This window comes from Vibrio phycocola (assembly GCF_054404255.1).
This window is the reverse complement of record NZ_JBTAMQ010000002.1, coordinates 1-115,343: the sequence shown is the minus strand read 5'-3', so window position 1 is coordinate 115,343 and position 115,343 is coordinate 1. Positions and strand designations below refer to the sequence as shown.

Below are 115,343 nucleotides of genomic sequence, written 5' to 3'. Positions count from 1 at the left end.
TGACTAAATTGACAATTAAAGATCTTGAATTTGATTTATCATCTAGAGAAGTAAAAAGAGAAGGACAGTTAGTTAAACTGTCGCCTATTGCCAGTAAAATTCTCGAAATGTTAATGCGAGAATCCCCAAATAGTGTATCAAGAGAGAAGATCATTCGTAATGTATGGGGAGAAGAACAGCCCGATAGCAACACGTTAAAGGTTCATATTTTTAATCTAAGAAAGCAAATCGATACTCCAGGTCGTGAGCACTTGATTCACACGATACCAAGTTTTGGTTTTGCGATTAAATAAAAACTGAGAGAGCATGCTAACCAACCGCAGCCTAAAAATTTACATTTTATTTGCCGTTATTTCCATGGGGGTCATAACGGTTCTAAGCTTCTCAACGTTGGCTGCCAACAATTTTGTACAAGGCTTAGACGCTTCTGTTCGAACGACCATGGAAAAAATCGGCAAAAATATTGATGAGTCAGGGGAACACCCAAGACAGATACTGGACTTTAGTATTGCAAATAGTTGGGAAGAATTGCCGGCGTTAGTACAACGCAAACTGTTACCTTTGGATAAACACCAAATGTTTGTGAAACAAGCTGAACGAGATCACTGGTGGGATAGGCCTACAAATGTAACCTTTGTGCTGCGCTATGATCTTAAGAATAAGCAAACTATATACATTTCCAAGGTATTTTACGCTCCTGAAACATCAAAGACGTTAGAGAGGGCCGGTGATTCTCATATAACTAAGAATGTTTTATATGCCGTGATGGGCATCATCCTGTTTACGTCAATTATTCTTCTTTTATTACATAAGATCTCGAAACCGATGAAACGCTTGAGTTCATGGGCGGCAAGTCTAACACCAGAAGTGTTGCAGCAGCCGGTGCCTGATTTTTATTACTGCGAATTGAACAATTTGGCGAATATTGTTAAGTCTAGTTTACAGTCAGTTCAGACTACGTTAGATCGTGAAAAGCAATTTCTTAGCCATGCGAGTCATGAATTACGAACACCTATCGCCGTGGTGAGAAGCAATACTGAATTGATGCAGAAGCTCATCGAGAAACAAAACAGTGTCGATAAACAGCAGGCAGTGTTGGATCGTATTTTACGCGCTGGTCATTCTATGACTGAGTTGTGCGAAACGTTACTTTGGCTCAATCGCGGGGAGTACCGCAATCTGCCGACCACAAATGTAGAACTTTCCTTACAGTTAGAGCAATTGACGAACAATTTACATTACCTGATTAGAGATAAAGACGTCGAGGTACATACGCACTTTGAATCAGGTGAGTTTCCTATGAAATCGACACTAGTCACTATCGTGTTAGGTAATTTGATTCGCAATGCCTATCAACATACTCAATGCGGTACGGTTGACATAGAGCAGCATGGGCAGAAAGTAACCATCACCAATCGCGAGGCGGAGACTCAAGATGACTACAATACCCTTGGATTTGGACTAGGCCTAGAATTAACTGAACGCATTATTCGCCATTATCGATGGACATATGACGTAGTATCACTACCAAATGGTCGTAGTGTTACAATTGAATTCTCCGAAAAAACAAAGCTTTAATATGGTTTTTTGAAAATTGCATGCTTGTATTTGAATATTGCGGGTTTATGAATTTCGCATCATCGATTTAAAACAATGTGCTCACTTATTGTTCACTTCTCTAGTTGCAATTTATTCATTTCTAATTAGTTGCTAGAACTATTAATTACGACTATGTTTATAAAACTAGCTTAGTCTTTTGTGTAATAGTGGCACGTATATACCCTGCATTTTCAAGTTAAAATAGGATGCCTATGGATTAAATCTGTCGTAGGTGCATTTTTATGCGGAGTTTATGCTGCTTGTAAGGGAAAAAATACCATGGTAATTTCATCGTTTGTGAAAATAGCTTGTGCATTTAACCATCATAAGCAACGTGGCGTGACTGCGATTGAGTATGCGGTAATCGGCGTAGGTATTTCACTAATCGTGGTTACAGTATTTAGTACTGATGGGCAATTACAAAGTGCCTTTAGTGGTGCTATCACTGAAATTTCTTCAAATATTACGTCGGCGGGAGATAATGGCTGATTATTCTTTCACCATTACATATATCATCAATAGTGTCGGTTAACTTGATGATGTTAATTAATTGTTATTTGTTTTCTAAGGTTAATCTAATATAACTAATTAAGTAATTTCGCAGGAGGGTTTATTACAGAAAAAGTAAATTACAAATTAGGCTCTAAGTCTTCGTTATATGCTACACTTGTATTTTACCTTACTCTGACATTTGTTGTTTATATGCATTAACCGCTTATTAACGATGGATAGAAAGAGAGTATGGTATAAAGTTGAGAAGATTGAATTAGCTTTCGAGTATGTGTTGTATCTTTTTCATATCAAATTTAATAAGTAATATCATGTGGTTATTAAAAAGTATGGATTAGAAACAAATAACATTTACATGTAAGAAACTAATAAAAATCATATCATAATTGAAGCTGAATTAGTCTCGAATTTGAGATGCCGTATTAATTTAGTTACATATGATATTGATTTGTTTCTTATTAGTTGAGTTGGTTTATATTGAATGATATTTTGTATTTGACAGTCGCCTAACAGGCCGATTGAATCCATCATGCAAGAATTTTATTGTAATACTTAAAGGAAAAATGACATGTTAACTAAATTATTTGTAAAAGCGTCTTTAGCTCTAGAAGCAAAAAAACAACGTGGTGTCACAGCAATTGAATACGCAATCATTGGTGTTGCTGTTTCTGCGATCGTATTAGCAGTATTTAATAGTAATAATGGTTTGAAAGGTGCTTTAAGCGGTGCAATTTCTACTGTTTCTGGCAACATCGATTCAGCTAATACTACTGGTTCTTAATCTGCAGGTTTAGTGACAAGTAAATAGGACAAGTAAATAGGAGAGTATGGTGAATGATTCTCTCCTATTACTTTTTTATCTCCATTATATAGCTGAGTAGACGCATACTCATAATTATTGGTGAATGTAGTTTCGTTAGTATGATTGTCTAGCCGTCGATTCTTGGAGGTTTGATGATTTTTTTAGAAAAATTTTATTTTTTTCTTCTTTTCGATACATTCAGAGTTTGAACGTTATTCTAGGAAGCGACATGAGTTCAAAAATAATCATTTTAATCGCGGTAGTTGCCATTGGCTTAGGTCTTTGGGGCTTGAAGTTAGGTTTTGAACCCAAACAAGCACCTCAAGTCGTTCAACTTGTAAAAGAAGAAAAAGTTAAAATTTATATTGCGGGTAAAGACCTTGAAAAGGGTGAACAAATCCAACGAGATAGCGTTAGTATTGAATATTTAGCCAAGAGTCAGGCAAATAAAAAAGGGATAGATAAAGATTCTGTCTTACCGTTTGACTCAATTTTACTTGCAAGAAAACCCATTCAAGAAGGGGATATTATCTACCCTGAATTCACCATCGACCCAACTGATAAAGAATATGTAGACTTTGTCACAAAACCCGGTTCGGTGCCATTTCCTCTCGAAGTCGAGCCAACTTCAGTTATTGGAGGTGTTATCCATGCAAATTCCGTTATTGATATTTTGGCTATGAGTTCGAAAAACCAGAATTTATCGGGAGATGCTGAGATATCAAATCGAGGCTTTACAGGGGTGACATTAACTCCAATTCTTATGGGGATTAAAGTCATTAAGGTTAACACGGTGGTTGAGCAGCCGAAAACGACCAAAAATAACAAATCTAAAGTAGCAGGCACCACACGAACTACCTTAATTTTGGAGCTTTTACCTAAGCAAGTTGCCACAATGACCGTAGCTAAAAAAATTGCTAAACTGGAAGTTCATAAATCTGTTGGTAATTTAGAGAGAAACGAGTTATCTGCGGACGCAGGGGATGTACTGGAAGATTATAAATCGATAAAAGAATTCCGTGCTAATGAAGCAAAACTAAATTAAGGAATAATAAAGATGAAGTTTAGATCATCATCAGTTGCGAAATGTTTGTTGGCTCTAGTTACTTTAGTTGTATCGATATCTGTCCGCGCTCAAGTTGTGCTAAATTTGGCAGAAGGTCAAGCGCAGGCGATATCAGTTAATAGCAATATTGGTTCGGTATTTATTGCAGATCCTAATGTGGCGGATTACCAAGTTATTGACAGAGAGAAAATTGTCGTTTTTGGTAAAACGGTTGGTTCCACCACAGTGATGGTGTTTGATGAAGAGGGGCAAACCCTTGTACAGAAGACGCTTGTGGTGAATACAAGCCTTGTTCATATCCAGCAGCAGATTCAATTACGTTATCCAAATGCCGATGTTGTTATTTATAACTTAGGTGCGCAAGCGGTACTAAGTGGTGTCGTTCCTACTGAAAAAGAAAAACAAGAAATAGAAGAGATTGTTGGTGAGTTACTCCACAAAGAGTCAACCGATACTGCTATTCAATGGGATCTAGGTGATGATAAATATACAATGGATTTTATGACCAAGCGTGACTTTAAGGGCTTGGTTAATAATATTGAAGTGGTAACGACCAAACAGGTTAATGTCAAATTAACTGTGGCTGAAGTCTCTCATTCATTTCTTGAAGAGTTTGGCTTGGAAATAGGGTCTACCTCCGCTGGTATTTTTACTGACTATCTAACCAGTTTTAGTGCTAGTGATATTGTTTCCGTCATTTCTGCCGTTTCTGATGATTCTGTTGGTGAAGTCTTAGCTCAACCAAACCTTTCTGTTATCTCTGGTGAAACTGCTAGTTTTCTAGTAGGTGGCGAATTGCCTGTTATTACCGTGGTTGATGGATCAACATCTATTAGCTATAAGGAATACGGTATTCGTTTAGAATTGATGGCCAAGGTTGTTAACGATCAACAAATTAAGTTGTCGCTAATGCCTGAGGTTAGCTCATTGGATGAAACTTACTCAAGCGACACTTATGATATTCCAGCATTAAAAAGCCGTAAGGCGCGAACGACCGTTGAATTAGGTGATGGACAAAGCTTTGTTCTTGGTGGACTACTTTCATCTGAAGAAACTGAATCTCTTAGTAAAATCCCATTTGCTGGGGATATTCCTGTGTTAGGCGCACTGTTTCGTCATACCGAGAGTGAACGTTACAAAACAGAGCTCATTATCATCGCGACAGTTAACTTAGTTGGTGCGGTAGAAACCAATAAAATCCAGTTGCCTACAATGGAACGGTCATCGACTCTTGAACGCTTTTTCGGATGGACAACTAAAAACTCTGAGCAATACCCGGCTCGTAATGTATTAAGACAGGGAGGATTCATAGAATGATTAAATTACCTCTAATTATGGGCTTAGCTATCGCTCTTACGGGATGTTCGTATCATAACTCCGTTGATAGACAGGGTACCTATGTTGACTTATACCCTGTTGAATATGCGATGGGGTTTGACTTGAAAAATGTTTCTCAGAAGAGCGCAGCGGCGCAACTAGATGCGTTTATTGATGAATACTGGGCTTTTGTTATAACTCAACCTGTTGAGCTATTGGCGAGTACGCCGAGAGGGCTGGTTTTAGCTAAGAAAACAAAGACAGCTTTGTTAAAGAAAGGGATTGAACCTGCAAGTATTTCACTGTTACATGAACCAAGTGTCTCCCAATACGATTTTAAAATGTCAATTATTAAACACAGTGTTGATACTCCGCAGTGTGAATACAGTACTTTGAGAGCTTATGATCATGGTTCAACAGGCTGTTTCGTGGAAAGCGCCCGTTGGTCCTCAATGGTTCGTCCTGAGCGTATGCTGCCTAAAAATTTTGGTAATACTGTAAGTGAGTAATTATTTATGTTTGATTTAGTTGATTTACTGAAAAACAGTCAGCCGGAAAATGATCCTAAAGAAAAAATTACATCAGTACTTTTTTATCAGACAGAAAAGTGTCGTGAATTGGTTTTAGAGGCATATCGGTTTGAAGGTATCACTGATCCTGAAGTGTTAACGAATGATGATCTGAGTATTTCAGATCATGTTAGACAACAAAGTATCGAAGTGGTTATCGTTGAGTTAAACAAAAGTCAAAACGTAACTCGTGATGCAGAGCGGATCAGTCATTTATTGCCAAGTCATGCATCCGTTATCGTCATTGGGTGTGAAGATGCGATTTCGACGATTCGAAATCTAAAGGAAATGGGCTTCTACTATTTATTCTGGCCTATTTCTAAACAGGAACTTATTGATTTTGTCAAAAGTGTCAACGTAAACCGAGCATCTAATCGTGGGCCAGGTCAAAAGCGTCGAGCGAAAAAAATCTCCATTATCGGCGCTAAAGGTGGTGTTGGTACGACATTGTTGGTATCAGAAGTAGCACATCAACTTGTTAGTGATAAGAAATCTAATTGTGTTGTTATCGATCATAATTATCATTCTGGTGATATCGATATTATGATGGGTATTCCCAAATTCGATAAGCGTATGGTGCAAAGAGGAGCGTTGCTGACATCTTTGGACTTAACTACGATCAATTCTTTAATTGCAAAGCAAAGTGACATGCTTAGCGTACTTTCTTTGACTTCAGATGATCTTACCGTTAATGAATTAAACGAATACACAGATTCGATTGTCGATCTACTTTCTCCTGAAGTTAATTTTTTCGTCGAGGATTTATCGGCATCTGCCATAAGCCCGTTAGCTGATAATCGCAATTGGATGGAAAGTGATTGTGTGATTTTGGTCGTTACCCCAACAATATCAGCAGTTCGAGATGCGGCGAGAATTAAGAAAGCGCTTGATACGAAAACCGATGATACGAAACCACGTTTGATCGTTGTTGTTAATCACGTTGTGCCCGAAAAGTCGTCGACGGTTAAGTTGACTGAAATTGAAAAATTTTTAAATTACAAACCCCAAGTTGTTCTACCTTATGTGCCCAATGCAGCTAAAGATTTGGTTGAAGGAAAACGGTTAGCAAAATCAAGTTCCGGTATGAAGTCGCCTCTCAAGCGGTTAGTCTCATTAATTCTTGGTGAATCCTTAGCCTATAAAAGTAAATCAGGCATTGCATCGTTGTTTTCGAGGAATGATAGTTAATGGTTAGTACCAAAGAGATATACATTCAGCTACGAAAACAAATTTTCGAAGCTCTCGATCCTGCTGCTGTTAACGATTTAACTCGAGAGCAGTTGTTACGACAGTTATCTAGTGCTGTCGATTTGTTGATAGACCAGGAGCAGTTGGTAGTATCAAGTATCGCTCGTAGAGACTTTGTTACTCACTTAGTTGACGAGTTAGTAGGTTTAGGTCCACTCCAGAGCTTAATGGATGATGAGTCAATTACCGACGTGATGATTAATGGCGCTCAAAATGTGTTCATCGAACGGAATGGTTTGGTAGAAAAATCGTCGGTTACATTTATTGATGAAAAACAACTTTTGGAAATAGCGAAACGAATTGCAAGCCGGGTTGGGCGTCGTGTTGATGAGTCATCACCTACTTGTGATGCACGTCTTCAAGATGGAAGTCGTGTCAATATTGTAATCCCACCAATTGCCATCGATGGCACCGCAATTTCTATTCGTAAGTTTAAAAAGCAAAGTATTGATTTAAAAGCTTTATGTGGCTACGGAGCTATGAGTGAAGAGATGGCTCAAGTTCTTATGGTTGCTGCACGTTGTCGCCTGAATATTCTGATTTCCGGTGGTACTGGTTCTGGTAAAACGACGATGCTTAATGCTTTGTCTCAATATATTTCAGAAGGTGAGCGGGTTTTAACCATAGAAGATGCGGCGGAATTGAGGTTGCAGCAACCACACGTTGTTCGATTGGAAACGCGTACCGCCGGCATTGAAAACACGGGTATGATAAATCAACGGGATTTGGTTATAAACTCACTGCGTATGCGTCCAGATCGGATAATAGTCGGTGAGTGTCGTGGCCCAGAAGCTTTTGAAATGCTCCAAGCCATGAATACTGGTCATGATGGGTCGATGTCAACATTGCACGCCAATACGCCTAGAGATGCATTGGCTCGTGTCGAAGCTATGGTCATGATGGCAACTAATAACCTTCCTCTAGAAGCAATACGAAGAACAATTGTCAGTGCAGTCGACATCATTATTCAGATTAGTCGCCTCCATGATGGTAGTCGTAAAGTTATGAATATTACTGAAGTTGTGGGTTTGGAAGGACAAAGTGTTGTAATGGAAGAACTCTTCCGCTTTCAGGCAAACCATCAGCAATCTTCTGACGGAAAAGTCAACGGGGACTTTATAACACCAGGTCTAATGCAAAGATCTGTATTGATGGAAAAGGCCAGATTTTTCGGGTTAGAACAACAGTTGGCTCAAGCCTTTAGACTAGGAGAAGGTTAATGGTTGTTCCGATATTGCTTATTTGTTTTGGTGTGTTGGTATTGGTTGTTACGTTACATAAAAATAGCCAAAAGCATGACTATTTAGCAGATTTCAACAAGTCTACTGTCCGAACAACAGTAGTGAGTGATCAACAAGCTATCGATCTGAAATCATTATTAGAGCAAAATTGGAAAGATTCTTTAAGAACTCGTTGGGAAAATATAAAAAAGCAGTTAGGTAAGCACCCTTATATAAAAGCGATCTTAGCTAATATCGTTATTCAAGTTCTCGTATATCTTATAAATATGCAATTCCTTCGTGCTAATGTTATTGGCATGGCAGTAGCAGGGGTAATCGTCGGCAATATTATGTTGGTGATCTGGTTGCAACGACGTGAAGAAACGATGTTTGAAAGGGCATTCCCTGATGCTCTAAATATGATGACGAGTGCCATTTCAGCAGGTGAGAGTATTATGCATGCCATTGTTTATGTAGGTAATACATTGGATGGTGATGTTGGTGCAGAATTTAAAGTTATGGGCCAACGAATGCAGATTGGTGAGTCAGTCGATGATGTATTCCGTAAGTCTTGTTCGCGTTTTCCGTACCCTTCATTTTACTTTTTTGTTATATGTTTGCGCGCCAATATCCAGCGTGGTGGTCAATTGAAAGATATCATGATGCGCTTGAATCGTATGATGTTTAATGCCCGCTCTGTAGAAAAGAAAAAATTCTCAATGACTGCAGAAGCCAGGATGTCAGTAAAAATTGTCGCTGCAATCCCTTTTATCTTTCTTTTTATGCTGCAATATCTAAGCCCCGAAAATTATGAGTTCGTTATGTTTCATGAAGCGGGTCGGCCTATTCTCTATTATGTCGTGATCAGTGAGGCAATAGGTATATTTATTGTCTGGATGTTGATGAGAGGAGTACGCTAGATATGTCTGAATTTGTCGTTTTCATTCAGCAAAAGCCCGTTTTGGTAGTAAGCCTTGTTGTACTAATCCTTGGGTTGGCCTTATTAGCGATATCTTTACGCAAACATAAAAATGAAGTGCGTCTTCATAAATTTAACTTGCATGAAGAGTTGGGTACCTCTCGAGAAACTAAAGGTTCTGTTTTATCTAGGTTATCCGAATTATCCTCTCAGGCTTTTACTAATGATCCAAAGGAAATCAGTCAGAAATTTTTAGCCGCTGGTATTTATGACCCACGATGGGCAAAGATGTTTGTCCCCATAAAATTGACAGTGCTATTCTCAGGCCTGCTTATTATTTTGGCTATAGATATTTCAGCCGAAAAAGAAATGATGACAATAGTCATACACTGTTCCGTATGGCTAATCATGGCATTAATTCTCCCTGATGCATTTCTTAATTTTAAAGCTCGCGAATTAACGTACTCAATTACCAGTCGCTTACCTTATCTTTTAGATTTAATTGCGGTATGTGTACAGACTGGTATGACAATAGAAGCGTCAGTTCGGTATCTTTCACACGAAATGGAAGGCTTCGATAAGGATCTTGCCTATTTGCTTAAAAGGGTGAATGAACGTAGTAATTTAGTCGGGATTGGTGTTGCTCTTGAGGAAATGTATATAAGAGTACCGTCGAATGAGATGCGTAGTTTTGTAATGACCTTAAACCAAAGCTTGCATTATGGTTCTTCAATTTATGCTGTGCTGAGCACGTTGTCAGCCGACATTCGAGAAGTTCAATTGTTAACGGTAGAAGAGAAAATCGGTAAATTAGCTGCCAAAATGTCAGTTCCTCTAATTCTATTTATTATGATACCAATTGTTATATTGGTTGCGGCTCCTGGTGTTATGAGGATGATGATGGATGCTTGATACAAGAGCAATACTATCTATTTTAACGATCATCTTATTGGTTGGCTGTACGTCGACGAGTGATGTTGAGCGACCTAGATATACTAATGAGCAGTTATTAGAAAGTAGTGGGAACGACCAAGAGTTGATAAAGCTCTACAAACAGGAATTGTTGGTTGAAGACAGCGTTACCACTCGGCTTAAGCTTGTTCATTCATATATTCAAACTCGAGATTTTGAATCTGCAATTTTTTATGTGCAACCTCTAATTGAAGGTGAGGAAACAAGTGCCGATGCTTATTTCCTTTATGGGAAAGCAAAGTTTGGTTTAAATGCCATGACAGAATCCCAGCGCTCTTTACAAAAAGCCATTAGGTTAGACCCGAATCATGGGGAAACGTTAAATTTACTCGGTGTTATAGCTGCATATGGTGGAGATTACTTTCATGCTCGTAGCTATTTTGTTAAAGCTCGTCAGCGGATGATCGATGATGTGACGATAAAAAATAATCTCGCAATGATCGACCTTATCGAAGGACAATATGAGTCTGCAGTGGAGAAGTTAACACCTTTGCTTGGGCAAGATAACGTATCGCAAAAAGTGAAGTCCAATTTGGCGTTTGCTTATGCAAAACTTAGTCTATACCCGCAATTTTCTCAGTTGCTCGAAGACGCCAAGTTAACCGAAGTTGAAAAAAGGCAAGTATTTCATGAGCTAGCAGAAATAGAATTGATAGCATTTGAAGGACCACCGGATTTCTTAGCTGGTGAGATAAATCGTTTATAGGAATTTTTACACTTATGATGTTTAGACGCATAAAGAATAAACAACAAGGCGTAAGTTCAATAGAATTTGCTATGGGCTTTATCTTATTTTGGTATATGTGTGCTGCTTGGATTGAGATGAGCTTTCTTTCTTATATCTCAGCAATTGGTGATTTGGCTATCTCTAGAGCATCACAAGTTGCTAAAAAAAATGAAGGCGATACTGAAGACTTTATACAAGATTTTAATGCGATTTTACAACAAAGTAGCAGTTTATGGAGTTATGCAGCAAATAGTAATGATTTTAGGATTACGGTACAGTACCTTCAAAGTTTTGAAAAGTTAACCCAATATGATGGGTCGTGTGGTGACTCTGACGAAAGCATTACCGAGTGTGGTGAAGCTGAGGGAGCAGCAATAGCGTTGTATCGCTTTGACTATTCATACAGTCCAATCTTTACTACTTTTTTATCTGATGAAAGCCTTTTTAGTCGTGAAATGATCGTAATACAGGAGTATCAGCGTAGTGAATTTATCGTCTACTAAGCAGCGATGCTCGGGAAATTTTACCGTAGAGTTCGCTATTGTCGGGATCGCTTTTTCTTTATTGCTCGTATTTAGTGCTGATATCATCATTAAACTAGCGATAAAAGGTAAACTTGACCGTATGTCTTATTCCGCTGCAAGTATTATTAAAGAACGTACTCAATTGTTTGATGAAGAGTATAATATTGATGAGGGAGCTACGGCTCAAGGTCAAGACACCTATAATTATGTGTCGGCATCATTAGCTCGAACAATGAATAATTTTGACCAAACTAATTTTGGTTATGTGTTAGATGTGTTTACTTTTGATGGATCAACTGTTTCTAAGACGCCTGCTTATAAAACTGGTATTACCTGTACTGACGTCGAACCGGCATCAGGCTTATTTATTACTACAAGTTGGGGAAATACGGTTACCTTATATCAGGTGACTCTTTGTTATCAAACCGATAACTGGTTCGGAGCCCTAGTTGGGAAGACATTTAATCGAGTACAAAGCTACTCCGCCGTAATGGGTAGGTAAAATTATGAACTTTGTAAAAAAACAGCGAGGACATGCGGCAATATTATTCGCAATGATAATACCAGTATTATTTGGTGTTTTTATGTTGGGAAGTGATGGTGCTCGAGCTGTTCAGGATAAGGCTCGGTTAAATGAAGCTTTAGAAGTGGCAAGTTTGGCAGTATCGGCACAGGCATCGAGTAACTCTGTAACTAGGCAGAATACCGCTGCTGATTATATCTCATATTACTTTCCTTTAGCTGAAGTGGAAACTGGTGATATTAATGTCACAGTGACTACCTGTAATCCAGGTAGCGGCACGGCGGGTTGTAATAGCGACTCTGAAGAACGTTATTTCAATTATGAGGTTACCGGCACAATTACACAAGATTCTTGGTTTCCAGGTAATGATGTCATCGCTGGTTTTGGAGAGACCTACGATGTTGCTTCTTACTCAGCATCTAGAAAGTATCAATCAGAAGCAATAGATGTCATGTTAGTGGCTGATTTTTCTGCTTCAATGTACCAGTATTGGGATGGCGGCGATAACCGCAAGTTTGAAGATGTAATCGAAATTTTGAAAGAAGTCGCAGGTGTGCTTAAGGATTATAACGACAATATTACTGAGGGGTACGCGCTAAGTACTATCGGTGTTTCCGGATACGATTTTTATGCAAAAAATTCTGATGATGATTTTGTTGCAGGGATTCTGTGTTCTAAATCAGCATATAAACAGGGTAACAAGTTTTATTGGGCGACTTTTTCTGACGGGCGTTGTACATCCGAATACCCAACCCATCCTGGTGTGAATATATTGGATGTTGCTAGTACGATTAGTAACGTTTTTAACACCAGTCATGCTATCCATAGTTCAGGTTGGAGTAATGGGGAAGTAACGAATATTTCGAAGTTTACTAATATTGAACTCACGTCTGATACAGAAAGTTTTATTACAGATATCAATAGTCCAAGCAATTTTCATATTGCTAAGGACGAAGGTAGTGGAACAGCATCGTTTGCAGGTATTATTCGTGGAGCTCAATTACTCGACGAAGGAAACAATGATAAAAGACTCCTCATCGTATTATCTGATGGGGGGGACTCATATACCGACATATCTGATAGTGATTCATATCAGTCGAACAATTTTAGTGATCAACTTTACGATGCGGGTTTATGCGATACAATTTCAAGCCATTTTGAAAATGATGATATTGACATTACAATGGCGGTAATTGGCTTCGATTACGAGATTGATGATTTCCCTCAGTTAGCCAATTGTGTGGGTACTGATAACGTATATGAAGCTCAAAACACAGAAGAGATTGCAGATACCATACTTTCATTGATAACCGAAGAAATTGGCCACTTGGCCACACAAGTAGATTAAAAGAAGGCTAATATGAAAAACAAAATAATTACTCTTATCGCGGTATGTTCTGCAATTAGCCTTAGTGCACAAGCAGATACAACGGTACTCCAACACTATTGTGGTAAAAGTGGGGTTAAATTTGTTGAATCAGTAGAAGTTGATTCTGCCAATCGAGTTTACGTCGGTTTTGGTGGAATGACTCAAGACGTTGGTAGAAATCCAGTCGTTGAATCTGACGCAGTAATCAAAAGCGTAAACAAAGATATTACTGTAGCGCAAGGGTGTAAAGATTTTCTCGTGCGTCGATACAAAGAAGAACCGTCTGGGCGTGTGACCTTTGAGTTTGATAAAGATGAACTCACTCCTGCAGCTAAATTCGTACTCGAAGGTGTTGGAGATGAATTGTTAACCTATAATATTGTCGGTAATACTGATTCTATTGGTACTGACAATTATAATTTAGAGCTTGGCGGTGCACGTGCACATGAAGTTGCTCAATATTTGGAAAAAAATGGCTTACCTTATGGGTCGGTACGAGTGATCTCCTTGGGAGAAATGGACCCAATAGCATTAAACACAACAGCTGAAGGTCGTGCATTAAACCGTCGCGTTGATATCACTTTATCCAAATAATACGCTCAGCGACATTTTGTAATTAATTGGATCTTATAAATGAAAGAGGCCTAAACACTCATGTTTAGGCCTCTTTTTTGCGCTTTTTACAAGCTAGATATGATTAAGGTGTTAGCTATTGTCGTCAGCTTGACCTGCTTGGATAGCAGTAAGAGCGATAGTGTACACGATATCATCAACTAGAGCGCCACGAGATAAGTCATTAACCGGCTTACGCATACCTTGAAGCATTGGGCCAATCGAAACCAAATCAGCGGAACGTTGAACCGCTTTGTACGTAGTGTTACCAGTATTTAAGTCTGGGAATACAAATACAGTTGCCTTACCCGCTACTGGTGAGTCTGGTGCTTTAGATTTAGCAACGTTCTCCATGATTGCTGCATCATACTGTAGTGGACCATCGATAACGAGATCTGGGCGTTTTTCCTGAGCAATACGTGTTGCTTCACGTACTTTGTCTACATCAACCCCTTTACCAGATTCACCTGTTGAATAGGAAATCATGGCAACACGCGGATCGATACCAAATGCTGCTGCTGAATCTGCTGATTGAATTGCAATTTCTGCAAGCTGTTCAGCATTAGGATCAGGGTTAATTGCACAGTCTCCGTATACCAATACTTGATCAGGCAATAGCATGAAGAAGATTGAAGAAACGATTGATGCGTTTGGTGCAGTTTTTATGATTTGGAATGGAGGAACGATGGTGTTTGCAGTGGTATGAACCGCTCCAGATACTAAGCCATCAACTTCATTCGCTTCCAACATCATTGTGCCTAGGAAAACGGAGTCTTCCAGTTTTGCTTTGGCTACAACTTCAGTCATGCCTTTTGCGCCACGTAGCTCTACGAGTCTTGCAATGTAATTTTCGCGAACTTTGTCTGAATCGATAATTTCTACACCGGCGCCTAACTCAACACCTTGTTGAACAGCAACACGTCTAATCTCATCGGGATTACCAAGGAGTACACACGTTGCAATACCACGTTCAGCACAAATTGCGGCTGCTTTAACAGTACGAGGCTCATCTCCTTCAGGAAGGACAATGCGTTTTGCTGCACGGCGAGCAAACTCAGTGAGCTGATAGCGGAATGCAGGAGGACTTAAACGGCGAATGCCTTGAGTTCCCTCAGAAAGAGAGTTGATCCAAGGACCATCAATATGGCTCGCAACGTGGTCATTAATAAATTCAATGCGCTCTTTATCATCTGAAGGAACTTCTAAGCTAAAGCTCTGCAAGTTTAAAGAAGTCTGCCATGTGTTTCCAGACGCTTTGAATATAGGTAGGCCAGATTTTAATGCTGGAAGACATAAATCGTAGATTGATTTAGGAATGTCATAGCCACCAGTTAGTAAGATGGCACCAATATCAACACCGTTCATTGCAGCAAGAGAAGCTGCAACGATAACGTCGGGGCGGTCTGCTGAAGTAACGAGTAAGGAACCTGGACGGAAATGTTCCATCATATTAGGTAACGAGCGAGCACAGAACGTGATGCTTTTAATGCGTCGAGTTTTCAGTTCGCCTTCATTGATGATTTCCGCGTTGAGATGTTTCGCCATATCAATAGCACGAGTGGCAATTAGATCGATGCTCCAAGGCACACAGCCTAATACACGAATTGGACTCGAATTAAAGATCTGTAACACTTCGATGTTACTCTGCTTAGCTACTTCTGCCTCATCAAAAATCTCTGATAGATCTGGGCGAGTACGTCCGGCTTCGTCTACTGGAGCATTTAGCTTGTTGATGATCACGCCAGAGATACTTTTATTTTTAGTACCGCCAAAGTTAGAACATGCAACTTCGATGCGCTCTTTAAGCTGCGATGGATTATCCAAACCTGGGGTTGCAACAAACACGATTTCAGCACCAAGTGTGCTCGCTATTTCAGCATTTACTTGGTTTGCAAATGGGTGTTTACGCGTTGGAACTAAACCTTCAATTAGGGTAACTTCAGATTCAGAATTAATCGAACTATAACGTTCAACAATAGTTTCCAACAACTCATCCATTTTTTCTGAGCCGATTAATGTCTCTGCTTTAGACATATGAACAGGTTCAGCAATCTTGATATTAATATTGGTACTAAGAATTGTAGATGTTAAATCTGGTTGGTCGCCGCCACTACGTGGTTGAGCGATTGGTTTGTAAAAGGAGACAGAAACTCCTTTACGTTCCATAGCGTGGATGACGCCTAAGCTTACACTCGTTAAGCCTACGCCAGCGCTAGTAGGAACAAGCATTATTGTACGAGACATGGCAAGATTACCTATAGCAAAAAAGACCTAATATAATTAGGGGGTAAATAAATTGGCTCTGTAAATTATGAGCCCCAAAGCAAACTGGCTAACTTATGAAGTTAGCCAGTTAATCGAATTAAAGACCAGCGAGTCGCGCGGTATCTTCTGCAATTACCAATTCTTCATTGGTTGAAATTACAATTGAAGGAATACGGCTATCAGCTGTGGTGATAACACCTTCGCCACCAAAGCGTGCTTTCAAGTTCGCATTGGCATCGACTTCAATACCAAAAATGGCTAAACGGTTAAGAACCATTTCACGAATTGGTGCTGAGTTTTCACCGATTCCGCCAGTAAACACAATAGCATCTAGGCGACCATCCATGCTTGCAGTGTAACCTGCGATGTATTTAGCCAAACGATGACAGAAGACATCTAAGGCACGCTTCGCTTCTGGTTTCTCTTCATGGTTATCTTCCACAAAGCGGCAGTCAGAGGTCACTTCAGTCAAACCTAGTAAACCAGACTCTTTGGTCAACATAGTATTGATATCTTCAATTGAGTAACCAAGAGCATCATGAAGGTGGAATATAATCGCAGGATCGATATCACCACAACGTGTACCCATGACCAATCCTTCTAAAGGAGTTAAACCCATAGATGTGTCTACAGATTTACCATCTTTAATTGCACAGATAGAAGCACCGTTACCCAGATGACAGTTAATAATATTCAGTTTATCTGCAGGAACATTTAAACGTTCAGCTGCTTCACGAGCGATGAACAAATGAGATGTACCATGCATGCCGTAGCGACGAATTCCATGTTCTTTATATAGCTTATAAGGAAGCGCGTATAAGTATGACTCTTCAGGCATTGTTTGGTGGAACGCCGTATCAAACACAGCGATATTTTTTAAAGCTGGAAATGCTTTTTGAGCCGCTTTAATACCGATGATGTGCGCAGGGTTATGAAGAGGCGCAAAGGTCGAAGAGTCTTCGATACCTTGTAATACAGAATCATCAATTAATGCTGATTGAGTGAATTGTTCACCACCGTGAACAACTCGGTGACCGATGGCCGCGAGGTTTTCAGCAAGCTCTGGCTTCGACGCAAGAATAGTATCGACCATAAACGATAATGCTTCAATGTGCGCAGCGCCATTGCCTAACTGAGCCTCATGCTTGCCACCATCTAATTTCCACTTGATACGAGCTTCGGGAAGAGAAAGGCATTCTGCAAGGCCGGTTAAGTGTTCATTTCCATTATTTGCATCGACAACAGCGAATTTAAGAGACGAGCTGCCGCAGTTTAAAACTAGAACTAGTTTTGACATGTGTAACTACCTGTACTTTCGGTTTAATTTGTTAAAAGTTGTGCGGGTAATATATAGGATAAAACGAATGATAAATCCCACTCCCGATCAATAAAAATATCATTTAATGTAAACAGTTCACAATGAGTCACAAACTTTTACACGTTTTGCTAAATCTCGGTTGCTTTAACTGAATTTAGGGGTAACAATGAAATTCTGGTCGCGCACGAATGTGCTGTGTGCGAGGTGGGCTTAATATAACAAAATTTTTTGAAAAAATATTATCCAACATTAAGTTTTTGCAAAATAAGTTGATTAATTCAACTTATTTTTAATAAAAAGTTTAATTGAAGAAGTGAGAGCCTATGCGTGATGATATTGGATTGGTCCATAACCTTCGAGATGGACAAAAATATATGGACAGTTGGCCTATGAGAAAAGAGCTTTCTTTGCTTTTCCCAGACCAACGCGTGATTAAGGCAACGAGATTTGCGATAAAAGTTATGCCGGCTGTTGCGGCTATAAGTGTATTAACTCAAATCACCTTCAATAATGTCGATTACCTTCCCCAAGCTATCGTTATAGCCGTTTTCGCATTGAGCTTGCCCGTTCAAGGGATATGGTGGTTGGGAAATCGTTCAAACACTTTACTTCCTCCAAATCTAGTTCATTGGTATCGTGAATTAAACGAGAAAATCTTAGAATCGGGAGGTGCTATTGAACCGGTTAAATCTCGCCCTCGATATAAAGAGCTAGCATATGTATTAAATCGAGCATTTCGCCAGTTGGATAAGTCAGCATTAGAGCGTTGGTTTTAGAAAAGTCGCTCAATAAACAGCCTGCACGATAAAAGCCTCTTTTTCCTTAAAAGAGGCTTTTTTGTGCATGTTAGGCCCCAAAATAGAACATATTGCCCTTGGGTTGTGCGGGGTTGTAATTTTAAGACCTCGGTCGTAAAACTTGCTTCCCTTTACGCTGTGTAACTGGTAAATATGTTGTGGACTGCAATAAATGAACGCAGATTAGATAACAAAATTGACGAAAAGTAGCATAAAGCTTCGCAATAAGGAGTTCTGATGAACGCAGGAAAAATATTAGTTACCGTAGCTCTTGCAGGTGCGGCATTACTCTCTTCTACGAGTATTATGGCAAAAACAGCGAAAGTGGCAGTTTCTCAAATTGTCGAACACCCAGCATTGGATGCAACACGTCAAGGATTGCTTGATGGATTGAAAGCCAAGGGTTATGAAGAAGGAAAAAATTTAGAATTCGATTTTAAAACGGCTCAAGGAAATCCTGCAATTGCAGTTCAGATTGCTCGTCAATTTGTAGGCGAGGAACCTGACGTACTAGTTGGTATCGCAACTCCGACGGCTCAAGCGCTAGTCACATCTACTAAAAATATCCCAATCGTATTTACTGCTGTTACCGATCCGATAGGTGCTAAATTGGTCGATTCACTAGAGAAACCAGGCAAAAATGTAACTGGCTTATCTGATTTATCACCCGTACTTCAACATGTGCAAATGATAAAAGAGATGCTTCCTTCAGTTAAAACCATTGGTGTGGTTTATAACCCTGGAGAGGCTAATTCCGTCAGTTTAATGGACTTACTTAAAACCAGTGCTGAAGCGGAAGGCGTTACATTAGTAGAAGCAACGGCACTTAAGAGTGCAGACATCCAATCAGCAACTCAAGCAATTGCATCGAAGTCTGATGTTATTTATGCACTTATTGATAACACGGTTGCAAGTGCAATTGAAGGGATGATTGTTGCGGCTAATCAAGCAAAAACACCAGTTTTCGCTGCCACAACTACTTACGTTGAAAGTGGTGCAGTGGCGAGTTTAGGCTTTGATTATTATCAGATCGGTGTACAAACTGCCGATTATGTTGCGGCCGTTTTAGAAGGTACAGATCCGGGATCTATCGATGTGAAAGTAGCGACAGGTTCAGATGTTGTTATCAACAAAGCTGCAGCTGAAAAACTCGGTCTTGTTATTCCAGCATCAATTGTCGATCGCGCAACTAAAATTATTGAATAATAAAGATTGTTTGGTGGGGTTTGTTCCCCACCTTTTTTAAGCAGAAAGGGAGTATTTATGTCTGCTTTTGCTTTTTTTGGAGCATTAGAAATTGGACTCGTTTATGGCTTAGTCGCATTAGGCGTCTATTTAACATTTCGAGTCCTTGATTTTCCAGATCTTAGTGTTGATGGCAGCTTTCCAATGGGGGCCGCCGTCGCAGCAACGGCTATCGTTTCGGGCATTGACCCGTGGGTAGCTACTTTTTTAGCAATCATCGCTGGAGCCATCACCGGATGGGTAACGGCATTCCTCACGGTTAAATGTGGTATTTTGAATTTATTGGCTTCGATCCTTACGATGATTGCCGCATTCTCAATCAACATTCGTATTATGGGGCGTCCAAATGTTGCATTGATTGGATCCGATACTATATTAACTCCGTTCGAAGCAATGGGTGATCCATTGTATATCCGACCGCTCGTCGTAGGTATCTTGGTTATCTTGTCGGGTATTTTTGTTGTACGTATGTTGAACAGTGATTTTGGACTTGGTTTGCGCGCAACAGGTGTTAACGCTCGTATGGTTTCTGCTCAGGGAGCCAGTACGGCATTCTATACCTATGTTGGTTTAGCGATATCGAATGGTTTTGTTGGTTTTTCAGGGGCACTATTTGCTCAAACCAATAGTTTTGCTGATGTGACTTCTGGTGTTGGTACGATTGTTGTTGGTTTAGCATCTGTGATTCTTGGCCAGACACTATTGCCAGGAAGAAAAATTTGGGTCGCGGTTGTTGCTGTAATTTTAGGTTCAGTGCTGTATCGTTTGGCGGTTGCTTTCGCGTTAAGTACTGGAATGTTCGGCTTGCAAGCTTCGGACTTAAACCTTGTTACCGCGGTATTGGTTGCACTCGCATTAGTCATGCCTAAAATGCAAAAAAGAATGAAGACTAAAAAAGCCATTGGAGGTAAAGCATGATCCGCTTGGAAAACATTCAGGTCACGTTTAATCCGGGAACTATTCTTGAAAATAGAGCATTACGCGGTGTCGATTTGACCGTACCAGAGCATCAGTTTTTGACTGTAATTGGTTCAAATGGTGCAGGTAAATCGACATTGTTGGGTGCGGTAACCGGTGAGACTCCTATGGTAGGCGGTTCGGTGAATATCGATGAATTTGATGTTACGCGTCAAAGTGTTGATAAACGAGCCAGTCTTTGTTCTCGAGTATTCCAAGATCCTCTTGCGGGTACTTGTGGCGCGTTAACAATTGAAGAGAACATGGCACTTGCGTATATGCGTGGTAAACGACGTGGATGGACACATTCACTATCCAACAAACGCCGTAAGTTGTTCCAAGACCGTATTAGTATCTTGGGCTTGGGTTTGGAAGATCGTTTGAGTGACAGCATCGGCTTATTGTCTGGTGGTCAACGTCAGGCCGTCAGTTTGGTGATGGCAACACTATCAGACAGCAAATTGCTGCTGTTAGATGAACATACCGCCGCGCTTGATCCTAGAATGGCCGCGTTTGTTATCGATTTAACCAAGCGTATTGTGAAGGAATATAACTTAACAGTAATGATGGTGACGCACTCGATGAAGGATGCGTTGGCGTGTGGTGATCGTACAGTGATGCTTCACCAAGGTAAAATTGTCCTCGATGTTGAAGGTGAACAAAGGGCCAATATGGGTGTTCCTGATCTTTTGGAAATGTTTTCAAAAGTACGTGGTGAAGAGCTTGCTGATGACAGTTTATTACTTAGCTAATAGCGAGCTTAGTTAATAGCGGGTTTAGCTAATCAAGAGCTTAGCTTATTACTTATAAACAGCACTCAACATATATTCTGATAAAAGCACTGGATTCCAGTGCTTTTTTATTTGGTGAAGCTTGGTAAGGAATATTGAGAAAATGAAAGACGGACTATATCTCTATTACCAGCAAACATAAGCGCTGCGGCTACCAGTTACAGGGGTTAGTAGGTACGAGCGTACTCTTCTTGTGCCTGATGAATGTGGCTCAAAATAGGGTCAACTTGATTAAAGGTTCGAATGTTGTAGAACAGTTCTGCTGCTTCTGGATAAGCATGGCGTAAGTAGGTAAACCACTGTTTAACGCGTTGTGGATAGTATTTACTTTTATCGCCTATTACTTCACATTCAGAGTAGTTGATAAGCAGTTGCAACACTTCATCCCAAGCCATTGCGGCATCGTTTCGTTTTACGACGTTCCCGAGATTCGGTATTGTCAGCGCGCCTCGACACACCATTAATGAATCTACGTTGGTTGTGTTACGACAATCAATACCATCTTGATAATTCCAAATCTCGCCATTGGCAATAATAGGAATCGACGTTCGTTGACGGATTTGCTCGATATAACCCCATTTTATTTCTTCCGCCTTATAGCCACCGACTTTTGTACGAGCATGAATGGTTAACTCATCAGCACCCGCTTGTTGGATCGCATCTGAAATAGCAAAACAGTCTTCTGGGTTCTCAATACCAAGGCGAATTTTAGCCGTGACTGGAACATTAGAATCTACGGCAGCTCGGCACTGTTTGACTATTTGATAAATTGTTTCAGGAAATTCAAGTAGCGCTGCGCCGCCTTTGTGTTTATTTACGGTTTTGGCAGGGCAACCGAAATTAATGTCAATTCCAGCGGCACCGTATTCAACAGCTTGATGTGCATTTTCAGCCATCCACTGAGGATCTTGACCTAATAATTGAACATGAACACGTGTACCTGAACGGGTATGAGATTGCCTACGAAGCTCTGGACACAGTCTATGAAATACTTTGCTTGGTAATAATTGACTAGTAACGCGGACAAACTCAGTAACACAGAGATCGTAATCGTTTATCTCTGTGAGGATTTCACGCATTACATGGTCTAATACACCTTGCATTGGGCCAAGAACTACTCGCATTGCCGCTTCACTCTCATATTTAGGAGGCGAGATTGTAGTCATCGCTAAGTCACTTGTCACTATGTTCTGATAAATTTTGTGTTGAGGAAAGGCCTGTAACTTGGTGACGAGTTCGCTATAATCGCGTGATATTTATGTCTAATGGTAGTCCCTTTCTTTATGAATTATTCTTTGCTCGTCACTGATTCTACAGTCTTCAAACATTCATCCCAGTTTTTAGAAGGGGCCATTTTGGCGTCCAATATGGCGATAAAGCCGATGCTAATTGAGCAATGGCTTATTGAATTACTTGATGAAAACTCGGAATTGGTCCCAATTGTTGAGGCTCAGTTTCACCAACAATATGCACTGTTAATGTCAAATAGCTATCAGACATCATCATTGGTTAGCGGTGACAGTGGTGAGCAACTTAGCCAGTTTGCTCAAGGTTTTCTCAGTGTTTGGCAACATATTGAAGCACAATGGTTGGATGTTGCGCTCACCGATGGCTCAGAAAGAATGTTGCAAGCATTGCTCACTACCATGATGTTGGCCATGGATGAAGAGAGTACCAAACAAAGTATGATAGAAGCGGGTATTGCAAATCCTCCACAATTAAGTGCAATGGTCGAAAATCTTGACCTAATGATTAGTGACGTAGCTAATGCCGCCAACGACTTTCAAGTTGGTGACAAATCAATGAAGGTAAATCCTTATAAAACAGTAGGCCGCAACGACCCATGTCCTTGTAATAGTGGTAAGAAATATAAGCAATGCTGTTTAAAGTAGAACTTTACACAGAATCTGTTTTCCAACATAACGATGACAACTAAACGATCAAGAGCTCATATAACAAGGCCTTAGTATTTGGCTTAGGAGAAAACAATGAAAAAGTGGTTAGCTTTATTAATAGTGAGCTGCTCAGCACTTGCAAGCCCTAAACAGGAATTGTCGCAACGCTTGACCTTAAACGAAGGATTCAGTGCTCAGTTTGAACAAGTGGTAAAAGATGCGGATGGAGCAGTCATTAGTGAAGGGTCTGGAAAGGTTGATATTAGCCGCCCAAGTTTGTTCCGTTGGGAAACATTTCTACCAGATGATAATGTGATTGTTTCGGATGGTGAAACCGTATGGTATTACAGCCCTTTTGTTGAGCAGGTTTCTGTTTATACGCAGGAACAAGCGGCGGGTCAGACACCATTTGTGTTGCTAACCCGGAATGAAGAGCAAGATTGGAACCAATATGATGTTACCCAAAGCGGTGATGTGTTTACGTTAAAACCGGTAGCCGCAGACAGCACGCAAGGGAGTTTTATTATTGCGATCGATGACAGTGGTAAGGTTATGGGTTTCGATATTCTTGAACAGGATGGTCAAAACACCACCTTTTCGTTTAATAACGTAAAAATAATGGTGCCAGATAGATCTTTGTTTACATTTAAAGTGCCGCAAGGCGTTGAAATCGATGACCAACGTAACTAATTTTATGCGATTAACGGTGACTCGTGAGTAATTTAAGCCTCGACTTTTCAGACGATCAAGATTTTAGACCTCTAGCGGCGAGAATGAGGCCTGCAACAATAGTTCAGTATATCGGTCAAGCTCATATTCTTGCCGAAGGAAAGCCTTTACGTCGTGCCTTAGAGCAAGGTCAACTCCACTCTATGATTCTTTGGGGACCTCCGGGTACCGGAAAAACGACATTAGCAGAGTTAGCTGCCTCGTATGCGAATGCCAAAGTTGAGCGTATTTCAGCGGTAACGTCTGGAGTGAAAGATATTCGAGCTTCAATCGAAAAGGCGAGGAGTAATAAGCTTGCTGGATTTCGAACAATTTTATTTGTCGATGAGGTGCATCGTTTTAACAAATCTCAACAAGACGCTTTTCTTCCACATATCGAAGATGGCACCGTTACGTTTGTTGGAGCCACTACAGAAAATCCATCGTTTGAATTAAATAATGCTTTGTTATCTAGAGCACGAGTCTACAAGTTAACATCCTTATGCAATGAGGATATTCAAGCAACCTTGGTGCAGGCGATTACCGATCCAGATCGTGGTTTGGGAAACGTTAAAGCAGAGTTTCATTCTGATGTGATTGCGAGATTATCTGAACTGGTGAATGGCGATGCACGGATGGCGTTGAATTATCTCGAACTGCTCTATGATATGGCCTCAGAAAATGAGTCTGGTGAAAAGCAGATAGATCTTCCCTTATTGGCAGAAGTCTCCGGTGAACGTTTGGCTCGCTTCGATAATAAAGGTGATGTTTGGTACGATTTAATTTCTGCTGTTCATAAATCGATCCGAGGTTCAAGCCCCGATGGCGCGCTGTATTGGATAGCGAGAATGATTACCGCTGGGTGTGATCCTTTGTATATTGCTCGGCGTCTGTTGGCGATTGCTTCGGAAGACATTGGTAATGCAGATCCCAAAGCGATGCAAGTTGCGTTATCTGCATGGGATTGTTTTCAACGTTTGGGCCCAGCAGAAGGAAATCGAGCTATTGCTCAAGCTGCAGTGTATTTGGCTTGTGCTCCCAAAAGTAACGCCGTTTACGATGCTTGGAAGCAGGCGTTGCGCGATGCGAAAAATGAGCCTGACTATGAAGTTCCTCATCATTTACGTAATGCACCAACCAGTTTAATGAAAGATATGGGATACGGTGAAGAGTATCGCTATGCCCACAATGAACCTGGAGCGTATGCCGCCGGCGAGAAATATCTTCCACCTGAAATGGACGGAACTCATTACTATCAACCAACGAATCGTGGCTTAGAGATTAAAATAGGCGAAAAGTTAGACTATTTAGCTAATTTAGATGCAAAAAGCCCGCAAAAGCGCTATGAAAAATAGTGGCTTTTCGCTATCGTTTACCTTTCCATATTTATCCCGCTCTCGGACCTAATTTTAATCGTTCGAAAAGCGTATTTTTTAATCAAGAGACACAGGATTAGCAATGCTGGATTCTAAATTACTTCGTACTGAACTGGACGAAACTGCTGCAAAACTCGCACGTCGTGGCTTCGCTCTCGACGTAGAGACCATTCGTCAATTAGAAGACAAACGTAAATCGATTCAAATCGAAGTTGAAAATTTACAATCCACACGCAACTCCATCTCGAAGCAGATCGGCCAATTGATGTCGAAAGGCGATAAAGCGGGCGCGGAAGAAGTTAAAAGTCAGATTGGTTCACTTGGAAGTGATTTGGAAAGTAAGAAAGCGGCGTTAGTCGAACTGCAAGGTCAGATTGACGAACTTACGTTGTCTGTTCCAAATATCCCATCTGACGATGTGCCCGATGGTAAAAGCGAAGATGACAACGTAGAAATCTCTCGTTGGGGCGAGCCTAAATCATATGACTTTGAAGTAAAAGATCATGTCGATCTTGGTGAGCTCGCAGGTGGTTTAGATTTCGCCAGTGCCACGAAAATTACTGGCGCACGTTTTATCGTAATGAAAGGTAAATTTGCTCGTTTACATCGTGCAATTGCACAATTTATGTTGGATCTACACACCGACCAACATGGTTATCTAGAGCTGTATGTCCCTTACTTAGTGAATTCCGATAGTCTATTTGGCACGGGGCAGTTACCTAAATTTGGTAAAGACTTATTCCATACCGAACCGCTAGTTGAAAAAGTTAACGATGAAGAGCCTCGTCGCTTGTCATTGATTCCTACGGCAGAAGTTCCGGTGACAAATCTCGTTCGTAATGAAATTGTCGATGAAGCTGATTTACCATTAAAAATGACCGCACATACGCCGTGTTTCCGCTCTGAAGCTGGATCTTACGGCCGTGATACTCGTGGTCTGATTCGGATGCATCAATTCGATAAAGTGGAATTGGTCCAGATTACCAAACCTGAAGATTCTATGGCGGCGCTTGAAGAGTTAACAGGGCACGCTGAGAAAGTGCTGCAATTGCTTGAACTTCCATATCGAAAAGTGGTGTTATGTACTGGTGATATGGGCTTCGGTGCGTGTAAAACTTACGACTTGGAAGTTTGGGTTCCTGCACAAGAGACCTACCGTGAGATTTCATCATGTTCAAATATGTGGGATTTCCAGGCGCGTCGAATGCAAGCGAGATTCCGCCGTAAAGGTGAGAAGAAACCTGAGCTGTTACATACATTGAACGGTTCTGGTCTTGCGGTCGGTCGTACGATGGTGGCGATACTAGAAAACTATCAACAAGCGGATGGCCGTATAGAAATTCCTCAAGTACTTCAAAAGTATATGGGTGGCGCGACTCATATTGGCTAACATTTAACCTTGGTTATTTAAAAAAGCCTGGAGAAATCTAGGCTTTTTTTGTGCATAATGTCACAAATAGGCTGGCAGCAACCTTTTTTATGTTGGCGGTAATGAGTATGGAATATAGGTTAGGTGATGAGTAAATCAAACAACACGACTGATGCTTTAGCTAACGGCAGCGATAGTTTTACGCCACACGATAAGTTTTACGACAACGCTCCAGTTGTCGATCAATCTCGATTAGGTAAAGCAGATAAAAATGGGTATGTTTATTTAGTTGGCGCTGGCCCAAGTGATCCTGACTTACTAACGGTGAAAGCTCTGCGTGTCATTCAGAACGCAGATGTTGTGGTTTATGACCGTCTTGTTGGGCGCGAGATTCTAGAGTTAGCGAACCCTAATGCAGATATGATCTATGTCGGTAAACGCTGTGGTCAGGCGAGCATGAAACAGGAAGCAATCAGTCAATTGATTGTCGACTTCGCTCTACAAGGAAAAACCGTTGCTCGTTTAAAAGGAGGCGACCCTTTTATTTTTGGTCGTGGTGGCGAAGAAGCACTATTACTTGTCGACAACCAAATTCAGTACGAAGTCGTTCCAGGAATCACGGCGGCAGTCGGGTGCGCGTCGAGTGCATTAATCCCATTGACACATAGAGAGGTCTCTCGGAGCGTAACATTGATTACGGGCACGGTTGTAACCGGAGCATTACCAGCATGGGCTGGTCTAGTTGAGAACGGTCAAACTCTGGTTTTTTATATGGGACTGGAGAACTCATCGGTAATTCAAGGTGGCTTAATAGGTGCTGGGTTATCCAGTGATACGCCTGTCGCCATTGTCGGTAAAGGCTGCAGTCGAGATCAAGAAGTCTATACCTTTACAATCGCAGAGCTAACGTCCAAAGCGACAGAGTTAAAAGGACTGAGTCCTGCTTTGATTATTATGGGTGATGTTGTAAAACTAAGAGAACAATTAATGATAACAGCCAGTAGCGTGAATATATCGACACTGAGCTAGTTGAATCGAGGAAAGTGATGAGTTCAATTTTAGAGTGTATTCGTACGGTAGGTCGTGGGGAGCGGGGGAAAAAGCCACTCAACTTTGACCAAGCTTATAAAGTCATGGATGAATATCTTGACGGCAAGATTGGTGATGACCAAATGGCGATGTTGATGATGCTCATTCGAGTTCAAAATGAAACTAAAGAAGAGATTGCAGGTTTCGTTAAAGCCTTCCAAAGCCGTGTCCCTAACCTTGGTGCCGAAATAGACTGGCCATGTTACGCAGGTAAGCGCGAGGCAGCAGGCCAGCCTTGGCATTTACTCGCTGCAAAAATACTCGCAGACAATGGGCACAAAGTCTTATTACATGGCTTCTCTGAACCTGATTCTGGTCGTTTACATGCCGAACACTATTTAGACGTAGTGGGTGTTAAACGAGCGAAATCAATCGAAGAAGCTAGTACTTTACTCAATGAACATAACGTTGCGTATTTAGCCTTAGAAACCTTCGCGCCTCAAGCGAGATCTATGATAGCTTGGAAGGCAAGGTATGGTTTACGTACACCTATCAATACCGTGGTAAGAGCGCTTAATCCGGGCGGTGCGGAAATTGGTGTTCGTGGTAGCTTTCACCCTGGATTCCAACAATTGCATGCCGATGTTGAACAAGAGATAGGGCTGACTTCACATGCTGTTATTTCTTATAAGGGCGTAAGTGGCGAATCGGAATATAACCCTAAAGTGAGCCAAACAGTTTGGTTAAGTCACAAAGAAGGGGTTGATTCTCATTATTGGCCAGAGCTATATGACTCAGAGTTAGTTTTGCCGACTTTTTGTCCTTTTGCAACTGCATCAGAAGATCAGGTATTAATGGCGAATACTGTCGTAGCTAGTATTGCAGCAGTATTATTCGCCCGTAATCAAGATCGCCAAAAGTCAATTGAACTGGCAACGTCGTGGTGGCGCACCTATTGCAGCTAACTTATTGAAAATTATTTAATAATAATTTTCAACGTGATTGGCACGTTCCTTGAATTATTTCTTGTTGTCGAATAGGTCAAACAAGGAATGATTATGACTCATTTTAGTTCAAACGATGTGGTTGTCTTGTGCTCTGATGATCAAGCTGAGCTGCCATTGCTCTCTTCAAAATTAACGGCAGAGTTCGCAAAAGTTAAATGTGTATCTCTGCCTTTATTAGAGCTAACTCTAGATCAAAATCCAACTTCATTATTAGTCATCTCATGTCATAAGCCTACGGCTGAACTCAGCTACTTTCTCGATTACTGCTCTCTAAATCAAGTTCCCGTTGTTGTACTTCTTAAAGACGTTAATTCAAATTATATCAAAATGTTAAATGGATTTGAGCGAGTGGTACTACTACCATTTTCAGCCGTTGACTCACTCATTCCGATGCTCATTCATGCTAAGCAAGTCAGTGATAATGCGGCAGAAACGGCCAGAGAAATTGCTCAACTTAAACGTAAGCTTGAAGATAGAAAATGGGTTGAGAAAGCAAAGGGTCTATTAATGAAAGTTCATTCAATTGATGAACCTGAAGCCTACCAAGCACTTCGCTCCTCTGCGATGAAGAGTAGTCAACCTATGGGGCTTATCGCTAAAAATGTGGTAAATACCTTTGAACTCACCAATTAGAGTTACTACCACTTAAGGGTTAGCTTGGTTTTTTTTCTATGGTGCAGCATGCACACTCAAAATAAGCAATAGAATATCAACGAAGTTAGTTCCTCCTTAACTATTTGAATTATATAGATATATAAACTTGGCATGGTACTTGGATTAAATAAAACACAGTTAAAAAATTAATTGCATTGAAAGCGGTCCTATGGGATAGCACGAGAAATTATCAACGGCGGTAATTTTCAGATGAAATAATGATGTGATTAAGACAATTAGAATTTTTAGAAAGCAATGGCGCTTCTGTAGGTTTCTACAGTGGCGCTTTTTTATTTAAAGTAAAGGGAGTTTACAAATGCAGTCGAAAAAACAGTGGTTAAAAAGTGTTGCACTTGCAGTAGCCGTTATCTCTTCTCCGGCATGGGCAGAGCTCGGGGAAGCAGAGAAAGAAGATCTGAAATTTGGGTTTATCAAACTGACTGATATGGCACCTTTAGCGGTTGCTTATGAAAAAGGATTCTTCGAGGACGAAGGGCTGTATGTTGAGATTGAAGCACAGGCTAACTGGAAAGTACTGCTAGACCGAGTGATTGACGGGCAATTGGATGGTGCACATATGCTAGCCGGCCAACCGTTAGGCGCAACAATTGGTATAGGTACCCAAGCAGACATTATTACGGCCTTTAGTATGGATTTGAATGGTAATGGTATTACAGTTTCCAATGATGTGTGGGAAGAAATGAAGCCGCATATTCCAAAACAAGCTGATGGGAAACCCGTTCACCCAATTAAGGCAGATGCGCTTAAGCCAGTTGTAGAGCGTTATCAATCTGAAGGAAAACCGTTCAACATGGGCATGGTATTCCCAGTATCGACTCACAACTATGAGTTACGTTATTGGTTAGCGGCTGGTGGTATTAAACCAGGTTTTTATGACCCAGCAAATGGCGATAACAGTGGCCAAAATGATGCGGATGTTCTTCTTAGTGTAACACCACCACCTCAAATGCCAGCCACAATGGAAGCCGGAACCATCAAAGGCTACTGTGTGGGTGAACCGTGGAACCAACAAGCGGTATTTAAAGGCATCGGCGTTCCAGTGGTTACAGACTACGAAATTTGGAAAAACAACCCTGAAAAAGTATTCGGTGTATCACAAGGGTGGGCTGACAAGTACCCGAACACTCATATTCGTGTCGTGAAAGCAATGATTCGAGCGGCGCATTGGTTGGATGACAATAATAATGCGAACCGTCCAGAAGCGGTAGAAATTCTTGCTAAGAGTGCTTATGTCGGAGCGGATGCAGAAGTTATCGCTAACTCAATGACAGGTACTTTTGAATACGAAAAAGGCGACAAACGTGATGTGCCAGATTTCAACGTATTCTTCCGTCACAACGCCACTTATCCATATTTCAGTGACGCGATTTGGTACTTAACGCAAATGCGCCGTTGGGGACAAATTGCGGAAGCGAAGGATGATAGCTGGTACATGGATATAGCGAAAAAAGTATATCGCCCAGATATCTACATGCAGGCAGTAGATTCGTTGATTGAAGATGGTGCGTTAAGTGCCGATGATTTCCCTGGAATTAAAGATGTGGATGGATTCCGCGGACCTCAACAACACTTTATCGACAATATCGTTTATGACGGTCGTGAACCAAACGCGTATTTAGCGAAGTTTGATATCGGTCTAAAGGGTAAATAATCGTTCAGTATGGCGTAAGCTCGGTGTGATGTTCACACCGAGCCTAAATACCAGGTTATCGCTTGTTTGATAACCGAGGAGAAAAATTATGACGAGTAATGTAATTTCGCTAATTCCAAGCCGCGCTCAAGTGGCAAATCGTTCAAAAATTATTTTGATGCCGTTGATTGGTATCCTTGTATTTTTAATGTTCTGGCATATAGGTGCGCAAAGTGTTCAAACATCTCTGGGGGCTTTGCCAGGACCGGTTCAAACCTATGAACAATTTACAAATTTGGTAGATGAACATCTGGAAGAGCGTGAGAAAGCGGTGGCGTTTGTTGAGCGGCAAGAAAAACGCAATGCGGCGAAACTCGCGAAAAACCCAGACGCAAAAGTAAAAATTCGTGCTTATACCGGTAAACCTACCTTTTTTGATCAGATAGGAACGAGCTTGTTTACTGTCGCCGCTGGATTTGTTTTAGCATCAATCATTGCGATTCCATTAGGGATACTCTTAGGCCTTAATTCAGTTTTATATCAGGCGTTTAACCCAATAATTCAAATATTAAAACCAGTATCGCCATTAGCCTGGCTGCCGATTGTAACCATGGTTGTTAGTGCGACGTATATTAGTGATGACCCATTATTTGCTAAATCATTTGTAACATCACTGTTTACCGTTGCGCTTTGTAGCCTCTGGCCAACTTTGATCAATACAGCCGTTGGCGTAACAAGTGTTGATGAAGATTTGGTTAATGTAAGTAAAGTGTTACGCCTTTCATGGTGGAAACATATTACAACGATAGTACTACCGTCGGCCGTTCCAATGATCTTTACCGGACTACGTCTTTCATTAGGTATTGCATGGATGGTTCTGATTGCCGCAGAAATGCTGGCACAAAACCCAGGCTTAGGAAAATTTGTCTGGGATGAATTCCAAAACGGAAGCTCTGCATCACTAGGTCGAATTATGGTAGCGGTCATTACTATCGGTTTCATAGGTCTATTACTTGACCGAGGCATGCTCTACTTACAAAAGTGGTTGTCTTGGAACAAAAAACAAGAATTACGCTAATTAGGAGCAATTATCATGTCTAAATGTATGGTTGAACTAACTCAATTGGGTATGCGCTTTCCAACGCCGCAAGGAGACTTTGTGGCACTAAAGAACGTTAATTTTCAAATTCAGCAAGGCGAGTTTGTCTCTTTGATTGGTCACTCCGGTTGTGGTAAATCTACAGTGCTTAATCTAGTGGCCGGCCTACTGAATCCAACAGACGGTGGCGTGATCGTTGATGGGAAGGAAGTCGATGGTCCAGGCCCTGAACGTGCGGTTGTATTTCAGAACCACTCTTTATTGCCATGGTTAACGGTGTATCAAAATGTCGAGCTTGCGGTTAAGCAAATTGCCAAGGGAAAATCTAAACAATGGGTTCGTGAGCAAACGGATCACTATTTAGATTTAATCAATATGGTTCATGCAAAAGATAAACGTCCTGATGAAATTTCTGGTGGTATGAAACAGCGGGTTGGAATTGCTAGAGCGTTAGCACTCCAGCCAAAAGTATTATTAATGGATGAACCTTTTGGCGCGCTGGATGCGTTAACCCGAGCGCATTTGCAAGATTCACTGATGAAAATTCAAGCCGATTTAAATAATACAGTCATCATGATTACACACGATGTTGATGAAGCCGTATTACTTTCAGATAAGATTGTCATGATGACCAATGGCCCAGCGGCGACGATTGGTGAAGTGTTGGACATTAATCTTCCACGTCCGCGTAACCGTGTTGAATTAGCCGATGATGTTGAGTACCAGAGGTGTCGTCAATCAGTATTACGTTTCCTATATGAAAAGCATTCTAATCCAGCAAGTACGAGTGAAAAGAAAGCGGAGAACGAATCTAAAGTTACACAGATTGCATAAATTTTAACAACAATGTCATGCCTAATATTAGGCTCCTGTTTGACCACGCTTATGCGTGGTCTTTTTTGTCGTTATGGTTTGTCGTAGTCTGAATGCTAAAGGAAAAACACAACTCAGATAGAGGGTTAATCGAGAAACAGCTCATCATACTGCAATGCGTGTTCAACAACATTAATCAGGTGATGAAGATCTTCCCGAGAAGTAATATAAGGCGGCATCATATAAATAAGTTTACCGAACGGTCGAATCCATACCCCATTTTCGACAAAAAATGCCTGAATTGCTACCATATCAACAGGATTGTGCGTCTCAATCACGCCAATTGCTCCAAGCCAACGCACCGCTTTCACTCGTGTCTGAGAGCTTAATTGAGGCAAACGTTCTGCAAAGATAGATTCAATAGCACTGACTTGGTTTTTCCAATTCCCTTGCGCAATCAGTTTTAAACTGGCACTCGCAACAGCGCAGGCTAATGGGTTTCCCATAAATGTTGGACCATGCATAAAGCATTGTGCTTCGCCGCTGCAGACTGTATCGGCCACCGATTTGGTAGTTAATGTTGCTGCCAGCGTCATATAGCCACTGGTTAAGGCTTTACCGACACACAAAATATCGGGTTTAATGTCGGCATGTTCACACGCGAACAATTTTCCAGTTCGACCAAACCCAGTCGCAATTTCATCAACAATTAATAGTAAACCATATTGGTCACACAGTTGGCGTACAGCTCTTAGGTAATTGGGATGATAGATTCTCATTCCGCCAGCCCCTTGTACGATAGGCTCTAAAATGATGGCTGCGATCTCTTGGTGATGGCTTTCGAGCGCCGCTTCCAATGGCTTGATTTCGTTGTCGTTCCATTGCTCATGGAAGCCAACTGTCGGTGATTCGACAAAAATATGCTTAGGTAAAAAACCTTTATAAATCTTGTGCATAGAGTTTTCAGGATCAGTTACAGACATAGCTGCAAAGGTGTCACCATGATAGCCGTGGCGTAACGTCAAAAATGTCGATCGGTTTTCCGTACGAGCATGCCAATATTGCAGAGCCATTTTCAAGGCAACTTCAACCGAAACTGATCCTGAGTCGGCCAAAAAGACGTGATGTAGATTGCTTGGTGCGAGTTCAAGTAGCTGTTTACACATCTCAATAGCTGGTTGGTGTGTTAATCCTCCAAACATCACATGAGACATTTTATCGATTTGGTCATGAGCGGCTTGGTTTAAAACTGGGTGAGAATATCCATGAATCGCTGCCCACCATGATGACATTCCATCAATCAACTCTTCGCCTGTTTCAAGGTGCAAACGATTAGATTTAGCATGACTTACTGGGTAGCAGGGTAGTGGTTCAATAGTTGATGTATAAGGATGCCACATATGGTCTCGGTCAAATTGCAAATCTATATTGGTCATTAATTCACCAGTTGTAAACTTATCGTGTCAGGTTTGGTTGACAGTTTACTGCCTTCGAGTAGACTAACCAAGTATAAATGTGAGCAATTATAAAAAAGGAATCATTGTGGAAACTCGCCATAACTGGACCATAAGTGACGTTAACGCACTACTTGAAAAGCCATTTATGGATTTGTTGTTTGAAGCACAGCAGGTCCATCGTCAATACCAGCAACACAATTACGTTCAAGTTAGTACTTTGCTCTCAATTAAAACTGGCGCGTGTCCAGAAGACTGTAAATACTGCCCGCAAAGTGCGCACTATCGTACGGATGTTGATAAAGAACGCTTAATGGAAGTAGAGCGAGTGTTAGATGCTGCTCAAAAGGCAAAAACTTCAGGTTCAACTCGCTTTTGCATGGGAGCTGCATGGAAGAACCCTAAAGAGCGCGATATGCCACTGTTAAAAGAAATGATTTCTGGTGTTAAAGATCTCGGACTTGAAACCTGTATGACTCTAGGCATGCTAACACCGAATCAAGCTAAAGATCTCTCTGACGCAGGTTTGGATTATTACAACCATAACTTAGATACTTCTCCAGAGTTTTACGGAAATATCATTACTACTCGCACCTATCAAGATCGTTTAGACACACTTTCGCATGTGCGAGATGCTGGGATGAAAATTTGCTCTGGTGGCATTATTGGAATGGGCGAAAGCACCAATGACCGAGCTGGATTATTGTGTGAATTGGCTAACTTACCGGTTCCACCTGAGAGTGTTCCTATCAATATGCTAGTAAAAGTTAAAGGTACACCGCTTGAAGAAGTAGATGATGTTGAGTCTTTTGATTTTATCCGCCTAATCGCGGCAGCACGCATAATGATGCCTCAATCAGCTGTACGTTTGTCGGCTGGTCGTGAGCAAATGAATGAGCAGATGCAAACACTTTGCTTCATGGCTGGTGCCAATTCCATCTTCTACGGCTGTAAACTACTCACGACCCCAAACCCTGCTGAAGATAGCGATATGATGTTATTTAAAAAATTGGGTATTAATAGTCAGCAAGTCGTGCAGAAACCTGATGAAATCCAAGAAAATGAACTACTAGATAAAGTTGTTGAACGTGTCGCCGCTCGTCCTACTAAAGACGACAAATTTTACGATGCCAGCATTTAGCTCTAGGATTGACCAAGCCTTGAGTTCACGACAAAATCAAGGCTTAACCCGTAATCTTGTCCCTATTTTAGCTGGTAACCAAGTTGAGATTGAACACAACGGTAAACGTTTTCTCAATTTCTCGAATAACGATTACTTAGGGCTGGCGAATGATCCAGAACTGATTGGGCATTGGCAAAAGGGGTTATCTTTATATGGCGCGGGCAGTGCCGCTTCACCTCTAGTCACCGGTTTTTGTTCCGCCCACAAAAATCTTGAAACCCAACTGTGCGAATGGTTGGGGTTTGAGCGCGCGATTTTGTTTAACTCCGGTTACAGTGCCAATCAGGCCGTTTTATTTACCTTACTTGAACAAGGCGATCATTTACTGCAAGACAAACTGAATCATGCTTCGTTAATGGAGGCTGGTATGTTATCTCCTGCATCGATGAGACGTTTTAAGCATAACAGCGTTGAGCACTTAACAAGTTTAGTTAATCCAGATATTGAAACGCTAATCGTCACTGAAGGTGTCTTCAGTATGGACGGTGACCGATCCCCTTTAGGTGATATCGCTCAGTTGGTGAATGCGAAATCGAATTGTGCATTGATGGTTGATGATGCTCACGGTGTTGGAATTATAGGTAATGAAGGACAGGGAAGTTGTTATCAAGCAGGTGTTACACCCGATATTTTAGTGGTTACCTTTGGCAAAGCGTTTGGTATGTCTGGGGCTGCGATCTTGTGTAGTGAATCGATGGGGGATTTTCTAACTCAGTTTGCCCGTCATCACATCTATTCAACCGCAATGCCTCCTTCTCAGGCTTATGCCCTTTCTCATGCTATTTATATGATACAGACGCAACATTGGCGCAGGGAAAAGCTTGCCGAATTGGAAACCGAGTATCAACACAGAGTTGGGCATTTTTCTCAATTTGTTGAAACATCAACTCCAATTAAACCGCTGATTATTGGTGATACTCAAAAGGTAATGAACGCAGCCTTAGCGATGAAACAAAATGGTATTTGGGTAACAGCGATTCGCCCGCCGACGGTGCCGATAAATAGCGGCAGGTTGAGAATTACTTTAACCGCGAATCATTCTAAGGAGCAGGTAACAACCTTATGTCGAACATTGAGCCATGTGTTGGAGACACGACTATGATGGACCTTAATCATACCTACATCGATAGCGCAGTGTGTAAGAAGTCGATTGCCGCAGCCTTTGGCCGTGCTGCGTCAAGTTATGATAATCATGCAAAATTTCAGCGTAATGTTGGTTATCAACTGCTTGATCTAATGCCTCAATCATTATGTGGTAAACGAGTCCTCGATCTTGGATGTGGAACCGGCTATTTTTCACAACGCTTATTAGAACGTGGTGCAGAAGTTGTCTGTGGCGATATTTCTGTTGAAATGCTTGAACAAGCACGCCTTCGCTGCGGGACGAATAACGTAACTTACTCATTGTGTGATGCTGAAGCGATGAACTTTGCTGATGACAGTTTTGATTATGTGTTTAGCAGCCTCGCTCTTCAATGGTGTGATGATCTGTCGGCACCACTTGCAGAAATCAAGCGCATTATTAAACCTGAAGGAGTTGGATATTTTACGACATTACTTGACGGTTCATTAATTGAACTCTCACAAGCGTGGAGCAAAGTTGATTCATATCAACACGTCAATCGGTTTATCTCACGCAATAGGGTAAAACTTGCGTTAGCGCAATCTGAGGTTTCGTCTCATCATCTATCCTTGCAAACTATTACGCAGCGGTATTCTAGTGCGTTGGCGTTGATGAAGGACCTTAAAGGTATTGGGGCAACTCATATTCAAGCGCGTCCAAAAGGGCTTTTTACTCGAGAAACTCTCGACAAAGTCGAATTAGAATATCGTGCAATTAGTGGTAATGAAGACTTTCTTCCTGCCACCTATCAAGTCTGTTTTGGGATGTTACAACCATGATTAATACGTTTTTTATTGCTGGTACGGATACTGATGTTGGTAAGACAGTTGCATCTAAAGCGATTTTACAAGCTTTAGCAGATAATGATCTTTCAACTATAGGTTATAAGCCTGTCGCAGCCGGCAGCGAGAAAACGGAATTTGGATTCCGAAACTCAGATGCTATTCATTTGATTCGAACTGCGACATGTGAGCGCCCATATAATGAAATCAACCCCTATGCTTTAGAATTGGCCGCGTCTCCTCATATCGCGGCCAAGCATGAAAATGTAGAAATTGACTTTGAATTGCTAAGTACAAAATTGCATAAGCATCAAGAAAAAGCCGATGTAGTATTAGTCGAAGGCGCTGGAGGCTGGCGTGTCCCAGTTTCTGACGATGACTTCTTATCCAGTTGGGTTAAAAAAGAGAAACTTCCTGTTGTTTTGGTCGTTGGGATCCAATTAGGATGCTTGAGTCATGCTCGCTTGACAGCAGAAGCCATTCGTAATGACGGCCTTGAAATAGTTGGTTGGGTCGCCAATAGAATTAATCCAGGTACTGAGCATTATGCTGAATTGATAACCATGTTAGGGACGACAATTAATGCCCCAAAGATTGGAGAAATTCCTTATATACCGAGTGCCAAACGTTCAGATTTAGGTCGCTATATCGATCTGACGCCTGTATTAAATGGCTAAAGCAAATATCCAGTCAAATTAAATGCATGAAGAACAAAAAACGCAGCCAATTGAGGCTGCGTTTTTTATTAAATTTTTTTAATCTAAAGTATTATTCATCAAAACAAAGAATAGAAGGAGTTGGCTGTTCTAATCCTAACTGCTCTTTGGCTTGCTCCTCGGTAAGTCCGAGGTGGAAACACAGAAGATCGATAGCCATTTGATAGTCCTTTGCTTCTACCATTTTGAATTCCTTTTATTAGACGTAGTTATACATGTCATGCTGTTAGATATTTTAACAATGATAACAAGATTATAACGTCGTTCAATACTACCATAGTCTAACAAGAAAGCGCTTTGCTGGTGCTAGACATCAAATGTTGCAATTTAGCGCTTAACCTTAATTTTGAAATAGACGATTATATTCGTTAGTAGTAAGTAACGTTTCAGATTTGAGTAAGTCAATTTTCTTTATGGAGTCGTGTTAATGAAGCGAATAGTATTATTTTTGATTACCAATTTAGCGGTAATTTTGGTGCTTAGCGTTGTATTGAACATTGTATATGCATTTACTGGAATTCAACCAGGTAGTTTGTCTGGCTTATTAATTTTGGCGGCAGTATTTGGGTTTGGCGGTTCGTTTATATCTCTGTTGATGTCGAAATCAATTGCACTTCGCTCTGTCGGTGGGGTGGTTATTGAGAGTCCACGTAACGAAACAGAACATTGGTTATTGGAAACGGTTCGTAATCAAAGCAAGCAAGTGGGTGTAGGAATGCCTACGGTAGCAATCTACGATTCCGGTGATATAAATGCATTTGCTACAGGTGCAAAACGCGATGCGTCATTGGTCGCGGTGTCTACTGGACTGCTTCATAATATGACACGCGATGAAGCGGAAGCGGTACTGGCTCATGAGATGAGTCATATTGCGAATGGTGATATGGTAACGATGACCTTGCTGCAAGGGGTAGTGAATACCTTTGTTATCTTCCTTGCTCGTGTTGTTGCTGGAATTGTTTCATCGAGAGATTCAGATGAAGGCCAGCAATCAGGAGGAATGGCGTATTTCATGGTTTCTATGGCTCTGGAGTTGGTGTTTGGATTTTTGGCGAGTTTCATCACTATGTGGTACAGCCGCCGTCGAGAATTTTATGCGGATGCAGGCGCGGCACAAATGGTGGGTAAACATAAAATGATTGCTGCACTTGAGCGTCTCAAGGTTGGACATGAATCTCAATTGGAAGGTTCTATGATGGCATTCGGTATCAATGGAAAGCGTTCGATGACCGAGTTACTGATGAGTCATCCACCGCTTGATAAGCGTATACAAGCACTTATAAATAGTTAAGCGAATAATTTTCATTCTAAAGCCACCGACCTTCGGTGGCTTTTTTGATCATCATCATTCTGCCTTCCATATGAAATTAGTAACAAATAATAATGGTACGCAAGTTAAGTGTTGTTACTTTGTTAAAACTCTACTATCTTATGTTGTACAGATAAATTTATTGTACAATTAATTTTATTGGAGTCGCTGGATGAAAGTGGATAGCTATAGTCAAGAACTGGCTCTTTTTGTTAGCACCTATTCTAATTTGAATACTCAGTCCTTAGAGCGATTAGGAGAGGTCTATCATGAGAATATACGATTTGAAGATCCAGCACATCAAATTGAGGGCCTAGACAACCTTATCGCATATTTTCAATCGATGCTTTTAAACACCCACTATTGCCACTTTGACATACATTCAGCGGACCAAATTGAGAATCGCTGTTACCTAATTTGGAACATGAACTTTTCTCACCCCAAATTGAATAATGGCAAAGAGATTTCAGTTCCAGGTATGAGTTACATCGAATTTGACCAAGAAAAAGTAAGTTATCACCGTGACCACTTTGATCTTGGTTGCATGGTGTACCAACACATTCCAGTGCTTCGACAAGCTGTAAATATGGTGAAGAGGAGGTTAGCGCAATGACCTTGGCCACAAAAACAGTTGTGATAACCGGAGCTTCATCAGGTATTGGAGCCCAATTAGCACGAGATTATGAAGCAGAAGGATGGAATGTCATCGCGTGCGGCAGAAGCTTAGAAAAATTGAAAGTGGCATTAGGTGCATCTTCATCTTTTACCTTTTTAGAATTCGATGTCAGTGATAAGCAGGAAGTTCAGCGACAACTTCAAGGGATTGACCAGACACCTTGCCTATGGATATTTAATGCGGGCAGTTGTGAATATATTGATAATGGCGTGCTTGATGTTGATTTAGTAAAGCGCGTATTTGATGTGAATTTTCAAGGTGTTGTTAACAGTCTTGCTGCATGTCAATCACGATTAAGGCCTAACGATCATGTTGCCATCGTTAGTTCTATTGCCGGTGTTGTCGCCTTACCGAGAGCGGAAGCTTACGGTGCCTCAAAAGCAGCGATCAACTATTTTTTAGAGTCGTTAGCATTAGATTGGCAAAACAAAGGCATAACATTATCGACAATTTATCCAGGCTTTGTAGAAACGCCATTAACAGATAAAAATGACTTTCCCATGCCGATGAAAGTCACAGTGCAACGCGCATCGTCTTCTATTAGGAAAGGATTACAACAGAGAAAATCGAAAATTTATTTTCCTATGTGTTTTACTTGGATTATTCGAATTATTTCGATATTACCGTACTCGTTGCGCAATCGAGTACTCGGTTCAATAGTGACAACGGAAAAGGTGTGATATGAAAATTGCAATTATTGGAAGTGGAATATCAGGCTTAACAAGTGCGTACTATTTGCATGAGAAACATGACATTACAGTTTACGAAGCAAATGATTATATTGGTGGGCATACTGCAACGGTCGATGTAGAGGTGGATAGTATTCAATACGCGATTGATACCGGATTTATTGTCTATAACGATCGCACATACCCAAATTTCATCAAGTTGATGAGCCAAATTGGTGTCAAAGGAAATGAAACAGAAATGAGTTTCAGTGTTCGTAATGACCAAACTGGGCTCGAATACAATGGGCATACTGTAACCACATTATTCGCCCAGAAGAAGAATTTATTCAAACCGTCATTTTATTCACTGATATTCGAAATACTTCGTTTTAATCGTTTGGCAAAAGCGCATGCGACTCAATCGGTTTCTGAAAGTTATACTCTAGGACATTTTTTGGACGACAATGCGTTTTCTTCTGCGTTTAATCAAAACTATATTCTCCCAATGGGGGCGGCGATATGGTCGTCAACCATGGCGGATATGCGAGCGTTTCCATTAGGCTTTTTTCTACGGTTTTTTCTAAATCATGGTTTGCTTGATGTCGTTAATCGGCCACAGTGGTATGTGATTGAAGGTGGGTCGCGAAGCTATATTGAACCATTAATCGCCGGATTCAAAGATAGGATACGATTGAACTCTCCTGTCACGCGAGTTACTCGAGATCAGAGTGGAGTAATGATTGAAAGTAACCATAATTTAGAGCAATACGACCAAGTAATATTTGCGTGCCACAGTGATCAAGCTCTATCAATGCTAGATGCTCCTAGCGAGCATGAGTCCTCAATATTGTCAGCAATTGAATATCAATCAAATGATGTAATTTTGCATACTGATGAACGTTTACTACCGAAGAGCAAAGCAGCATGGGCAGCATGGAACTACTGCATTGAACGTGGGAATGATGTTGATTTAGCCTCACCTTGTCTCACTTACGATATGAATATACTCCAGCATATCAAAAGTGATAAAACATTTTGTGTGAGCTTAAATAGCGTGGAGAAAATTAATCCAGAAAAAGTGTTACGCCGATTTAACTATCACCACCCTCTGTTTTCGATACCCGCAATCGAAGCGCAATCTAAACGATCTTTGATCAGTGGGATTAATAACACTTGGTACTGTGGAGCATATTGGCGCAATGGTTTCCATGAAGATGGTGTATGGAGCGCACTCGAAGTAGTGAAAAATATAAATTTGAGTTCTTCGAATGTTGATGACGGAGTGAGCTGAATGCGCAAAGAGATGGAATTAAACAGCCAACTCATGATTGGCACCATACGTCATCGTAGATTTAGGCCTCTAACACATACGTTAAGTTCGAGCTTATTCATGCCGTATATAGACTTAGATGAAATTGAACATTTGAGCAAAACGATTTGGGGGTTTGGAGAAAGGTGGTGGCATTGGGCGCGCTTTAAGCGGTCTGATTACGTCGGTGGTGGAGACATAAAACAGTCAATTATGGATAAGGTAACATCACTTGGGGGAGAACACTTGTCGAACCCGAAAGTGATGGCTCTTATCCATCTACGTTATTTGGGGGTGTACTTTAGTCCAGTCAATTTCTATTACATTTTTGATGGCAATGGCGAATGGCGATATTTACTTGCCGAAGTGAGTAACACACCTTGGAACCAGACGCACTATTACCTAGTGCCTGTTTATGATGGAGCGATTGATGACTACGAGCATAATAAAGCGTTTCATGTTTCTCCATTCAATCCTATTAATCAACGTTATTTATGGCGTGTGAAACCTGTGGAACGCAAACTGTTTGTTCACCTCGAATGCCATAAAGATGAAAAAGTGTTTGATGCGACATTGGTGATGAAAATGTCGTCTCTTTCCAGTAAAAGCCTCGTTTTATCATTACTTAAAACACCGATTATGGCAATTAAAGTCATTAGCAGTATTTATTGGCATGCCCTTGTTTTGTGGTGGAAGGGAGCGCCAATTTACGATCATACAACCAAAACTGACAGTCAAAGTAATTAGCCAAGGAGAATGACGATGAATGATACCCAATTGATCACTTCAGAATACCGTATTAGCCGTACTCAAAGTAGTGCACGTTCACTTGTGTTAAAACTGCTACATAATTTAACTATGGGTCAGTTAACGTTAGTCGAGCGTTTTCCAACGGGCGAGAGCTTTCACTTTGGCAATGAGAATAAAGCAGGGATTAGGGCTGGAATTGAAATTCTAGACCCAGAGTTTTATCTACGAGTACTTAGATCTGGAAGTATCGGTGCCGGCGAATCATATATTCAAGGAGAGTGGACAAGTTCGAACTTAACCTTGTTATTACAGTTGATGGCTGTAAATGTTGATACTGTTGATCGTTTAGAAAAGAAGAGCAATCTGCTTTCAAAACTCGGTTATAAGTTTGCACACTGGATGAATAAAAACTCGCTCGCAGGTTCGAAAAAAAATATCGAAGCACATTATGATTTAGGCAATGATCTTTACACATTGTTTCTCGATGAGAAGATGCTGTACTCAAGCGCGTTGTATCTTGGTGTTGATGATAGTCTTGAGATAGCACAACTTAATAAAATGGAGCGATTGTGCACCCAATTAAATCTTGTTAAGTCCGATCAAGTACTCGAAATTGGTACGGGTTGGGGAGCAATGGCCATTTATATGGCAACCCAATATGGGTGTCATGTAACCACGACAACCATCTCTGAAGAACAACATTCGTATGTTGAAAACAAGATTGTAGAACTGGGATTAGAAGACAGGATCACTTTGTTAAAACAAGACTACCGAATACTCGAAGGTCAATTCGACAAAATTGTTTCCATAGAAATGATTGAAGCTGTCGGTAAAGACTATTTAGATTCGTATATCGAGAAATGCCATCAGTTACTTAAGACTGGAGGTCGATTCGCGATCCAAGCTATCACAATTGCTGACCAGCGATATGACTACTACAGCAATAACGTCGACTTTATTCAAAAGTATATTTTCCCTGGAGGGTTTTTACCTTCAATTACACGTTTACTCAATTCGACTACGTCAAAGAGTCAGTTTGTGTTACGTGACTTGTCTGATATTGGGATGGATTATGCGCGAACACTTGAAGAGTGGCGCGAGAGATTTATGGACAATGCCTCTCAACTTAATACTAAAAAATACGATGAAAAGTTTTATCGCTTGTGGATTTTTTATCTTTGCTACTGCGAAGCTGGATTCCGAGCAAAAACAACCAGTACGGTTCAAGTTACGTTTGAAAAGCAGTAAGTGACATTATGCGTGTATTCATAATATCTGTGGTTTTTCAAATCCTATGGTTTGTGGCGGTTATAGGGCGCGAGCGTTATGAATGGGCGCTGTTGCTGGTCGTTACAGCATTATGGTTGGTGTTACTTTGGCAAGGTAGGAAGGAGATCAAGTTACTCTTCTTTTTCGCAGCATTAGGTATTGGGATAGACATGGTCACTCACTCAATAGACATATTGGTTTTTGATAATAGTGCATTCCCCATTTGGCTTGTTAGTTTATGGCTTTTGTTCGCTTGGTATATGGTTTTCCTTCTGCCGATGTTAAAGAAGGTGCCACGCGCCACGGTCCCGATATTGTTTATGGTAGGAGGGGTTTTTAGTTATGCGGCTGCAATGAAATTTTCCGCTTTCACCACCTCATATTCTTTGCCGATAACTTTTTCTGTATTTGCTATTCAATGGGCAACGCTTGGTTTGATCGCAATGAGGATCATTTATTATGTTGAAACTATCGATTCTAGTTCTAGTGGGGATGCTGCATAGTCCTATTGTAAATTCCACCACTCAGGAGATTACTAACATATGGCAAAAGTGGCCTAGTATTGGACAAGCAGACTTTAATGTATTTTTTTTCGATGTATATCAGTCTGTTCTCAAGTCAAAGAGTGGTGAATTTAATCCATTTGAAACGTTGACAAAACAACGATTAGCATTAGTGATTCGCTATGAACGAGCCATTTCTAATCTCGAGTTTACTAATGCCACAACTAAACAATGGAAAAAATTGAAATACGAGAAAGAGTTTATTACACAATGGGAGCGCAAACTTCCTCAACTATTTCCCTCAGTCGTTGAAGGCGATGAATTAGTCTTTGTCACCTTGAGTAACGATAAATCGGTTATGTTATTTAAGCCTCATAACCAAGATGGTTGGCAAACCCTACATTGGTTTGAAGATCGAGAATTCACTGAACGTTTTCTTTCAATATGGCTGGCTGAAAATAGTCAATATCCCAAGTTACGCAAACAACTGATAGGAAAGCAACCATGAAGCGACGCTTACATTTATTTCTTTTTATCGCGAGCTTTATGCTTGTTAGCTGCAGTACGGAAATTGAAAAGTATAATAACACCACGCCCAAGTTTGATTTATTTAGTTATTTTACGGGTGATACCAGAGCTTGGGGAATGGTTCAGGATTTTACAGGGATGCAAACTCGCCGCTTTGTTGTTGAAATTACAGGCACAGTAGATGGTGACACCTTAGTGTTGGATGAACTGTTTGATTATGATGATGGGGAACGAGATACTCGCCGTTGGGAGATTACAAAGCAAAGTGATGGTTCTTATATTGGAACAGCGGGTGATATTATTGGTGAAGCAATTGGTGTTGAAAAAGGGAACGCTTTGCATTGGAAATACGATTTAGAATTATTGGTTGATGGTGATCCTATTGTCGTGCATTTTGATGATTGGCTATATCGGCAAGATGAATCTCACGTATTCAATGTTACTCAGATTAAAAAATATGGCGTGAATGTCGGCAAGGTAACTCTGTTCTTTCAAAAATAATCGCCAACAAAAAAGCTTCCAAAAGGAAGCTTTTTAGATTTAATAATGACAGTAAATCCTACAACTTATCAGTTAAGTCGATAGCTTGACCAATATAACTTGCCGGTGTCATTTCTTTTAAGCGAACTTTCTCTTCCGCTGGGATTTCAAGCCCATCGATGAAGGCCCTCATAGCATCTCCATCGATGCGTTTACCGCGAGTCAGCTCTTTAAGCTTTTCATAAGGCTTTTCGATTGCGTAACGACGCATAACGGTCTGAACTGGTTCAGCGAGTACTTCCCAGTTCTTATCCAATTCAGCCAGTAAAGCTTCGCGGTTAACTTCGAGTTTGCTTATTCCTTTCAACGTTGAGGTGTAAGCAATGATGGAGTATCCAACACCAACACCTAGGTTTCGTAAAACCGTTGAATCGGTTAGGTCACGCTGCCAGCGTGAAATTGGCAGTTTTTGAGCAAGGTGGTTAAACATTGCGTTTGCAAGCCCAAGGTTGCCTTCTGAGTTTTCGAAATCGATTGGGTTTACTTTATGTGGCATCGTTGAAGATCCAATCTCGCCAGCAATCGTTTTTTGCTTGAAGTGACCTAGTGCGATGTAACCCCATACGTCACGATCGAAATCGATAAGGATCGTGTTAAAACGAGCGATTGCATCAAATAACTCCGCGATGTAATCGTGCGGTTCAATTTGAGTGGTATATGGGTTCCATGTCACACCTAGTGATTCGGTGATGAACTCTTCACTAAACTGATGCCAATCTAACTCAGGATAAGCAGAAAGGTGAGCGTTATAGTTGCCAACTGCACCATTAATCTTGGCTAAAATCTCAACGTTTGCAATTTGTTTATATTGACGCTCCATACGGTACGCCACATTCGCCATTTCTTTACCCATGGTCGAAGGAGACGCTGGTTGACCGTGAGTACGAGACAGCAATGGAATATCACGATACTCTTTCGAAAGCTCAACAATCGCATCAATGATATTACGGATTTCAGGTAAAATGACCGTGTCACGTGCTTCTTTAAGCATTAATGCATGAGAGGTGTTGTTGATATCTTCAGAAGTACATGCGAAATGGATGAATTCATTCACCGCATCAAGTTCAGGAAGTGCTGAAACTTTCTCTTTTAGATAGTACTCAACGGCTTTAACGTCATGATTGGTTGTGCGCTCGATTTCTTTAATACGAGCGGCATCTTCTTCAGCAAAATTTTCTGCAAGTTGGTTAAGAAAGTCATTTGCTTCCGCGCTAAATGCAGGTACTTCTGGAATCCCTGCAGTAGAAGATAACTTTTGTAACCAACGTATTTCAACGATTGTGCGATATTTTAGGAGACCAAACTCACTAAAAATACTACGTAATGAAATGGTTTTACTTCCGTAGCGGCCATCTACCGGTGAAACAGCAGTTAGTGCTGAAAGTTCCATGTGCTTCTCCTAAATCTATATCAAGTTAGAAATAATAATGTATCTCACATAAAAAGAGGGCTTACTTTTAAATGCGAGCGAGTAAAATTTTTGCTTGTTCAACCATTTTATTGCGACCAAAAATCAAGTGGCGTCTTTTACCACCGACCTGTCGCCATAATACTGCGCAACGTACACCGGATAGCAACAGTGCTCGAACTTTCTGCTGGTTCCCGGGCATTTGTAAAATTGAGGGTGTACCTGTGACTTGAATTCGCGGACCAATCGGACTGATTACATCGAGGTATACACTGGCAATATTCGAAAGCATTTGGTCATCAAATAGATCAAAATGTTCACTTTGTCTCACTAAGGTATCAATGCGATCACCTAATTGAGACATGGAATCACGACGAGCGTTTAGCTTTCGCTCTAGCGCCATCAGACTGATCATATAACGAGTGATTTCACTGCCTGGTGAAGAACTATTAACACCGCTTATGAGTGTCTCCAGCCCAACTTTTAGGTTGTCCTCATTGCCAAAGACATCAATGGTGCTACTAGGATTAAGATTTAAAATGGCATTAATCGAAGTCCTAAAACCATTGTCGTCACAATGACCATCCTTTGCTACGTTTTGAACTAATGAGGCTGCTTGACACATACCAGCAAAAGCTATCGTACGGTCGTAGTTTGAATGCGCCACGTCATCTCCTATTATTGGGATAATTTAATTCGTTGTTCGATAATACCGCCGCCAAGGCAAACATCATCGGCATAGAATACTGCGGATTGACCCGGAGTAACAGCGACTTGTGGGTCGTCGAATAGGACTTTGATGTTTTTGTCATCTATTGGAATAATCGTACAAGAAATATCATTTTGTCGGTAACGAGTTTTTACGCTGCATTTTATAGGTTGCGTGATAGCTTCTTGGTTAACCCAATGTAATTGCGATGCAAATAAACCAACAGATTTAAGTAATGGGTGATTGGCACCTTGCACGGCGATAAGTACATTTCGCTCTAAATCCTTCTCAGCAACAAACCAAGGTTCTTCGTTCCCGCCGCCACCTTTTTGGCCACCAATATGTAAACCTTTGCGTTGACCTAACGTGTGGTACATTAAACCTTGATGCTTGCCAACAACTTTTCCTTCTGGAGTTTCAATATTACCAGGCTGAGCGGGAAGGTAACGTTTTAGAAAATCTGTAAACTTACGCTCTCCAATAAAACAAATACCTGTAGAGTCTTTTTTCTTCGCCGTAACTAAACCTTGTTCTTCTGCAATTCTTCTTACTTCAGGTTTTTCTAATTCGCCGACCGGAAATAAGCTACGTGAAATTTGTTTGTGATTCAGTGTATAGAGGAAATAACTTTGGTCTTTGTTTGCATCGAGACCACGTAACATTTCAGGCTTGCTATCATCAAGAGGAAAAGAGCGACGTACATAATGACCCATTGCAATATAATCCGCTTCTAATACTTCATCCGCAAAATCTAAAAACGCTTTAAATTTAATTTCTTTATTACAAAGGATGTCAGGGTTTGGTGTACGCCCAGCTTTATATTCGGCTAGAAAATATTCAAATACATTGTCCCAATATTCGGCAGCAAAATTAATAGTATGCAGTTCGATACCTAATTTATCGCAAACGGCTTGTGCGTCTGCGAGATCTTCAGCAGCAGTACAGTATTCTTCATTATCATCTTCTTCCCAGTTTTTCATGAACAGGCCTTCGACTTGATAGCCTTGTTGTAAAAGGAGATAGGCTGATACTGAAGAGTCGACTCCGCCAGACATGCCGATGATTACTTTTTTTGAGCTGTTTGGATTATTAGACATTAATTACTACCACTCTTTTAACTGGGAGCAGATTTTAGCAGAAAGTGACACGGGGAAACAGATCTACAACTGCTTAGAGCCATCAAATATTTTCTAAATGAAGTTGATTTAGCTTCTAGGGTGATAAGTTTGGTGTTTTATGTTTTTTTGCATGCTTTTATTACAATAACACATACTAACTTGTGGACGGGACCTTAAGCATTGTTTGGAGTATCGTTGAATTAAGTTGGAATAGATTTCATATTGATGGAATTAGTTACAATAAGGTTCTTTAAGGTCTGCTGAATAGTGTTCTGACATTCTGTAATATAAGTGTTGCTTCAAAAATGTCACCCACCTATAAGTGCAATTTATCTAACGACCATCGCAACAAATCAGGTCAGAAAGTAGAACACTTAATCAATAAGTTTAATAATGTTATGAACGATTGGTAATCGAATAGTACTTTAGCTTTACCTTTTTTATACAAATAAAAAAAGGCTCATCATAATGAGCCTATAAATAGATAAAGTAATGCATTGAGTCAAAGTGACTAAAAGTCAGTTACTATTAAATGAAATTAAATAGCAAAGTCAGTTAGAGATTGACCCGCATCAAGTGCTTTTTGAATTGTAGAAGGTGTACGACCTTGGCCTGTCCATGTTTTCTCTTCACCGTTTGCGTCGGTGTATTTGTATTTTGCAGGACGAGGAGCGCGTTTACTGCTTGTCTTTGGTTTTGATTCTCCAGAAAGAGCAGTAATCAAAGCTTGAACATCGATACCGTTCTGGGCAATCTGATCAGCTATTTCAGCCAGTTTAGCTTCTTGAGCTTGGCGCTCTGCTGCTTCGGCTTCATCTTGTTCACGACGTTCATTAACAACAAGAGTTAATTTTTCCAATGCTTCTTCTAGTTGTGACATTGTTAGCTCTCGTGAAAATGCACGAAGGCTACGAATGTTTAATAATGTTTTGGTGAGTTCACTCATTGCAAAATCCTATCAATTAAATTTTATCTACGAGTTAATAATAAACGGAGATATAAATAGATACAATATTAAAAAAAGAATTACTTATATTTTTTACAAATAGTAAAAAAGTAGAGGTAATAAAAAAATACGAAACGTACACAATTGTCAATTAAAAACAGTCAATTGGTTCTTTAGTCTCATCATATCTTATTTAGTTTCATATTATGTGAAAAAATCGTCATGTTTGTATTTTATTCGATAGAGATGTTTATGAGGGAACTAAATGGCTTTAACTTATATTAATATCTATTTAATGCTGTTTCATATTTCAAAGCAGCAGTTATTATCTTTGAGACTGTTCCATTACAGTCTTAAATTTCAAGACGTACGTGAAAAAATTGAAAACTTACGCCAAGAAGCACATTTTTTCTCTTATCTAGTGTTGAAAAAATAAGTGCTAAAAATATTGAGTAAAAGTGCGTTTTAGGCTTGAAAATCGTCTAAAGCCAAGGTACTGTGTACGCAAATGTTAAAGATAAGAAAATAATCATGCGCGTAGAAGTAATGTACATTATTCATCACCATCATCATCCCTTATAGTCTTTCGGGAGATGTGCGCGTATCCGGGAGACAATAGCTTCCGGAGGTGAAATCAGAGAATTCAAGATTATAACCCTCGGGATGACTAACGTTCCGGGGGTTTTTTGTATTAGTTTGGTCTAAAGAGACACGAGAATATTATCAAATTTATTTAAGGAATTATGAAATGCCAATGACACAACGTTTGAGAATTGCGATACAGAAAAAAGGTCGCTTGAGTAAAGAGTGTATGGCTCTACTTAAAAAATGTGGCGTGAAATTTAACGTGATGGGTGAACGTCTAGTTGTACACTCTCAAAATATGCCTATCGATTTACTTTTGGTTCGTGACGATGATATTCCAGGATTAATTATGGATGGCGTTGTTGATCTTGGGTTTGTTGGTGAGAACGTATTGGAAGAAGAGCGTTTAGACCGTTTTGCATTAAACGAACCTAGCGAATTTGTTACGCTGCGCCGAATGGACTTCGGTGGATGTCGTTTGTCTATTGCAATTGATAAAGACGACGAGTACAACGGCCCACAAGACTTGGCTAACAAGCGTATTGCCACTACTTATCCTCAACTATTAAAGGCGTATATGGATAAGCAAGGTATTCCGTTTAGCACATGTATGTTAACTGGGTCAGTAGAAGTGGCTCCTCGAGCTGGATTAGCAGACGCGATTGCTGATTTAGTGTCAACAGGTGCAACTCTTGAAGCGAATGGTTTAAAAGAAGCGGAAGTTATTTTTGAATCAAAAGCTGTGCTAATTCAACGTAAAGGTGAATTTCTAGAAGAAAAAGAAGCACTTATCGCTAAGCTATTGACTCGTATGAATGGTGTTCAGCAAGCGAAAGAATCTAAGTACATTATGTTGCATGCTCCAGTCGATAAGTTAGATGCGATTAAGCAAATTCTACCTGGCGCGGAAGATCCAACAGTATTGCCTCTTTCTCAAGATAAGTCTCGCGTTGCCGTGCACCTAGTGAGTTCGGAGAACTTATTCTGGGAAACGATGGAGCAATTGAAAGCGTTGGGTGCAAGTTCGATTCTTGTACTTCCTATTGAGAAAATGATGGAGTAAGCATTATGAGAACGGTAGTGTGGGAATCATTAAGTATTGAGCAGCAAGAGTCGATTCTAGAACGTCCAGCGGTAACTGACGGTGCCAATATCTCTGCTACGGTAGCTGAGGTCATTGCAAAGGTTCGTGCTGAAGGTGATGATGCATTGCGTGAACTAACCGAACGTTTTGATAAAGTTGCTTTGGACTCTATTCGTGTTTCTGGACAGGAAATAGAAACGGCATCTTTACGTATCGATGTTGAGATGAAAAATGCCCTAGATCAAGCTTACGAAAACATCGTTAAGTTTCATAAAGCTCAAATACATCAACCGGTTCAAGTTGAAACCATGCCAGGTGTAGTTTGTGAGCAGATTACTCGTCCTATTAATCACGTGGGTTTATATATTCCCGGTGGCAGTGCACCTCTACCTTCAACAGTTTTGATGTTAGGTGTTCCGTCGCAAATTGCGGGTTGTAAAAAAGTAGTGTTGTGTTCTCCACCGCCGATTGCTGATGAGATTTTGTATGTTGCAAAGCTATGCGAAATCGATGAAGTATACAGTGTTGGTGGCGCTCAAGCTATCGCCGCTATGGCGTACGGTACTGATAGCGTAACCAAAGTAGATAAAGTGTTTGGTCCGGGAAATGCGTTTGTAACAGAAGCAAAACGTCAAGTGAATAATGATTTTCGAGGTGCAGCGATGGATATGCCAGCTGGGCCTTCTGAAGTACTGGTTATTGCGGATGAAACTGCAGATGCTGATTTCATTGCATCGGATTTGCTTAGCCAAGCAGAGCATGGACCAGATTCTCAAGTCGTGTTAGTGACGCCTTCTCCTGTTATCGCAGACCAAGTTGCGGATGCTGTTCAGGTTCAATTAAAGGCCCTTTCACGTGGTGATATTACATTAAAGGCGCTTTCTTCGAGCTTAATTATTATTGCGGATTCGATTGAACAGTCAGTTGAAATCTCAAATACCTATGGTCCTGAGCATTTAGTTGTTCAAACCAAAGAACCACGTGGATTGCTGCCAGATTTAGATAATGCAGGTTCAATCTTCCTTGGTGATTGGTCGCCTGAGTCTGCTGGTGATTATGCTTCTGGGACAAACCATGTATTACCGACCTACGGCTATACACGAACTTATTCAAGCCTTGGCTTAGCAGATTTTAGTAAGCGAATGACTGTACAAGAGCTTTCTGCTGAAGGTTTGGTTGCGATTGCTCCTACAGTTGTAAAAATTGCAGAGGCTGAAGGTTTAGATGCCCATAAGCGTGCCGTTACGCTTCGGGTTGAAAAGTTACAGAAGGCTAAGTAACCATGGAAAAACTCGCTCGTAAAAATGTTCAAGCATTAACACCGTATCTTTCAGCTCGCCGTATCGGTGGAACCGGAGATGTCTGGCTTAATGCGAATGAATCGCCGTTTAGCAATGAGTTCAATTGTGAATCGAATGAATTGAATCGATATCCAGAGTGTCAGCCTAAATCTGTAATTAACGCTTATGCCGATTACGCTGGGGTAGCCTCAAATCAAGTCATTACCACGCGTGGTGCCGATGAAGGTATTGAACTTTTGGTACGAGCGTTTTGCGAACCTGGTGAAGACGCGATTTTGTTTTGTCCACCCACTTACGGAATGTATTCAATCAGTGCTGAAACGATTGGTGTTGAATGTAAAAAGGTTCCTCTTTTAGCTAATTGGCAGCTCGATCTTCCAGCTATTCAAAGTAATCTAGATAGTGTAAAAGTCATCTTTGTTTGCTCACCAAATAACCCTACAGGTAACTTGGTGAAGCGTGAGGATATTATTACGTTGCTCGAGATGACTAAAGAGCGTGCAATTGTTGTAATGGATGAGGCCTATATCGACTTTTGCCCAGAAGCTTCAACCGTTGACCTTTTATCGGAGTATCCACACTTAGCAATATTGCGTACGCTTTCAAAAGCCTTTGCACTTGCTGGATTACGTTGTGGTTTCACTTTGGGTAACCCCGAGCTCATTAACGTACTGTTGAAAGTTATTGCGCCATATCCAGTTTCACGACCTGTCGCAGATATTGCGGCTCAAGCTTTATCGAAAGAAGGGTTAGAGTTGGCGAAAGCACAAGTTGCGATACTTAATCAAAACAGAGACTATTTAAAATCTGAGCTTCAAGCAATTGATGGATTGACCTTGTTTGAGGGGTGGGGGAATTATTTGCTGATAAAGTTCCCGAATGGCGATCAATTGTTTAAGAGTGCTTGGGATCAAGGTATCATTCTACGAAATTCTCCTATTGATGATTGCGTCCGCATTAGTGTGGGTAGCCGTGAAGAGTGTGAAAAAACCGTAGCATTTATCCGAAATTATTATCAATAGTTAGCCGCAAAGGAAGGGTTAATCTGAAGCCCTTCCTCTACGTTAGATTGAAAAGGACACTCCTGTGAGTAAGCAGCAAAAAATACTATTTATCGATCGCGATGGTACTTTGATCGTTGAGCCTCCTGTCGACTTTCAAGTTGACCGTTTGGATAAATTGAAATTCGAACCTTTGGTGATTCCAAGTTTATTAGCGCTACAACAAGCTGGCTACCGTCTAGTGATGGTTACAAATCAAGATGGACTTGGTACAAGCAGTTACCCGCAAGAAGAGTTTGATGCGCCTCATAATATGATGATGGAGTTTTTCGAATCTCAAGGGGTCGTATTTGACGACGTATTAATTTGTCCTCACTTTGAGTCTGATAATTGTACATGTCGTAAGCCAAAGCTGGGTATGGTTAAAGACTACCTTCAAAATGGATTGGTCGATTTCCAATCTTCAGTTGTTATTGGGGATCGTATTACCGATATACAATTGGCTGAAAATATGGCCATTCAGGGGATCCAGTACCACCCTGAGACGATGGGCTGGCCCCTGATTGTTAAAATGTTGACAACCAAACCACGTACGGCCGAAGTTATTCGTAAAACTAAAGAGACGGATATTCAGGTTAATGTCAACTTAGATGAGACTGGCGGAACCAGTATTGAAACGGGACTTGGCTTCTTTGACCATATGCTAGACCAGATCGCGACTCATGGCGGATTCCAATTGAAGTTGAAAGTCGATGGCGATCTTCATATCGATGACCATCATACGATTGAAGATACTGCTCTTGCATTAGGCCAAGCATTAAAAGAAGCATTAGGCGATAAACGCGGTATTGGACGTTTCGGTTTCTCCTTGCCTATGGATGAGTGTTTAGCCCAATGCGCCCTTGATATTTCAGGTCGTCCATACTTTAAGTTTGACGCCGAATTTAGTCGCGAACTTGTTGGCGAACTTTCGACTGAAATGGTTTATCACTTCTTCCGCTCCTTGTCTGATTCGATGGCGTGCACCTTACACCTTTCATCGGCTGGAAAAAATGATCATCATATTATTGAAAGCCTGTTTAAAGCGTTTGGCCGTACCTTACGTCAGGCTATCAAAGTAGAAGGAAATGATTTGCCGAGCAGTAAGGGAGTTCTCTAATGTCAAAACCGAATGTTGTTATTATCGATACTGGTTGTGCCAATGTTTCATCGGTTAAATTTGCAATTGAGCGCCTCGGTTATCCTGTTGTGATTTCAAAAGAACCTGACGTAGTTTTAGGTGCTGATAAGTTGTTTTTGCCTGGTGTAGGAACAGCAAGTGAAGCGATGAAAAACCTCGAAGAACGCAACTTGATTGAACTGGTTAAGAAAGTAGAGAAGCCAGTACTAGGCATATGCTTGGGCATGCAATTGCTAGGTAAGTTATCTGAAGAAAAAGGTCAAAAAGCCGATCAAATCGTCCCATGCTTATCACTGTGTGAAGGCGAAGTTCGCTTGATGGATACAGGGGATTTACCACTACCTCACATGGGTTGGAACACCATAGATGTGGTTGGCGATCATCCGTTATTCAACGATATCGATAGCGACCAGTATTTTTATTTTGTTCATAGTTTTGCTATGTCGGTGGGAGAGTACACTATTGCCTCGTGTACTTATGGCTCACCATTCAGTGCCGCGATCCAAAGTGGTAACTACTATGGCGTTCAATTCCACCCCGAGCGTTCGAGCAAAGCGGGTTCTAAACTGATTCAAAACTTCTTAGAGCTATAAGAAAAGGACATTGAAGTGATAATTCCTGCACTAGATTTAATCGAAGGCCAAGTTGTTCGCCTATATCAAGGTGACTATGGCCAAGTTACAGAATATAAAGTCAATCCAGCTGAGCAGTTTAACCTCTATCATAAAGCCGGAGCGAATTGGTTGCACCTGGTCGACTTGACTGGAGCAAAAGATACCTCTGCTCGTCAATTAGATTTGATTGCGCAATTGCTCGCCAGTACTCCAGCTAATGTTCAAATTGGCGGTGGTGTACGCAGTGAAGATGATGTTGCAGGCTTAATTAATGCGGGCGCACAACGTGTTGTTGTGGGATCCACTGCCGTTAAACAGCCTGAATTGGTCAAATCTTGGATGACAAAATACGGGCCAGAAAAAATTGTTTTAGCGTTAGATATTAATATCGATGAGGCTGGAACTCGTAAAGTCGCAATCTCTGGTTGGCAAGAAGACTCTGGTGTGACGATTGAAGCGTTAATTGAAGACTATTTAACCGTTGGCTTGAAGCATGTTCTGTGTACAGATATTTCAAGAGATGGGACACTTGCAGGTTCGAATGTTGAGCTATACATCGATTTGTGTAAAGCCTACCCGCAGGTTCAATTTCAATCTTCTGGTGGTATCGGGAGCCTTGCCGATATTGAAGCATTAAAAGGATCTGGTGTAGCGGGTGTGATTGTTGGGCGAGCACTTCTAGACGGTAAGTTTACAGCAGAGGAGGCATTCTCATGTTGGCAAAGCGAATAATCCCCTGTCTTGATGTACGTGATGGACAGGTCGTAAAAGGCGTACAGTTTCGCAATCATGAAATCATTGGCGACATTGTTCCTCTAGCGCAACGCTACGCGGAAGAGGGCGCGGATGAGTTGGTCTTCTATGATATTACAGCGTCTAGCGATGGCCGTGTGGTTGATAAAAGCTGGGTGAGTCGCGTAGCTGAAGTCATCGATATTCCATTTTGCGTAGCTGGTGGTATTAAGTCTGCGGAAGATGCTGCGAGAATATTGGAATTTGGTGCTGATAAAGTATCAATTAACTCACCAGCACTTGCTAATCCTGAGTTAATTACTGACCTTGCAGATCGATTCGGTGTTCAGTGTATCGTTGTCGGAATTGATTCTTTCTTTGATAAAGAAACCGGTAAATACAGTGTGTATCAATTTACTGGTGACGAGCATAGAACAAAAGCGACGCGTTGGGAAACTCGTGATTGGGTCCAAGAAGTACAAAAACGTGGTGCCGGTGAAATCGTTTTAAATATGATGAACCAAGATGGTGTGCGTAATGGCTACGATTTAGAACAGCTAAATATGGTTAGAGAAGTCTGTCATGTACCTTTGATCGCTTCTGGTGGTGCAGGGGAAATGGAACACTTTGCTCAAGCTTATCAACTAGCATCTGTAGACGGCGCATTAGCCGCATCGGTTTTTCATAAACAGGTCATTAATATTGGTGACTTGAAGAAATATCTAAAAGAACAAGGGATCGAAATAAGATTATGAGCAATCCAGTAAACACCTTAGAAACTATCAGTACTCGTATTGATTGGGATAAAGTCGATGGATTGATTCCCGCGATTATCCAGGATTATACCTCTAGCCAAGTACTCATGATGGGGTATATGGATGAGGCTGCACTGGCGAAAACGTTTGAAACAGGACACGTAACGTTTTTTTCTCGTACCAAACAGCGCCTTTGGACCAAAGGTGAAACGTCGGGTAATGTGCTGCAATTGAAAAATGCAGCATTAGACTGTGACAGAGATACGTTGTTGATCAAGGTTAATCCTGTTGGCCCAACTTGCCACACTGGAACCACAACATGTTGGGATGGTGATAAGCAAGAAGAAACTCAGATGGTATGGCTTCATCAACTCGAAGAGCTATTAGCTGCACGCAAAGATGCCGATCCTGATTCGTCGTACACCGCGAGTCTGTACAATCGTGGTACTAAGCGTATCTCACAAAAAGTCGGAGAGGAAGGTGTTGAGGTAGCACTTGCTGCTACATCAGGCGATAAACCTGAACTCGTATGCGAATCTGCCGATTTGATTTATCACCTTTTGGTGTTGCTGCAAGATCAAGATATGTCGTTGAGTGTTGTCATCGATAAATTAAAAGAACGTCACAATTAAGATTTACTAGCCCCTTTATTGGGGCTAATGTCGCGCCACTCTCCTGGTTGTAAGTCGTCGAGTTGATAACCTCCAATTGAATGACGAATTAGACGTAGTGTAGGAAAACCAATATGAGCGGTCATTCTTCGTACTTGTCTATTCCTGCCTTCGATAATCGTAATAGAAAGCCATGTTGTTGGAATATTAGCTCGAAAACGAACAGGTGGTTCACGACGCCAGACATTTGGGGTTTCTATTTTTTCGATTTGAGCGGGTAATGTCAGGCCATCTTTAAGTTCAACACCAGCTCGTAATTTATCCAAGTCACCCTCTGTCGGAGCGCCATCAACCTGTACCCAGTATGTCTTGGGTAACTTAGAATTAGGTTGCGTAAGGCGTGCTTGTAACTGTCCATCATTGGTTAATAACAATAGACCTTCACTGTCTCGATCAAGGCGGCCAGCAGCATACACTTCTTTGACGGTTATATAATCAGCTAATGTTTTTCTACCTTGACCATCGGTAAATTGACTGAGCGTGTCAAAAGGTTTATTAAAGATAATAACTCTTTGTTTATCAGCAGGTAATCTGGGCTTTTTATTCGTATTTTTATGACGTGATGAATGGGACGAATTACTCGCACGGCTTGTATTATTTGTCTTCTTTGATTGGTTTCTACGAGTTTTATGTGTCGAGGTAGATCTTTTCTTTTGCTGTGCTTCTTGCTTCGTGCCAGAGACCGACATGTTAACTACCTTGCAAATTTGTAAATGAGGTGTTGAGAATTGTTTTTTAACATACGACTTTAGGCTATCATTTGCGCGCGCTAATTCGTTATGCCGTTCTATGATAAACTATTGTCTTTGAATCGTTGAGCTATAATTATTATTCTATCTTAGGATAGGACAATGGGTAGAAGTCATTTGAGAAAATAGTTAGCGATTGAATTTCTAACAGTTAACTAAGATTGAGTTTCGTGACTACATTGTCGCGGCACAGATACTCAACGAAAACACGTTAGTGTCAAAATATTTATATAGCCGATATTATCGGTTGTCAGCACAGATAGGGAAATTTCATGCTTAACAAAAAGCCTACAATTATTTACACCATTACAGATGAGGCTCCGGCTCTCGCAACGTATTCTTTATTGCCTATTATTCAATCTTTCACTGCATCATCTGGTATTGCAGTAGACACTCGAGATATTTCATTGGCAGGTCGTATCATTGCCAATTTTTCTGACTATTTAACTGATGATCAAAAAATAGGTGATGCACTAACCGAACTTGGCGAGCTTGCTAACACACCTGAAGCGAACATTATTAAATTGCCGAATATATCGGCATCAATTCCACAATTGATTGATGCGATTACAGAGTTACAAAGCAAAGGCTATGCACTCCCTAATTATCCAGAAGATCCGTCTAACGACGAAGAAGCGCTTATAAAAGCAACGTACGATAAGATTAAAGGCAGTGCCGTGAACCCAGTTCTCCGAGAAGGGAACTCAGACCGTCGTGCTCCATTATCTGTAAAAAACTATGCTAAGAAAAACCCACACTCAATGGGAGCTTGGTCTAAAGACTCAGCATCGCATGTTGCAAGTATGGACGGTAATGATTTCTTTGGAAGTGAAAAGTCAACAACTATAGACGGTGCGACTGAGGTTTCTATCGAATTTACCAATAAAAATGGTGCGGTAAAAACGCTAAAGAAGCCATTCCCTCTATTAGATAAAGAGGTGATTGATACTTCTGTAATGAATAAAAAGGCATTGGTGAGCTATTTAGAAGCCGAAATTGACGATGCTAAGGCTAAAGATGTCTTATTGTCACTGCACTTGAAAGCTACCATGATGAAGGTTTCAGACCCTGTAATATTTGGTTACGTGGTTAAAGTATTCTACAAAGAAGTTTTTGAAAAATACGCTGATTTATTTGAAGAATTAGGTGTAGATGCAAATAACGGTCTAGGTGATGTATACAGCAAAATTGCATCATTACCTGATGACAAGCGTGAAGAAATTGAAGCGGCAATTTTGGCTACCTATTCGCAGCGTCCAGAATTGGCAATGGTTGATTCAGATCGTGGTATCACTAACTTACATGTACCTAGTGACGTTATCGTCGATGCATCGATGCCTGCGATGATTCGTTCATCCGGTCAGATGTGGGGACCTGACGGCAAGCTTAAAGATACTAAAGCGCTTATTCCTGACCGTTGTTATGCGGGTGTATACCAAAGTACGATAGATTTTTGCCGTGAGAATGGTGCGTTTGATCCAACAACAATGGGTACGGTACCTAACGTCGGATTGATGGCACAAAAAGCAGAAGAATATGGCTCACACGATAAGACGTTTATCCTTGATGAAGATGGAACGATTCAAATTGTAAACAGCAAGGGCGAAGTACTACTCGAGCAAGCGGTAGAAAGCGGCGATATTTTCCGTATGAGTCAGGTTAAAGATGCTCCGATCCAAGATTGGGTAAAACTGGCTGTTTCTAGAGCTCGATTGAGTGAGACTCCTGCTATCTTCTGGCTCGATAAAGCGCGTGCCCACGATGCTGAGCTAATCAAAAAAGTAGAGACCTACCTTGGTGAGCACGATACTACAGGTTTGGATATTCAAATCCTTGATCCAGTAACTGCAACAGAAGCGACACTTGTACGTGTGAAAGCAGGACAAGATACTATCTCGGTTACCGGAAACGTATTACGTGACTATCTTACTGACTTGTTCCCAATCTTAGAACTTGGTACTTCAGCGAAAATGTTATCAATTGTTCCACTCATGAATGGGGGGGGGTTGTTTGAAACTGGCGCTGGTGGTTCTGCACCTAAGCACGTTCAGCAAGTTATTCAAGAGAATCACCTACGTTGGGATTCACTTGGTGAATTTTTGGCTCTTGCGGCATCACTTGAACATTTAAGTATCGTTGAAGCGAATCCAAAAGCGAAAGTATTAGCTGATGCATTGGATGCGGCAACAGGTCGTTTCTTGGATGAGAACAAATCGCCATCTCGTCGTGTGAACGAATTGGATAACCGTGGTAGTCATTACTATCTCGCCGCTTATTGGGCAGATGCGCTTGCCAATCAAACCGCTGATGCAGACCTCGCGGCAGAGTTTGCACCTAAAGCGAAAGCACTCGCCAGTAGTGAAGATGCGATTGTGGGAGAGTTGAATGGCGCTCAAGGTGTGGAGACCAATTTGGGTGGCTACTACCTTGTCGAAGAAGAAGTTGTATCTAAGATTATGCGTCCAAGCCAAACTTTAAATGAAATTATCGGCTAGGCTTGTACAATATACGTAACGAAAAAAACCGCCTGACTGGCGGTTTTTATTTTGTTGTAACTGTTCGCGGTGGAAAGAAAACTTATTTTGCGAAATCGCCACCTACGGGAACGACACAACTGGCGTGGTAGCCTTTAGGGCCTTGCTCTACTTCATAGGACACCTGCTGACCGGCTTTTAGCGTACGGTAACCATCCATTTTTATTGTAGAATAATGTGCGAAAATATCGCTTTCTTCACCCTCAGGACAAATAAACCCAAATCCTTTTGCATTATTAAACCATTTCACTGTACCTGTAGCCATGCTATACATCCCTCATGCATTTTTTACCAATGATTGGATTATTCAAAATGACTGAGCCTAAAATTAGCCTCGTCATTTGTGACGTTTTGAGCGTCATGTGCATGAACACAAACTAAACACTCTGCAACCAATTTAAACAATCGATAAGTTCAGTCAATAGTGTAACAGTGTAAATATCGAACACTTTGCAACAATTTACCATTTTGTTAACATTTCTATAACTATACGACTAGTGATAGTATGAAGTAGAGAGTTTATTAACAAATTCAATTGCCTGAAATTCGATCAATAGGAAAAATCGATTGCTAAAATAGCTATCTTTTATTTGCGGCGATACAATACGTAGATTAGTCTCTATATATGAGATGTTTTTCTGAAGCTTCAAGTATCGCTTAATCGTTTTAATTTAAGTGGCTTGAAATTCTAGATATCAGCTAATACCACATTGGAAAACTCTCACAAGCGGTCGTTATGAGTAAAAATTTTGAATGGGTCACTCCAGGCTCGGATTTACTGGAGAAAGAAAGGACAGCGATTCAACCACCGGGTAAGTACCACGTCATATTAATGAATGATGATTACACGCCAATGGATTTTGTCATCGAGATACTTGAGAAGTTCTTCTCGTTAACCGAAGAACGAGCGACACAAGTGATGTTGCGGGTACATTATGAAGGAAAAGCAATATGTGGTACCTATACTGCAGAAGTTGCAGAAACAAAAGTAGCGCAAGTTACAGCGTACTCTAGAGAACATGAACACCCATTACTATGTACGATGGAGCAAGCCTAATACTTACTGAGAATGACAGAGTTGTTCTATGAGGAGGTTTCAATGCTTAACAAAGAATTAGAGTCAAGTTTAAATGGTGCATTTGCTCGCGCTAGGGAAAAGCGTCATGAATATATGACAGTTGAACACCTCTTGCTAGCATTGCTTGAAAATAATTCAGCTCAAGAAGCTTTGATGGCTAGCCAAGTCGATATCATAGCTATTCAGCGTGAGTTGGATATTTTTATCGACCAAACAACACCACTTATCCCAGAAAATGATGAAACTCGCGAAACTCAGCCAACGCTCAGTTTTCAGCGAGTATTACAACGAGCTGTTTTCCATGTCCAATCTTCTGGACGAAATGAAGTCTCAGGCGCGAATGTATTAGTCGCAATCTTTAGTGAACAAGAATCTCAAGCTGCTTTCATTCTTAAGAAAAATGATATTAGTCGTTTAGATATCGTGAACTTTATTTCTCATGGAATAACCAAAGCTTCTGACAGTAGTGAAGATCCTTCATCAGACTCCTTTGGTGCTGAAAGTGGTGAAGAAACGCAAAGTGAAGAGCGCCTAGATAGTTTTGCAACTAACTTAAACCATGTTGCAGCTCAAGGCCACATCGACCCATTAATTGGTCGAGACTTTGAATTAGAACGTACAATTCAAGTGTTATGTCGCCGCCGCAAAAATAATCCTTTATTAGTGGGTGAGGCTGGTGTCGGCAAGACCGCAATTGCAGAAGGGTTAGCATGGAGGATAGTCGAAGGCACTGTTCCAGATGTCATACTTAACAGTACTATCTATTCGCTCGATATTGGCTCTTTATTGGCAGGTACGAAATACCGAGGAGATTTTGAAAAGCGATTTAAGTCTCTGCTGCGACAGCTAGAAAAAGAAAAAGATGCCATTTTATTTATCGATGAAATCCACACCATAATTGGAGCAGGTGCGGCTTCTGGTGGTCAAGTCGATGCGGCTAACTTACTTAAACCTTTATTAAGCAGCGGCAAGCTTCGCTGTATTGGTTCTACGACATATCAAGAATACAACAACGTATTTGACAAGGAGCGTGCTTTATCGCGTCGTTTCCAAAAAATTGATGTAGTAGAGCCTTCTCTTGACGATACAACAAAAATCCTGATGGGACTTAAGCCAAAATACGAAGCACACCATGAGGTTCGATATACTAACAAAGCCTTGAGAGCGGCTGTTGAACTGTCTGCTAAATACATTAACGAGCGTCATTTACCAGATAAAGCAATTGATGTCATCGATGAGGCGGGAGCAAGAGCGCGATTAGTTCCTGCAAGTCGACGTAAGAAAACGGTTGGCGTTGGTGACATCGAGTCGATGGTAGCGAAGATGGCCAGGATCCCGGAGAAGTCGGTTAATAATTCTGATAAAGATTTACTGCAACACCTTGGTCGCAAGATGAAAATGATGGTGTTCGGTCAAGACCCTGCGATAGAGGCGTTGTCGGAAGCAATAAAGCTATCTCGAGCTGGCTTGAGTGCCGATAATAAACCAGTGGGGTCTTTCTTATTTGCAGGACCGACAGGAGTTGGTAAAACGGAAGTAACACTTCAATTATCTCGTTTACTTGGTGTGGAATTACTTCGATTTGATATGTCTGAATACGGTGAACGTCATTCAGTTAGTCGTTTAATTGGAGCACCTCCTGGTTATGTTGGTTATGATCAAGGTGGTTTATTAACTGATGCTGTTATTAAGCATCCTCACTCTGTTGTGTTATTGGATGAAATTGAAAAAGCGCATCCAGACATTTTCAATTTATTACTTCAAGTGATGGATAATGGAACGTTGACTGACAACAATGGGCGCAAAGCGGATTTTCGTAATGTGATTCTTGTTATGACAACGAATGCGGGTGTGAATGAAACTGTTAAGAAATCCATTGGACTAATTCAGCAAGATAATAGCTCAGATGCTATGGTTGAAATTAAGAAAGTATTTAGTCCTGAATTCCGAAATCGTTTGGATAATATTATCTGGTTTAATAGCCTAGATGAACAAGTTATCCATCAAGTTGTTGATAAGTTTATTGTCGAATTACAAGCACAGCTCGACACTCGAGGAGTTTCGCTTGAAGTATCTGAGGAAGCGCGCCGTTGGTTAGCGGTACGAGGGTACGATAAAGCGATGGGCGCTCGTCCAATGGGGCGTGTCATACAAGAGAAGTTGAAAAAACCACTAGCAAATGAATTATTGTTTGGTTCATTAGTCGGTGGCGGCACAGTCAAAGTGACGCTTGTTGACGACACTCTTAAGTTTAAGTATGTCGGCAATAAGGAAGAAGCGGTTCATTAATTAGTGAGCGAGATACGACTGAAATTAAAAACGGAGCTAAATAGCTCCGTTTTTTTATATTTCTGTTATCAACTCATTATTAAAAAAGTGATAAGAGTCATTTACGATTAACGCGCGCGGAAGACGATGCGGCCCTTAGATAAGTCATAAGGGGTCATCTCTACAGTCACTTTGTCACCCGTAAGAATACGAATATAGTTTTTGCGCATTTTGCCTGAGATGTGAGCGGTCACTACATGACCATTTTCAAGTTCAACACGGAACATAGTGTTTGGTAGAGTGTCAAGGACAGTGCCTTGCATCTCGATTACGTCTTCTTTAGCCATTTAATCCTCTTTTGAAATTTGGCGTGTATAAATGGGCGAAATTGGCCTTTATATACGGTGTATATGTTAAGTTGGCGGTATTCTACCCTTGCCAACGTTGATTTACTAGCTTTTGATGTGGTTGAAATCGCACTTTATAATTCATAGCTGGGCATGAATCGATTTGATAGCCCAAGTAGAGATGAGATTTACCGTTATTTTTACAGTATTCAATTTGTAACATAACTGCGAGCGTCCCTATAGACAGTGCGATAGTTGGGTCAAAAAATGTATAGAATGCACTTGCGCTGAATTGAGTGATATCGGTAATCGCAATTGCAATCAACTTGTTACCTTCGTAGATGTGTAAATATTGGGTTGTTAACCATTCATTTTTTGAAAATGTTTCAAATTCTACTTTATTGGGTGGAAACATCGTTCCATTCTGATGGCGGTTGTTAATATACTCTTCATAAATTGAGTACCAATTATCATCCATCTTACTTTTCATTTCCCATCTTAAGTGACGACTTTTATTCCACAGACGCTTTTGGCTTTTACTTGGTGCAAAATCTAAACAAGGTATTCGTATGGATTGGCATTGAGTACATTGGGGGCAATGTGGTCGATAGATGGAAGCACCGCTGCGACGAAACCCATTTGCAAGCAACATTTCATAGTTATGTTCATTATGTAATTCAGGTTCAACTATGATCGCAATTTGCTCTAATTGTTCTTCTAAATAACTGCAAGGTGACTCTTGGGTCAGTCCGATGCGAATATTTGGCATACGATTCCTATTTTACACGCTAAGCCATTGCGGAAGGTAACACTTGCTATCAACGCTTTCGTCTTTCAGAGAGGTTAACTGTTGATGGAAAATATCACGCTTTAATTCTTTTGCACCGAGAGATAAGAGGTGAGGGTTCATTATCTGACAATCAATCAATTCACCACCACATGCTAAGAAATGCTCGCAAAACTTCCACAGTGCAATTTTAGATGTATTCGTTTCTAAGCTAAACATCGACTCACCACAAAATATCTTTCCAATACTGATACCGTAAAAACCACCAACAAGTTGATTCTCCTTGTTCCACACTTCAACTGAATGGCATACTCCTTCATGTGCTAAGGATTTATAAGCGAGGCGCATTTCTGGATGTATCCAAGTTTCTTCTGGGCCTCGCGTTGAAGCACAGTAATCGATGACACTTGCAGTGTCGTGATTAATACTAATACGGTAGCCAACTTTTTTTTGGTATTTTTTAAGACTTTTTGATGGATTATAGGTCTTAGGTATAAATACTGCTCTTGGAGTGGGGCTCCACCATAAGATAGGGTCACCAGAGCTGTACCAAGGAAAAATCCCACTCTGATACGCAAGTTTTATCCGTTGTGGTGAAAGATCTCCACCAAAAGCGAGTAACCCATTTGGCTCAGTAAGCGCAGTATAGACAGATGGAAAAGTATAGTCATCATCAGACAATTGAGCGATATAAATAGTCATAGTTTAATCAGTTAAGGAATTTAATATGCGTAGATTGTTAATCATCTTATTGCTACTGCCACTATATGCTAACGCTGGCTACGAGCGCAACGTGGCGCGACCCGTCGATAAAGTAGAATTCGCCGTTGTCGATAGTCTTAGATATATCACGCAAACCGAAGTTATCAAAGCGCGAGAGCACGGGTTAGAAACATTTATTGGCGCAGTAACAGGGGCGGTCATTGGTAGTCACTTTGGGCGCGGTCATGGGAAACAATTTGCGATTATTGCGGGCTCGATAGCCGGCGCAAATATCGCCCGGCATGGCGCGCGTGCAAACGCCGATTCGCATGTCATCTATCAAGACTCGGAAATTGTTGATCTCTTACTTCGAATGAGTGATGGCTCACTGATTGATGTAGTGCAAGATGTTGACCCAAGTATGTTATTTAACATTGGTGATGAAGTGAGAATTTTATATTTTGGCAATGAGGTAAGAGTCGATAAAGTATTTTAGAACGAGAAATCGAGAGAAAAGGCCGTATTGGACTAGCGATCTTTGCTCTTTTTGGGTAGTCTCATCGCACGAAAAATTATTCATCTGCTCTTTGTTTTCATGTTCAAAGAGGGACATAGGAAAATTTAGTTTAAATGGAAAGCCTAACGTTACAACCTATTCAAAAGATAAACGGCGTCGTTAATTTACCTGGCTCTAAAAGTGTTTCGAATCGTGCATTGCTTTTGGCTGCACTTGCAAAAGGTACGACAAAACTCACAAACTTACTTGATAGTGACGACATTCGTCATATGTTAAATGCATTAAACCTCTTAGGGGTTTCCTATCAACTTTCTGAATGTAAAACGGAATGTACTGTTGAAGGGCTAGGCCATGCATTTTCAGTGGAGACATTGACTGAACTGTTTTTGGGAAATGCGGGTACTGCTATGCGACCTTTGGCCGCAGCATTGTGTTTAGGTAAAGGTGAGTACATATTAACCGGTGAGCCAAGGATGAAAGAGCGTCCTATTGGTCATTTGGTTGATGCACTTCGTCAAGCTGGTGCGGATGTCGAATATTTAGAGAATGCCGATTATCCGCCGCTAAAAATTACAGGATCTGGATTAAAAGGCGGGCGTGTTTCAATTGATGGGTCTATCTCGTCACAGTTTTTGACCGCTTTTCTAATGTCAGCTCCTCTTGCTCAAGATGAAGTGACGATTGATATTGTTGGAGATCTCGTTTCTAAACCGTATATTGATATTACACTCCATATCATGCAGCAATTCGGTGTTTCAGTGCAGAATAACGACTACAAGCAGTTTGTTATTCAGCCTGGGCAACAATATGTCTCTCCTGGTGATCTTCTTGTTGAAGGTGATGCCTCTTCGGCTTCCTATTTCTTAGCTGCTGCTGCCATTGGTGGTGGAGAAGTTAAAGTCACGGGAATTGGTAAAAAGAGCATTCAAGGTGATGTACAGTTCGCTGATGCGTTAGCAAAAATGGGCGCAGAAATTGAATGGGGCGATGATTTTGTTGTCGCTCGCAAAGGTGAGTTAAAAGCGGTTGATATGGATTTTAATCATATCCCAGATGCTGCTATGACGATCGCTACAGCAGCTTTATTCGCCAAAGGCACAACGGCTATTCGTAATGTATACAATTGGCGTGTAAAAGAAACTGATAGACTTGCTGCAATGGCTACCGAACTGCGTAAAGTTGGGGCGGAAGTTGAAGAAGGGCATGACTATATTATTATAACGCCACCAGCTGTATTTAATCATGCTGCAATTGACACGTATGATGATCACCGCATGGCGATGTGTTTTTCTCTCGTGGCTTTAAGTGATACACCAGTCACGATTAATGACCCTAAGTGTACATCAAAGACGTTCCCAGATTACTTTGATCGTCTTAAAGGACTGAGTGATATTGCTTAGTTAACGACAATAATATGATAAGAAGCCTCGTTATTGAGGCTTTTCTAATTTTACGTACTACTCTTTTAGACTGAACTCTTTTGAGAGTCGGTGAGCAAGAAACTTAAACATGTTGAAGACGTCAGTGGTTTTTTCTGTGGGCAGTCCATTGTCATCTAAAAAATAATTGCCTTTGAATACTAAAACATCCTCTTTTTCTTCAACACTATCTGCTCGCATGCCTTCAACATAGGCATCATGCTCTTGGATAAGTTGATTGGCTATGAGTAATAGTTCAAATTCAGTAATTGTTTTTTTTTCGCTCATTGAAGAAAGCCTTCATTTGTTGTGATGATAAATAGTGAAATATCAAGGGTTGCAATAAATAACAGTGCATCCTAGTGTTTTATATTGAAAGATAATTTTGTGATTTATCCCATAAATCGTATGTTTTTATTCGCGACTGTGGTTAAGTCACCTTAGTATGTGCCAATTTTAGACTTGGCTAAAGTCCATTTCGGACAATAGTCGAGCAATTGACAACGCAATCTCAAAAAACTGGTTGATCTTCTGCGTCTATCACTCGATAGTAAAAAGAAGTTATCTTGTTATATTATGCGATAAAGTTCGTATTATGATTAAGGACATTTGAATCAATTATGGGTAAATCACTGGTTATAGTGGAGTCTCCTGCCAAAGCTAAAACGATAAATAAATATCTTGGCAAGGACTATATCGTGAAGTCTAGTGTCGGTCATGTCCGTGATCTTCCTACTGCTGGTCAGTCAAAAGCGAAAACTCCTGCAGCAAAACCTAAAGGTAAAGCTGTGAAACTTAGCCCCGAAGCTAAGTTGGAAAAGGAACGCAAATCTCTTATCAATAAAATGGGAATTGATCCCTATCATGATTGGGAAGCCAACTATCAGATTTTGCCAGGTAAAGAAAAAGTTGTTGCAGAGTTGCAAAAACTGGCAAAGGACGCTGATTGCGTTTATCTCGCAACGGATTTGGACCGCGAAGGGGAAGCTATCGCATGGCACCTGCGGGAAATCATTGGTGGTGACGATTCACGATATAAGCGAGTTGTGTTTAATGAGATAACAAAAAATGCAATTCAGCAAGCATTTGAAAAACCCGGTGAATTGAACATAGATGGTGTCAATGCTCAGCAAGCTCGTCGCTTTATGGATCGCATTGTTGGCTTTATGGTATCGCCATTATTATGGAAGAAAGTGGCGCGAGGCTTATCAGCCGGTCGAGTTCAATCCGTTGCGGCGAAACTTGTTGTAGAAAAAGAACGCGAAATTAAAGCATTTATCCCTGAAGAGTTTTGGGATGTTCATGCTGATACTACGACACCAGATGATACTGCGTTGCGTCTCATGGTTTCTCAACGTCAAGGTGTGGCATTTAAACCAGTTAACCAGTCTCAAGCGGATGAAGCAGTCGCGTTACTAGAGAAAGCGAGCTTTGAAGTTTGCAAGCGTGAAGATAAGCCTACATCCAGTAAACCATCTGCGCCATTCATTACTTCGACTTTGCAGCAGGCTGCGAGTACTCGCCTTGGCTACGGCGTAAAGAAAACAATGATGCTTGCTCAGCGACTCTATGAGGCTGGCTATATTACTTATATGCGTACCGATTCAACCAATTTGAGCCAAGAAGCCGTTGCATCTGTACGCGAATATATTGGTTCTAAATTTGGTGACCAGTATTTGCCTGAAGCTCCAAATCTTTACGGAAGTAAACAAGGTGCTCAAGAGGCGCACGAAGCTATTCGGCCATCGAGTGTTGATGTTCTTGCCGATGATTTGCAAAAAATGGACCCTGATGCGCATAAGGTCTATGCGTTAATTTGGAATCAATTTGTTGCTTGTCAGATGACACCTGCTCGGTATACCTCGTCGACTGTTAGTGTTAAAGCAAGTGAGTTTACGTTAAAAGCCAAAGGTCGAATCCTTAAGTTTGATGGTTGGACTCGAGTACAGCGTCCTTTAGGTAAAAATGAAGACCAAATTTTACCAGATGTCGCACTTGGCGATATATTGACGTTAAAAGCATTAGATCCTAAACAGCACTTTACCAAGCCACCAGCTCGTTACACAGAAGCGGCATTAGTTAAAGAGTTAGAGAAGCGTGGTATTGGTCGTCCTTCTACATATGCATCGATCATTTCTACTATTCAAGATCGCGGTTATGTAAAAGTGGACCAACGTCGTTTTTACGCTGAAAAAATGGGTGAAATTGTTACTGACCGACTTGATGCAAGCTTTGTTGATTTAATGAACTACGATTTCACCGCTCGTATGGAGCAAAAACTTGACCAAGTTGCTGAAGGTGACGTGAACTGGAAAACAACACTTGACGCTTTCTTTGGTGATTTTACTGTTGAATTGGAAAAGGCTGAGTTGGACGAAGATGCGGGCGGCATGAAGCCAAACCACATTGTTGAAACGAATATCCAATGTCCAACGTGTGAGCGTCTTATGGGTATAAGAACGGCATCGACTGGCGTATTCCTAGGTTGTTCAGGTTATGCATTACCTCCAAAAGAACGTTGTAAAACAACGGTTAACCTTGGCAGTGAAGAAGGCATTGTCAATGTCTTGGAAGAAGATGTTGAAACCGCTGAATTAAGAGAGAAGAAGCGTTGCCCAATCTGTGAAACGGCTATGGATGCTTACTTAATTGACGAAACACGTAAATTACATGTTTGTGGTAATAACCCAAATTGTGATGGTTATGTTGTTGAGAAAGGTGAGTTTAAGCTTAAAGGTTACGATGGCCCTGTTGTTGAGTGCGATAAATGTGGCTCAGATATGGTGCTGAAAAATGGCCGCTTTGGTAAATACATGGGCTGTACTAGCGAATCATGTAAGAACACTCGTAAGATTCTAAGAAATGGTGATGTCGCACCTCCGAAGGAAGATCCTGTTCACTTTCCTGAACTGCCGTGCCAGAACTCAGATGCTTACTTTGTATTGAGAGATGGTGCTTCTGGTTTGTTTATGGCAGCAAGTAACTTTCCGAAGTCGAGAGAAACTCGTGCGCCTTTAGTTAGTGAATTCCAACAATACGAAGATCGAATCTCTGAAAAATTCCGTTACCTAGCAACAGCACCTGCGAAAGATCCTGATAATAACCCAGCGGTTATTCGCTTTAGTCGTAAGTCGAAGGAACATTACGTACGATCTGAGGTTGATGGTAAGCCTACTGGTTGGTCTGCATTATTTGTCGATGGCAAGTGGGACGTTACTGATAAACGTAAAACGAAGTAGAGACAAGTTATCCATTCTACGTAAAAGGCAGCACTCGCTGCCTTTTTTATTGCGTCATGCTTGGAATTACATTTGTATGTTAATTACACAATTTCATTATGACTTCTATCGTTAGTTAGTTTGTCTTTTGTGACATGCCACAAATTCCTCGTGTTTTGAATTTGAGCTGATTCCTAACTTCACACCGTTCTCGTTGTAATCTAATTATAATTCGTTAACTATAAACAACGGGTTGCATTTGATGTTGATAGAACAAAAATGTCATAAGAGCGAAGTGACATTATTTCGACTATAAGTAGATGGAGTTAAATTATGGCTGGCGTATTATGTATGATTTTGGCGGGAGGAGAAGGTTCGAGATTACGGCCTTTAACGGAAAGTAGAACTAAACCAGCAGTGCCGTTTGGCGGTAGTTATCGATTAATTGACTTTGCATTAAATAACTTTGTAAATGCTGATTTAATGCGTATCTATATTTTAACTCAGTTTAAATCTCAATCACTCAATGTACATTTGAGAAAAGGGTGGAATGTTTCGGGTATTACCGACCGCTTTATTGATGTTATTCCAGCGCAAATGCGCGATGGAAAACGTTGGTACGAAGGGACCGCTGACGCAATATATCAAAATATTCGATTTGTAGAATCCGCCTCTCCAGAGCACGTTTGCATTTTTGGCTCTGATCACGTTTATAAAATGGATGTACGTCAGATGTTAGACTTCCATAAGCGTGTCGATGCGAAGTTAACGGTTTCGGCGATAAGAATGCCCTTGTCAGAAGCGACTTCATTTGGTGTTATTGAAGTGGATAATGAAGGACGAATGATTGGGTTTGAAGAAAAGCCCGAGCAACCTAAATCCATTCCTGGTGAGCCTGAGTGGGCGCTTGTTTCTATGGGTAACTATATATTTGAAGCCGATACTCTTTCTAAAGAATTACGTGTTGATGCGGAACTTGAAAGCTCAAGTCACGATTTCGGTAAAGATATCATTCCAAAGCTTTACCCTGACGGGGGAGTGTTTGTTTATGATTATTCCACCAATAAGATAAAGGGAGAACCTGAATCGACCTATTGGCGCGATGTCGGTACGATTGAATCATATTGGGCTGCCCACATGGATTTACTAGAACAAGATCCTCAATTTTCTCTGTACAACCGAAATTGGCCACTACATACATTTTACCCACCACTGCCACCTGCCACATTTATTGATGCACAAGAAAGAAAAGTTAAAATTACTGATAGTCTAGTCGCGGGCGGTAGCTACTTGCAGGGTGCAAAAGTTTATAAATCTGTGCTTGGTTTCCGCACTAATGTGGGGGCGGGTTCATATATTAGTGAATCAATTATTCTTGGTGATGTAAAGATTGGCGCCTCGTGTACGATTAAACGAGCTATTATTGATAAAGATGTAGAGATTGCACCTGGGACTGTTATCGGCGAAGATATAGAGCTCGATCGCCAACGTTTCCATGTATCTGACTCAGGTATAGTGGTTATTGCCAAAGGAACTAAAATTGGATTTTAATAAAGATAAGATAGATGTCTGGTTTGCTGTTTCCGAAGCTCAAGGTATTGTAAAAAGTGGAGGTTTGGCCGATGTCGCCAAAGCTCTGCCGAAAGCGCTTCAGGATATCGGCCATACGGTTAGAATAGTGTTGCCAGGCTACCGACTGGCACCAGGACGTCTCGACTGCGAGATCATACTTAAGAGTAGTTTAAGTCATTGGCCTCATACTGAGTATCAAGTCAGATGCTCAGAGCTTGATGGCGTTGAAGTTTACTATATTGATTGTGACCACTACTTTGACCGTCCAGAGTTGTACGCTGAGCATAATAATGCGTACTCGGATAATGGTGAACGTTTTGGGTTTTTTAGTGCTGCTTGCTTGGATGTACTTCCGAAATTAAACATTAAACCTGATGTTGTACATGCGAATGATTGGCACACTGGCTTAGTTCCATTTCTACTTAAGACTCGTTATAACGCTGACCCTTATTACCAAGATATTAAGAGTGTATTAACGGTCCATAATGCTATTTTTAAGGGTATTTATTCCTATGACGAACTTGGGGTAATCCCTGAGCTCCATACTTCAGGTATGCATCATTTGGAGTACGGAAATGGTCACGTCAGTATGCTCCGTGCCGGTATTACTTATGCGGACAAAGTGAATGCTGTTAGTCCCAATTACGCGGCAGAGTTGCTCACACCACTCGGTGCTCATGGGTTAGTCGATGACTTTGTTCACCGTACTAAGGACTTATATGGGATCGTGAATGGTTGTGATTATTCTGAGTGGAATCCAAAAACAGATGAATTCTTACCTTTAAATTACGATTGTGAAACTGAGTCGTTGCAACAAGGTAAGGCGGAATCTAAGAGTACTTTACAAGAGGAGTTGCGTCTCCCTGTTCGTGATGTGCCATTATTCGGCATGGTTTGTCGATTGACTCATCAAAAAGGCTTTCATTATCTACTTCCCATTCTAGAGCAATTTTTACGTAATGATGTTCAATTTATTATTGTTGGTACGGGGGAACCAGATGTCGCAAATACATTACATCAATTGGTTTCTAAGTATCCGCAAAAATTTATGTTTGTTGATGCTTATAGCAATCGATTTGCTCATCTCGTTGAAGCTGCATCTGATTTCTTTGTTATGCCATCAGAATTTGAGGCGTGCGGATTGAATCAAATCTACAGTATGGCTTATGGAACACTACCCATTGTTCGAGAAGTTGGTGGTCTGAAAGATACCGTTATCGATTATGATAAAGATTCGGATAATGCGACCGGTTTTGGTTTTATCGATCCTTCCCCTGAAGCACTTTTAATTAGCATGCAGAGAGCGCTATTGGTTTATCTTCAGCAACCTAGCACCTTTTTGGAGATGCAGCAGAGAGCGATGCGTAAAGATTTCAGTTGGCATGAATCTGCACATGAATATATAAAGATGTACCATAAAGCGTTACAAAATCTATAATAGATAAAAAGCGCTTCGGCGCTTTTTTTGTGTTAATGTTTAATTAAATATATTGCGAAAAGTTGAGTAAATGTCGAACGATATTCTTTTTCATAAGGTTTATCCTCACTCCACATCTGAAGAATGGGTTGTGTTCATTCATGGTGCGGGTGGGAGTTCGTCGATCTGGTTTAAGCAGATCAAAGAATATAAAAAGCACTTTAATTTACTACTGATAGATCTCCGTGGCCATGGCCGCTCTAATCAACTATTCAAAGACTGGCTTCATGATAAGTATACTTTTAAATCTGTAAGTAAAGATGTCATTAAAGTACTCGATCATTTGGATATTGAACGTGCGCACTTTGTAGGTATGTCTTTGGGAACCATTATAGTACGTACAATTGCAGAACTGGCTGAAAGCCGCGTAAATACTATGATATTAGGTGGTGCTATTACTCGATTTGATACGCGCTCACAAATATTAGTCTCTATAGGCCATGCGAGTAAACATATCATTCCGTACATGTGGTTGTATCGTTTATTTGGCTACATAATTATGCCTCAAGTCGCTCAAAAAGAGTCACGTAACTTATTTGCACGAGAAGCAACAAAGTTGTGTCAAAAAGAATTTAAACGTTGGTTTACCTTAACAGCGGAAGTGAATCCTTTAATGCGCTATTTTCGTGAGAGAGAAGCCGCTATTCCTACGCTATATGTGATGGGGGAGTTAGATTATATGTTTATTCAACCCGTGAGAGAGATGGTTGCTGGGCACTCGTTAAGTGAATTACGCTTGATACCTAATTGCGGCCATGTGTGCAATGTTGAATCACCAGAGCTCTTCAACACGCACTCAATAGGGTTTATAAAAAAGCACCAACAAAAGTATGGTGCGTAGTTTCAAGTCTATAGTTTGTTTAGCAGTTCATCGCGACGCGATTGAGGGATAACTGACCAATGTTTGCCTTCTATCGCCCCTTCTAGTGACCACAGTAGCTCTAAAGATATAGAAGAGCTAGCATGCGACTCTTTGATAGCTTTATAAGCATTTAATGCGCCTTCGGTGATGAGGTCTTCTACAGAATTAATGCCAGCCTTTTTTAACATCCTTTCTGTGGTCAGACGTAAATTGGGTAGGTCTTTTATCCGTTGTGGCTTTTTTGTTAATTGAGTCTGCTTTTCGCTGATGGCAAAGTCAAAAGCATTTTTGCCGAGTGTAAATACGTCTTCAGGGTTATTCCAACAATTATCGTCGAGGGCGTAATATTTAGTGACGACTGGGAAACCGCGTTTTGCATAAGAGTATGGCTTATACCCTCGAGATTTAAAATCGTCTAGTGTTAACTTATCTGCTCTAATATGGAGTCTGTTCTGTACAACAAGAGCAAACATAACGCCGTTAGCAAATATTCCAAAACCACCAAACATGGAGCGAGAAGTGATTGAGCCGAGAGTCTCAAAAAGGTGCATCGAATCTTTCAGTATTGGTTTATCCATATCGCAATCTTCTATATTCCTAGCTTCTGAGTATTGTGTTGAGCTTTTACAAGGCTTTTTGATTATAGTTTGACCAAGTAATAATGTGATTTTAGTTCATAGAATGGGATAGAGCAATATTGAATATAAGAATAAATATCAAGAGATGAGAAAATTATTTATTTCTTATCTTTAATACACTTAGTCAAGTTTCTTTACTGAAAAGCGTTCAACAATTTCTGGATGCATTTCGAAAACGCGTCGTTCATGTTGCTTGTTTTTTATACGCTGGAGTAAGATTTCAAACGCATTTTTTCCGACGCGACGTTTAGGCTGATGAATTGTGGTTAACGGTGGAGAAAAGTATTCAGAGATTTCAATATTGTCATAACCAATTACTGAAATGTCTTCGGGTATTCGAATTCCTTTTTGCTGTAATCGGCTCATTAGACCTAATGCCATTGTATCGTTAAAACAAAAAACCGCGGTGGGTTTAGTATCCATTGCAATAATGCTGTCGGCGGCTAAAACAGCGGTGTCACATTCAAAGTTGCCTTCTAGAATCCAGTCTTCATTAATCGCAAGATTGGCTTCGTTCATTGCGCGGCGAAAGCCTATAATACGCTCTTTACAGGCGGCTTTATTTAAGTGTCCACTAAGACATGCGATGTCTCTATGACCATGTTTAATCAAATAACGGGTTGCTAAGTATCCACCTTCTTCCGAATTATCAATAATTTTATCTGATTGTGAGCTCTCTGGCCCCCAGTCCATGATTACTTTAGGAACCTCACTGTAGCTGTCGAGCATCACTAAGAGCTCTTCCGTGAGGTCAGAACACATGACTAAGATCCCATCGACACGTTTTTCAGCCAACATACGAATGTAGTCGCGTTGCTTTTCGTATATCCCACCTGTGTTACATAGGATTAATGTATAGCCTTGACGGTAGCAGTAATTTTCGACTCCATCGATAACTTCAGAAAAAAATGGGTTGGTCGATTGAGTGACTAGCATCCCAATTGTTTGAGTTGAGTTACATTTGAGGCTTCGAGCAACGGCACTTGGTGAGTATTTCAACTCTTTAACTGCCGTATTCACTTTCTCTTGTGTCGCTTCAGCAACAAAACGCGTTTTATTGATTACGTGAGAAACGGTTGTGGTTGATACGCCAGCTAATCGAGCTACATCTTTAATTGTTGACATTATTATTCCTGAGATAATTTAACTCTAAGACCAAGAATTAATTACATTAAATATAACGAATCTAGGCCTATATTAATTGAATCAATTAGATGAATAAAATGTTATTTATGTTGAGCTATGAAAATGAACTTACAGATTGTTCGGTTTGAGGTTGTTTTTCACTTTCTATCCATTGGTTTACATAATGCCAAAGAAGGCCTAACGTTTCATACCAATACCGTTCTGTTTGTTCCAAGTAGCGTGCTCTAGGTAGATATTTTTCCCACGCTTGTTTTATGTCTCGCTGGGCTAAAAAATTTGTTGGGGCCGGAATTGGGAAAACCCGAGCACTGTGAAACTCGACAATAGCGCGACGCATATGACTTGCAGAAGTAACAACAACTAGCTTCTTTTCTTCAATAAAGCGAGCGGCTTGGAATGCTTCTTCATGTGTATTTTTTGCAGCTTCTAGCAACACAATATCTGACTTAACCACACCCAATGCGAGCGCAACTTTGGCGAGCATTCTTGCGTGGCTGACTTCCGTTTCTGCATTGTATCCAGATAAGATTAGTTTTGAGCCTGGATACATGCGCATGATACGAATTCCTTCGGTTAACCTCATTAATCCCGCTCGACTTAATTCTGAGGTTGGTGGTAGATCATCGTCTACAACGTGACCACTGCCTAACACCATCACATAATCAATATGCCCTTCTATAGGTAAGAAAGCGGAGTATTGGCGTTCAAGAGGAAGAAGTAAACGGCTAGAAACGGGTTGGAATGCGGCGAGAAAAATTATCGTAAATGAAAAGAGGACGAACCAACAACCTGTGCGCCTTTTGGTTGTGAACATAATCAACATTAGCCCAATAAAGCCAATGATCAGCATTGCGGGCAGAGGCATTAACAAGGAAGCAATTATCTTTTTTAATTCAAACATAAAAGTCAGTTGTCCGAAAAAACAGCAAATAGGATGAAAATAACAGATTCCTCTTTATAATCACCGTCCCTATGCGAGAATAGCCGCACGTATTCCAATCATACCTTAAGCTACCGTGACAGAAGATCGTAATTTCGACGATATTGCACACAAATTTGCGAAAAACATATATGGCTCTGACAAAGGAGACATACGACAGCAGATTGTTTGGGAAGATATTGAACGAATTTTATCAATATTTCCAGATAAATTAATGCCGCTGCATATTTTAGACGCAGGTGGTGGTTTGGCACAACTTTCACAAAAGTTGGCAAAAAACAATCATTTAGTGACATTATGTGATCTCTCTTGTGAAATGCTCGAATTAGCAAAAGTGGAGATTGAAAAAAACCAATTGCTTCCTCAGTATCGCTTTGTGCATTCTCCTATTCAGAGACTAAGCCGACATTTAGATACTCCGGTTGATCTGATTTTGTTTCATGCCGTAATGGAATGGTTAGCAGATCCACAAACGGTATTAAGAGAACTATTGCAGCATTTAAAACCTGGTGGCGTCGTGTCGATTATGTTTTATAACCACCATGGCTTGGTTTACAAGAATGTTGTTTGTGGCAATATTCCTCACGTGTTGAATGGAATGCCATTTAAGAAACGTTTTAAATTACAACCACAAAAAGGACTCATTCCAAGTGATGTTTACCGCTGGATTGAAGACAGCGATTGTCAGGTTGTGGGAAAAAGTGGAATTCGGTGTTTCAGTGATTACATTGGAAACCAACAACATATGGGTGAGTACACGTCAGAAGATGTACTCAATCTAGAACGTCGTTTATGTCGTGAAGAGCCTTATCTTTCAATGGGGCGTTACATTCATGTCTGGGCGCGAAAAAATTAAGGGTTACGATAAAAGATGAGTGATTTGAATCACGATTCCGATACACAGACGTTAAGTGAATTGGTCGGGTGGATCAAACAGCATGACTTTATGCTGGATCTATCGACGGAACGACTCGCCTTTCTAATTTCTATTGCGGTATTGAGCAATGAGCGGTTTGATGAAGAGTTAGGTGAGGCTGAATTGCACGATGTATTTGCTATCGCAACCGATTCATTCAGTGAAACGGGTGAAGCATCGAGTTTCCGTGCAAATAATGCGATTAATGATCTTGTCAATCAACGTCTGCTACGTCGATTTACGAGCTCTATTAATGATGGCGCAAGTATTTATCGTCTTTCTCATTTGGCATTAGGTATCACCGAATATTATGTTCGTCATCGGGAATTTTCGAAGTTAAAGCTTTCAATTCAACTCTCTATGGTTGCGAGCGAGATGGCTCGTGCAAAAGAAGCAGCCGAAGACGGTGGTGATACAAGCCATTGGTATAAATCCGTTTTTGCGATTTTAAAGTATTCCGTCGGTGAGATATTTGATCAAATCGATCTCAACCAACGTGCAATGGATGACCAACAACAAGATGTGAAAGACCAAATTGCAGATCTATTGAATAAAGATTGGCGTGAAGCGATTAACAACTGTGAACAGCTACTTACGGAAACCTCGACGACGTTGCGTGAATTACAAGATACGTTGCAAGCGGTAGGAGATGAGCTACAAGCCCAGATACTCGATATCCAAGAGTTAACTTACGGTGAATCTGATCTTCAATTTATTGATGAAGTGTTATATCAATTGCAACAGAAGTTAGATCGCATCACCAGTTGGGGACAGCAAGCGATTGATTTATGGATTGGTTATGATCGTCATGTACATAAGTTTATTCGTACCGCAATTGATATGGACCAAAATCGAGCGTTCAGTCAGCGATTGCGCGACTCAGTTCAGACATATTTTGACACTCCTTGGTATTTAACTTATGCCGATGCTGAACGGTTAACCGATTTACGAGACGAAGCTTTAGTACTTAGAGAAGCAGAAGTCACAGGACTTGTGCCGATGGAAGTAGAGTATGAAGAGTTCCAAGAAGTTAACCAAGAAATTGCCAAGCATGTAGGTGTCTTACTAGGGGCTCATAAAGACGAAGGTCGACCAATCGATCTTGGCAGTGTTTTGAAAAATTATTTAGCGACGCACCCATACGCTTCACATTTTGATTTAGCTCGTATAGTCATTGATCAAGCAGTGCGACTTGGTTATTCAGAGCAAGATTACCGCGCAATACAGCCTGATTGGCAAGCCATTAACGATTACGGTGCAAAGGTACAAGCAAATGTTATCGACAGATACTAACGAATATATGCCGGAACAACTGGCGAAAGCAATTTCTAATCCACTATTTCCAGCATTAGACAGTTTGCTTCGAGCCGGACGTCACATTGGAAATGAAGACTTAGACAATCACGCATTTCTTTCCGATTTTGAACATGATTTGGCAGCATTTTACCAACGCTATAATGTCGAGTTGGTGAAAGCGGCGGAAGGTTTCTTCTATCTTCGCCCTCGTTCAACGACTTTAATTTCACGAAGTGTTCTCTCCGAGCTCGATATGCTTGTTGGTAAGGTGTTGTGTTATTTATATCTGAGCCCGGAACGTCTAGCTCATGAAGGCATTTTTACCCAACAAGAATTGTTTGAAGAGTTACTCGCGCTCTCCGATGAGAAAAAGTTATTACGGTTGATCTCTCTCCGTGCGGCTGGCAGTGATCTCGATAGAGAGAAATTGTTTGATAAAGTGAAAACATCATTACGCCGACTTAAACGCCTAGGAATGATAACCACACTCGGTGAAAGTGAGAAATTTATTATCAGCGAAGCAGTATTCCGGTTTGGGGCTGATGTTCGTGTTGGTGATTTACGTGAAGCACAAATGCGCCTTATTCGCGATGGAGAAGCGATTGTGCCGAACCCTGACAATGACGAAAAAACCAATGATACAACACTGAATAGTTCCAAAGACCAAGAGTTTGAATTAGATAGTGAAGAAGGCGAACAAGAAGAGGAACAACTATGATTGAACGTGGTAAATATCAGTCGCTAACCATGATCAACTGGAATGGTTTTTTCGCTCGTACTTTTGATATAGATAATTTGGTGACAACGTTATCCGGTGGTAATGGAGCGGGTAAATCGACAACAATGGCGGCATTCATTACCGCGCTTATTCCAGACCAAAGTTTACTTCACTTCCGTAATACAACTGAAGCCGGTAGCTCTCAAGCATCTCGTGATAAAGGTCTTTACGGGAAGCTTCAAGCTGGTGTGTGTTATTCGGTATTAGATGTGGTCAACTCACGCAAACAGAGAGTGTTATTTGCGGTTAAGCTTCAACAAGTAGCGGGACGTGATAAGAAAGTCGATATCAAACCATTTATTATACAAGGGCTACCGAGTGCGATTAAACCGACAGACGTTCTAATCGAGACCATCTCGGACCAACAAGCACGTGTTAGACCTTTAAACGAAGTGAAAGACACGGCGCTTGCTATGGAAGGCGTGCAATTCAAAGCACTGAATTCCATTGTCGATTATCACAGCTTAATGTTCGAGTTTGGCGTATTACCAAAAAAAATGCGCAATAGTTCCGATCGTGGCAAGTTCTATCGTCTTATTGAAGCGTCGTTATATGGTGGTATTTCAAGTGCCATAACGCGTTCACTACGTGACTATTTGCTGCCTCAAAATGGCGGTGTCAAAAAAGCATTCCAAGATATGGAAGCAGCATTACGTGAAAACCGTATGACACTTGAAGCGATAAAAACGACTCAGTCTGATCGAGATTTGTTTAAGCACTTAATTAGTGAATCGACAAATTATGTCGCAGCGGATTACATGCGCCACGCCAACGACCGACGCAAGCAAGTCGACCAAGTTCTGGCAATACGGAACGATCTATTTTTGGCTCAGAAATCGCTTATCGATCAAAATCAATTACTTGTACAAGCCAATGAAGAATTAACCAGCCTAGTCGATCTCGAGTCTGGGCTTGAGCAAGATTATCAGTCAGCGTCAGACTTTCTACAGCAGGTTCAAAACGCGCTACGTCAGCGAGAAAAAATCGAACGTTATCGTGATGATCTAGAAGAGCTGAGTGGACGCTTAGAAGAGCAATTAATGATTGTTGATGAAGCTCGAGACCGTTTAGAAATAGGTGAAGAGCAGCAGATGGTGATTGACGACGAAGTTGACAGTTTAAAAAGCCAGTTGGCAGACTATCAACAAGCTTTGGATACACAGCAAACTCGTGCTCTACAATACCAGCAAGCAACACAAGCCTTGGCACAAGCTCAGCAACTGTTAGAGAAGCCAAACTTAACCTTGGAGCAGGTACGAGAAGAGATAGCTCAACTTTCGTTATTAGAAGAATCGACCACACAAGAAGTGCTGGCAGCGAAACACAAAATTGATATATCAGCCGCTGAAAGCCAACGTTTTGAATTGGCTTATCAATTGATTGTAGACGTTGTCGGGGCTATTTCTCGAGAAGATGCTCGCCAAGCAGCAGCAGTACAAATTGAGCAATGGCAAGTGGCGAAACGAGCGATTGAAGGTAAGGCACAGTTATCCTCTCTTCATCGTGATCTCGAACGACAAGTACGACAAATCGATGATGTTAAAGTCGTGACACGACAGTATCATAACGTATTCTCACAGCAACTCGACGGTGAACTTGCGCTTGAGCAAGAACGCGAACGTCATGAAGAAGTGTTAGAGAGCGTTGACTTTGAACTCGACAAGATTCGTGACGAAGCAGAACAAGAGCGCTTAAAAGAACACAATGCCCGCTCTCAAGTAAGCGACTTGGAAGCGATTGCACCTAAGTGGCTTGCGGCCAATGATGCCTTAACTCAACTTAGTGAACAAAGTGGTTATGCGCTCGAAGATAGCCAAGCTGTAATGTCGGCAATGCAAGAAGTGTTAGAAAAAGAACAGCATCACTCAAAGAATAAGATTCATTTCTCTGAACGTCGCGATCAGCTCGAGAAAGATATTGCTCAACTGGGTGCGCCTGGTGGTGGCGGTGACAGTCGATTAAAAACCATCGCCGACACATTAGGTGGTGTGTTGTTGTCAGAAATTTATGATGACATCAGCTTAGACGATGCACCTTATTTTAGTGCGATGTATGGTCCTGCTCGTCACGCGATTGTCTTGACCGACCTTGATGGAATCGAGCAGAAACTCGCAGAGCTTGATGAGTGTCCAGACGATTTGTATCTGATTGAAGGCGATGCTGACGCATTTGATGACAGTAGCTTTAGTGTTACTGAACTGGAAGGTGCCGTCTGTGTTTCATTAAACCAGCAGCAACTGCGTTATTCTCGTTATCCTGAATTACCTTTATTCGGACGAGCTGCTCGCGAACAACGATTAGAGACCTTACGAGAAGAACGTGATCAAGCGGCTGAAGAGTACGCCAAGTCTGCGTTTGATGCACAAAAATTGCAGCGCGTATATCAGTTGTTCAATCAATTTGTCGCACAACATATCGATGTGGCATTTAAACCTAATCCAGATGCTGCATTGGATAATATTCGCCAAGAATTGGCTCAAGTTACGCGTCGTCTTGCTCAACTGAATGAACAGCAGAATGAAATCAAACAACGTTCAATGCGCGCGAAAGAGGGATTAGCACTGATTGATAAAGTTCAGTCGACGATTCATTTACTTGATGATGATTCAATCCTTGATCGCTTTGATGAAGTGAGTGAAAAGCTTGAGCATTTACGTGAGTTCCAACAATTTATCGATCAGCACGGATCGGCACTCGAAAAACTAATGCCAATTGTCGGTGTACTGGAATCTGATCCAGAGCGCTTTGTTGAATTAGAAGAGAACTATCACCAAGCCGACACCAAACTAAAACTGATCAAGTCGCAATTGTTTGCTTTATCTGATGTGCAAGAACGACGTCACTATTTTAGCTATTCAGACTCGTTAGACATGGTGTCCAAAAGCGGTGAATTGAGCGAGCAATTGAAAGCTAAATTGACTCATGCTGAAACTCAAAGAATCCAAGCTCGGGAAGAGTCAAAACAAGCACAACTCAGTTGGAATGAGTTGAATCAGGTACTGGTATCACTGAAAAGCTCTCACCAGGCGAAACTTGAAACGGTTCAAGAGTTTGAGCTCGAAATGCGCGAAGCCGGTATTCAAGCGGATGATAATGCGTTGGAGCGAGCCGAGACACGTAAGTCGGAACTTTATGAACGTCTACAGGTTTCTCGCTCTAGAAAAAGTGAGTTGGAAAAAACCACTACATCGACAGAATTAGAAATGACCAGTACTGCTAAGCGTGTTAAACGGATGCGCAAAGAGTACATCGATATTCGCTCTGCGGTAGTAAAAGGCAAGTCTGGCTGGTGTAAGGTGTTACGTTTGGCTAAGGAAAATGATGTCGAAAGACGTTTACATCGAAGAGAGCTCGCCTATCTTTCTACTGATGATTTGCGCTCAATGTCCGATAAAGCATTGGGAGCATTACGTCTAGCGGTGGCGAATAATGAAGAGCTCCGAGATGCGTTACGCCTGTCTGAAGATAACAATCATCCCGAACGTAAGGTGATGTTTTATATCGCGGTGTACCATCACCTACGTCAAAGAATTCGCCAGGATATTATTAAAACCGATGATCCTGTCGAAGCCATTGAAGAGATGGAAGTGGAACTAGCGCGTCTTACCGATGAACTCACCCATCGCGAAGCTCGTTTGGCGATAAGCTCAGATTCGGTCGCGAGTATCATACGTAAGACGATTCAGCGTGAGCAAAATCGGATACGTATGCTCAACCAAGGGTTGCAAAATGTTTACTTTGGTCAAGTTAAAGGCGTGCGTTTGAACGTGAAAGTACGTGAGAGTCATGAGACCCTGCTGACAGGCTTAACCGATCAACAGAATAGCCATAAAGATCTGTTTGAAACTAATCGCTTTACCTTTTCCGAAGCGATGGCAAAACTGTTTCAACGCGTCAATCCACACATTGATATGGGCCAACGTTCTCCTCAGGTATTGGGCGAAGAGTTATTAGATTATCGAAATTATCTAGAGCTTAACGTCGAAGTGAATCGTGGGACGGATGGTTGGTTACAGGCTGAATCAGGTGCACTATCGACCGGTGAAGCCATTGGTACCGGCCAATCAATATTGCTAATGGTGGTGCAGAGCTGGGAAGAGGAATCACGACGTCTGCGCAGCAAAGACTTGTTGCCATGTCGTTTATTGTTCTTGGACGAAGCGGCACGATTGGATACTAAGTCTATCGCGACGTTATTTGAATTGTGTGATCGATTAGATATGCAATTGTTAATCGCAGCGCCAGAAAATATTAGTCCAGAAAAAGGTACGACGTATAAGTTGGTGCGTAAAGTCTTTAATGGCAATGAACATGTTCATGTGGTTGGTTTGCGTGGGTTTGGTCAGGGTAAGCCGGCGACGACTGAACCACAAGCTGAATTAGCTTAGAAAAGTTTGTGTAGACTTGCGGTGATGAAAGGGAGCGAATTTGCTCCCTTTTTCTTGCCTGACATTACGTTAATCGATCATTTATTTATTCGTATATGCGAATTTAAGCGGGCTTCTTGGCAATAAGAATCGCACGGCGTGGCGCAGGGTATCCCTCAATGGTTTTTGTTGGATCATTCGGGTCGAGATAATCCGGCAGTGAATTGTGCGTCATCCACTCAGTTGAACGTTGTTCATCAACTGATGTAATTGATTCATCAGCAATCACCACATCAGCAAAACCACTCTGTTCCAACCAAACCTTAAGTGCTTTCGCCGATGGAAAAAAGAACACATTTCTCATTTGAGCATATCGGTCAACAGGGACTAATACGGCGTTTTCATCGCCATCGATAACCAAGGTTTCTAGAATTAGTTCTCCGCCAGGAACCAGTTGGTTTCGAAGTTGCAATAAATGGTCGAGCGGTGAGCGGCGATGATAGAGCACGCCCATGCTAAACACAGTATCAAAGGCATTTAGATTGGGTAACTGTTCAATGCCGATTGGTAATAGGTGGGCACGTTGATCATTACCAAGGAGCTTTCTGATGGCTTCAAATTGGACTAAAAACAGGTGCGAAGGATCAATGCCAACACACAAACGAGCGCCTTCTCCGAGCATCCGCCACATGTGATAACCATTACCACAACCGACGTCGAGTACTCTGCGGTTTTCAAGCGGCGTAATATGTGGCAATACACGGTCCCATTTCCAATCTGATCGCCATTCGGTATCGATGTGCACATCATGGAGTTGGTACGGCCCTTTTCGCCAAGGGTGAAGTACTTTTAGAACGCTCTCTAACTTTGCAGTTTCACCTGACGATAGCGATTCGTTGTTCCATATTTTTACTGAGCTATCTAACTCGATGTGGTCGGGTACGGTGTCAGGCAGTTTCTTTACCGCTCTTAGCCAACGGTCGATATCACCATGACCAGCTTCTTGCCACTGGGTTAATTGTTGTGGTAGAACATTGAGCCATGGTTGTAATAATGCATCAGTGGCAAGCAGTCGATAGAAATTGGCAAAGTTAAACATAAACGATTACTGTCCTAAGAATTAGAGAGTTATTTAATGGCGAACATTGAGCCAAAGTTAAAACATTGAAACCAGACTTCGTAGCTAGAAAATCCGATATCGGCAAAACGTTGTTTGTGATCTTCAATTGAATCAGGAAGCATGACATTTTCAATTGCGCTACGTTTTTGGCTGATTTCTAGCTCACTGTAACCATTGGCGCGTTTAAAGTCATGGTGGAGGTCGATAAGGAGATTATTGGTTTGAGAATCGGAAAATACATATTTCTCCGATAAAATCAGAATCCCTCCAGGGTTGAGACCTTGATATATTTTCTTCAACAGATGCAAACGGTCTTCGGGAGATAAAAATTGAAGAGTGAAGTTAAGCACGACAACAGAGGCGTTGTTGATCTCAACATCAAGAATATCCGCTTCAATAATCTCTACGGGTGTATCCGAACGATATGCTTGGACGTGTAATTTACAGCGTTCAACCATGGCATGAGAGTTGTCGACTCCGATTATTTTACAACCGGGCTTATTGATATGTCGTCGCATAGAGAGTGTCGCAGCCCCCAAGGAACATCCCAAATCATAGAGCTGACTATCAGGAGTAACAAAGCGTTCGCTCAGCATTCCAATGGCGGATATGATATTACTATAGCCAGGTACAGAACGCTGAATCATATCGGGAAACACTTCGGCAACACGCTCATCGAACGTGAAGTCACCCATCTTATTGATCGGAGCTGAATAAATTGTGTCTTTCGGAGTCATATGCACCTCCCAGCGAACGTGTAATGCGAAAAGCTATACAAATATCGTGGTTTATGGGTCGAACGGTTGATGTGGAAAAGCGCGATATTCTATGAGATTGGGCTTTAAAAGTCATTAACCTAAAGGACTAAAACATACTTATTTGCTGTGGTCCTTTAAAAGCAGGAAATTCTCCTAATGGTGGTAGCGCAATGTGCTCGCCCAACTGTTTATAAAATTTACATGCGAGCTGTGGGGCAAAGTCATTGTCAGAGCTATGAATCATAAAATAGGGTTGCTTACCTTCAGCAATCCATTGTGGCACTTTGTTGAGCCAAGGAGTTAAAAACTCCAAGTTGTCATCTGGGTGGGGTAACCCAATAAAACGCACCATAGGAAAATCGCTTGTGGCAATCGCATGAACAGGAACATGAGGTTTATTACTCTGGGCATCAAGTAACTCTTCAAGGACTTTTCCATTAAGAGACGTTTTGATTCTTTGTGCTTGTGGACTGAAAACAGGGCGGCTGTCCATGATAATACGACTAATGTCGCGTTCAATAAGAAATTGATTAAAGTGTCGCTCTTCTTCGCCTTTAGCAAAGAAGCAGGAGTGCCTAACTTCTACGCCTAAGGGAACGGAGTCGGGAAAAAAGGTAACAAACTTCTTCAATCGTTCAAGTTCCTGATATGAGAACGATGCAGGAAGTTGAATAGTCCATAATCCAATTTTATCGAACAGTGGCTCAAACAAGTTTAACATCGCCTTTAGTTCAGATTGACACCCCTTAAGTAATCGCTCGTGAGTTATGGTTCTAGGCAATTTGAATGTAAATCTGAACGTGTCAGGTGTGGCATCGCGCCAATTCAATACGGTGCGTGCACTCGGTAGGGCGTAAAAAGTGGTATTGCCTTCAACGGTATGAAAAACTTCAGCGTATTTTGACAACCGCTCAGCGTTAGATGTTCCTTTTCCATAGAATGATCTTAACCAAGGGTTGTGCGACCACATGGTGAGCCCTAAGCGTAATGGAATTGGATTATGTGTTGTCAAATGAGTCATTTTTAACGTTAGCCATTTATTCGAAAATTATTTAGTTACTGAGCTTTGAAGAAAGGGGCAATTTAGGGCTATAATCAGCCTCAATTTGACAATTTTCCATTCGTTTTAATTTGTTAGTGGTGAAATCGATTAGATAATAATCAACTTTGCCATTTTTATCATGGAATGAAGATTGTAGCCATATTTTGCGAGCGTCGCCCGCTTTTGGTAACGCTGTTGTCGGCGTATAAACAGAACGTAGCCTGTTAGCTCATTTGTTGAGGATAGCAGTTTAAAATCAGTCAAATATTGTATTGGGATAGTAACTATGCGTAGCCATTATTGTGGTCATTTGAACAAGTCTCTTGTAGGCGAAACGGTCGAACTCTGTGGATGGGTTAACCGTCGTCGTGATTTAGGCGGTCTTATTTTTATTGATATGCGTGATCGTGAAGGGATTGTTCAGGTTGTTGTTGATCCAGACATGGTTGATATTTTTCCAATAGCGAACCAGCTTCGCAATGAATTTTGTATTCGACTTGGTGGTGAAGTGCGTGCACGTCCTGATAGCCAAGTTAATAAAGATATGACGACGGGCGAAGTCGAAATTCTGGCGACATCTTTGGAAATCATCAACCGTTCTGATGCGCTTCCTCTCGACTTCAATCAGCAAAACTCAGAAGAGCAACGTCTGAAATACCGTTATTTGGATCTGCGCCGCTTGGAAATGAGCGATCGCATTAAATTGCGCGCTAAAGCATCGAGTTTTGTTCGTCGTTTCCTTGATGACAATTCATTTTTAGATATCGAAACCCCCGTGTTGACGAAAGCGACGCCAGAAGGCGCACGTGACTACCTAGTACCGAGTCGAGTCCACAAAGGCAGTTTTTACGCGTTGCCACAGTCACCTCAGCTGTTTAAACAATTGTTGATGATGTCTGGATTCGACCGCTACTATCAGATTGTTAAATGTTTCCGAGACGAAGATTTACGAGCTGACCGCCAGCCTGAATTTACCCAAATAGATATCGAAACCTCATTCATGACTTCTGACGAGGTTCGCGCTGTAACCGAGAAAATGATCCGTGAAATGTGGTTAGAGTTACTAAACGTTGACTTGGGTGAATTCCCAGTAATGCCATTTAGTGAAGCAATTCGCCGTTTTGGTAGCGACAAGCCAGATCTACGTAACCCATTAGAGTTGGTTGACGTGGCTGACCTAGTTAAAGACGTTGAATTTAAAGTATTTGCGGGCCCTGCAAATGACGAGAAGGGACGTGTCGCGGTAATTCGTGTTCCTGGTGGCGCATCATTGACGCGTAAGCTTATTGATGGTTATGGCGAATTTGTATCGATTTATGGTGCAAAAGGTCTTGCGTGGATGAAGGTTAATGATAAGGCTGCTGGTCTTGAAGGCATTCAGTCACCGATTGCAAAATTCCTAACTGAAGACATTATCAATGCGATTATAGAACGTAGTGGTGCTGAATCTGGCGATATTATTTTATTTGGCGCAGACAAAGCGAACGTTGTTGCTGAAGCAATGGGTGCACTGCGAGTTAAGCTGGGTAATGATCTAGAGTTAACAGATCTAACTAAGTGGACACCACTTTGGGTCGTTGACTTCCCTATGTTTGAAGAAGACGGTGAAGGGAACTTGCATGCAATGCATCACCCATTCACTTCTCCTCTTGGTGTTACAGCAGAAGAGTTGAAAGCAAACCCTGCCTCAGCAAACTCTAACGCGTATGACATGGTTATCAATGGCTACGAAGTTGGTGGTGGATCGGTTCGTATCCATAATGCAGATATGCAAGCAGCGGTTTTTGATACTCTAGGTATTAGTGAAGAAGAGCAGCGTCAGAAATTTGGTTTCTTATTGGATGCACTTAAATACGGTACTCCACCGCACGCGGGGTTGGCTTTCGGCCTTGATCGCTTAGTTATGCTGTTGTGTGGAACGGATAATATTCGTGATGTTATCGCCTTCCCGAAAACAACCGCAGCGGCTTGTCTGTTAACGGATGCGCCTAGCGAAGCAAACGAAGCTGCGTTGCAGGAGTTAGCTCTTACTGTTACAGCGGCAAAAGGTAAAGAATAGTCTTTACGCTAAATTATAAAGGGTGACCATCTGGCCACCCTTTTTTATTTCAGTTTCATATTAACAACATATGACGGGTATTTATTTTGGCTCAACTTTATTTTTACTATTCGGCAATGAATGCTGGTAAATCGACGACTTTGCTTCAATCTGCATTTAATTATCAAGAGCGGGGGATGAACCCGATGATTTTTACTGCTGCGATTGACGACCGATACAGTGTCGGGAAGGTGAGTTCTCGAATCGGTTTAGAGCAAGATGCTGCACTTTTTGATCAAGCAACAGATATGTTCGAAAAGGTTAAAATAGAGCACGAAGAAAAAGGTGTTCACTGTGTGATGATCGATGAAGCACAGTTTCTGACTAAGGCGCAGGTGTGGGCGTTAAGCGATGTTGTTGATAAATTGAAAGTGCCGGTATTATGTTACGGATTAAGGACGGACTTTCAGGGTGAGATGTTCCCTGGGAGCGCAGCTTTACTTGCCTGCGCTGACAAGTTAATAGAGCTTAAGACTATTTGCCATTGCGGAAAAAAAGCAATTATGGTGGTGCGATTGAATCAAAACGGCGAGCCTATACGAGAAGGTTCACAAGTGGCAATTGGTGGTAACGATCGTTATGTTTCAATGTGTCGTGCGCATTTTAAACAAGCACTAGGTCGTTAATTAACAAAATGGTATGGCGTCAATAGGCGATAAGTAATTAAACTTAAAGCCATACCTAAGTAATTTATCGACGCAAATACTTTTGTCTTCAATATCGACGATAGGTGGGAAACTGAGTTCAATTCCCATCTGCTTAGACGCTGCTTTATAGAACTCTGCTTTGCTCGGCTTTTGTGGTGACACAGCGTTTATCACCTCATTATTGATTTGCTCAATCGAGAATTCGATTATGTTGATTGCGTCACTGAGGTGTAGCATATTCGCGGGAGCTTTCTGACTTACCTTTTTTAGGTGCCTAACAAATCGAGAAGGATGTCGATTTGGACCAAATAGCCCACCACAACGAATGATTACGGTATTTAGATTTGACTGTTCGACGAGTTCTTCAGCCTCGAGTAACATTCGGCTTTTGAGACTGAATTCTAAATTTGTTTGCGCCAGAGATAATGTTGCATCCGTTTCAACCATTTCATTCGCAAGGTCAGGGTAAACCCCTGTGGTGCTAATCATTATGAGTTTATCGATACTTGCTTGCTTACAAGCATCAACAACGGTGTGCCAGTTTTGTGAATATTGTTCGCCGAGGCCTTTACGAAGACCGGGAGGGAAGCACCCAATAACAATATTGGAGCGTTGTTGGTTAAGTTGCGATAAAAGGTCACATGTAGTTAGGGAAACATCAGTAACAAAACCGTGAATATCAGTTTGATCAAAGCAGGTTAGGCCTAGTGCATTTGTTTTACTGGCATAGACTGTGTGGTTTATAGCAAGTTGCTTTGCCAAAGGTAGACCAAGCCATCCAGCTCCAATTACGGTGATTACTGACATTTATGCACCTAACGTTATCATTACTTAATGTGAAAATGATGGAGCAGCATGAAGAACACGAAGAACAGTTTCGGCATTTTGAGCAATTTCAATACCTTCATCAGTTAAATATCCACCGTCTGGTAGGGTGCATAACCCTTTCGCATATAAACGCTCTACGGCACCCAGTGTTTCTTTGTTTGCATCATTGTGCACTTTGATTCCTGTCGCACGACTGCTCAGATCAAACTGAAGTAATAGATTTAGTTCTTCCATATGGTGGCTAGTGTATTTCATCGGTAATTCCTCTAGAAAGTTGCCCGCACTGTGCGATTTAAATAACGTGTTAAACCTAATCTATCAGACACTCGTGAATGAAAGTTTGAAATACCAACGATTTTATCACTTATTTCAGCAATTTGTTTTTGATTGCGCGTAAATTAGCCAAACGAATACAAAAGGGCAAAATAATTGTTGACTGAAAATCTCCAATCCGTAGAATGCATCCCCGTACTAAGGAGCTCACGTTCTTTACGTATTTTCCTTTAGTAGTAAAGGGCGTGTTGGCAGAGTGGCCATGCAGCGGATTGCAAATCCGTGGACCTCGGTTCGACTCCGGGACGCGCCTCCATTGCGACACTAGCTCAGTTGGTAGAGCGCAACCTTGCCAAGGTTGAGGTCACGAGTTCGAACCTCGTGTGTCGCTCCAAGTTTCAAAGCGATGCTTTTGATATGTTTCAGAGCTTCGTTATACAATTTAATGATACATTTATTGTATCAAAGATGGTGTCTGATAACTCAGTCGACGGTACATCAATACAGCGTTATTGTGTGCCCTGGTGGTGGAATTGGTAGACACAAGGGATTTAAAATCCCTCGGCGTTCGCGCTGTGCCGGTTCAAGTCCGGCCCGGGGCACCATCTTGCGACACTAGCTCAGTTGGTAGAGCGCAACCTTGCCAAGGTTGAGGTCACGAGTTCGAACCTCGTGTGTCGCTCCAATTAGAAACCCTAGCCTGATGGCTGGGGTTTTTGACATTTAAGCAGAGCGTAATCTTGCCAAGGTTGAGGTCACGCTTTTGGTTCAAGAGAAAGCGAACCTCGTGTGTCGCTCCAATTAGAAACCCTAGCCTGATGGCTGGGGTTTTTACGTTTAAGCAGAACGCAATCTTGCCAAGGCTGAGGTCACGCTTTTAGTTCAAGAGAAAGCGAACCTCGTGTGTCGCTCCAATTAGAAACCCTAGCCTGATGGCTGGGGTTTTTGACATTTAAGCAGAGCGCAATCTTGCCAAGGTCGAGGTCACGCTTTTAGTTATTACTTTTCAAATTGATTTATATTTTCGATTAAGTCTAGAAATAGATCTTTCCCGATAGGGAGCAGTTTGTCTGGAAAGTCGTAATCGGGATGATGAAGCTGTGGGGTTGATTCGCCACTTCCAAGAACAAACAACGCTCCGTGCCTTGCTACTTCCGTAAATTGTCCAAAATCTTCTGACCACCGCATCGGCTGATTTAATACGTCATATTGAATATTTAGCTTTTCACAGGAGTTACTAACAAGCTTGGTCGCTAATTCATCATTTGTTGTGGCGTCGAATTCATCTTGGAATTTTATGTCGTACGATAATTGATATTTGGAACAGAGTTTCTCAACCGCCTGAGCTAACCTAGCTTGTAACTGATTCATCGTAAAGTTGGTTTCACTTCGCAATGTGAGCATTACAACGCCTTGTCCAGGGCTGGTACCAAAAGCGATTTCACCTAATTTTGAATATATCACTGTACACCAACAAGTATCTTCAATTTGATTTGGAAGATCGCTTGCAAGCTGAATCAATTCACACATTGCGATAGCAGGGCTATTACCATGCTCAGGATAGGCTGCGTGGGAAGTATGACCGGTTAATTCGATGATCATCCCCTTTGATGCGCAGTTGAATGTACCCGATTTAATACCAACTCGGCCAAGTTCCAACCCTGGATAGTTATGAAGTGCAAATGCGTAATCTGGAACATAAGGCCGAAATACATCATCTTGAATCATTGCCTTAGCGCCTTCTCCGGTTTCCTCTGCAGATTGAAAAGCAAGAATGACTCGTCCGCTTTCGGGAGGAGTATTGTGTAACTGTTTTGCCAAAGAAAGAATGATTGTCATGTGTCCGTCGTGACCACACTTATGTGCACAACAAGTATGATGAGAACGATATTCTAATGTATGGTTTTCTTCGATAGGGAGAGCGTCTAACTCTGCACGAAATAATGTCGTTGGACCTGGTTTTTTGCCTTGGTATATGGCTAATACACCATAGCCGCCAACGTGAGTGATGATTTTACTGGGTTGATATTGCTTTAATGTATCAATAACAGCTTGGGCAGTGGCACTTTCGTGGTTAGATAATTCGGCAATCTGATGCAGTTGATGACGTTTAATTTGCCACTCGGAGTGAGACATCCTTTCTCCTTGAAATATGTCGAAGGCTATCGAGGTTGACTGAAGTATTTATGATGATTTTTAATCACTTTACAGTACATCTCGAGACTCAAAAAGTGTTATTATTTCGCATTAAATAATAGCTTAAGCAAAGTGTGGTGATTTTTAACGTTATATCTTTTTTAAAGCGTATTTCAGTTTGGAATCAATGTCAGCTTTAGTTACTATGTACCGCTATTTTATATTAACCAACAGATTTTTTCGGAATCGCCCAATTCCGATGTCGAAACTACCTACAGGGTAGGCGAGGAAACGATGCAACATCTACAAGAGATTATTGCGAATGCGAGTTCTGCAATTAATGCAGCTGATTCATTAGTTGTATTAGACGAAGTTCGAGTTCAGTACTTAGGTAAGAAAGGTGAGCTGACAGCTCAGTTACAAAACCTCGGAAAATTACCCCCGGAAGAGCGTCGAGAAGCTGGTCAAGAGATCAATAAAGCGAAAAGTTCCGTTCAGAAAGCAATAGCTGCGCGTAAAGAAGCGTTACAAGCGGCAGAATTGGAACAGAAACTAGCAGCCGAAACCATTGATGTTAGTTTGCCTGGACGTCGAATTGAGAACGGCGGTTTACACCCGGTGACTAGAACTATCGAACGAATTGAGAGCTTTTTCGGCGAACTCGGTTTCACTGTTCAGTCTGGACCAGAAATAGAAGATGATTTTCATAACTTTGATGCATTGAATATTGCTGATGATCACCCGGCTCGTACTGATCATGATACCTTCTTTTTTAATCCTAAGTTGATGTTACGTACTCATACCTCTGGCGTTCAAATTCGAACATTAGAAGAGAGTCAGCCACCGATTCGTTTTATTGCACCTGGTCGTGTTTATCGAAACGATTACGATCAAACTCATACGCCAATGTTCCACCAAGTGGAAGGTATGCTCGTTGATGAGAATGTTAACTTTGCGCAGCTCAAAGGTATTCTGAATGACTTCTTGTGTAATTTCTTTGAAGAAGATTTAGAAGTTCGTTTCCGTCCTTCTTATTTTCCGTTTACAGAACCTTCAGCAGAAGTCGACGTAAAAGGAAAGAATGGCAAATGGTTAGAAGTGTTAGGCTGCGGTATGGTCCATCCAAATGTGCTTCGTAGTGTTGGCATCGACCCAGAGAAATACTCTGGTTTTGCTTTCGGTATGGGTGTTGAGCGCCTTACTATGTTGCGCTATGGCGTAAACGACTTGCGCGCATTCTTCGAAAATGATCTTCGTTTCCTTAAACAGTTTAAGTAATTCAGGGGCAGTACAAAATGAAATTCAGTGAATCATGGCTTCGTGAGTGGGTCAACCCTGCGGTTACTACTGACGAACTAACTCATCAAATTACAATGGCTGGTCTTGAGGTCGATGATGTTATTCCTGCAGCGGGTAACTTTACTGGTGTTAAAGTTGGTCAGGTAGTTGAATGTGAACAGCACCCAGACGCAGATAAACTACGCGTAACAAAAGTCGATGTTGGTGAAGACGAGTTGCTTGATATCGTATGTGGAGCATCAAACTGTCGACAAGGTATTAAAGTGGCCGTTGCCACAGTCGGTGCCGTTTTACCTGGTGATTTTAAGATAAAGAAAGCAAAACTACGTGGTCAACCATCTCATGGTATGCTTTGCTCATTTAGTGAATTAGGTATTGATGTCGAATCAGATGGAATACTTGAACTAACATCTAATGCGCCAATTGGGACTGATATCCGAAGTTTCCTAGAATTAAACGATGTAACGATTGATGTAGATCTAACGTCAAATCGTGCAGACTGCTTTAGCTTGCGTGGTATGGCTCGCGAAGTAGGTGTTCTCAATCGCATGGATGTGGCTGAACCTTCATCTGATGCAGTTTCTAGTCAGAATGATAGCACCGTATCTATCCGTGTTGATGCGTCTCACGCATGCCCACGTTACTTAGGGCGAGTGATTAAAAACATCAACGTCGAAGCGGAAACGCCACTTTGGATGCAAGAGAAATTGCGTCGATGTGGTATTCGTTCAATCGATCCAGTTGTTGATGTAACAAACTATATTTTACTCGAGCAAGGCCAGCCTATGCATGCATTCGATCTTGCAAAAATAGACGGTGGCATTGTGGTTCGTATGGCTGAGCAAGATGAAAAGCTTACTTTGCTTGACGGTAATGAAGCCAAACTTAACTCAAATACCCTTGTCGTTGCAGATCACAACAAAGCGCTTGCTATTGCAGGAATTTTCGGTGGTGAGGGATCAGGGGTTAACTCTGAGACAAAAGATATTTTGCTCGAGTGTGCATTCTTTTCTCCTGATGATATTCGAGGAAGAGCGCGTAGTTATGGTCTACATACCGACTCATCGATGCGTTATGAACGTGGAGTAGATTATGCTTTACAAGCGAGTGCTATGGAGCGTGCGACTCAGTTATTGGTAGAGATTTGTGGTGGAGATGTTGCTCCAGTCGTCACGGTTGAATCGGAATCCGATCTGCCAACGCCTAATCGAGTAACGCTACGTCGAACTAAGCTCGATCGTCTACTTGGACATGTTATCCCAGATATTGACGTTGTTGAGATTCTGCAGCGCTTAGGTATGTCGGTTGACACGATCGACGGTGGTTGGGCTGCTACGGCTCCGACTTGGCGTTTTGATATCGAAATCGAGCAGGATTTGATTGAGGAAGTAGGGCGTATTTATGGATACGATAATATTCCAAATCAAGCACCGCTAGCGGCACTATCAATGAACGATCATAAGGAAGCGAATATTGCGCTTTCTCGTGTACGCAATCTTTTGGTTGACCGTGGTTATCATGAAGCGATCACCTATAGTTTTGTTTCGCCTGAGCAGCAAAAACTGATCGTGCCAGATATCGAACCATTGGTATTGCCAAATCCGATTTCAGCTGACATGTCTGCAATGCGTCTAAGTCTAATTCAGGGCTTATTAAATACGGTTGTGCGTAACCAAAAGCGTCAACAGTCGCGAGTTCGCCTGTTCGAATATGGCTTACGCTTTGTTCCGGACGAGACGGCTGAAAATGGCATGGCGCAGACTCCAATGCTTGCTGGTGTTATCGCTGGTCCTCGTTCTGATGAACATTGGAACTTAGAAGCAGCAACGGTTGATTTCTTCGACTTGAAGGGCGATTTGGAAGCAGTACTTGAGCTAACAGCAAATGAAAAAGCGTTCAGCTTTAGTGCAACTAACCATCCAGCTCTGCACCCTGGGCAGGCTGCAACGATTTTATTTAATGGCAATGCGGTCGGTGTTATTGGTACCGTTCACCCTCAACTTGAACGTGAGTTTGGCCTCAATGGTCGAACTGTTGTATTTGAACTAGAATGGTCTGCGATACAAACTAAGGTGATTCCAGAAGTTGCGACAGTTTCAAAATTCCCATCTAACCGTAGAGATATAGCGATTGTTGTTGATGAAAATGTCTCGGCAGGAGATGTCCTTGCAACTTGTCTATCATCTGGCGGTGAATTGGTGACAGATGCTTCTCTATTTGATGTCTACGTTGGTAAAGGTGTCGATGATGATAAGAAAAGTTTAGCGATTGCTCTTACACTCCAATCTGATGATCGTACGTTGGAGGAGGCTGAAATTTCTTCAAGTGTATCGGCTGTCATAGCAGCAGTTGTTGAGAGTCATCAAGGCACGTTGAGAGAATAATCGCATCGTCAAATATGATAGTGTTAGCATAATGCATAAGACCGAGTATTTCTCGGTCTTATTTATTTATATTAATACAGAATGATGTCAACTTACTGAAAACTTGGAAATTATCAATTTTGAGACCTAAATTGGATAATTATCAAAATTATGTAAAACAATAAAATCTTCTGTCGTATATGTTCTTGATGGAGTTCACCACTAATTTTCCTTTATTATCAGCTTATTACTCTAAATCCTTGCTGGTTTTATGGAATAGTTGTACGCTAAAATCAATAAAGATAATACTTCTGTGGTTAAAAAAGTTGGCGTAAATCAGAAGCTTGGCATACACTTCATTTACATAGCCGATATGTTGTTGATTGGCTGAGTAAAGTTTGCTTTGGTGCCGCGTGGTAGCGGTAAAGTTAAGCCTAGCTTTGAGGGGATTTTATGGCGCTTACAAAAGCTGAATTAGCTGAAAACCTATTCGATAAACTTGGTTTCAGTAAACGAGATGCCAAGGAAACGGTTGAAGTGTTTTTTGAAGAAATTCGCAAATCACTTGAAAATGGTGAGCAGGTAAAATTGTCTGGTTTTGGTAACTTTGATTTACGTGATAAGAATGAGCGTCCAGGTCGAAACCCAAAAACAGGTGAGGATATACCTATTTCTGCTCGCCGGGTTGTTACATTTCGTCCAGGCCAAAAATTAAAAGCTCGTGTAGAAAATATCGAGATTGATAAATAGAAATAAAAGACCACATTTATGTGGTCTTTTGTTTCTGTGTCTTTCTTGTCTAACCTTTCTAATTCCACAATGGTCATTATCATTGTGCGACGGATTATATTAATTCAATTATTATGGATCATGAATTTTGGCACACAAAATGGGCCACAAATAAAATTGGCTTTCATTTGGAAGACATTCACCCTTTGTTGAAACGTCATTGGGCTTCAACTAACGCTTCAAAAGAGAGCTCGGTGTTAGTTCCACTATGTGGGAAATCGGAAGACTTAGATTGGCTTGCGGAGCGGCATCAACACGTAGTTGGTGTTGAATTAAGTGATATTGCAGTAAAAAGTTATTTTGCTCAACGATTCTATACTCCGACCGTGACTCAACTTGATAGTTTTAACTGTCTATATCAGTTCGATGAATTATCAATTTATCAGGGTGATGTATTCAAAGCACCTTTGCCCTCTGTCGATATTGTTTATGATAGAGCTGCGCTGATCGCACTTCCGTTAGAAGTACGTGCGAAGTACGCTCAACGATTGCTGTCGTTAGTGAACCCTGGAGGCTCGATACTACTTATTAGTGTTGAGCATAATCTTGATAAGCCGTCACCTCCATTTTCTGTCGAGGCTAACGAAATCCGAACTATATTCGTGAATTGTGACTGCCGTGAGCTAGAGTATGTCGCTTTACCTGATGACAAAGTCGATGGCGAGAGAGTGTGGCTAATTAGACCAAATAGTAAATAGAAAACGAGCGTTTCAATATCTATTGAAAAAAGTCACATTCACCATACTTATGGTAGATGTGACTTTTTTGATTTGTCAGGTCAATAGCGATCAATCACCAAAGAACTAATTGTAATGAATTTGAATTTTACTCGCACATTCAATTGCTAATTCTTTTGCTAGACCTGTACTTTCAGCAGTAGCCAAAGTCACACCTAAACGGCGACGACCATCTATGGTTGGCTTCCCGAATAAGCGAATTTGAGTGTTTGACACTTTCAACGCTTCATTTAGGTTGCTGAACGATAAATCTTCAGATGTTCCTTGTCCCAAGACCGCAACAGAAGCAGCCGGAGAGATAAGATTAATTTGATTAATCGGCAACCCAGTAAATGCACGTACATGAAGTGCAAATTCAGATATGCTTTGTGATGCTAAGGTGACTAAACCGGTATCGTGCGGGCGAGGTGATACCTCATTAAAGATAACAGTATCGCCTTTGATAAAGAGTTCAACACCAAATATGCCGTAGCCGCCAAGCGCTTCAACGACTTTGCCTGCCGCATCCTGTGCAGCGTTTAAGGCCGCTTCTGACATGACTTGAGGCTGCCATGACTCGCGGTAATCTCCATCTTCCTGACGGTGTCCAATCGGAGCACAAAAATGAATACCATCGACCGCTCTGACAGTCAAAAGGGTAATTTCATAATCGAAATCAATGAAGCCTTCAACGATGACGCGTCCAGCGCCAGTTCGTCCGCCTTCTTGCGCGTAATCCCATGCTTTTTCAATATCAGATTGTGATTTGATTATACTTTGTCCTTTGCCAGAAGAGCTCATTACTGGCTTTACGACACAAGGAATACCGACATCAGAAACGGCTTGTGCGAACTGAGCATAATCGTCGGCAAAGTAGTAATGTGAAGTGGTGAGTTTAAGTTCTTCAGCGGCTAATCGACGAATACCTTCACGGTTCATGGTAAGGCGAGTTGCGTTTGCTGTAGGCACAACATTCAAACCCTGCTGCTCGAGTTCTACGAGTTTACTGGTGGCGATTGCTTCGACTTCTGGCACGATAAAGTCAGGCTTTTCTTCATCGATAACATTCGCGAGAGCATCACCATCTAGCATATCAAATACATGACTTCTGTGAGCAACTTGCATTGCTGGAGCGTTAGGGTAGCGGTCACAGGCAATTACTTCTAAACCTAATCGTTGGCATTCTATAGCGACTTCTTTACCAAGCTCACCTGAGCCAAGTAAAAGAACTTTCGAGGCGCTGTTACTGGTAGCTGTGCCTAACATCTGGATTTCCTCATCATCGAAATATTTAGTCTATTTAACGGCGCAATCATACTGAATTTAATTTGAAAAGCAAACGTTTGCCTATGACAATGTTTGAGCCTTAAAACAACGATTTCGTGCAGGATGATTGTTGTCGTTTATCGATAATCAGAATGTAGTAATTAGTGGATGATTTGATAGAGCCAGTTTGCGTACGCGTAGAAAAAAGGTGCTAGGACTGAGGTGATTACGCCGCATAGTACTAGCGCCAATGAGCTAAACGCCGCATCGCGAGAGTCTTTTTCAGCGCAGGTTGCTGTGCCTAGTGCATGAGAGACGTTACCCATGGTTAGGCCTCGGGCGATTGGGTGAGTGATGTTTAATAATTTGTATATAGGGTAGGCAAATATTGCACCAAAGAGTCCAACTACTAACACTAAAATCGCGGCTATAGCGGGTTCTCCTCCAAAATGTGCGGAGACTTCCATGGCGATCGGTGTGGTTACCGACTTCGTTAATATCGAGGCGACTAGCGGCATGTCTGCATTTAATATGACAGCAATGGTTGCTGAGGTGACCATGGACATTACACTGCCGAAACCACATGAAAACAAGATAATTCGCCAATTCGCTTTGATTTGAGGAAGTTGCTCATAAAGTGGGTAAGCCAATGCAACGACGGCGGGCTGAAGCAGATAGCTAACCCAAAGGTTGTCGTTGTAATAGTCCTCATAAGACACGTCTAACGCCACTAATATCGCGATGATAAGAGAAACCGAAATTAGAAGCGGATTTGCTAGTGGATGTTTGGCTTTTTTTGCTAACCAGCGAGCAAAGATAAATATTACCAAAGAGATCAATAGCCACATTATTGATCGCCTCGCTTTAATGAGCGATCGAGAACTAAAGCTAACACGATTAACACAATGAATGAACCACCTATAGCACTAGCAAATATAGGCAAAGCGTTATTTGCTAATGTATCAAAATGCTCCATTAACCCGACACTAATAGGTACAAATAAAAACATCATATAGCGAATAAATAATGTAGCACTCGGTTTAACTTGAGCAGAAGGAACGGCACCCGATGCGAGTAAAATAAAAAGTATCAACATACCGATAATACTACCCGGTAAAGCGATATCGAGTAATTGCTGAATTCCAATGCCGGCATACAAGCACGTGAAGATAATCGCCATGGAAATTAGGTATTTAACAGGATTTCGAGACATTAAATTTTATTCTTTAATTGTGTTAGGAGACAAGGTTACTGACATAGTGATATACGGACTTTAACAGAGACAGTTTTTTTTCATCAGATTGATATTGTTCTGCAAGTTGTTCGAGGTTCATGAAATAACTATCGATATTCTGATCGAAATAATCGCGACAGTGACTTGCCCATTGTTGCTGTTCTAACTGTGTTAACGTGGAAGGGTAGTTTCTAGCACGGTAACGAACGAGTAACGGTTTGATTCGCTGATCGTTAAATTGAATATCAAGTTGCCCTAATAATTCAGGTTGTGTATCTAGAATAATATCCATTGCAGAACGGTCCGCTGGAGTAAAGAAGCCGTTATAAAGCTGTGTATCGACATTCTCAGACTTTGGATAGTCTTCTTGTTGTGAAAACAGTTCAGTAAGCTTACTGCGGACGTCTTGATTGGCTTTCAGAGTATTTAGGTTTTCTAAACACTTCGAACGGTCAATACCAAGTTGGTGCGCATTTTCAGCGGTGAGAGTTTTCGCGGGGGCAAGTATCGGGCATTTATTTAAGTGTACGAGCTTGACCGGAATAGGAAGCTCATCTGCCGCAAGATCTTGTCGTTTTGTGTATAGGCGTTGTCGGATTTCATCGGCATCTAGCGTTAATAAAGGAGTAGGGTCCATCGATAGATCGACAACAATGACCGCATTGTTATTGGTTGGGTGCCAAGCAAATGGAACAATCCAGCTAGTATAATTGCGTTCTCTACCGAACATTCCCGAGACATGCAGTAGTGGTGTTAAATTGACAATATCAATGAGTGGGGTGAGCGCTTTCTTATGGCGCATAGAAAGAAAATAGTCAAATAGCTTCGGCTGTGCTTGTTTGATTTTCTTGGCCATTTCGATAGTAGCAATGACATCGGCCATCGCGTCATGGGCATTTTCGTGTTCAATATCGTTGGCAATCGAGAGGTGCTCAAGTTTGAAGCTTGGGTAGCCTTCTTCATTATCAGGCCAAACAATCCCTTCAGGCCTAAGTGCATGACAGGCTCGCAGCACATCGAGTAGATCCCAACGTGAATTGTTATTTTTCCAAGCCCATGAATAGGGATCGATAAAGTTGCGATAACAGGTATAACGAGTCACTTCATCATCAAATCGAATATTGTTGTAGCCAAGATTGATCGTCTGTGGTTTTGCCATTTCTTGATGAATTAAACGAATAAACTCAGGCTCTGGTAGTCCTTCTTGAACGGCTTTTTGTGGTGTAATACCAGTGATCAATACAGCCTCTGGATTAGGCAAATAATCCATAGGGGGTTGGCAATAAATAACTAATGGTTCACCAATTATATTGAAATCCATATCGGTGCGCACACCAGCAAATTGGCTAGGACGATCTAGCGCTGGGCTGGTTCCCCAGGTCTCATAATCGAAGAAGAAAAAGCTTGATTGTTCTTGGGAAGGCATCGAAATGGCTCATAGAAAAATTGTACATGTTATATCATTACACCATTAGCTGATTTGCTAAGCAAACAATATTGATTCATAAGCTAATAGATATTATTCAGATATCAATAATTGAACTGGGTGTGATACGATTACACCTTGGTAATTATGTATGTTTTAAGCTAATGAATTTCCGAACAATTAAATAGTTAAGTTAGTCTTTTTAAACATTATTCGTCAATCGCTTTATTCAGAGTACACGTCATGTTGGATCGCAAATTTCAGGCACAAATTCAAACTAAAATAGATCAAAAAACGAAGCCTCTCGGTGCATTGGGCCAGCTTGAAGTGGTTGCTGCTCAACTCGCGACAATCCAAAGTCAAGGTAAAGAGGCATTGGTCGATACCATTGAAATCGTAAAACCTACCGCAGTTGTTTTTGCCGGCGACCATGGAGTTGCGGAAGAAGGTGTTAGCATTGCACCAAGTGCCGTGACTCAGCAAATGGTGATTAACTTTTTGAATGGTGGCGCAGGTATTAATTGTTTTTGTCGTTCAAATAACGTGGAGTTGTATGTTGTCGATGCCGGAATACTCTTACCTGTCGAGTTAGAACACCAAAATTTCGTTCAGCAACGCTTAGGTGATAGAACCAATAATTTTGCGGTTGAGCCAGCTATGACTATTGATATTGCTAGACAGGGTATCGAATACGGAAAACAATTTGTTGGCTCATTAATTACGAATGGTTCAAATCTCGTTATGTTTGGTGAGATGGGAATCGGTAATACCAGTAGTGCTGCAGCAATAGTGTCTATATTGAGTGGGCAAGATGTATCGAAATGCGTAGGCATGGGAACAGGAATCACACCTGAGCAATATACAAAAAAATGTCAATTGGTTGCGCAAGGCGTTTCTCGATGCAACTCTCAAGATCCAATCAAAGTATTAGCCGAAGTCGGTGGATATGAAATTGCCCAACTGGTTGGTGGCTTCCTTGCAGCTTCGGAAAATGGTGTGCCGGTTATTGTTGATGGCTTTATTGTTACCGCCGCTGCTTATATTGCGATGCGGATTGACCCAGCATGTCGCGACTATATGATCTTTGCTCATCAGTCTGAGGAACAAGGTCATCAGATTGTATTAGATGAGATGAACGCGAAACCCTTGTTGCAGCTTGGGTTGCGTCTTGGTGAAGGAACCGGTGCCGTATTAGCAGTGCCATTATTACGTTGTGCTGCTGAATTCTACAATACTATGGCAAGCTTTGCTGAAGCGGGAGTTGAAGTTTAAATGCCCCAATTAAAATACCAATGGGAACTATTTTTATTGGCGCTGAGTTTTTTTACTCGAATACCTGTTGCAATGAACTTACCTTATTCTCCTGAACGAATGAATCAAAGTGGCCGCTATTTTCCGCTCGTTGGCGCTGTGATTGCGTTGGTTTGTTATGTTTTCTTCTTAGGCCTAATAACCATCCTTCCGGTGAATATTTCACTGTTTTACATGATGGTGGTGAGCGTATTAGTAACAGGGGCATTCCATGAGGATGGTCTTGCCGATATGGCCGATGGTATTGGTGGAGGCATGACTGCTGATAAGCGTCTTACGATTATGAAAGATAGTCGAATTGGGACCTATGGTGCGGTAAGTTTAGTCCTTGTCTTGCTGGGTAAGTTCTTGCTTTTATCTTCCATTTTAGAGTCCAACACGATTTCATTTTTTATCGTGTTGGGATGTGGGTACATTTCAAGCCGAGCCATAGCTGCAACGCTTATTTATAATACCCCCTATGTAAGTGAATTAGATTTGAGCAAAAGCAAGCCCTTAGCTCAAAGCCAGTCTTTAGGGGAGTTAATAGTAATAGTGTTAACAGGGGTTATCCCACTTGCGTTTCTTCCGTTTAAAGTCATGTTACTTATTGCGCTTTTACTTTTAGTCAGCCGCTTTTTGCTTAAACGTTGGTTAATATTACGGTTAGGGGGCTTCACCGGGGATTGCTTAGGGGCATTTCAACAAATTAGTGAATTATTAATCTACACATGTTTGATCGCTTGTTATCAAGTCCAGTGGTTATAAGGAAGTTGTATGCCAATCACGCTTATATTGGGAGGAGCAAGAAGTGGTAAATCGAGCTTCGCAGAAACCAAAGCAAAACTTGATGACAGTAAAAAAGGCAGCTCTTCATTACATTACGTCGCTACTGCGGTTGCATTTGACGACGAAATGAAAGCGCGTATTGCTCATCACCAACAGCGTAGAGGGAGTGAGTGGCAAGAGCATCTTGCTCCTGTGAACCTGTCACAACAACTAGAACAGTTTTCAACAAAAGACACGATTTTAGTCGATTGTTTAACCGTTTGGCTAAATAACGTTATTTACAATGACGGGCGGGATATCGAGGAATTGGAATTATTAGAGAAAGTTGAGCAACTAGTTGGTAAGTTGGAAAACAGTGATGCGAATGTCATTTTAGTATCAAATGAAGTTGGTTTTGGTGTCGTACCAATGGGGAAGGCAACGCGTCTGTTCGTTGATCATGCTGGATGGATGAATCAAAAAGTGGCGAGTGTGGCTGATAATGTCGTTTTGGTTGTTGCTGGCATTCCTATGGCATTAAAAGGCTCTTTATGAAGCAAATTAACGTGTATTTGCTAAGGCATGGTAAAACGTTAGGAGAGCCAGCTCTCAATGGACAAACAGATGTCTTAGTTGAAGAGTCGCTTCAACTTGAAATTTCGAAACGTATTGAAAGCAGCGATATTTCATTTTCCCAGGTTTACAGTTCACCCTTGCGTCGTTGTTATGACCTGGCGAAATTGGTTACTAAATACAATAAAGAAAGGGTTCTAAACGTTAATCCTAACTTAAGCGAGATGGATTTCGGTATCTATGATGGTGTCGAGTTTAATTCGCTGGAAAAGCATCAATGGCAGCCATTAGAAGAGTTTTGGAAAAGCCCTGCGTCTGTCCATCTTCCAAATGGGGAAAAACTGGAGCAGTTTAATCAGCGCTGTATTGAAGCTTGGCACTCAATTATCAATGATCTTTCCGAAGAGACTTTGATTATTGCTCATGGTGGAACGATAAGAATGATTCTTGCTCATGTTCTTAATGTCGATTGGGCTAACCCACAATGGGTTACTAGTTTGGGTATTGATAATCAATCTATTAGCCATATTCAAGTGACGTTTGATGGGAGTAATCATCACTTTTTGGTTAAGAGTATTGGTGTCACATTGTGAAAATTTAGCCACAATTAAAACCAACTTAATGTTACGATTACAGAAACTATATTGTTAATTGCATCGATTACTTTAGCTCGGTAATTTTCAGGTGCGATTCGGGGAGCGCTAAATGGATCACTTTCTATTTAAACAATCATTTTTAACCGATAGTCTAGAAAGTCACTCTGAACCATCTGATGTTAATTTTGTTAGTCCCAATGGCACCGTATTCAAATTACTTCGAAATGGTGTTCTTGAAGTTATTCCGGCTGATTTTCATCCCGGTACGTCAAAGAGCATTGTGATCTCCTGTGGTATTCATGGTAATGAAACAGCGCCTATTGAACTCGTAAACAAGTTGGTCTCTGACATTGAGAGTGAACATATCACTCTCTCACATCGTTGCCTGTTTATCATTGCCAATATTGAAGCGATTAAACAAAACAAAAGATATATTGATGAGAACCTTAATCGTCTGTTTGATGAAACTCCCCGAGAAGATACGAAAGAACACCTGCTAGCTGAAAGTCTTAAATACCTTGTTCAAGAATATTGGAATGACACTCCAATAGAGTCGCGTTGGCATTTCGATCTTCATTGTGCGATACGAGATTCAAAACATACTACGTTTGCAATAAGTCCTAAGTCGCGATATGCGGTACGAGATAAAGCGCTGTTTGATGTACTAGAGCTTGGCAATATTGAAGCCGTTGTGCTTTCGAACGCGCCTTCCAGTACATTTAGTTGGTATACAGCTTCAACACTTGCAGTGAAGTCAGTGACTGTGGAACTAGGGCGAATAGGACGTTTTGGTGAAAACGATTTGGCGAAGCTGGCTGCGTTTTCGTCAGCGCTTACTATGCTGTTAGCCAATGAAAAGATTAATGTCGAGCACACCAACACTCCGATTTATCGTGTCAGTCGAAGTATCATACGAATGCATGAAGATTTTAAATTCTTATTTGATCAAGATGTCGCGAATTTTACGTCGTTTATCCATGGTGAAGTCTTTGGTCATGATGGTGATAAGCCGCTGATGGCAAAGAATGATGGAGAGGCCGTTATTTTTCCGAATACCCATGTCGCCATAGGAGAAAGAGCTGCGTTAATGGTATGTCTTGTTAACGGACGCTTTGAACAAGGCCAGTTAGTTTACGATTAATTCACCACCAGTTGAAAATTTTTAATTTATAAGTTAGGGACTAGCCGTTAAGGTGAGTCCCTTATTAATACTCTCTAAGAATATCTTTCTAATTATGAATCTCTCTCAAATAGCGGAACAAGAGCAGAAGTCATGGGCGTCAACGATCAAGCGAATGACTATAGCGATGTTGTTACTCAGCGTCGGCTATACACTTGTCGGTGATCTTGTTATTAATCCATTTGATGGACTCGACCAGCTTGAACAACAACTTCTATTTCAATTGCGTATTCCTCGGCTCGTTGCGGCGCTTGTTATTGGTGCATCGTTGGCAATTAGTGGCGCCACATTACAAATTTTATTGAGAAATGTCTTGGCTGAGCCGGGAGTGATTGGTGTATCCGGTGGCGCCAGCGTCGCGATGGTTGTATTAATTACTTTCTTTCCATTTGCAGCAAATACTTTTGGCTACACGGCTGGAGCGATTGCAGGTGCGATGAGTTTTACAGTTGTTTTAGTGGCAATGGCAAGAGTTCATCGATTGTCGACAACCCGACTACTTCTTGTGGGTGTGGTTTTAGGTATTATTTCAAGTTCCATTGTCACTCTAGCATTTTACTTTTCCGACGAACTTAGCTTAAGACAGTTAATGTACTGGTTGATGGGCAGCTTAAGCGGGGTGAGCTTTACGCAATTTTATGTCTTACTAATTCCATTTCCCGTAATCTATTGGCTAATCAAACAGGCTAATCGATTGGACAAGATTATGCTTGGAGAAATTCATGCTCAGCAACTCGGTATTGATGTGTATAAATTGCGCTGGAAACTGATCGTGGCTGTATCACTATTGGTTGGTTGCTCGGTGGCAATAGCAGGGGTTATTGGATTTCTCGGTTTAGTCATCCCACACATAGTTCGCCTTGCTATTGGCACAGAGAATCGTTATTTGCTACCCACTTCAGCCGTCGCTGGTGCAATGTTTCTCGTGTTTTCAGATTTAATTGCACGAACTGTATTAACAAACGCGGAATTGCCGTTAGGTGTTGTCACTACGTTATTTGGGGCACCTGTATTTATTTGGATGTTAGTAAAAAGCCATGATTATCGTTAACAACTTGTCTGTTGATACTCGTTTAAATTCATCTTCGTTTTCGATTGAGAAAGGGGAGAAAATACATCTGATCGGCCCAAATGGAAGTGGTAAAAGCTCGTTATTGGCGGCGCTTTCTGGGGTTTTACCCGCGCGTGGCATAGTAGACATGGCTGGTGCTGATCTTCTTCAAATGTCGATATCACGTCAAGCAACATTGAGAGCATACTTAAGTCAAAACGACCAACCTAGCTTTCATGTAAAAGTGCATCAGTATTTAATGTTATCTCACCCGGAAGATATCAACTTTAAGCCAGAAGAGTTTGAGCAGGTAGTGAGGTTTTTAGTTGAGCGTTTATCATTAAGTGAAAAGCTAAATGACTCAATCTTAAATTTATCCGGTGGTGAATGGCAAAGAGTCAGACTTGCGGGGATTTTTCTTCAAGTTTGGCCTTCGCTTAACCCTTCATCTCAGTTATTAATTTTAGATGAACCAGCGGCTGCACTTGATATTGGGCAGGAAAAGCTACTGTATCAATTAATCGATGAGGTAGCGAAATTAGGTATTGCGGTTGTGGTTGCGAATCATGACTTAAACCGAGCGATTCAATATGCGGATAAGGCGTTAGTTCTCCATAACGGGGAACAAATAGCTTTTGGTGAGGTAAATTCAGTGATCGAGCCCGATCTGATTGGAAAAATCTTTGATACATCAGTTAAGGCGGTAAAGGTAAATAACCGAACTCATTTGGTCTTTGACTAGTTTGGTGCAATTTGCACGATCGTCGATCGTTACTGATGTGTAAATTAGTCTTCATTTGTCATGAAATTCAATTATTTCTTTATATGTCAGTCGGTTAGAGGTGTTTTGTATTTTTGGCACGTAAATAGCATTAGTTAAAGAGATACATTCTCGTTCTTGTTAGGCTTTAATAAAGTCTCCTTAGCCACCCTGATGAAAGTCAAGGTGGTTTTTTTTATCGCAATTTTAATATTTTAACCTTGGAATGATGATTATGTTAGACAAGGCTTGCCAGATCCGCTGGACGATAATATACAGATTTTAGTACTTTTCCTTTGCGTATCGTTTTTCCATTTCCATGGAAGTCTTGTGCACATTTTGCAATGATATACGGCGATTTTTCAATGGGCATGAGTTCCACGCCTTGTTTAGCATAAAACTGCTCAGTTTCTTTATATTCATCAAAATTACGACAAACTTTACTCATATTCGAGCTATGTACTTCATCCCAACACGGAACAAAGTCAATATCTCGATTAGCAGCAACATGCAGCAGTAACTCAATCAGATAGCTAATGGCCATATTATCATTGATAGAAACGTCACCGAGGTGAACTAAACGGCCCATTAGTACATAAACAGTGTCTACAATCGCATCGGCTTGCTCAACTTTATCTGGGGCTTCAGCCAGTTCAGTGAGCTCTTCAATCGCTAATGATGAGTGTAAGGTATCCGCTGCTTGGTCAAGCGATAAACGATTGTTTACAGGTAGATCAAATGTTGAACGAAATTCAACAATATCTTGATACAGGTGGTCAAAAAGGGGTTGAGTAAGTTTGGTAAATTGCATATTCAATCCATTATATTTCTATATTTGAGTAACAAGGTTTTCTATTTGTATAACTGCGTAACTGTGGTTGCTTCAAGTTCTGCACCAACGAGGTTTTCATCCCAATCTATACCAATCAGCACATCATCTTCATCTAAGGTGATCAGCCAATCTTCTACAAAAATATCTAAGGGAATTTCGATGACTTCGAATTCACTCCACTCGTCGATGGTATGTTGACTTGCTTTTTCTTTAGTTGACCAAAATGGCATAACCTCTTTGGTGAGATCTTGTGATTCACAGGAGAGCCAACCATCGTCGGCTCTTAATCCCCAAATTAGCTTATTTGATTGAGATGAAGAGATGAATTGAGAGATCTCTGCTGCATATTGTTCAGATTGACTAGCCATTTTGTTTACCCTTAAAAGTTTAAATTGGAGGTTAACATTGCGAAGCGAAAATTGATATGAATAGAATGAAGACACAAATAAAAATGGCTAACATATGTTAGCCATTTAATTACTTTAAATTAACGTCACATTAGTTGTCTGTTTGACGTGGTAATGTGGTGAAAATTGTCCATCGTTTGGATATGTCGCCTTTATGGCCAATTACCGATGCAATAACACGACGGTTTTTAGCGTGGCTAATCGGATCATCACCTTCAGCTTCGAGACGTGTATCTCCGTATGCGACAATTGAAATTCGACTCGCATCGATTCCTTCATCAATCAGCTTCTGTTGTACCGATAATGCACGATTTTTAGAGAGCGCTAGGTTTGCATCAGGGTTACCCACTTTACTTGCAAAACCACTTAACTCGATAGTTACGGCTGGGAATTCCTTTAAAAAACTCGCCATTTCAGTGACTTGAGCAATAAAAATTGGATTGATTTCACTGGATGCATTCGAGAATAAGATATGAAGAGCTTTCTCGTCAGAACTATCTGAATAGGCACCACATCCATCATTGTCGATACTAGCTTGAATCGATGTCTCAGGACACAAATCACGAGCATTGATCACACCATCATCATCATCGTCATTTAAATCAAATTGTTGATTAGCGACCGGAACATCGAGATATTCATATTCATCACTAGATGAATCAGCAATGTCCGAAGCAAATGCTAATGATGAAGAGAGTAATAGTAGAGCCGAAGCATACTTAAAATAAGTCATTTTAATATTTCACCTCTTCAGACCATTCTTCAGGGATATCAACACGTAGAGCATCAAGTATAGAACCTGAGGCATTTAATACACGATATTTTGCATATTGCTCAGTATATTTTGTCTCTAAATAATCTTGACGAGCTTCGAATAGCTCATTTTGACTATTTAAAAGATCGAGTAACGTACGCTGCCCAATTCGGTATTGTTTCTGATAAGCGATAACCGTTTTTGACACTGCATCCACATGATCAGAAAGATAGGATTTTTGTTGCATAGAAAGCTCTAACGCACTCCAAGACAAAGCCATACCTTCTTCTACTTGACGATAGGTATTCTCTCTAAGATCCTTTGCTTGATTCAATTTGTATGCTGCACTTTCTGAATCCGCTTTATCACTACCACCATTGAAAAGGTTGTAATTTAGGCGAAGCATAGCAAGGGTTTCTGTACTCTGACCTTCAAACCCATCAGCGTCATCGTACCAACTATGGCTCGCTTCAACCGAAAGCGTTGGTAAGCTGCTTGCTTTAGATTGCTCATATTGGAATCGAGCTGCATCGACATCAACTTGGGCAACTTTCAATGTCGGGTGTTTCTCTAAAGCTTGAGACAATGCGAGTTCTGGTGTTTCCGGAATATAATTTTGGTCCGCATTTGGGAATATCAAATCTTGAGGAACATCACCAACTAAACGCTTAAACTGAGTTTGAGCGTCAAACAATTGATTCTGTGCAGCAAGAAAGTTGGCCTGAGCTTTTGCTACACGAGCTTCCGCCTGGTTCACATCAGCAGTAGAACCAACCCCAGACTCGGCGCGACGTTGAATATCACGATAAATCGACTTGTGTATTGAAAGGTTATCTTCCGCTAATTGAACTAACTCAAATGCTTGAACCGTGTCCAAATAAATGTTTGCTACCTCGAGAGCTTTATCAGAGGCATCCGCAAGCACTTGGTAGCGTTGAGCTTCAGCTTCGGCAGCAGTACGGTCCATATCATTTAATGTATTTGAACCATCCCAAATTAATTGAGTAAGCGATATTGTGGCTTCTTTTCGCAGCATTTCCGTATCGTCGGTACCGCGTGAGTCAGCAGGGTTTATGGCTTCATATCCAATGCCTGCATCAAGATCGATAGATGGTAAATAACGACCAGCAGAAGAGTTGGAGTCAGAAACCTTACTCTTAAATTCATTGAAAACTTGTTTTAACTCTGGATTTGACTCGAGAGTTGCTGAGACCGCTTGCTCCAATGTTTGCGAGTAAGCAGAACTACCAACAAGCAACAATGAAAAAGCGACTATTTTGAGTGGAAATGCTTTCAAGACATTTCTCCTATTAAACAGGCTAGGCAAATAAAACCAATTTTATAAAAATGATGGTCTCAAGTGTAAGAAATAAATGTGAACTACAATTATTAATAATCAACGATAAAGGATATACCAACCGTATTCAGAACTCTAGGTTTGGAAATAAAAATAATCCACGCATGTGAAATACAATTACTTCAGCCTAGTGATTTAAATATATCTAATATAGATGAATCTATATTTCTGATTTATAACAAGTAAATATTCATCGAGCTTTCCTCGTTACTCTATTATTTTGTCAGAGTTTGTTAATCCATTCGAAATATAGATTAGAAAAACTGCGATATGTGTGATTACTGCTATAATGTCAGGTAAATGTCAAAATAAACAATTATTATAGATAGTTAAGTGCTAATGAACCTGGTTCATTACGTAGTCACTTTAACAGCTTCGAGGCAAATTCTATGGGTATCGGAACTTTATTTACACTAGCAAATGTAGCTGCTGATCAAATTGTCGTTATCGACAAGCTAGGTAATGTGTCTATCGTCGATTCAAGCTCAGATATGGCTGAAGGTGTCGTTGTTCTCGAACATGACCAAATCACCACTATTAATGATGAAAGTGAATTTTCAGCAAAGCAGATCATCGATGGACAACCTGTTGATGTAACGGCGGATGTAAATAACATTATTTCTCAAATCGAGGCTGGACTGGATCCCACGGCATTGGGAGATGAGTTCGCTACAGCTGCTGGTGGTACCTCAGGTTCAAGTATCACATCAGCGTATACCGTCGAGTTCTCAGGTAGTGAAACCATAGCACAAACTCAATTCGATACGGTTTCGTCGTTTGCAACACAATTATCGGAGGAGCAAGTTTCTTCTCTCGGTAATTTTGCTACAGAAGTTATAGCTGAATCGGTGAAAGACGCAGTTTTGCCAGTCGTGAATATCACTATCGATCCGATTACCGACGATGACATCATTAACGGCACCGAAGCGGATGGCACCGTCACCATCACAGGTAGCGTCGGTGGCGATGCATCACTGGGCGATATTGTCACGTTAGAAGTGAACGGCACAGAATACACCGGTGATGTGATTGATGATGGCGCGGGTAACTTAGTTTACTCAATTCCTGTGGCAGGCAGCGATTTAGCGTTAGACAACAGTGTGACGGCAAGTGTGAGTGGCACTGATGATGCCGGGAACGCTTATGAGGCGACTAATACCGCTGGGTACAGTGTTGATACTGATGTGGCAGCAACGATTAGCGTCGATCCGATTACCGGCGATGACATCATTAACGGCACCGAAGCGGATGGCACAGTCACCATCACAGGTAGCGTCGGTGGCGATGCATCACTGGGCGATATTGTCACGTTAGAAGTGAACGGCACAGAATACACCGGTGATGTGATTGATGATGGCGCGGGTAACTTAGTTTACTCAATTCCTGTGGCAGGCAGCGATTTAGCGTTAGACAACAGTGTGACGGCAAGTGTGAGTGGCACTGATGATGCCGGGAACGCTTATGAGGCGACTAATACCGCTGGGTACAGTGTTGATACTGATGTGGCAGCAACGATTAGCGTCGATCCGATTACCGACGATGACATCATTAACGGCACCGAAGCGGATGGCACAGTCACCATCACAGGTAGTGTCGGTGGCGATGCATCACTGGGCGATATTGTCACGTTAGAAGTGAACGGCACAGAATACACCGGCGATGTGATTGATGATGGCGCGGGTAACTTAGTTTACTCAATTCCTGTGGCAGGCAGCGATTTAGCGTTAGACAACAGTGTGACGGCAAGTGTGAGTGGCACTGATGATGCCGGGAACACTTATGAAGCTGGCGAGACTGCTGGATACAGTGTTGATACTGATGCGACAGCAACGATTAGCATCGATCCGATTACCGAAGATGACATCATTAACGGCACCGAAGCAGATGGCACCGTCACCATAACAGGTAGTGTCGGTGGCGATGCATCACTGGGCGATATTGTCACGTTAGAAGTGAACGGCACAGAATACACCGGCGATGTGATTGATGACGGCGCGGGTAACTTAGTTTACTCAATTCCTGTGGCAGGCAGCGATTTAGCGTTAGACAACAGTGTGACGGCAAGTGTGAGTGGCACTGATGATGCCGGGAACACTTATGACGCTGGTGAGACTGCAGGGTACAGTGTTGATACTGATGCGACAGCAACGATTAGCGTCGATCCGATTACCGACGATGACATCATTAACGGCACTGAAGCGGATGGCACAGTCACCATCACAGGTAGTGTCGGTGGCGATGCATCACTGGGCGATATTGTCACGTTAGAAGTGAACGGCACAGAATACACCGGTGATGTGATTGA

At 41.3% G+C, this 115,343-nt stretch carries 110 protein-coding genes, 4 tRNA genes and 1 other annotated feature (1 of these 115 running past the window's edge); of the genes, 82 read left to right on the top strand and 32 right to left on the bottom strand.

All coding sequences use genetic code 11. The features are described from left to right. From ACXJY6_RS04140 to ACXJY6_RS04065, 16 genes are all read left to right on the top strand, one after another. Window positions 1–293, top strand: partial view of a response regulator transcription factor gene (locus ACXJY6_RS04140; protein WP_456051871.1) — the end only. It extends 370 nt beyond the left edge of the window; only the last 293 of its 663 coding nucleotides appear in the window; its start codon lies beyond the left edge, outside the window; it ends in the stop codon at window positions 291–293. Between the two features lie 13 nt (window positions 294–306). After that, the gene (locus ACXJY6_RS04135; RefSeq protein WP_458767488.1) at window positions 307–1,578 is read left to right on the top strand and encodes a sensor histidine kinase; all 1,272 of its coding nucleotides are present in this window, start codon (window positions 307–309) and stop codon (window positions 1,576–1,578) included. A gap of 300 nt (window positions 1,579–1,878) precedes the next feature. Further along, window positions 1,879–2,088: a Flp family type IVb pilin gene (locus ACXJY6_RS04130; protein ID WP_456051873.1), complete on the top strand. Its 210-nt coding sequence runs from the start codon at window positions 1,879–1,881 to the stop codon at window positions 2,086–2,088. A 589-nt stretch (window positions 2,089–2,677) separates the two neighbouring features. Next, entirely contained in the window at window positions 2,678–2,890 is a 213-nt protein-coding gene (locus tag ACXJY6_RS04125; protein WP_456051874.1) for a Flp family type IVb pilin, read from the top strand. 250 nt (window positions 2,891–3,140) lie between these two features. After that, complete coding sequence (gene cpaB / locus ACXJY6_RS04120; RefSeq protein ID WP_458767487.1) at window positions 3,141–3,956, top strand: Flp pilus assembly protein CpaB; 816 nt, start codon at window positions 3,141–3,143, stop codon at window positions 3,954–3,956. A gap of 12 nt (window positions 3,957–3,968) precedes the next feature. Continuing rightward, window positions 3,969–5,294 carry a type II and III secretion system protein family protein gene (locus tag ACXJY6_RS04115; RefSeq protein ID WP_458767486.1) on the top strand — a complete coding sequence of 442 codons (1,326 nt, stop codon included), beginning with the start codon at window positions 3,969–3,971 and terminating at the stop codon, window positions 5,292–5,294. After that, entirely contained in the window at window positions 5,291–5,803 is a 513-nt protein-coding gene (locus tag ACXJY6_RS04110) for a hypothetical protein (protein ID WP_458767485.1), read from the top strand. Before ACXJY6_RS04115 ends, ACXJY6_RS04110 begins: the two co-directional genes overlap by 4 nt. A gap of 6 nt (window positions 5,804–5,809) precedes the next feature. Next, a complete protein-coding gene (locus ACXJY6_RS04105; protein WP_456051878.1) occupies window positions 5,810–7,051 on the top strand; it encodes a CpaE/TadZ family protein in 1,242 nt (413 codons plus the stop codon). Continuing rightward, window positions 7,051–8,331 carry a TadA family conjugal transfer-associated ATPase gene (locus tag ACXJY6_RS04100; RefSeq protein ID WP_456051879.1) on the top strand — a complete coding sequence of 427 codons (1,281 nt, stop codon included), beginning with the start codon at window positions 7,051–7,053 and terminating at the stop codon, window positions 8,329–8,331. Before ACXJY6_RS04105 ends, ACXJY6_RS04100 begins: the two co-directional genes overlap by 1 nt. Continuing rightward, window positions 8,331–9,251 carry a type II secretion system F family protein gene (locus tag ACXJY6_RS04095; RefSeq protein WP_456051880.1) on the top strand — a complete coding sequence of 307 codons (921 nt, stop codon included), beginning with the start codon at window positions 8,331–8,333 and terminating at the stop codon, window positions 9,249–9,251. The genes ACXJY6_RS04100 and ACXJY6_RS04095 overlap by 1 nt, the downstream gene beginning before the upstream one ends. Before the next feature lie 2 nt (window positions 9,252–9,253). Then, complete coding sequence (locus ACXJY6_RS04090; RefSeq protein WP_456051881.1) at window positions 9,254–10,162, top strand: type II secretion system F family protein; 909 nt, start codon at window positions 9,254–9,256, stop codon at window positions 10,160–10,162. Continuing rightward, on the top strand, window positions 10,155–10,928 hold the full coding sequence (locus tag ACXJY6_RS04085) for a tetratricopeptide repeat protein (protein ID WP_458767484.1): 774 nt from the start codon (window positions 10,155–10,157) through the stop codon (window positions 10,926–10,928). The genes ACXJY6_RS04090 and ACXJY6_RS04085 overlap by 8 nt, the downstream gene beginning before the upstream one ends. A 14-nt stretch (window positions 10,929–10,942) precedes the next feature. After that, window positions 10,943–11,452, top strand: coding sequence for a TadE/TadG family type IV pilus assembly protein (locus tag ACXJY6_RS04080; RefSeq protein WP_458767483.1), 510 nt, complete (start codon window positions 10,943–10,945; stop codon window positions 11,450–11,452). Further along, window positions 11,433–11,975, top strand: a complete 543-nt coding sequence (gene tadF / locus ACXJY6_RS04075; RefSeq protein ID WP_458767482.1) for a tight adherence pilus pseudopilin TadF — start codon at window positions 11,433–11,435, stop codon at window positions 11,973–11,975. The genes ACXJY6_RS04080 and tadF overlap by 20 nt, the downstream gene beginning before the upstream one ends. Window positions 11,976–11,979: 4 nt before the next feature. Beyond that, entirely contained in the window at window positions 11,980–13,344 is a 1,365-nt protein-coding gene (locus ACXJY6_RS04070; protein ID WP_458767481.1) for a TadE/TadG family type IV pilus assembly protein, read from the top strand. 12 nt (window positions 13,345–13,356) lie between these two features. Continuing rightward, window positions 13,357–13,959 carry an OmpA family protein gene (locus tag ACXJY6_RS04065; RefSeq protein ID WP_456051886.1) on the top strand — a complete coding sequence of 201 codons (603 nt, stop codon included), beginning with the start codon at window positions 13,357–13,359 and terminating at the stop codon, window positions 13,957–13,959. A 111-nt stretch (window positions 13,960–14,070) separates the two neighbouring features. Here ACXJY6_RS04065 and pta read toward each other — a convergent pair whose 3' ends face one another. After that, complete coding sequence (gene pta / locus ACXJY6_RS04060) at window positions 14,071–16,221, bottom strand: phosphate acetyltransferase (RefSeq protein ID WP_456051887.1); 2,151 nt, start codon at window positions 16,219–16,221, stop codon at window positions 14,071–14,073. Between the two features lie 118 nt (window positions 16,222–16,339). Further along, a complete protein-coding gene (locus ACXJY6_RS04055; RefSeq protein WP_458767480.1) occupies window positions 16,340–17,539 on the bottom strand; it encodes an acetate kinase in 1,200 nt (399 codons plus the stop codon). Between the two features lie 344 nt (window positions 17,540–17,883). On the opposite strand from ACXJY6_RS04055, the gene yfbV reads away from it, so the two are divergent. The 4 genes from yfbV to ACXJY6_RS04035 all read left to right on the top strand — a co-directional run bounded on the left by yfbV (window position 17,884) and on the right by ACXJY6_RS04035 (window position 21,311). Then, complete coding sequence (gene yfbV, locus ACXJY6_RS04050) at window positions 17,884–18,336, top strand: terminus macrodomain insulation protein YfbV (RefSeq protein WP_456051889.1); 453 nt, start codon at window positions 17,884–17,886, stop codon at window positions 18,334–18,336. A gap of 258 nt (window positions 18,337–18,594) precedes the next feature. After that, the gene (locus ACXJY6_RS04045; RefSeq protein WP_458767479.1) at window positions 18,595–19,563 is read left to right on the top strand and encodes an ABC transporter substrate-binding protein; all 969 of its coding nucleotides are present in this window, start codon (window positions 18,595–18,597) and stop codon (window positions 19,561–19,563) included. A 57-nt stretch (window positions 19,564–19,620) separates the two neighbouring features. After that, on the top strand, window positions 19,621–20,520 hold the full coding sequence (locus ACXJY6_RS04040) for an ABC transporter permease (RefSeq protein ID WP_456051891.1): 900 nt from the start codon (window positions 19,621–19,623) through the stop codon (window positions 20,518–20,520). After that, a complete protein-coding gene (locus tag ACXJY6_RS04035; RefSeq protein WP_458767478.1) occupies window positions 20,517–21,311 on the top strand; it encodes an ABC transporter ATP-binding protein in 795 nt (264 codons plus the stop codon). The genes ACXJY6_RS04040 and ACXJY6_RS04035 overlap by 4 nt, the downstream gene beginning before the upstream one ends. A 206-nt stretch (window positions 21,312–21,517) precedes the next feature. Here ACXJY6_RS04035 and dusC read toward each other — a convergent pair whose 3' ends face one another. Then, window positions 21,518–22,474 (bottom strand): tRNA dihydrouridine(16) synthase DusC, encoded by a 957-nt coding sequence (dusC, locus tag ACXJY6_RS04030; RefSeq protein WP_458767698.1) that lies wholly within the window; start codon window positions 22,472–22,474, stop codon window positions 21,518–21,520. Window positions 22,475–22,633: 159 nt separating this feature from the next. Between dusC and ACXJY6_RS04025 the strand changes: the two genes are divergently transcribed. From ACXJY6_RS04025 to ACXJY6_RS03980, 10 genes are all read left to right on the top strand, one after another. Beyond that, complete coding sequence (locus ACXJY6_RS04025) at window positions 22,634–23,242, top strand: SEC-C metal-binding domain-containing protein (RefSeq protein ID WP_458767477.1); 609 nt, start codon at window positions 22,634–22,636, stop codon at window positions 23,240–23,242. A 96-nt stretch (window positions 23,243–23,338) separates the two neighbouring features. Next, entirely contained in the window at window positions 23,339–23,935 is a 597-nt protein-coding gene (gene lolA / locus ACXJY6_RS04020) for an outer membrane lipoprotein periplasmic chaperone LolA (protein WP_458767476.1), read from the top strand. A 23-nt stretch (window positions 23,936–23,958) separates the two neighbouring features. Next, the gene (locus ACXJY6_RS04015; RefSeq protein WP_458767475.1) at window positions 23,959–25,308 is read left to right on the top strand and encodes a replication-associated recombination protein A; all 1,350 of its coding nucleotides are present in this window, start codon (window positions 23,959–23,961) and stop codon (window positions 25,306–25,308) included. Window positions 25,309–25,411: 103 nt separating this feature from the next. After that, complete coding sequence (gene serS / locus ACXJY6_RS04010) at window positions 25,412–26,719, top strand: serine--tRNA ligase (protein WP_456051896.1); 1,308 nt, start codon at window positions 25,412–25,414, stop codon at window positions 26,717–26,719. 126 nt (window positions 26,720–26,845) lie between these two features. Then, window positions 26,846–27,727, top strand: a complete 882-nt coding sequence (gene cobA / locus ACXJY6_RS04005; RefSeq protein ID WP_458767474.1) for a uroporphyrinogen-III C-methyltransferase — start codon at window positions 26,846–26,848, stop codon at window positions 27,725–27,727. A gap of 14 nt (window positions 27,728–27,741) precedes the next feature. Beyond that, complete coding sequence (locus ACXJY6_RS04000; protein WP_458767473.1) at window positions 27,742–28,692, top strand: glycosyl transferase family protein; 951 nt, start codon at window positions 27,742–27,744, stop codon at window positions 28,690–28,692. A gap of 93 nt (window positions 28,693–28,785) precedes the next feature. After that, window positions 28,786–29,367, top strand: a complete 582-nt coding sequence (locus ACXJY6_RS03995) for an ANTAR domain-containing response regulator (protein WP_458767472.1) — start codon at window positions 28,786–28,788, stop codon at window positions 29,365–29,367. A 337-nt stretch (window positions 29,368–29,704) separates the two neighbouring features. Next, window positions 29,705–31,060 carry a CmpA/NrtA family ABC transporter substrate-binding protein gene (locus ACXJY6_RS03990; RefSeq protein WP_456051900.1) on the top strand — a complete coding sequence of 452 codons (1,356 nt, stop codon included), beginning with the start codon at window positions 29,705–29,707 and terminating at the stop codon, window positions 31,058–31,060. Window positions 31,061–31,148: 88 nt separating this feature from the next. Continuing rightward, the gene (locus ACXJY6_RS03985) at window positions 31,149–32,117 is read left to right on the top strand and encodes an ABC transporter permease (RefSeq protein ID WP_456051901.1); all 969 of its coding nucleotides are present in this window, start codon (window positions 31,149–31,151) and stop codon (window positions 32,115–32,117) included. Window positions 32,118–32,132: 15 nt separating this feature from the next. Next, window positions 32,133–32,972: an ABC transporter ATP-binding protein gene (locus ACXJY6_RS03980; RefSeq protein WP_456051902.1), complete on the top strand. Its 840-nt coding sequence runs from the start codon at window positions 32,133–32,135 to the stop codon at window positions 32,970–32,972. 125 nt (window positions 32,973–33,097) lie between these two features. On the opposite strand, the gene bioA is transcribed toward ACXJY6_RS03980, so the two are convergent. Further along, window positions 33,098–34,378, bottom strand: coding sequence for an adenosylmethionine--8-amino-7-oxononanoate transaminase (gene bioA, locus ACXJY6_RS03975; RefSeq protein WP_458767697.1), 1,281 nt, complete (start codon window positions 34,376–34,378; stop codon window positions 33,098–33,100). A 115-nt stretch (window positions 34,379–34,493) separates the two neighbouring features. Between bioA and bioB the strand changes: the two genes are divergently transcribed. The 4 genes from bioB to bioD are packed head-to-tail and all read left to right on the top strand — an operon-like array spanning window position 34,494 to window position 38,170. Continuing rightward, window positions 34,494–35,546, top strand: a complete 1,053-nt coding sequence (gene bioB / locus ACXJY6_RS03970; RefSeq protein ID WP_458767471.1) for a biotin synthase BioB — start codon at window positions 34,494–34,496, stop codon at window positions 35,544–35,546. Further along, window positions 35,533–36,690: an 8-amino-7-oxononanoate synthase gene (bioF, locus tag ACXJY6_RS03965; RefSeq protein WP_458767470.1), complete on the top strand. Its 1,158-nt coding sequence runs from the start codon at window positions 35,533–35,535 to the stop codon at window positions 36,688–36,690. Before bioB ends, bioF begins: the two co-directional genes overlap by 14 nt. After that, window positions 36,687–37,490 carry a malonyl-ACP O-methyltransferase BioC gene (gene bioC, locus ACXJY6_RS03960; protein WP_456051977.1) on the top strand — a complete coding sequence of 268 codons (804 nt, stop codon included), beginning with the start codon at window positions 36,687–36,689 and terminating at the stop codon, window positions 37,488–37,490. The genes bioF and bioC overlap by 4 nt, the downstream gene beginning before the upstream one ends. Further along, the gene (gene bioD, locus ACXJY6_RS03955) at window positions 37,487–38,170 is read left to right on the top strand and encodes a dethiobiotin synthase (RefSeq protein WP_458767469.1); all 684 of its coding nucleotides are present in this window, start codon (window positions 37,487–37,489) and stop codon (window positions 38,168–38,170) included. Before bioC ends, bioD begins: the two co-directional genes overlap by 4 nt. A 91-nt stretch (window positions 38,171–38,261) precedes the next feature. Here the strand turns inward: bioD and ACXJY6_RS03950 are convergent, their stop codons facing one another. Next, window positions 38,262–38,393, bottom strand: coding sequence for a hypothetical protein (locus ACXJY6_RS03950; RefSeq protein WP_456051981.1), 132 nt, complete (start codon window positions 38,391–38,393; stop codon window positions 38,262–38,264). 243 nt (window positions 38,394–38,636) lie between these two features. Between ACXJY6_RS03950 and htpX the strand changes: the two genes are divergently transcribed. The 9 genes from htpX to ACXJY6_RS03905 all read left to right on the top strand — a co-directional run bounded on the left by htpX (window position 38,637) and on the right by ACXJY6_RS03905 (window position 45,722). After that, window positions 38,637–39,500: a protease HtpX gene (htpX, locus tag ACXJY6_RS03945; RefSeq protein WP_456051906.1), complete on the top strand. Its 864-nt coding sequence runs from the start codon at window positions 38,637–38,639 to the stop codon at window positions 39,498–39,500. A 190-nt stretch (window positions 39,501–39,690) separates the two neighbouring features. Continuing rightward, window positions 39,691–40,131: a nuclear transport factor 2 family protein gene (locus ACXJY6_RS03940; protein WP_458767468.1), complete on the top strand. Its 441-nt coding sequence runs from the start codon at window positions 39,691–39,693 to the stop codon at window positions 40,129–40,131. Continuing rightward, window positions 40,128–40,874 (top strand): SDR family NAD(P)-dependent oxidoreductase, encoded by a 747-nt coding sequence (locus ACXJY6_RS03935; RefSeq protein WP_458767467.1) that lies wholly within the window; start codon window positions 40,128–40,130, stop codon window positions 40,872–40,874. Before ACXJY6_RS03940 ends, ACXJY6_RS03935 begins: the two co-directional genes overlap by 4 nt. A 1-nt stretch (window position 40,875) precedes the next feature. Further along, on the top strand, window positions 40,876–42,153 hold the full coding sequence (locus tag ACXJY6_RS03930; protein ID WP_458767466.1) for an NAD(P)/FAD-dependent oxidoreductase: 1,278 nt from the start codon (window positions 40,876–40,878) through the stop codon (window positions 42,151–42,153). Next, window positions 42,154–42,918, top strand: coding sequence for a DUF1365 domain-containing protein (locus ACXJY6_RS03925; RefSeq protein ID WP_458767465.1), 765 nt, complete (start codon window positions 42,154–42,156; stop codon window positions 42,916–42,918). 15 nt (window positions 42,919–42,933) lie between these two features. After that, window positions 42,934–44,169, top strand: a complete 1,236-nt coding sequence (locus tag ACXJY6_RS03920; RefSeq protein WP_458767464.1) for a class I SAM-dependent methyltransferase — start codon at window positions 42,934–42,936, stop codon at window positions 44,167–44,169. A gap of 8 nt (window positions 44,170–44,177) precedes the next feature. Continuing rightward, complete coding sequence (locus ACXJY6_RS03915) at window positions 44,178–44,693, top strand: DUF2878 domain-containing protein (RefSeq protein ID WP_456051912.1); 516 nt, start codon at window positions 44,178–44,180, stop codon at window positions 44,691–44,693. Further along, window positions 44,650–45,201: a chalcone isomerase family protein gene (locus ACXJY6_RS03910; RefSeq protein WP_458767463.1), complete on the top strand. Its 552-nt coding sequence runs from the start codon at window positions 44,650–44,652 to the stop codon at window positions 45,199–45,201. Before ACXJY6_RS03915 ends, ACXJY6_RS03910 begins: the two co-directional genes overlap by 44 nt. Continuing rightward, window positions 45,198–45,722 (top strand): DUF3833 domain-containing protein, encoded by a 525-nt coding sequence (locus tag ACXJY6_RS03905; RefSeq protein WP_456051914.1) that lies wholly within the window; start codon window positions 45,198–45,200, stop codon window positions 45,720–45,722. The genes ACXJY6_RS03910 and ACXJY6_RS03905 overlap by 4 nt, the downstream gene beginning before the upstream one ends. A 58-nt stretch (window positions 45,723–45,780) precedes the next feature. Here ACXJY6_RS03905 and purB read toward each other — a convergent pair whose 3' ends face one another. The 4 genes from purB to ACXJY6_RS03885 all read right to left on the bottom strand — a co-directional run bounded on the left by purB (window position 45,781) and on the right by ACXJY6_RS03885 (window position 49,942). Next, window positions 45,781–47,151, bottom strand: a complete 1,371-nt coding sequence (gene purB, locus ACXJY6_RS03900; protein WP_456051915.1) for an adenylosuccinate lyase — start codon at window positions 47,149–47,151, stop codon at window positions 45,781–45,783. Window positions 47,152–47,218: 67 nt separating this feature from the next. Then, window positions 47,219–47,836 carry a high frequency lysogenization protein HflD gene (gene hflD, locus ACXJY6_RS03895; RefSeq protein WP_456051916.1) on the bottom strand — a complete coding sequence of 206 codons (618 nt, stop codon included), beginning with the start codon at window positions 47,834–47,836 and terminating at the stop codon, window positions 47,219–47,221. Window positions 47,837–47,847: 11 nt separating this feature from the next. Next, window positions 47,848–48,975, bottom strand: coding sequence for a tRNA 2-thiouridine(34) synthase MnmA (gene mnmA, locus ACXJY6_RS03890; protein ID WP_458767462.1), 1,128 nt, complete (start codon window positions 48,973–48,975; stop codon window positions 47,848–47,850). A 559-nt stretch (window positions 48,976–49,534) separates the two neighbouring features. Next, a complete protein-coding gene (locus ACXJY6_RS03885) occupies window positions 49,535–49,942 on the bottom strand; it encodes an H-NS family histone-like protein (RefSeq protein WP_456051918.1) in 408 nt (135 codons plus the stop codon). A gap of 557 nt (window positions 49,943–50,499) precedes the next feature. Continuing rightward, window positions 50,500–50,632, top strand: a sequence feature (His leader region). Between the two features lie 64 nt (window positions 50,633–50,696). Here ACXJY6_RS03885 and hisG point away from each other — a divergent pair. From hisG to hisIE, 8 genes are all read left to right on the top strand, one after another. Then, complete coding sequence (gene hisG / locus ACXJY6_RS03880) at window positions 50,697–51,590, top strand: ATP phosphoribosyltransferase (protein ID WP_458767696.1); 894 nt, start codon at window positions 50,697–50,699, stop codon at window positions 51,588–51,590. A gap of 5 nt (window positions 51,591–51,595) precedes the next feature. Then, window positions 51,596–52,891, top strand: a complete 1,296-nt coding sequence (gene hisD / locus ACXJY6_RS03875; protein WP_458767461.1) for a histidinol dehydrogenase — start codon at window positions 51,596–51,598, stop codon at window positions 52,889–52,891. A 2-nt stretch (window positions 52,892–52,893) separates the two neighbouring features. Next, window positions 52,894–53,934: a histidinol-phosphate transaminase gene (gene hisC / locus ACXJY6_RS03870; RefSeq protein ID WP_458767460.1), complete on the top strand. Its 1,041-nt coding sequence runs from the start codon at window positions 52,894–52,896 to the stop codon at window positions 53,932–53,934. Between the two features lie 64 nt (window positions 53,935–53,998). Next, entirely contained in the window at window positions 53,999–55,072 is a 1,074-nt protein-coding gene (gene hisB / locus ACXJY6_RS03865; RefSeq protein ID WP_456051921.1) for a bifunctional histidinol-phosphatase/imidazoleglycerol-phosphate dehydratase HisB, read from the top strand. After that, window positions 55,072–55,686 (top strand): imidazole glycerol phosphate synthase subunit HisH, encoded by a 615-nt coding sequence (hisH, locus tag ACXJY6_RS03860; protein ID WP_456051922.1) that lies wholly within the window; start codon window positions 55,072–55,074, stop codon window positions 55,684–55,686. Before hisB ends, hisH begins: the two co-directional genes overlap by 1 nt. A 15-nt stretch (window positions 55,687–55,701) precedes the next feature. After that, the gene (gene hisA / locus ACXJY6_RS03855; protein ID WP_458767459.1) at window positions 55,702–56,439 is read left to right on the top strand and encodes a 1-(5-phosphoribosyl)-5-[(5-phosphoribosylamino)methylideneamino]imidazole-4-carboxamide isomerase; all 738 of its coding nucleotides are present in this window, start codon (window positions 55,702–55,704) and stop codon (window positions 56,437–56,439) included. Further along, complete coding sequence (gene hisF, locus ACXJY6_RS03850) at window positions 56,421–57,194, top strand: imidazole glycerol phosphate synthase subunit HisF (protein WP_458767458.1); 774 nt, start codon at window positions 56,421–56,423, stop codon at window positions 57,192–57,194. The genes hisA and hisF overlap by 19 nt, the downstream gene beginning before the upstream one ends. Further along, window positions 57,191–57,826 (top strand): bifunctional phosphoribosyl-AMP cyclohydrolase/phosphoribosyl-ATP diphosphatase HisIE, encoded by a 636-nt coding sequence (gene hisIE, locus ACXJY6_RS03845; protein WP_456051925.1) that lies wholly within the window; start codon window positions 57,191–57,193, stop codon window positions 57,824–57,826. The genes hisF and hisIE overlap by 4 nt, the downstream gene beginning before the upstream one ends. On the opposite strand, the gene ACXJY6_RS03840 is transcribed toward hisIE, so the two are convergent. Continuing rightward, complete coding sequence (locus tag ACXJY6_RS03840) at window positions 57,823–58,554, bottom strand: pseudouridine synthase (protein ID WP_458767457.1); 732 nt, start codon at window positions 58,552–58,554, stop codon at window positions 57,823–57,825. The two genes, hisIE and ACXJY6_RS03840, sit on opposite strands and share 4 nt — an antisense overlap. Window positions 58,555–58,886: 332 nt before the next feature. Between ACXJY6_RS03840 and ACXJY6_RS03835 the strand changes: the two genes are divergently transcribed. Further along, on the top strand, window positions 58,887–61,109 hold the full coding sequence (locus ACXJY6_RS03835; RefSeq protein WP_458767456.1) for an NADP-dependent isocitrate dehydrogenase: 2,223 nt from the start codon (window positions 58,887–58,889) through the stop codon (window positions 61,107–61,109). Window positions 61,110–61,191: 82 nt separating this feature from the next. Here ACXJY6_RS03835 and cspD read toward each other — a convergent pair whose 3' ends face one another. Next, the gene (gene cspD, locus ACXJY6_RS03830; RefSeq protein WP_456051928.1) at window positions 61,192–61,413 is read right to left on the bottom strand and encodes a cold shock domain-containing protein CspD; all 222 of its coding nucleotides are present in this window, start codon (window positions 61,411–61,413) and stop codon (window positions 61,192–61,194) included. 471 nt (window positions 61,414–61,884) lie between these two features. Between cspD and clpS the strand changes: the two genes are divergently transcribed. Both clpS and clpA read left to right on the top strand, forming a co-directional pair. Next, the gene (clpS, locus tag ACXJY6_RS03825) at window positions 61,885–62,205 is read left to right on the top strand and encodes an ATP-dependent Clp protease adapter ClpS (protein ID WP_456051929.1); all 321 of its coding nucleotides are present in this window, start codon (window positions 61,885–61,887) and stop codon (window positions 62,203–62,205) included. 42 nt (window positions 62,206–62,247) lie between these two features. After that, window positions 62,248–64,515 (top strand): ATP-dependent Clp protease ATP-binding subunit ClpA, encoded by a 2,268-nt coding sequence (gene clpA, locus ACXJY6_RS03820; protein ID WP_458767455.1) that lies wholly within the window; start codon window positions 62,248–62,250, stop codon window positions 64,513–64,515. 107 nt (window positions 64,516–64,622) lie between these two features. On the opposite strand, the gene infA is transcribed toward clpA, so the two are convergent. The 3 genes from infA to aat form a co-directional block, all read right to left on the bottom strand. Next, window positions 64,623–64,841: a translation initiation factor IF-1 gene (infA, locus tag ACXJY6_RS03815; RefSeq protein ID WP_001040192.1), complete on the bottom strand. Its 219-nt coding sequence runs from the start codon at window positions 64,839–64,841 to the stop codon at window positions 64,623–64,625. Between the two features lie 82 nt (window positions 64,842–64,923). Continuing rightward, window positions 64,924–65,610, bottom strand: a complete 687-nt coding sequence (locus ACXJY6_RS03810) for an arginyltransferase (protein ID WP_458767454.1) — start codon at window positions 65,608–65,610, stop codon at window positions 64,924–64,926. A gap of 12 nt (window positions 65,611–65,622) precedes the next feature. Next, entirely contained in the window at window positions 65,623–66,330 is a 708-nt protein-coding gene (gene aat, locus ACXJY6_RS03805) for a leucyl/phenylalanyl-tRNA--protein transferase (RefSeq protein ID WP_458767453.1), read from the bottom strand. Window positions 66,331–66,355: 25 nt separating this feature from the next. Here aat and ACXJY6_RS03800 point away from each other — a divergent pair, with 25 nt between their 5' ends. Together ACXJY6_RS03800 and aroA are read left to right on the top strand one after the other, a co-directional pair. Continuing rightward, window positions 66,356–66,826 carry an outer membrane lipoprotein gene (locus tag ACXJY6_RS03800; protein ID WP_458767452.1) on the top strand — a complete coding sequence of 157 codons (471 nt, stop codon included), beginning with the start codon at window positions 66,356–66,358 and terminating at the stop codon, window positions 66,824–66,826. A gap of 134 nt (window positions 66,827–66,960) precedes the next feature. Beyond that, window positions 66,961–68,247, top strand: a complete 1,287-nt coding sequence (gene aroA / locus ACXJY6_RS03795) for a 3-phosphoshikimate 1-carboxyvinyltransferase (protein WP_458767451.1) — start codon at window positions 66,961–66,963, stop codon at window positions 68,245–68,247. A gap of 57 nt (window positions 68,248–68,304) precedes the next feature. On the opposite strand, the gene ACXJY6_RS03790 is transcribed toward aroA, so the two are convergent. Further along, a complete protein-coding gene (locus ACXJY6_RS03790; RefSeq protein WP_458767450.1) occupies window positions 68,305–68,553 on the bottom strand; it encodes a DUF2498 family protein in 249 nt (82 codons plus the stop codon). A gap of 332 nt (window positions 68,554–68,885) precedes the next feature. Between ACXJY6_RS03790 and topA the strand changes: the two genes are divergently transcribed. From topA to ACXJY6_RS03770, 4 genes are all read left to right on the top strand, one after another. Continuing rightward, a complete protein-coding gene (gene topA / locus ACXJY6_RS03785; RefSeq protein ID WP_458767449.1) occupies window positions 68,886–71,504 on the top strand; it encodes a type I DNA topoisomerase in 2,619 nt (872 codons plus the stop codon). Between the two features lie 312 nt (window positions 71,505–71,816). Further along, window positions 71,817–73,034, top strand: coding sequence for a glucose-1-phosphate adenylyltransferase (gene glgC, locus ACXJY6_RS03780; protein WP_456051937.1), 1,218 nt, complete (start codon window positions 71,817–71,819; stop codon window positions 73,032–73,034). Further along, window positions 73,024–74,493 (top strand): glycogen synthase GlgA, encoded by a 1,470-nt coding sequence (glgA, locus tag ACXJY6_RS03775; protein WP_458767448.1) that lies wholly within the window; start codon window positions 73,024–73,026, stop codon window positions 74,491–74,493. Before glgC ends, glgA begins: the two co-directional genes overlap by 11 nt. 70 nt (window positions 74,494–74,563) lie before the next feature. Next, the gene (locus ACXJY6_RS03770; RefSeq protein ID WP_456051939.1) at window positions 74,564–75,373 is read left to right on the top strand and encodes an alpha/beta fold hydrolase; all 810 of its coding nucleotides are present in this window, start codon (window positions 74,564–74,566) and stop codon (window positions 75,371–75,373) included. An 8-nt stretch (window positions 75,374–75,381) separates the two neighbouring features. On the opposite strand, the gene ACXJY6_RS03765 is transcribed toward ACXJY6_RS03770, so the two are convergent. The 3 genes from ACXJY6_RS03765 to elyC all read right to left on the bottom strand — a co-directional run bounded on the left by ACXJY6_RS03765 (window position 75,382) and on the right by elyC (window position 78,079). Further along, entirely contained in the window at window positions 75,382–75,972 is a 591-nt protein-coding gene (locus ACXJY6_RS03765) for a TfoX/Sxy family DNA transformation protein (RefSeq protein WP_456051940.1), read from the bottom strand. Window positions 75,973–76,152: 180 nt separating this feature from the next. Beyond that, on the bottom strand, window positions 76,153–77,157 hold the full coding sequence (gene purR, locus ACXJY6_RS03760; protein WP_458767447.1) for an HTH-type transcriptional repressor PurR: 1,005 nt from the start codon (window positions 77,155–77,157) through the stop codon (window positions 76,153–76,155). Between the two features lie 115 nt (window positions 77,158–77,272). Beyond that, complete coding sequence (gene elyC / locus ACXJY6_RS03755) at window positions 77,273–78,079, bottom strand: envelope biogenesis factor ElyC (protein WP_456051942.1); 807 nt, start codon at window positions 78,077–78,079, stop codon at window positions 77,273–77,275. Window positions 78,080–78,194: 115 nt separating this feature from the next. Between elyC and cmoM the strand changes: the two genes are divergently transcribed. The 4 genes from cmoM to mukB are packed head-to-tail and all read left to right on the top strand — an operon-like array spanning window position 78,195 to window position 85,496. After that, entirely contained in the window at window positions 78,195–78,974 is a 780-nt protein-coding gene (gene cmoM / locus ACXJY6_RS03750) for a tRNA uridine 5-oxyacetic acid(34) methyltransferase CmoM (RefSeq protein ID WP_456051943.1), read from the top strand. A 15-nt stretch (window positions 78,975–78,989) separates the two neighbouring features. Next, on the top strand, window positions 78,990–80,327 hold the full coding sequence (gene mukF, locus ACXJY6_RS03745; RefSeq protein ID WP_456051944.1) for a chromosome partition protein MukF: 1,338 nt from the start codon (window positions 78,990–78,992) through the stop codon (window positions 80,325–80,327). Then, a complete protein-coding gene (gene mukE / locus ACXJY6_RS03740) occupies window positions 80,308–81,048 on the top strand; it encodes a chromosome partition protein MukE (protein ID WP_456051945.1) in 741 nt (246 codons plus the stop codon). The genes mukF and mukE overlap by 20 nt, the downstream gene beginning before the upstream one ends. Continuing rightward, a complete protein-coding gene (gene mukB / locus ACXJY6_RS03735) occupies window positions 81,045–85,496 on the top strand; it encodes a chromosome partition protein MukB (protein ID WP_458767446.1) in 4,452 nt (1,483 codons plus the stop codon). Before mukE ends, mukB begins: the two co-directional genes overlap by 4 nt. A 103-nt stretch (window positions 85,497–85,599) precedes the next feature. On the opposite strand, the gene cmoB is transcribed toward mukB, so the two are convergent. The 3 genes from cmoB to ACXJY6_RS03720 all read right to left on the bottom strand — a co-directional run bounded on the left by cmoB (window position 85,600) and on the right by ACXJY6_RS03720 (window position 88,374). Next, the gene (gene cmoB / locus ACXJY6_RS03730) at window positions 85,600–86,574 is read right to left on the bottom strand and encodes a tRNA 5-methoxyuridine(34)/uridine 5-oxyacetic acid(34) synthase CmoB (protein ID WP_458767445.1); all 975 of its coding nucleotides are present in this window, start codon (window positions 86,572–86,574) and stop codon (window positions 85,600–85,602) included. 29 nt (window positions 86,575–86,603) lie between these two features. Further along, window positions 86,604–87,332 carry a carboxy-S-adenosyl-L-methionine synthase CmoA gene (gene cmoA / locus ACXJY6_RS03725; protein ID WP_456051948.1) on the bottom strand — a complete coding sequence of 243 codons (729 nt, stop codon included), beginning with the start codon at window positions 87,330–87,332 and terminating at the stop codon, window positions 86,604–86,606. A 127-nt stretch (window positions 87,333–87,459) separates the two neighbouring features. Then, window positions 87,460–88,374, bottom strand: coding sequence for a DUF72 domain-containing protein (locus ACXJY6_RS03720; protein ID WP_458767444.1), 915 nt, complete (start codon window positions 88,372–88,374; stop codon window positions 87,460–87,462). Window positions 88,375–88,681: 307 nt separating this feature from the next. On the opposite strand from ACXJY6_RS03720, the gene aspS reads away from it, so the two are divergent. Then, complete coding sequence (gene aspS / locus ACXJY6_RS03715) at window positions 88,682–90,454, top strand: aspartate--tRNA ligase (protein WP_458767443.1); 1,773 nt, start codon at window positions 88,682–88,684, stop codon at window positions 90,452–90,454. 86 nt (window positions 90,455–90,540) lie between these two features. Next, window positions 90,541–91,119 (top strand): thymidine kinase, encoded by a 579-nt coding sequence (locus ACXJY6_RS03710; protein ID WP_456051951.1) that lies wholly within the window; start codon window positions 90,541–90,543, stop codon window positions 91,117–91,119. Here the strand turns inward: ACXJY6_RS03710 and ACXJY6_RS03705 are convergent, their stop codons facing one another. Both ACXJY6_RS03705 and ACXJY6_RS03700 read right to left on the bottom strand, forming a co-directional pair. After that, window positions 91,120–91,947, bottom strand: a complete 828-nt coding sequence (locus ACXJY6_RS03705) for an NAD(P)H-binding protein (protein ID WP_458767442.1) — start codon at window positions 91,945–91,947, stop codon at window positions 91,120–91,122. Between the two features lie 24 nt (window positions 91,948–91,971). Then, the gene (locus ACXJY6_RS03700; protein ID WP_458767441.1) at window positions 91,972–92,223 is read right to left on the bottom strand and encodes a TIGR02647 family protein; all 252 of its coding nucleotides are present in this window, start codon (window positions 92,221–92,223) and stop codon (window positions 91,972–91,974) included. A gap of 260 nt (window positions 92,224–92,483) precedes the next feature. Here ACXJY6_RS03700 and ACXJY6_RS03695 point away from each other — a divergent pair. The 4 genes from ACXJY6_RS03695 (at window position 92,484) to ACXJY6_RS03680 (ending at window position 92,926) form a co-directional block, all read left to right on the top strand. Beyond that, window positions 92,484–92,557 (top strand) — tRNA-Cys (locus ACXJY6_RS03695). Window positions 92,558–92,559: 2 nt separating this feature from the next. Then, window positions 92,560–92,635, top strand: a tRNA-Gly gene (locus ACXJY6_RS03690). A gap of 124 nt (window positions 92,636–92,759) precedes the next feature. Then, window positions 92,760–92,846: transfer RNA gene (locus tag ACXJY6_RS03685), tRNA-Leu, on the top strand. 4 nt (window positions 92,847–92,850) lie between these two features. Further along, window positions 92,851–92,926: transfer RNA gene (locus tag ACXJY6_RS03680), tRNA-Gly, on the top strand. A gap of 314 nt (window positions 92,927–93,240) precedes the next feature. Here the strand turns inward: ACXJY6_RS03680 and ACXJY6_RS03675 are convergent. Continuing rightward, window positions 93,241–94,377: an amidohydrolase gene (locus ACXJY6_RS03675; RefSeq protein ID WP_458767440.1), complete on the bottom strand. Its 1,137-nt coding sequence runs from the start codon at window positions 94,375–94,377 to the stop codon at window positions 93,241–93,243. A gap of 294 nt (window positions 94,378–94,671) precedes the next feature. Between ACXJY6_RS03675 and pheS the strand changes: the two genes are divergently transcribed. The 4 genes from pheS (at window position 94,672) to ACXJY6_RS03655 (ending at window position 99,526) form a co-directional block, all read left to right on the top strand. Continuing rightward, a complete protein-coding gene (gene pheS / locus ACXJY6_RS03670) occupies window positions 94,672–95,655 on the top strand; it encodes a phenylalanine--tRNA ligase subunit alpha (RefSeq protein WP_456051955.1) in 984 nt (327 codons plus the stop codon). A 17-nt stretch (window positions 95,656–95,672) separates the two neighbouring features. Continuing rightward, on the top strand, window positions 95,673–98,060 hold the full coding sequence (pheT, locus tag ACXJY6_RS03665) for a phenylalanine--tRNA ligase subunit beta (RefSeq protein WP_458767439.1): 2,388 nt from the start codon (window positions 95,673–95,675) through the stop codon (window positions 98,058–98,060). 432 nt (window positions 98,061–98,492) lie between these two features. Further along, window positions 98,493–98,789, top strand: coding sequence for an integration host factor subunit alpha (ihfA, locus tag ACXJY6_RS03660; protein ID WP_456051957.1), 297 nt, complete (start codon window positions 98,493–98,495; stop codon window positions 98,787–98,789). A 110-nt stretch (window positions 98,790–98,899) separates the two neighbouring features. Continuing rightward, window positions 98,900–99,526, top strand: coding sequence for a thiopurine S-methyltransferase (locus ACXJY6_RS03655; RefSeq protein ID WP_458767695.1), 627 nt, complete (start codon window positions 98,900–98,902; stop codon window positions 99,524–99,526). 105 nt (window positions 99,527–99,631) lie between these two features. Here ACXJY6_RS03655 and purT read toward each other — a convergent pair whose 3' ends face one another. The 4 genes from purT to sbcB all read right to left on the bottom strand — a co-directional run bounded on the left by purT (window position 99,632) and on the right by sbcB (window position 103,470). Beyond that, window positions 99,632–100,810, bottom strand: a complete 1,179-nt coding sequence (gene purT / locus ACXJY6_RS03650; RefSeq protein WP_458767438.1) for a formate-dependent phosphoribosylglycinamide formyltransferase — start codon at window positions 100,808–100,810, stop codon at window positions 99,632–99,634. A 161-nt stretch (window positions 100,811–100,971) separates the two neighbouring features. Beyond that, window positions 100,972–101,658, bottom strand: coding sequence for an LrgB family protein (locus ACXJY6_RS03645; RefSeq protein ID WP_458767437.1), 687 nt, complete (start codon window positions 101,656–101,658; stop codon window positions 100,972–100,974). Beyond that, on the bottom strand, window positions 101,658–102,023 hold the full coding sequence (locus ACXJY6_RS03640) for a CidA/LrgA family protein (RefSeq protein ID WP_456051960.1): 366 nt from the start codon (window positions 102,021–102,023) through the stop codon (window positions 101,658–101,660). Before ACXJY6_RS03640 ends, ACXJY6_RS03645 begins: the two co-directional genes overlap by 1 nt. Window positions 102,024–102,045: 22 nt before the next feature. Next, entirely contained in the window at window positions 102,046–103,470 is a 1,425-nt protein-coding gene (gene sbcB, locus ACXJY6_RS03635) for an exodeoxyribonuclease I (RefSeq protein ID WP_456051961.1), read from the bottom strand. A gap of 243 nt (window positions 103,471–103,713) precedes the next feature. Between sbcB and cobT the strand changes: the two genes are divergently transcribed. The 7 genes from cobT to btuD all read left to right on the top strand — a co-directional run bounded on the left by cobT (window position 103,714) and on the right by btuD (window position 109,670). Then, window positions 103,714–104,742: a nicotinate-nucleotide--dimethylbenzimidazole phosphoribosyltransferase gene (gene cobT / locus ACXJY6_RS03630; RefSeq protein ID WP_458767436.1), complete on the top strand. Its 1,029-nt coding sequence runs from the start codon at window positions 103,714–103,716 to the stop codon at window positions 104,740–104,742. Then, window positions 104,743–105,528, top strand: a complete 786-nt coding sequence (locus tag ACXJY6_RS03625) for an adenosylcobinamide-GDP ribazoletransferase (protein WP_458767435.1) — start codon at window positions 104,743–104,745, stop codon at window positions 105,526–105,528. It begins immediately after the preceding gene. Window positions 105,529–105,537: 9 nt separating this feature from the next. Then, window positions 105,538–106,083 carry a bifunctional adenosylcobinamide kinase/adenosylcobinamide-phosphate guanylyltransferase gene (gene cobU, locus ACXJY6_RS03620; protein WP_458767434.1) on the top strand — a complete coding sequence of 182 codons (546 nt, stop codon included), beginning with the start codon at window positions 105,538–105,540 and terminating at the stop codon, window positions 106,081–106,083. Continuing rightward, window positions 106,080–106,694, top strand: a complete 615-nt coding sequence (locus ACXJY6_RS03615) for a histidine phosphatase family protein (protein ID WP_458767433.1) — start codon at window positions 106,080–106,082, stop codon at window positions 106,692–106,694. The genes cobU and ACXJY6_RS03615 overlap by 4 nt, the downstream gene beginning before the upstream one ends. Window positions 106,695–106,806: 112 nt before the next feature. Beyond that, window positions 106,807–107,838, top strand: coding sequence for a succinylglutamate desuccinylase (locus ACXJY6_RS03610; RefSeq protein WP_458767432.1), 1,032 nt, complete (start codon window positions 106,807–106,809; stop codon window positions 107,836–107,838). Between the two features lie 94 nt (window positions 107,839–107,932). Beyond that, window positions 107,933–108,928 carry a vitamin B12 ABC transporter permease BtuC gene (btuC, locus tag ACXJY6_RS03605; RefSeq protein ID WP_458767431.1) on the top strand — a complete coding sequence of 332 codons (996 nt, stop codon included), beginning with the start codon at window positions 107,933–107,935 and terminating at the stop codon, window positions 108,926–108,928. Next, window positions 108,915–109,670: a vitamin B12 ABC transporter ATP-binding protein BtuD gene (gene btuD, locus ACXJY6_RS03600; RefSeq protein ID WP_458767430.1), complete on the top strand. Its 756-nt coding sequence runs from the start codon at window positions 108,915–108,917 to the stop codon at window positions 109,668–109,670. Before btuC ends, btuD begins: the two co-directional genes overlap by 14 nt. Window positions 109,671–109,926: 256 nt before the next feature. Here btuD and ACXJY6_RS03595 read toward each other — a convergent pair whose 3' ends face one another. The 4 genes from ACXJY6_RS03595 to ACXJY6_RS03580 all read right to left on the bottom strand — a co-directional run bounded on the left by ACXJY6_RS03595 (window position 109,927) and on the right by ACXJY6_RS03580 (window position 112,978). Continuing rightward, window positions 109,927–110,499, bottom strand: coding sequence for a nucleoside triphosphate pyrophosphohydrolase family protein (locus ACXJY6_RS03595; RefSeq protein ID WP_456051969.1), 573 nt, complete (start codon window positions 110,497–110,499; stop codon window positions 109,927–109,929). A 41-nt stretch (window positions 110,500–110,540) separates the two neighbouring features. Continuing rightward, on the bottom strand, window positions 110,541–110,888 hold the full coding sequence (locus ACXJY6_RS03590; RefSeq protein WP_458767429.1) for a DUF2750 domain-containing protein: 348 nt from the start codon (window positions 110,886–110,888) through the stop codon (window positions 110,541–110,543). A 130-nt stretch (window positions 110,889–111,018) separates the two neighbouring features. Then, on the bottom strand, window positions 111,019–111,660 hold the full coding sequence (locus ACXJY6_RS03585) for an OmpA family protein (protein ID WP_458767428.1): 642 nt from the start codon (window positions 111,658–111,660) through the stop codon (window positions 111,019–111,021). Between the two features lies 1 nt (window position 111,661). After that, a complete protein-coding gene (locus tag ACXJY6_RS03580; RefSeq protein ID WP_456051972.1) occupies window positions 111,662–112,978 on the bottom strand; it encodes a TolC family outer membrane protein in 1,317 nt (438 codons plus the stop codon). A gap of 449 nt (window positions 112,979–113,427) precedes the next feature. Here ACXJY6_RS03580 and ACXJY6_RS03575 point away from each other — a divergent pair. Beyond that, window positions 113,428–115,343, top strand: a 1,916-nt coding sequence (locus ACXJY6_RS03575; protein ID WP_458767427.1) for an Ig-like domain-containing protein, incomplete at its 3' end; no start/stop codon positions are given.

Bases quoted from the DNA above. Each gene is read 5' to 3' on its own strand.
- ACXJY6_RS04135 (WP_458767488.1), top strand. From the start codon at position 307: ATGCTAACCAACCGCAGCCTAAAAATTTACATTTTATTTGCCGTTATT.
- ACXJY6_RS04130 (WP_456051873.1), top strand. From the start codon at position 1,879: ATGGTAATTTCATCGTTTGTGAAAATAGCTTGTGCATTTAACCATCAT.
- ACXJY6_RS04125 (WP_456051874.1), top strand. From the start codon at position 2,678: ATGTTAACTAAATTATTTGTAAAAGCGTCTTTAGCTCTAGAAGCAAAA.
- cpaB (WP_458767487.1), top strand. From the start codon at position 3,141: ATGAGTTCAAAAATAATCATTTTAATCGCGGTAGTTGCCATTGGCTTA.
- ACXJY6_RS04115 (WP_458767486.1), top strand. From the start codon at position 3,969: ATGAAGTTTAGATCATCATCAGTTGCGAAATGTTTGTTGGCTCTAGTT.
- ACXJY6_RS04110 (WP_458767485.1), top strand. From the start codon at position 5,291: ATGATTAAATTACCTCTAATTATGGGCTTAGCTATCGCTCTTACGGGA.
- ACXJY6_RS04105 (WP_456051878.1), top strand. From the start codon at position 5,810: ATGTTTGATTTAGTTGATTTACTGAAAAACAGTCAGCCGGAAAATGAT.
- ACXJY6_RS04100 (WP_456051879.1), top strand. From the start codon at position 7,051: ATGGTTAGTACCAAAGAGATATACATTCAGCTACGAAAACAAATTTTC.
- ACXJY6_RS04095 (WP_456051880.1), top strand. From the start codon at position 8,331: ATGGTTGTTCCGATATTGCTTATTTGTTTTGGTGTGTTGGTATTGGTT.
- ACXJY6_RS04090 (WP_456051881.1), top strand. From the start codon at position 9,254: ATGTCTGAATTTGTCGTTTTCATTCAGCAAAAGCCCGTTTTGGTAGTA.
- ACXJY6_RS04085 (WP_458767484.1), top strand. From the start codon at position 10,155: ATGCTTGATACAAGAGCAATACTATCTATTTTAACGATCATCTTATTG.
- ACXJY6_RS04080 (WP_458767483.1), top strand. From the start codon at position 10,943: ATGATGTTTAGACGCATAAAGAATAAACAACAAGGCGTAAGTTCAATA.
- ACXJY6_RS04070 (WP_458767481.1), top strand. From the start codon at position 11,980: ATGAACTTTGTAAAAAAACAGCGAGGACATGCGGCAATATTATTCGCA.
- ACXJY6_RS04065 (WP_456051886.1), top strand. From the start codon at position 13,357: ATGAAAAACAAAATAATTACTCTTATCGCGGTATGTTCTGCAATTAGC.
- pta (WP_456051887.1), bottom strand. From the start codon at position 16,221: ATGTCTCGTACAATAATGCTTGTTCCTACTAGCGCTGGCGTAGGCTTA.
- ACXJY6_RS04055 (WP_458767480.1), bottom strand. From the start codon at position 17,539: ATGTCAAAACTAGTTCTAGTTTTAAACTGCGGCAGCTCGTCTCTTAAA.
- yfbV (WP_456051889.1), top strand. From the start codon at position 17,884: ATGCGTGATGATATTGGATTGGTCCATAACCTTCGAGATGGACAAAAA.
- ACXJY6_RS04045 (WP_458767479.1), top strand. From the start codon at position 18,595: ATGAACGCAGGAAAAATATTAGTTACCGTAGCTCTTGCAGGTGCGGCA.
- ACXJY6_RS04040 (WP_456051891.1), top strand. From the start codon at position 19,621: ATGTCTGCTTTTGCTTTTTTTGGAGCATTAGAAATTGGACTCGTTTAT.
- ACXJY6_RS04035 (WP_458767478.1), top strand. From the start codon at position 20,517: ATGATCCGCTTGGAAAACATTCAGGTCACGTTTAATCCGGGAACTATT.
- dusC (WP_458767698.1), bottom strand. From the start codon at position 22,474: ATGCGAGTAGTTCTTGGCCCAATGCAAGGTGTATTAGACCATGTAATG.
- ACXJY6_RS04025 (WP_458767477.1), top strand. From the start codon at position 22,634: ATGAATTATTCTTTGCTCGTCACTGATTCTACAGTCTTCAAACATTCA.
- lolA (WP_458767476.1), top strand. From the start codon at position 23,339: ATGAAAAAGTGGTTAGCTTTATTAATAGTGAGCTGCTCAGCACTTGCA.
- serS (WP_456051896.1), top strand. From the start codon at position 25,412: ATGCTGGATTCTAAATTACTTCGTACTGAACTGGACGAAACTGCTGCA.
- cobA (WP_458767474.1), top strand. From the start codon at position 26,846: ATGAGTAAATCAAACAACACGACTGATGCTTTAGCTAACGGCAGCGAT.
- ACXJY6_RS03995 (WP_458767472.1), top strand. From the start codon at position 28,786: ATGACTCATTTTAGTTCAAACGATGTGGTTGTCTTGTGCTCTGATGAT.
- ACXJY6_RS03990 (WP_456051900.1), top strand. From the start codon at position 29,705: ATGCAGTCGAAAAAACAGTGGTTAAAAAGTGTTGCACTTGCAGTAGCC.
- ACXJY6_RS03985 (WP_456051901.1), top strand. From the start codon at position 31,149: ATGACGAGTAATGTAATTTCGCTAATTCCAAGCCGCGCTCAAGTGGCA.
- ACXJY6_RS03980 (WP_456051902.1), top strand. From the start codon at position 32,133: ATGTCTAAATGTATGGTTGAACTAACTCAATTGGGTATGCGCTTTCCA.
- bioF (WP_458767470.1), top strand. From the start codon at position 35,533: ATGCCAGCATTTAGCTCTAGGATTGACCAAGCCTTGAGTTCACGACAA.
- bioC (WP_456051977.1), top strand. From the start codon at position 36,687: ATGATGGACCTTAATCATACCTACATCGATAGCGCAGTGTGTAAGAAG.
- bioD (WP_458767469.1), top strand. From the start codon at position 37,487: ATGATTAATACGTTTTTTATTGCTGGTACGGATACTGATGTTGGTAAG.
- ACXJY6_RS03950 (WP_456051981.1), bottom strand. From the start codon at position 38,393: ATGGTAGAAGCAAAGGACTATCAAATGGCTATCGATCTTCTGTGTTTC.
- htpX (WP_456051906.1), top strand. From the start codon at position 38,637: ATGAAGCGAATAGTATTATTTTTGATTACCAATTTAGCGGTAATTTTG.
- ACXJY6_RS03940 (WP_458767468.1), top strand. From the start codon at position 39,691: ATGAAAGTGGATAGCTATAGTCAAGAACTGGCTCTTTTTGTTAGCACC.
- ACXJY6_RS03935 (WP_458767467.1), top strand. From the start codon at position 40,128: ATGACCTTGGCCACAAAAACAGTTGTGATAACCGGAGCTTCATCAGGT.
- ACXJY6_RS03930 (WP_458767466.1), top strand. From the start codon at position 40,876: ATGAAAATTGCAATTATTGGAAGTGGAATATCAGGCTTAACAAGTGCG.
- ACXJY6_RS03925 (WP_458767465.1), top strand. From the start codon at position 42,154: ATGCGCAAAGAGATGGAATTAAACAGCCAACTCATGATTGGCACCATA.
- ACXJY6_RS03920 (WP_458767464.1), top strand. From the start codon at position 42,934: ATGAATGATACCCAATTGATCACTTCAGAATACCGTATTAGCCGTACT.
- ACXJY6_RS03915 (WP_456051912.1), top strand. From the start codon at position 44,178: ATGCGTGTATTCATAATATCTGTGGTTTTTCAAATCCTATGGTTTGTG.
- ACXJY6_RS03910 (WP_458767463.1), top strand. From the start codon at position 44,650: ATGTTGAAACTATCGATTCTAGTTCTAGTGGGGATGCTGCATAGTCCT.
- ACXJY6_RS03905 (WP_456051914.1), top strand. From the start codon at position 45,198: ATGAAGCGACGCTTACATTTATTTCTTTTTATCGCGAGCTTTATGCTT.
- purB (WP_456051915.1), bottom strand. From the start codon at position 47,151: ATGGAACTTTCAGCACTAACTGCTGTTTCACCGGTAGATGGCCGCTAC.
- mnmA (WP_458767462.1), bottom strand. From the start codon at position 48,975: ATGTCTAATAATCCAAACAGCTCAAAAAAAGTAATCATCGGCATGTCT.
- ACXJY6_RS03885 (WP_456051918.1), bottom strand. From the start codon at position 49,942: ATGAGTGAACTCACCAAAACATTATTAAACATTCGTAGCCTTCGTGCA.
- hisG (WP_458767696.1), top strand. From the start codon at position 50,697: ATGACACAACGTTTGAGAATTGCGATACAGAAAAAAGGTCGCTTGAGT.
- hisD (WP_458767461.1), top strand. From the start codon at position 51,596: ATGAGAACGGTAGTGTGGGAATCATTAAGTATTGAGCAGCAAGAGTCG.
- hisC (WP_458767460.1), top strand. From the start codon at position 52,894: ATGGAAAAACTCGCTCGTAAAAATGTTCAAGCATTAACACCGTATCTT.
- hisH (WP_456051922.1), top strand. From the start codon at position 55,072: ATGTCAAAACCGAATGTTGTTATTATCGATACTGGTTGTGCCAATGTT.
- hisF (WP_458767458.1), top strand. From the start codon at position 56,421: ATGTTGGCAAAGCGAATAATCCCCTGTCTTGATGTACGTGATGGACAG.
- hisIE (WP_456051925.1), top strand. From the start codon at position 57,191: ATGAGCAATCCAGTAAACACCTTAGAAACTATCAGTACTCGTATTGAT.
- ACXJY6_RS03840 (WP_458767457.1), bottom strand. From the start codon at position 58,554: ATGTCGGTCTCTGGCACGAAGCAAGAAGCACAGCAAAAGAAAAGATCT.
- ACXJY6_RS03835 (WP_458767456.1), top strand. From the start codon at position 58,887: ATGCTTAACAAAAAGCCTACAATTATTTACACCATTACAGATGAGGCT.
- cspD (WP_456051928.1), bottom strand. From the start codon at position 61,413: ATGGCTACAGGTACAGTGAAATGGTTTAATAATGCAAAAGGATTTGGG.
- clpS (WP_456051929.1), top strand. From the start codon at position 61,885: ATGAGTAAAAATTTTGAATGGGTCACTCCAGGCTCGGATTTACTGGAG.
- clpA (WP_458767455.1), top strand. From the start codon at position 62,248: ATGCTTAACAAAGAATTAGAGTCAAGTTTAAATGGTGCATTTGCTCGC.
- infA (WP_001040192.1), bottom strand. From the start codon at position 64,841: ATGGCTAAAGAAGACGTAATCGAGATGCAAGGCACTGTCCTTGACACT.
- ACXJY6_RS03810 (WP_458767454.1), bottom strand. From the start codon at position 65,610: ATGCCAAATATTCGCATCGGACTGACCCAAGAGTCACCTTGCAGTTAT.
- aat (WP_458767453.1), bottom strand. From the start codon at position 66,330: ATGACTATTTATATCGCTCAATTGTCTGATGATGACTATACTTTTCCA.
- ACXJY6_RS03800 (WP_458767452.1), top strand. From the start codon at position 66,356: ATGCGTAGATTGTTAATCATCTTATTGCTACTGCCACTATATGCTAAC.
- aroA (WP_458767451.1), top strand. From the start codon at position 66,961: ATGGAAAGCCTAACGTTACAACCTATTCAAAAGATAAACGGCGTCGTT.
- ACXJY6_RS03790 (WP_458767450.1), bottom strand. From the start codon at position 68,553: ATGAGCGAAAAAAAAACAATTACTGAATTTGAACTATTACTCATAGCC.
- topA (WP_458767449.1), top strand. From the start codon at position 68,886: ATGGGTAAATCACTGGTTATAGTGGAGTCTCCTGCCAAAGCTAAAACG.
- glgC (WP_456051937.1), top strand. From the start codon at position 71,817: ATGGCTGGCGTATTATGTATGATTTTGGCGGGAGGAGAAGGTTCGAGA.
- ACXJY6_RS03770 (WP_456051939.1), top strand. From the start codon at position 74,564: ATGTCGAACGATATTCTTTTTCATAAGGTTTATCCTCACTCCACATCT.
- ACXJY6_RS03765 (WP_456051940.1), bottom strand. From the start codon at position 75,972: ATGGATAAACCAATACTGAAAGATTCGATGCACCTTTTTGAGACTCTC.
- purR (WP_458767447.1), bottom strand. From the start codon at position 77,157: ATGTCAACAATTAAAGATGTAGCTCGATTAGCTGGCGTATCAACCACA.
- elyC (WP_456051942.1), bottom strand. From the start codon at position 78,079: ATGTTTGAATTAAAAAAGATAATTGCTTCCTTGTTAATGCCTCTGCCC.
- mukF (WP_456051944.1), top strand. From the start codon at position 78,990: ATGAGTGATTTGAATCACGATTCCGATACACAGACGTTAAGTGAATTG.
- mukE (WP_456051945.1), top strand. From the start codon at position 80,308: ATGTTATCGACAGATACTAACGAATATATGCCGGAACAACTGGCGAAA.
- mukB (WP_458767446.1), top strand. From the start codon at position 81,045: ATGATTGAACGTGGTAAATATCAGTCGCTAACCATGATCAACTGGAAT.
- cmoB (WP_458767445.1), bottom strand. From the start codon at position 86,574: ATGTTTAACTTTGCCAATTTCTATCGACTGCTTGCCACTGATGCATTA.
- cmoA (WP_456051948.1), bottom strand. From the start codon at position 87,332: ATGACTCCGAAAGACACAATTTATTCAGCTCCGATCAATAAGATGGGT.
- ACXJY6_RS03720 (WP_458767444.1), bottom strand. From the start codon at position 88,374: ATGACTCATTTGACAACACATAATCCAATTCCATTACGCTTAGGGCTC.
- aspS (WP_458767443.1), top strand. From the start codon at position 88,682: ATGCGTAGCCATTATTGTGGTCATTTGAACAAGTCTCTTGTAGGCGAA.
- ACXJY6_RS03705 (WP_458767442.1), bottom strand. From the start codon at position 91,947: ATGTCAGTAATCACCGTAATTGGAGCTGGATGGCTTGGTCTACCTTTG.
- ACXJY6_RS03700 (WP_458767441.1), bottom strand. From the start codon at position 92,223: ATGAAATACACTAGCCACCATATGGAAGAACTAAATCTATTACTTCAG.
- ACXJY6_RS03675 (WP_458767440.1), bottom strand. From the start codon at position 94,377: ATGTCTCACTCCGAGTGGCAAATTAAACGTCATCAACTGCATCAGATT.
- pheS (WP_456051955.1), top strand. From the start codon at position 94,672: ATGCAACATCTACAAGAGATTATTGCGAATGCGAGTTCTGCAATTAAT.
- pheT (WP_458767439.1), top strand. From the start codon at position 95,673: ATGAAATTCAGTGAATCATGGCTTCGTGAGTGGGTCAACCCTGCGGTT.
- ihfA (WP_456051957.1), top strand. From the start codon at position 98,493: ATGGCGCTTACAAAAGCTGAATTAGCTGAAAACCTATTCGATAAACTT.
- purT (WP_458767438.1), bottom strand. From the start codon at position 100,810: ATGTTAGGCACAGCTACCAGTAACAGCGCCTCGAAAGTTCTTTTACTT.
- ACXJY6_RS03645 (WP_458767437.1), bottom strand. From the start codon at position 101,658: ATGTGGCTATTGATCTCTTTGGTAATATTTATCTTTGCTCGCTGGTTA.
- ACXJY6_RS03640 (WP_456051960.1), bottom strand. From the start codon at position 102,023: ATGTCTCGAAATCCTGTTAAATACCTAATTTCCATGGCGATTATCTTC.
- sbcB (WP_456051961.1), bottom strand. From the start codon at position 103,470: ATGCCTTCCCAAGAACAATCAAGCTTTTTCTTCTTCGATTATGAGACC.
- cobT (WP_458767436.1), top strand. From the start codon at position 103,714: ATGTTGGATCGCAAATTTCAGGCACAAATTCAAACTAAAATAGATCAA.
- ACXJY6_RS03625 (WP_458767435.1), top strand. From the start codon at position 104,743: ATGCCCCAATTAAAATACCAATGGGAACTATTTTTATTGGCGCTGAGT.
- cobU (WP_458767434.1), top strand. From the start codon at position 105,538: ATGCCAATCACGCTTATATTGGGAGGAGCAAGAAGTGGTAAATCGAGC.
- ACXJY6_RS03615 (WP_458767433.1), top strand. From the start codon at position 106,080: ATGAAGCAAATTAACGTGTATTTGCTAAGGCATGGTAAAACGTTAGGA.
- ACXJY6_RS03610 (WP_458767432.1), top strand. From the start codon at position 106,807: ATGGATCACTTTCTATTTAAACAATCATTTTTAACCGATAGTCTAGAA.
- btuC (WP_458767431.1), top strand. From the start codon at position 107,933: ATGAATCTCTCTCAAATAGCGGAACAAGAGCAGAAGTCATGGGCGTCA.
- btuD (WP_458767430.1), top strand. From the start codon at position 108,915: ATGATTATCGTTAACAACTTGTCTGTTGATACTCGTTTAAATTCATCT.
- ACXJY6_RS03595 (WP_456051969.1), bottom strand. From the start codon at position 110,499: ATGCAATTTACCAAACTTACTCAACCCCTTTTTGACCACCTGTATCAA.
- ACXJY6_RS03590 (WP_458767429.1), bottom strand. From the start codon at position 110,888: ATGGCTAGTCAATCTGAACAATATGCAGCAGAGATCTCTCAATTCATC.
- ACXJY6_RS03585 (WP_458767428.1), bottom strand. From the start codon at position 111,660: ATGACTTATTTTAAGTATGCTTCGGCTCTACTATTACTCTCTTCATCA.